This is a genomic window from Deefgea salmonis (genome assembly GCF_020531905.1).
GTDB classification, from domain to species: domain Bacteria; phylum Pseudomonadota; class Gammaproteobacteria; order Burkholderiales; family Chitinibacteraceae; genus Deefgea; species Deefgea salmonis.
The window spans coordinates 115,344-230,686 of the sequence record NZ_JAJAWG010000004.1 but is presented as its reverse complement, the minus strand read 5'-3'; the positions used below and the strand labels follow the sequence as shown (position 1 = coordinate 230,686).

Annotated in this window: 89 protein-coding genes, 10 tRNA genes and 1 pseudogene (2 of these 100 cut by a window edge); 50 read left to right on the top strand and 50 right to left on the bottom strand. The window is 47.9% G+C overall.

The window, feature by feature from the left end; genetic code table 11:
- From LG219_RS09100 to rpsU, 7 genes are all read right to left on the bottom strand, one after another.
- On the bottom strand, positions 1-1,959 hold the 5' portion of the coding sequence (locus LG219_RS09100) for a hypothetical protein (RefSeq protein ID WP_226764178.1). The gene continues 1,449 nt to the left of window position 1, outside the view; the window shows 1,959 of its 3,408 coding nt (coding positions 1-1,959); the start codon lies at positions 1,957-1,959; its stop codon lies beyond the left edge, outside the window.
- A 16-nt stretch (positions 1,960-1,975) separates the two neighbouring features.
- Positions 1,976-3,169 carry an autotransporter strand-loop-strand O-heptosyltransferase gene (locus LG219_RS09095; protein WP_226764177.1) on the bottom strand — a complete coding sequence of 398 codons (1,194 nt, stop codon included), beginning with the start codon at positions 3,167-3,169 and terminating at the stop codon, positions 1,976-1,978.
- Positions 3,170-3,375: 206 nt separating this feature from the next.
- Positions 3,376-3,452: transfer RNA gene (locus LG219_RS09090), tRNA-Ile, on the bottom strand.
- Positions 3,453-3,467: 15 nt separating this feature from the next.
- Positions 3,468-5,408 carry an RNA polymerase sigma factor RpoD gene (gene rpoD / locus LG219_RS09085; RefSeq protein ID WP_226764176.1) on the bottom strand — a complete coding sequence of 647 codons (1,941 nt, stop codon included), beginning with the start codon at positions 5,406-5,408 and terminating at the stop codon, positions 3,468-3,470.
- A 102-nt stretch (positions 5,409-5,510) separates the two neighbouring features.
- Entirely contained in the window at positions 5,511-7,421 is a 1,911-nt protein-coding gene (dnaG, locus tag LG219_RS09080) for a DNA primase (protein WP_226764175.1), read from the bottom strand.
- 48 nt (positions 7,422-7,469) lie between these two features.
- Positions 7,470-7,910 carry a GatB/YqeY domain-containing protein gene (locus tag LG219_RS09075; RefSeq protein WP_226764174.1) on the bottom strand — a complete coding sequence of 147 codons (441 nt, stop codon included), beginning with the start codon at positions 7,908-7,910 and terminating at the stop codon, positions 7,470-7,472.
- Between the two features lie 205 nt (positions 7,911-8,115).
- Positions 8,116-8,328: a 30S ribosomal protein S21 gene (gene rpsU / locus LG219_RS09070; protein WP_157670867.1), complete on the bottom strand. Its 213-nt coding sequence runs from the start codon at positions 8,326-8,328 to the stop codon at positions 8,116-8,118.
- A 176-nt stretch (positions 8,329-8,504) separates the two neighbouring features.
- On the opposite strand from rpsU, the gene tsaD reads away from it, so the two are divergent.
- A complete protein-coding gene (gene tsaD / locus LG219_RS09065; protein ID WP_226764173.1) occupies positions 8,505-9,521 on the top strand; it encodes a tRNA (adenosine(37)-N6)-threonylcarbamoyltransferase complex transferase subunit TsaD in 1,017 nt (338 codons plus the stop codon).
- Between the two features lie 159 nt (positions 9,522-9,680).
- Here tsaD and LG219_RS09060 read toward each other — a convergent pair whose 3' ends face one another.
- Together LG219_RS09060 and LG219_RS09055 are read right to left on the bottom strand one after the other, a co-directional pair.
- On the bottom strand, positions 9,681-10,328 hold the full coding sequence (locus tag LG219_RS09060) for a fumarylacetoacetate hydrolase family protein (RefSeq protein WP_226764172.1): 648 nt from the start codon (positions 10,326-10,328) through the stop codon (positions 9,681-9,683).
- A gap of 3 nt (positions 10,329-10,331) precedes the next feature.
- Complete coding sequence (locus tag LG219_RS09055) at positions 10,332-11,252, bottom strand: CobD/CbiB family protein (RefSeq protein ID WP_226764171.1); 921 nt, start codon at positions 11,250-11,252, stop codon at positions 10,332-10,334.
- A 169-nt stretch (positions 11,253-11,421) separates the two neighbouring features.
- On the opposite strand from LG219_RS09055, the gene LG219_RS09050 reads away from it, so the two are divergent.
- The 13 genes and pseudogenes from LG219_RS09050 (at position 11,422) to LG219_RS08990 (ending at position 23,871) form a co-directional block, all read left to right on the top strand.
- On the top strand, positions 11,422-12,015 hold the full coding sequence (locus LG219_RS09050) for a superoxide dismutase (protein ID WP_226764170.1): 594 nt from the start codon (positions 11,422-11,424) through the stop codon (positions 12,013-12,015).
- A 579-nt stretch (positions 12,016-12,594) separates the two neighbouring features.
- Positions 12,595-14,568, top strand: a complete 1,974-nt coding sequence (locus LG219_RS09045) for a glycosyl hydrolase family 18 protein (protein ID WP_226764169.1) — start codon at positions 12,595-12,597, stop codon at positions 14,566-14,568.
- Between the two features lie 262 nt (positions 14,569-14,830).
- On the top strand, positions 14,831-15,259 hold the full coding sequence (gene gspG, locus LG219_RS09040; RefSeq protein WP_226764168.1) for a type II secretion system major pseudopilin GspG: 429 nt from the start codon (positions 14,831-14,833) through the stop codon (positions 15,257-15,259).
- A gap of 3 nt (positions 15,260-15,262) precedes the next feature.
- The gene (locus LG219_RS09035; RefSeq protein ID WP_226764167.1) at positions 15,263-16,441 is read left to right on the top strand and encodes a type II secretion system F family protein; all 1,179 of its coding nucleotides are present in this window, start codon (positions 15,263-15,265) and stop codon (positions 16,439-16,441) included.
- The gene (locus LG219_RS09030; RefSeq protein ID WP_226764166.1) at positions 16,438-18,090 is read left to right on the top strand and encodes a GspE/PulE family protein; all 1,653 of its coding nucleotides are present in this window, start codon (positions 16,438-16,440) and stop codon (positions 18,088-18,090) included. Before LG219_RS09035 ends, LG219_RS09030 begins: the two co-directional genes overlap by 4 nt.
- Entirely contained in the window at positions 18,071-18,871 is an 801-nt protein-coding gene (locus tag LG219_RS09025) for a hypothetical protein (protein ID WP_226764165.1), read from the top strand. The genes LG219_RS09030 and LG219_RS09025 overlap by 20 nt, the downstream gene beginning before the upstream one ends.
- Complete coding sequence (locus LG219_RS09020) at positions 18,868-19,476, top strand: hypothetical protein (RefSeq protein WP_226764164.1); 609 nt, start codon at positions 18,868-18,870, stop codon at positions 19,474-19,476. The genes LG219_RS09025 and LG219_RS09020 overlap by 4 nt, the downstream gene beginning before the upstream one ends.
- Positions 19,476-20,000 (top strand): hypothetical protein, encoded by a 525-nt coding sequence (locus LG219_RS09015; RefSeq protein ID WP_226764163.1) that lies wholly within the window; start codon positions 19,476-19,478, stop codon positions 19,998-20,000. The genes LG219_RS09020 and LG219_RS09015 overlap by 1 nt, the downstream gene beginning before the upstream one ends.
- Complete coding sequence (locus tag LG219_RS09010; protein ID WP_226764162.1) at positions 20,000-20,533, top strand: hypothetical protein; 534 nt, start codon at positions 20,000-20,002, stop codon at positions 20,531-20,533. Before LG219_RS09015 ends, LG219_RS09010 begins: the two co-directional genes overlap by 1 nt.
- Positions 20,534-20,544: 11 nt before the next feature.
- Positions 20,545-22,260 (top strand): annotated as a pseudogene (locus tag LG219_RS09005) (secretin GspD/PilQ domain-containing protein); the annotation flags it as partial.
- Between the two features lie 277 nt (positions 22,261-22,537).
- Positions 22,538-23,011, top strand: a complete 474-nt coding sequence (locus LG219_RS09000) for a type II secretion system protein (RefSeq protein WP_226764160.1) — start codon at positions 22,538-22,540, stop codon at positions 23,009-23,011.
- The gene (locus LG219_RS08995) at positions 23,001-23,375 is read left to right on the top strand and encodes a type II secretion system protein (protein ID WP_226764159.1); all 375 of its coding nucleotides are present in this window, start codon (positions 23,001-23,003) and stop codon (positions 23,373-23,375) included. Before LG219_RS09000 ends, LG219_RS08995 begins: the two co-directional genes overlap by 11 nt.
- Positions 23,350-23,871 (top strand): type II secretion system protein, encoded by a 522-nt coding sequence (locus tag LG219_RS08990; RefSeq protein ID WP_226764158.1) that lies wholly within the window; start codon positions 23,350-23,352, stop codon positions 23,869-23,871. The genes LG219_RS08995 and LG219_RS08990 overlap by 26 nt, the downstream gene beginning before the upstream one ends.
- 223 nt (positions 23,872-24,094) lie before the next feature.
- On the opposite strand, the gene nadA is transcribed toward LG219_RS08990, so the two are convergent.
- On the bottom strand, positions 24,095-25,009 hold the full coding sequence (nadA, locus tag LG219_RS08985) for a quinolinate synthase NadA (RefSeq protein WP_226764157.1): 915 nt from the start codon (positions 25,007-25,009) through the stop codon (positions 24,095-24,097).
- A 229-nt stretch (positions 25,010-25,238) separates the two neighbouring features.
- On the opposite strand from nadA, the gene LG219_RS08980 reads away from it, so the two are divergent.
- From LG219_RS08980 to LG219_RS08940, 8 genes are all read left to right on the top strand, one after another.
- Positions 25,239-25,314 (top strand) — tRNA-Gly (locus LG219_RS08980).
- A 47-nt stretch (positions 25,315-25,361) separates the two neighbouring features.
- Positions 25,362-25,437, top strand: a tRNA-Gly gene (locus tag LG219_RS08975).
- Positions 25,438-25,474: 37 nt separating this feature from the next.
- Positions 25,475-25,550 (top strand) — tRNA-Gly (locus LG219_RS08970).
- Positions 25,551-25,586: 36 nt separating this feature from the next.
- Positions 25,587-25,662, top strand: a tRNA-Gly gene (locus LG219_RS08965).
- Positions 25,663-25,709: 47 nt separating this feature from the next.
- Positions 25,710-25,783, top strand: a tRNA-Cys gene (locus LG219_RS08960).
- A gap of 55 nt (positions 25,784-25,838) precedes the next feature.
- Positions 25,839-25,923: transfer RNA gene (locus LG219_RS08955), tRNA-Leu, on the top strand.
- 301 nt (positions 25,924-26,224) lie between these two features.
- The gene (locus LG219_RS15425; RefSeq protein ID WP_284691635.1) at positions 26,225-27,544 is read left to right on the top strand and encodes a methyl-accepting chemotaxis protein; all 1,320 of its coding nucleotides are present in this window, start codon (positions 26,225-26,227) and stop codon (positions 27,542-27,544) included.
- Between the two features lie 439 nt (positions 27,545-27,983).
- A complete protein-coding gene (locus LG219_RS08940; RefSeq protein ID WP_226764156.1) occupies positions 27,984-29,891 on the top strand; it encodes a B12-binding domain-containing radical SAM protein in 1,908 nt (635 codons plus the stop codon).
- A gap of 70 nt (positions 29,892-29,961) precedes the next feature.
- On the opposite strand, the gene LG219_RS08935 is transcribed toward LG219_RS08940, so the two are convergent.
- Together LG219_RS08935 and LG219_RS08930 are read right to left on the bottom strand one after the other, a co-directional pair.
- Complete coding sequence (locus tag LG219_RS08935; protein ID WP_226764155.1) at positions 29,962-30,255, bottom strand: YkgJ family cysteine cluster protein; 294 nt, start codon at positions 30,253-30,255, stop codon at positions 29,962-29,964.
- Positions 30,256-30,575: 320 nt separating this feature from the next.
- A complete protein-coding gene (locus LG219_RS08930) occupies positions 30,576-31,763 on the bottom strand; it encodes a LysR substrate-binding domain-containing protein (protein ID WP_308444078.1) in 1,188 nt (395 codons plus the stop codon).
- Between the two features lie 392 nt (positions 31,764-32,155).
- On the opposite strand from LG219_RS08930, the gene LG219_RS08925 reads away from it, so the two are divergent.
- Entirely contained in the window at positions 32,156-32,905 is a 750-nt protein-coding gene (locus tag LG219_RS08925) for a DUF2092 domain-containing protein (RefSeq protein WP_226764154.1), read from the top strand.
- 12 nt (positions 32,906-32,917) lie between these two features.
- Positions 32,918-33,418 carry a hypothetical protein gene (locus LG219_RS08920; protein WP_226764153.1) on the top strand — a complete coding sequence of 167 codons (501 nt, stop codon included), beginning with the start codon at positions 32,918-32,920 and terminating at the stop codon, positions 33,416-33,418.
- A gap of 155 nt (positions 33,419-33,573) precedes the next feature.
- Here the strand turns inward: LG219_RS08920 and LG219_RS08915 are convergent, their stop codons facing one another.
- The 4 genes from LG219_RS08915 to LG219_RS08900 all read right to left on the bottom strand — a co-directional run bounded on the left by LG219_RS08915 (position 33,574) and on the right by LG219_RS08900 (position 39,269).
- On the bottom strand, positions 33,574-33,834 hold the full coding sequence (locus LG219_RS08915) for a hypothetical protein (protein ID WP_226764152.1): 261 nt from the start codon (positions 33,832-33,834) through the stop codon (positions 33,574-33,576).
- Between the two features lie 136 nt (positions 33,835-33,970).
- Complete coding sequence (locus LG219_RS08910) at positions 33,971-34,228, bottom strand: hypothetical protein (RefSeq protein WP_226764151.1); 258 nt, start codon at positions 34,226-34,228, stop codon at positions 33,971-33,973.
- 77 nt (positions 34,229-34,305) lie between these two features.
- Positions 34,306-38,277, bottom strand: coding sequence for a phosphoribosylformylglycinamidine synthase (gene purL / locus LG219_RS08905; RefSeq protein ID WP_226764150.1), 3,972 nt, complete (start codon positions 38,275-38,277; stop codon positions 34,306-34,308).
- Between the two features lie 107 nt (positions 38,278-38,384).
- A complete protein-coding gene (locus LG219_RS08900; RefSeq protein WP_226764149.1) occupies positions 38,385-39,269 on the bottom strand; it encodes an AraC family transcriptional regulator in 885 nt (294 codons plus the stop codon).
- A gap of 209 nt (positions 39,270-39,478) precedes the next feature.
- Here LG219_RS08900 and LG219_RS08895 point away from each other — a divergent pair, with 209 nt between their 5' ends.
- Positions 39,479-42,025: a family 20 glycosylhydrolase gene (locus LG219_RS08895; protein WP_226764148.1), complete on the top strand. Its 2,547-nt coding sequence runs from the start codon at positions 39,479-39,481 to the stop codon at positions 42,023-42,025.
- A 345-nt stretch (positions 42,026-42,370) separates the two neighbouring features.
- The gene (locus LG219_RS08890) at positions 42,371-43,978 is read left to right on the top strand and encodes a methyl-accepting chemotaxis protein (protein ID WP_226764147.1); all 1,608 of its coding nucleotides are present in this window, start codon (positions 42,371-42,373) and stop codon (positions 43,976-43,978) included.
- A 99-nt stretch (positions 43,979-44,077) separates the two neighbouring features.
- On the opposite strand, the gene LG219_RS08885 is transcribed toward LG219_RS08890, so the two are convergent.
- Entirely contained in the window at positions 44,078-44,575 is a 498-nt protein-coding gene (locus LG219_RS08885) for a hypothetical protein (RefSeq protein ID WP_226764146.1), read from the bottom strand.
- A 310-nt stretch (positions 44,576-44,885) separates the two neighbouring features.
- On the opposite strand from LG219_RS08885, the gene LG219_RS08880 reads away from it, so the two are divergent.
- The 9 genes from LG219_RS08880 (at position 44,886) to LG219_RS08840 (ending at position 59,472) form a co-directional block, all read left to right on the top strand.
- Positions 44,886-44,972: transfer RNA gene (locus LG219_RS08880), tRNA-Leu, on the top strand.
- A 168-nt stretch (positions 44,973-45,140) separates the two neighbouring features.
- Positions 45,141-47,519, top strand: coding sequence for a type I restriction-modification system subunit M (locus tag LG219_RS08875; RefSeq protein WP_226764145.1), 2,379 nt, complete (start codon positions 45,141-45,143; stop codon positions 47,517-47,519).
- A complete protein-coding gene (locus LG219_RS08870; protein ID WP_226764144.1) occupies positions 47,516-48,523 on the top strand; it encodes a PDDEXK nuclease domain-containing protein in 1,008 nt (335 codons plus the stop codon). Before LG219_RS08875 ends, LG219_RS08870 begins: the two co-directional genes overlap by 4 nt.
- Positions 48,520-49,857 carry a restriction endonuclease subunit S gene (locus LG219_RS08865; protein WP_226764143.1) on the top strand — a complete coding sequence of 446 codons (1,338 nt, stop codon included), beginning with the start codon at positions 48,520-48,522 and terminating at the stop codon, positions 49,855-49,857. Before LG219_RS08870 ends, LG219_RS08865 begins: the two co-directional genes overlap by 4 nt.
- Before the next feature lie 149 nt (positions 49,858-50,006).
- Positions 50,007-53,279, top strand: a complete 3,273-nt coding sequence (locus tag LG219_RS08860) for a type I restriction endonuclease subunit R (protein WP_226764142.1) — start codon at positions 50,007-50,009, stop codon at positions 53,277-53,279.
- Between the two features lie 58 nt (positions 53,280-53,337).
- Positions 53,338-56,811 carry a tetratricopeptide repeat protein gene (locus tag LG219_RS08855; RefSeq protein ID WP_226764141.1) on the top strand — a complete coding sequence of 1,158 codons (3,474 nt, stop codon included), beginning with the start codon at positions 53,338-53,340 and terminating at the stop codon, positions 56,809-56,811.
- Positions 56,792-57,244, top strand: a complete 453-nt coding sequence (locus tag LG219_RS08850; protein WP_226764140.1) for a response regulator — start codon at positions 56,792-56,794, stop codon at positions 57,242-57,244. Before LG219_RS08855 ends, LG219_RS08850 begins: the two co-directional genes overlap by 20 nt.
- Positions 57,241-58,437 carry a phosphorylase family protein gene (locus LG219_RS08845; RefSeq protein WP_226764139.1) on the top strand — a complete coding sequence of 399 codons (1,197 nt, stop codon included), beginning with the start codon at positions 57,241-57,243 and terminating at the stop codon, positions 58,435-58,437. Before LG219_RS08850 ends, LG219_RS08845 begins: the two co-directional genes overlap by 4 nt.
- 624 nt (positions 58,438-59,061) lie before the next feature.
- Entirely contained in the window at positions 59,062-59,472 is a 411-nt protein-coding gene (locus LG219_RS08840) for an Arm DNA-binding domain-containing protein (RefSeq protein WP_226764138.1), read from the top strand.
- A 101-nt stretch (positions 59,473-59,573) separates the two neighbouring features.
- On the opposite strand, the gene LG219_RS08835 is transcribed toward LG219_RS08840, so the two are convergent.
- The 3 genes from LG219_RS08835 to LG219_RS08825 form a co-directional block, all read right to left on the bottom strand.
- Positions 59,574-60,152, bottom strand: coding sequence for an Lcl C-terminal domain-containing protein (locus LG219_RS08835; protein WP_226764137.1), 579 nt, complete (start codon positions 60,150-60,152; stop codon positions 59,574-59,576).
- On the bottom strand, positions 60,149-61,741 hold the full coding sequence (locus LG219_RS08830) for an ethylbenzene dehydrogenase-related protein (protein WP_226764136.1): 1,593 nt from the start codon (positions 61,739-61,741) through the stop codon (positions 60,149-60,151). The genes LG219_RS08835 and LG219_RS08830 overlap by 4 nt, the downstream gene beginning before the upstream one ends.
- 79 nt (positions 61,742-61,820) lie before the next feature.
- Complete coding sequence (locus LG219_RS08825) at positions 61,821-63,734, bottom strand: DNRLRE domain-containing protein (protein WP_226764135.1); 1,914 nt, start codon at positions 63,732-63,734, stop codon at positions 61,821-61,823.
- 577 nt (positions 63,735-64,311) lie between these two features.
- On the opposite strand from LG219_RS08825, the gene LG219_RS08820 reads away from it, so the two are divergent.
- On the top strand, positions 64,312-66,606 hold the full coding sequence (locus LG219_RS08820; protein ID WP_226764134.1) for an NHL repeat-containing protein: 2,295 nt from the start codon (positions 64,312-64,314) through the stop codon (positions 66,604-66,606).
- Between the two features lie 152 nt (positions 66,607-66,758).
- Here the strand turns inward: LG219_RS08820 and LG219_RS08815 are convergent, their stop codons facing one another.
- A complete protein-coding gene (locus LG219_RS08815) occupies positions 66,759-67,076 on the bottom strand; it encodes a hypothetical protein (RefSeq protein WP_226764133.1) in 318 nt (105 codons plus the stop codon).
- Between the two features lie 129 nt (positions 67,077-67,205).
- Between LG219_RS08815 and LG219_RS08810 the strand changes: the two genes are divergently transcribed.
- The 4 genes from LG219_RS08810 (at position 67,206) to LG219_RS08795 (ending at position 74,037) form a co-directional block, all read left to right on the top strand.
- Complete coding sequence (locus LG219_RS08810; RefSeq protein ID WP_226764132.1) at positions 67,206-67,790, top strand: biliverdin-producing heme oxygenase; 585 nt, start codon at positions 67,206-67,208, stop codon at positions 67,788-67,790.
- Positions 67,780-71,064 carry an EAL domain-containing protein gene (locus LG219_RS08805; protein ID WP_226764131.1) on the top strand — a complete coding sequence of 1,095 codons (3,285 nt, stop codon included), beginning with the start codon at positions 67,780-67,782 and terminating at the stop codon, positions 71,062-71,064. The genes LG219_RS08810 and LG219_RS08805 overlap by 11 nt, the downstream gene beginning before the upstream one ends.
- A 123-nt stretch (positions 71,065-71,187) precedes the next feature.
- Positions 71,188-72,255, top strand: coding sequence for a histidinol-phosphate transaminase (gene hisC / locus LG219_RS08800; RefSeq protein ID WP_226764130.1), 1,068 nt, complete (start codon positions 71,188-71,190; stop codon positions 72,253-72,255).
- Positions 72,256-72,438: 183 nt separating this feature from the next.
- Complete coding sequence (locus LG219_RS08795; RefSeq protein WP_226764129.1) at positions 72,439-74,037, top strand: EAL domain-containing protein; 1,599 nt, start codon at positions 72,439-72,441, stop codon at positions 74,035-74,037.
- A 106-nt stretch (positions 74,038-74,143) separates the two neighbouring features.
- On the opposite strand, the gene LG219_RS08790 is transcribed toward LG219_RS08795, so the two are convergent.
- From LG219_RS08790 to edd, 16 genes are all read right to left on the bottom strand, one after another.
- On the bottom strand, positions 74,144-74,659 hold the full coding sequence (locus tag LG219_RS08790) for a bifunctional adenosylcobinamide kinase/adenosylcobinamide-phosphate guanylyltransferase (RefSeq protein ID WP_226764128.1): 516 nt from the start codon (positions 74,657-74,659) through the stop codon (positions 74,144-74,146).
- 305 nt (positions 74,660-74,964) lie between these two features.
- On the bottom strand, positions 74,965-75,855 hold the full coding sequence (locus LG219_RS08785; protein ID WP_226764127.1) for a DMT family transporter: 891 nt from the start codon (positions 75,853-75,855) through the stop codon (positions 74,965-74,967).
- Between the two features lie 156 nt (positions 75,856-76,011).
- On the bottom strand, positions 76,012-77,076 hold the full coding sequence (gene mltG, locus LG219_RS08780) for an endolytic transglycosylase MltG (protein WP_226764126.1): 1,065 nt from the start codon (positions 77,074-77,076) through the stop codon (positions 76,012-76,014).
- A gap of 17 nt (positions 77,077-77,093) precedes the next feature.
- Positions 77,094-79,079, bottom strand: a complete 1,986-nt coding sequence (yoaA, locus tag LG219_RS08775) for a DNA repair helicase YoaA (RefSeq protein WP_226764125.1) — start codon at positions 79,077-79,079, stop codon at positions 77,094-77,096.
- 309 nt (positions 79,080-79,388) lie between these two features.
- Positions 79,389-80,141: an SDR family NAD(P)-dependent oxidoreductase gene (locus LG219_RS08770; RefSeq protein ID WP_226764124.1), complete on the bottom strand. Its 753-nt coding sequence runs from the start codon at positions 80,139-80,141 to the stop codon at positions 79,389-79,391.
- A gap of 246 nt (positions 80,142-80,387) precedes the next feature.
- Complete coding sequence (gene hpnE / locus LG219_RS08765; RefSeq protein WP_226764123.1) at positions 80,388-81,707, bottom strand: hydroxysqualene dehydroxylase HpnE; 1,320 nt, start codon at positions 81,705-81,707, stop codon at positions 80,388-80,390.
- Complete coding sequence (locus tag LG219_RS08760; protein ID WP_226764122.1) at positions 81,704-82,054, bottom strand: endonuclease domain-containing protein; 351 nt, start codon at positions 82,052-82,054, stop codon at positions 81,704-81,706. Before LG219_RS08760 ends, hpnE begins: the two co-directional genes overlap by 4 nt.
- Before the next feature lie 195 nt (positions 82,055-82,249).
- Complete coding sequence (gene hpnD, locus LG219_RS08755; protein WP_226764121.1) at positions 82,250-83,086, bottom strand: presqualene diphosphate synthase HpnD; 837 nt, start codon at positions 83,084-83,086, stop codon at positions 82,250-82,252.
- 168 nt (positions 83,087-83,254) lie between these two features.
- Positions 83,255-83,896 (bottom strand): DUF4136 domain-containing protein, encoded by a 642-nt coding sequence (locus LG219_RS08750; protein WP_226764120.1) that lies wholly within the window; start codon positions 83,894-83,896, stop codon positions 83,255-83,257.
- Positions 83,893-84,996, bottom strand: coding sequence for a chorismate synthase (aroC, locus tag LG219_RS08745; protein ID WP_226764119.1), 1,104 nt, complete (start codon positions 84,994-84,996; stop codon positions 83,893-83,895). The genes LG219_RS08750 and aroC overlap by 4 nt, the downstream gene beginning before the upstream one ends.
- A gap of 160 nt (positions 84,997-85,156) precedes the next feature.
- Positions 85,157-86,242, bottom strand: a complete 1,086-nt coding sequence (locus tag LG219_RS08740) for a porin (protein ID WP_226764118.1) — start codon at positions 86,240-86,242, stop codon at positions 85,157-85,159.
- Between the two features lie 564 nt (positions 86,243-86,806).
- Positions 86,807-87,889, bottom strand: coding sequence for a porin (locus LG219_RS08735; protein WP_226764117.1), 1,083 nt, complete (start codon positions 87,887-87,889; stop codon positions 86,807-86,809).
- Positions 87,890-88,119: 230 nt separating this feature from the next.
- Positions 88,120-89,256, bottom strand: coding sequence for a porin (locus tag LG219_RS08730; protein WP_226764116.1), 1,137 nt, complete (start codon positions 89,254-89,256; stop codon positions 88,120-88,122).
- Between the two features lie 500 nt (positions 89,257-89,756).
- Entirely contained in the window at positions 89,757-90,761 is a 1,005-nt protein-coding gene (gene gap / locus LG219_RS08725) for a type I glyceraldehyde-3-phosphate dehydrogenase (protein WP_226764115.1), read from the bottom strand.
- Between the two features lie 208 nt (positions 90,762-90,969).
- Positions 90,970-91,596 (bottom strand): bifunctional 4-hydroxy-2-oxoglutarate aldolase/2-dehydro-3-deoxy-phosphogluconate aldolase, encoded by a 627-nt coding sequence (eda, locus tag LG219_RS08720; RefSeq protein WP_226764114.1) that lies wholly within the window; start codon positions 91,594-91,596, stop codon positions 90,970-90,972.
- Positions 91,597-91,784: 188 nt separating this feature from the next.
- Complete coding sequence (edd, locus tag LG219_RS08715; RefSeq protein ID WP_226764113.1) at positions 91,785-93,608, bottom strand: phosphogluconate dehydratase; 1,824 nt, start codon at positions 93,606-93,608, stop codon at positions 91,785-91,787.
- Positions 93,609-93,917: 309 nt separating this feature from the next.
- On the opposite strand from edd, the gene zwf reads away from it, so the two are divergent.
- From zwf to LG219_RS08675, 8 genes are all read left to right on the top strand, one after another.
- Complete coding sequence (gene zwf / locus LG219_RS08710; protein ID WP_226764112.1) at positions 93,918-95,366, top strand: glucose-6-phosphate dehydrogenase; 1,449 nt, start codon at positions 93,918-93,920, stop codon at positions 95,364-95,366.
- A gap of 103 nt (positions 95,367-95,469) precedes the next feature.
- Positions 95,470-96,168 carry a 6-phosphogluconolactonase gene (pgl, locus tag LG219_RS08705; protein ID WP_226764111.1) on the top strand — a complete coding sequence of 233 codons (699 nt, stop codon included), beginning with the start codon at positions 95,470-95,472 and terminating at the stop codon, positions 96,166-96,168.
- 89 nt (positions 96,169-96,257) lie between these two features.
- Positions 96,258-97,103, top strand: a complete 846-nt coding sequence (gene hexR / locus LG219_RS08700; RefSeq protein ID WP_226764110.1) for a transcriptional regulator HexR — start codon at positions 96,258-96,260, stop codon at positions 97,101-97,103.
- Positions 97,104-97,161: 58 nt separating this feature from the next.
- On the top strand, positions 97,162-98,808 hold the full coding sequence (gene pgi / locus LG219_RS08695; RefSeq protein WP_226764109.1) for a glucose-6-phosphate isomerase: 1,647 nt from the start codon (positions 97,162-97,164) through the stop codon (positions 98,806-98,808).
- Positions 98,809-98,901: 93 nt separating this feature from the next.
- Positions 98,902-101,562, top strand: a complete 2,661-nt coding sequence (gene aceE, locus LG219_RS08690; protein ID WP_226764108.1) for a pyruvate dehydrogenase (acetyl-transferring), homodimeric type — start codon at positions 98,902-98,904, stop codon at positions 101,560-101,562.
- Between the two features lie 102 nt (positions 101,563-101,664).
- Positions 101,665-103,284 (top strand): dihydrolipoyllysine-residue acetyltransferase, encoded by a 1,620-nt coding sequence (gene aceF / locus LG219_RS08685; protein ID WP_226764107.1) that lies wholly within the window; start codon positions 101,665-101,667, stop codon positions 103,282-103,284.
- A 113-nt stretch (positions 103,285-103,397) separates the two neighbouring features.
- Entirely contained in the window at positions 103,398-105,185 is a 1,788-nt protein-coding gene (lpdA, locus tag LG219_RS08680; protein ID WP_226764106.1) for a dihydrolipoyl dehydrogenase, read from the top strand.
- A gap of 287 nt (positions 105,186-105,472) precedes the next feature.
- A complete protein-coding gene (locus LG219_RS08675) occupies positions 105,473-105,658 on the top strand; it encodes a hypothetical protein (protein WP_226764105.1) in 186 nt (61 codons plus the stop codon).
- A 50-nt stretch (positions 105,659-105,708) separates the two neighbouring features.
- Here LG219_RS08675 and LG219_RS08670 read toward each other — a convergent pair.
- The 3 genes from LG219_RS08670 to LG219_RS08660 form a co-directional block, all read right to left on the bottom strand.
- A tRNA-Glu gene (locus tag LG219_RS08670) sits at positions 105,709-105,783 on the bottom strand.
- A gap of 45 nt (positions 105,784-105,828) precedes the next feature.
- Positions 105,829-105,904: transfer RNA gene (locus tag LG219_RS08665), tRNA-Ala, on the bottom strand.
- A 70-nt stretch (positions 105,905-105,974) separates the two neighbouring features.
- Positions 105,975-106,778: an outer membrane protein assembly factor BamD gene (locus tag LG219_RS08660; protein ID WP_226764104.1), complete on the bottom strand. Its 804-nt coding sequence runs from the start codon at positions 106,776-106,778 to the stop codon at positions 105,975-105,977.
- Between LG219_RS08660 and rluD the strand changes: the two genes are divergently transcribed.
- Together rluD and pgeF are read left to right on the top strand one after the other, a co-directional pair.
- Complete coding sequence (gene rluD, locus LG219_RS08655; RefSeq protein WP_373314857.1) at positions 106,777-107,832, top strand: 23S rRNA pseudouridine(1911/1915/1917) synthase RluD; 1,056 nt, start codon at positions 106,777-106,779, stop codon at positions 107,830-107,832. The genes LG219_RS08660 and rluD overlap by 2 nt on opposite strands.
- Positions 107,801-108,544 carry a peptidoglycan editing factor PgeF gene (gene pgeF / locus LG219_RS08650; protein ID WP_226764103.1) on the top strand — a complete coding sequence of 248 codons (744 nt, stop codon included), beginning with the start codon at positions 107,801-107,803 and terminating at the stop codon, positions 108,542-108,544. The genes rluD and pgeF overlap by 32 nt, the downstream gene beginning before the upstream one ends.
- A gap of 146 nt (positions 108,545-108,690) precedes the next feature.
- Here pgeF and LG219_RS08645 read toward each other — a convergent pair whose 3' ends face one another.
- The 10 genes from LG219_RS08645 to LG219_RS08600 form a co-directional block, all read right to left on the bottom strand.
- The gene (locus tag LG219_RS08645) at positions 108,691-108,891 is read right to left on the bottom strand and encodes a hypothetical protein (RefSeq protein ID WP_173532239.1); all 201 of its coding nucleotides are present in this window, start codon (positions 108,889-108,891) and stop codon (positions 108,691-108,693) included.
- A 58-nt stretch (positions 108,892-108,949) separates the two neighbouring features.
- Entirely contained in the window at positions 108,950-109,738 is a 789-nt protein-coding gene (folE2, locus tag LG219_RS08640) for a GTP cyclohydrolase FolE2 (protein WP_226764102.1), read from the bottom strand.
- A gap of 100 nt (positions 109,739-109,838) precedes the next feature.
- Positions 109,839-110,627 (bottom strand): flagellar biosynthetic protein FliR, encoded by a 789-nt coding sequence (gene fliR, locus LG219_RS08635; protein ID WP_226764101.1) that lies wholly within the window; start codon positions 110,625-110,627, stop codon positions 109,839-109,841.
- Positions 110,624-110,893, bottom strand: coding sequence for a flagellar biosynthesis protein FliQ (gene fliQ, locus LG219_RS08630; RefSeq protein ID WP_226764100.1), 270 nt, complete (start codon positions 110,891-110,893; stop codon positions 110,624-110,626). Before fliQ ends, fliR begins: the two co-directional genes overlap by 4 nt.
- Before the next feature lie 2 nt (positions 110,894-110,895).
- Positions 110,896-111,639 carry a flagellar type III secretion system pore protein FliP gene (fliP, locus tag LG219_RS08625; protein WP_226764099.1) on the bottom strand — a complete coding sequence of 248 codons (744 nt, stop codon included), beginning with the start codon at positions 111,637-111,639 and terminating at the stop codon, positions 110,896-110,898.
- Positions 111,636-112,055, bottom strand: a complete 420-nt coding sequence (fliO, locus tag LG219_RS08620) for a flagellar biosynthetic protein FliO (RefSeq protein WP_226764098.1) — start codon at positions 112,053-112,055, stop codon at positions 111,636-111,638. The genes fliP and fliO overlap by 4 nt, the downstream gene beginning before the upstream one ends.
- A 9-nt stretch (positions 112,056-112,064) precedes the next feature.
- Complete coding sequence (gene fliN / locus LG219_RS08615; RefSeq protein ID WP_226764097.1) at positions 112,065-112,499, bottom strand: flagellar motor switch protein FliN; 435 nt, start codon at positions 112,497-112,499, stop codon at positions 112,065-112,067.
- Positions 112,492-113,511 carry a flagellar motor switch protein FliM gene (gene fliM / locus LG219_RS08610; RefSeq protein WP_226764096.1) on the bottom strand — a complete coding sequence of 340 codons (1,020 nt, stop codon included), beginning with the start codon at positions 113,509-113,511 and terminating at the stop codon, positions 112,492-112,494. The genes fliN and fliM overlap by 8 nt, the downstream gene beginning before the upstream one ends.
- A gap of 38 nt (positions 113,512-113,549) precedes the next feature.
- The gene (locus LG219_RS08605) at positions 113,550-114,095 is read right to left on the bottom strand and encodes a flagellar basal body-associated FliL family protein (RefSeq protein WP_226764095.1); all 546 of its coding nucleotides are present in this window, start codon (positions 114,093-114,095) and stop codon (positions 113,550-113,552) included.
- 159 nt (positions 114,096-114,254) lie between these two features.
- On the bottom strand, positions 114,255-115,343 hold the 3' portion of the coding sequence (locus LG219_RS08600) for a flagellar hook-length control protein FliK (protein ID WP_226764094.1). 75 nt of this gene lie beyond the right edge of the window; only the last 1,089 of its 1,164 coding nucleotides appear in the window; its start codon lies beyond the right edge, outside the window — the gene reads right to left on this strand; it ends in the stop codon at positions 114,255-114,257.

The following is a 115,343-nucleotide window of genomic DNA, read 5'->3' as shown; positions in this document are numbered from 1 at the left end:
CCCTGCAGTGAGTTGCGCACTCACTGGCACATTCAAAGAACCTAAATTAGTTAACGTTGCATTACTCGCTAAACTCAAATTACCAGCCATGACCAAGGTTGCACCGCGCTGAACGCTAATTGCACCCCAATTTTGCAAATCAAGCACATTAGGTAATGAACGACCATCTATGGTCGTTGCGGCAGAAATAACTGCGCCATTTAAAAGTGACAAGTGATTTAAACCGGTGCTGTCACGCAAGTTGTTAATGCCGGAAAGGTCCGTTCGGAGTAAATCTATCTGATTGTCGCTACCCGCAATAGTTAGCGTCCCGTCGACCTTACCGCCTTGCAAAATCAATTGATTATTGGAGCCCGAGACTATTGTTGTGCCAGCCAAAGTGCCCGCCGCTAACCAAGCTTGTCCACCGCTACCCGAAATATTTAGCTCACTAACTGTGCCACCATTATTGAGCATCCGCCCACCATTCAAATGGACCCCTGTTGCGATACCGCCTAGCGATACAGTCTGCCTTCCGCCCGAATTGATGCTCGTATTTTCAGCAGCCCCGCCAGACAAAATAAATTGGCTTGCAGAGAGTAGCTGTGTATCAATCACTCGCCCTCCCGATGCGATCTGCTGCGTGCCTGCATTGAATGTATTGCCACTGGCAATGCCGCCAGCCTCAATAAACTGACGCCCACCATCAATCACCGTGTTATTAGCACGCCCGAGCACGACTTGATCGGCTGCGCCCAAAATAGTCGAACTAGCAACACCACCCAATTCTATTCTTTGATTGCCTGCAGCCACTGTGGTTGCTGAAGCCAGCCCCCCCGACAAAACCTGCTGGGAACCGCCATTCAGCAAAGAATCGTTTGCAATACCACCCGCACTCACAAATTGCCGACCACCTTCAGCAATCATATTGCGCGTAGCAATACCTTCAATCGTTTGATCACTACCACTGCCAACCGTAGTATCAAATGCTTGCCCTCCTGCGCCAACATCTTGATTGCTATCATTTAGGATCGTGTGCCGTACCACACCACCAGACAAAATACTTTGATTGCTATTACCATTTAATGTACTGGATACCGCAGAGCCGCCGGCGACCAATTGATCTGCCTCAGCATTTAAAGTCGTAAAACTGGCCACACCAGCGACAATATCTTGAGAGCCACCTGAAATGACCGTATTACTCACCGAGCCTTGCACATTCTGCGCGCCATTTTTTTCAATTAATGTATTCGTCGCCGAACCACCAACATAAACACTCTGCGTGCCAGAAACCACCTGCGTTCCAGAGGCAAGGCCGCCGCTATAGACGTATTGACCACTCCCAGATAAAACGGTGGCATTGGTGGCCACTCCACCGGCGAAGATAATCTGGCTACCAGAAATCACCGTCGTTGCTGTCGCCAAACCACCAGATACAACACCTTGTTGCCCATTATTCACCATTGTCCGTACTGCTTGCCCACCACTTTGCACTACCTGAATACCGCCACCGACAATACTCGTATCTGTTGCCAGTCCTGCGTTATATTGATAGCCCGTATTAATTAAAGCAGAGGTCGCCAGCCCCCCCGCAGAGATATACTGCCACCCACTAATTTGACTCTGATCTGCCCTTCCACCAGAATTTACATACTGGTTTCCCACTACATTATTTGCTTGTAACAGGCCGCCAGAATAAACAATTTGTTTGCCATCGATATGTGACGACCTCACTACCCCACCCGACATCACCTCTTGTGTCGCAGGCGTCATTACCAAGCTATTACTCACCACACCACCATCAACAACTACCTGAGTGCCAGAATTGACAGTTTCCCCAGAAATAACACTGTTCACCGGCGTGGTATAGGCCAGCACTAGTGATGAAGGCATCAATAGCAGCAGTATTAATCGAGAGATAAAAATCGATTTAGAAAAACAACGAAGGCCATACCGCAAATTTTGAGTGCGAAATTTCATAGATCACCTCTTTCACTTAGACGACTAAAGCTCGCTGTGGAATACGATTTAATACATCAACCACTTGCAGCGGCGTAATTAACCGCGTGCATTCAAATTGCCGGGGGGTATCTTTATGCCGAGGGCACCAAAAAAAATCAGCATGATCAAAACTATACCGAGGATCATTCCAGCAACTATTACAGGTGTGATGATTGAAAATACGGTATGGGGTATAAAATTCATTAATAGGATGAGTAAAACCGCTAATCAAAGCGACTGGCGTTCCTACCGACCAAGCTAACCAAGCAAGCCCACTCGACAAGCCAACAAAGAACTCAGCATTGCGAATTAATTCCGCCCGCTCCAGCAAAGGCAAATCCCCAGTAAAATCTTCTGCGCCATGAGGCAAGGTGGTCCAAGTTAAACCACTGCCATGGCATGATTTTTGGTCAATGCACAACACGCGTAAACCTTGCCCCTTCAGGTATTTCACAACCTCAATCCAACCCGTCGGATGATTCCAATATTTGCATTGCGTAGAGCTTTGCACGGCAATACAAACGTAAGGCTCAAGCACTTGCCGAGGACGCTCCAACGATGTAATTTTTGCTGGCTCTTCGCTAGGATCAACCCCCAATAGATGTCCAGCAGTACGGTGTAAACCAACCAGACGAAAGTCACCAGGCTGATAATGGTGTTCCTCATCACCAAAAAACAACCCTAAGTAATAAGTCGCATAAAATTCAGACGTATTAATCTCTTCTGGAGTAACAAAACGAATTATTGGATTTGCTTGAGCAAAAAGAGGAATTAAATTTGCAGCCATTGAACAGGTAAGGTGACATCGATGCTCGGCAGCAAAACGTGCCGCATAGGGAAACCAAGCCAACACGTCACCTAAAGTGCCAACAGGAAATTGAATCAAAACAGGCTGGTCTTGCAAACTGAGTCGATGATCCAATATTTTTTGATCTTTGTTCCACACCTCTATATGAAACGGAACAAAGTACTTTTTGCTACTCATGACCATGCCTGCGCCAATTTGCGTTTCAAACAAAATATTATGCGTTTGCAAATCAGATAACCGCACTCGCCACTCACCATCGGGCAACTGAACACGCGCACCATCGTTAAAATCAAACAAAATTTGATGTTCAGACAACTGTGTCGGTGGGTTGACTGCAGGAATAAAACAAGCCAAAAGTGGTGAAGGTAAAGGAAGGTTCATCTGGATAGCTAAAATTTAAAAATAGTTTTTAAGCATAGACCAGTAAAGAATAGTTACTGCGAAAAATTAAACATGACGGTCGAGCGGCCGAACCCTTAGCGACAAGCTGGCTATTCAAGTGGAACGTTTTAGGTGGAACGTTTTGACGTGAAGAGTGAGAAAGCAAAAAGCCCAGTCCGAAGACTGGGCCAAGTGCTTGATTCTACTGGTGGGCCTTCACGGACTTGAACCGTGGACCAAAGGATTATGAGTCCTCTGCTCTAACCAACTGAGCTAAAGGCCCGAAAGGATTGCTATTCTACTGTTCGCTGGCGTTATTTTCAATAAAACTCTTCAATCTTTCTGAACGAGTTGGATGGCGCAGCTTACGTAGAGCCTTGGCTTCAATTTGACGAATCCGCTCACGCGTTACATCAAACTGTTTACCAACTTCTTCAAGCGTATGGTCAGTACTCATGTCGATACCGAAACGCATGCGTAACACCTTGGCTTCACGTGGCGTTAAAGTATCAAGCACTTCTTTGGTTGCTTCACGTAGACCGGCATAAACAGCAGCATCAGCAGGCGCCATATTATTAGCGTCTTCAATAAAATCACCGAGGTGCGAATCATCATCATCACCAATCGGCGTTTCCATTGAAATCGGCTCTTTGGCGATTTTAAGGATTTTGCGAATTTTGTCTTCCGGCATTTCCATGCGTTCAGCCAATTCTTCAGGCGTTGCTTCGTTACCTGTTTCTTGCAAAATCTGGCGCTGAATACGGTTCATTTTATTGATCGTTTCGATCATGTGTACCGGAATACGAATCGTACGTGCTTGGTCAGCAATCGAGCGAGTAATCGCCTGACGAATCCACCAGGTAGCATACGTCGAGAACTTGTAACCACGGCGATATTCGAATTTATCCACTGCTTTCATCAAGCCGATATTGCCTTCCTGAATCAAATCGAGGAATTGCAAACCACGGTTGGTGTATTTTTTGGCGATAGAAATCACCAAACGCAAGTTGGCTTCGATCATTTCGCGTTTAGCGCGTTTGGCCTTGGCTTCACCAGTCGACATGTGACGACTGATTTCTTTCAACTCACGAATACTCAAACGTGCAGATTCTTGCAGCTCGTTGAGTTTTTGCTGTTGCTCCATGATCGCGTGTTTATAACGGAACATGATGCCGGAGTAATTTTTTTCTGCAGCGATTTCTTCAGGCACCCATGTCAAGTCAGTTTCGCGACCAGGGAAATTCTTAATGAAGTAATCACGGGGCATGCCCACGCGGCGCGTACACAAATCCATGATTTGGCGTTCGTGCGTGCGAATATCATCGACCATTCCACGCAATACATCGCACAGCGATTCAACCTGACGCGCAGAAAAACGAATCTTCTGAAACTCAATCGCAATGGATTGCTGCAGCAAGATATAGGTTGGCGATGCGGTGCCGTGATCAATCAATGCCTCAAGCATTCGACCGTAAAGGTCGTTAATCACTTCAAAATGTTCACGTGCCTGAGTTTTGAGTAGCTCTAGATTGGCGCTAGCTGCTGCGGCACCACCATCATCTTCAGCTTCTTCCTCATCATCAGCTTCACTCTCTTCGAGCACCGCATCAGGATCAGGTAAATCGAGCGTCGCCTCTTCTTCTTCAACCGCGTTTGGATCGATAAAGCCATCGATGACATCATCAATGCGAATTTCATCATTCAAACCACGTTCGACCAAATCAATAATTTGAGCGATCGTCGTTGGACATGCCGAAATGGCGGTGATCATGTGCTTTAAGCCGTCTTCGATGCGTTTGGCGATTTCAATTTCGCCTTCACGCGTCAAAAGCTCAACGGTTCCCATTTCGCGCATATACATACGGACAGGATCAGTTGTGCGGCCAAAATCAGCGTCTACCGATGATAACGCAGCCTCAGCTTCTTCGGCGGCGTCTTCGTCTGCCACACGGGCAGGCGCATCGGACATCAACAGATCTTCAGCATCAGGAGCTTCGTCGTAGACTTGGATCCCCATATTGGAGATCATGCTGATAATGCCTTCGATTTGCTCGGCATCCAACATGTCTTCTGGGAGGTGATCGTTAATCTCGGCGTACGTGAGGTAACCACGCTCTTTACCGAGGACGATTAGCGTCTTAAATTTGGCTTTGCGTTCTTCAGGGTCGAGTTTTTCCTCGGCCTGTTTGCCGCCGTTTAATTCAAGATTATCTTTATTTAGTTTTTGATCTGCTGCCATGACTCTGCTTGGGTGTCTAGCAAAACCGAGAATTATACCAGACATCGAAGGGTTTTGTCCCCGACATCGGAAGTGAAGAGCCCATTTGACCCCTTCACTTAGCTAGCGACGCAACAAAAGCGTCAAGTATTCTTGCGATTCTTCATCAGTCAAACCGCGACTGGCCGAGAGTGCATCGAGCTCTTCTTTCCGACTCAGTGTAGACCCTAGCGAAAACTTTTGCGTCGCGGCCAGCAATGAGTTAGAAATTTCGATGAGCAATTCGTCTTGGTCAAACTTATCAAACAAATGATGTGATTCATTCACTATCGGAATTAATCGCTCATACCCCGGTAGATCCAGACAACGTTCGACCAATTCAGTACCTAGAAGTTCGATATCTAATCTAGCGCGCATCAATACGCAACGCACTAAACCACTAAACCCCTCATTAGGCCAAGCCAATTCACACTCATCCTGCCCTTGTAGAATCGACGGACGGAATAAAACCAACTGCAAAACGCGCAACAATGGATCATGCTTGCCTGCTGGCTTTAAACGTGGTCGATCTTCTTCTGCTCGCCAAAATTTGCCGCGTGCTCCCCGCTTAAAACTTCCGCCAGAACGAGGCTGCCAAGGCCGCTTTACTTGACCTTGACCCTGCCACGCATCATAGACTGGCGCAGAATCAAACGCTGCATCTGCGGAAATCTCCGGAAAAATCGGCACATCTGTCGGCGGAACAACCGTCAACGATGCAAATTCGGCACTGGATAATTGGCACATTTCTGCCAACCGTTTACCAAGCATTAACTTTAATATGGGGGCTTGTATCAATTGATCAAGATGGGGACGTGCAATATGTACTAAACGCGCCCTACCTTCTTCCATTGTTAGATCAACCTGTGCCGACAATTCTTTTAATAAGTACTGCGACAAAGGCAACGCCGCTTCATCAATCAACGACTCAAATGCGGCACGACCAAATTCCTGCACGTAAGAATCCGGATCATGCTCGGCAGGCAAAAACAAAAATTTCAGCTCTTTGCCGTCTTTCACTTCAGGCAGGCTGTTTTCTAGCGCTCGCCATGCGGCTTTGATACCGGCTTTATCGCCATCAAAGCCAAACACCACTTCATCGGCCAATTTAAGCAATTTACGAATATGCTCAGGCGTACAGGCCGTACCTAGCGATGCAACAGCGTACTCAATGCCATGCTGATGCAGCATCACCACATCCATATAGCCCTCAGCAACCAAGGCTCGGTTGCGATCACGAATGGCGGTACGTGCCTGCGGCAAACCATACAGCTCTCGGCCCTTACTAAATACCGGCGTCTCAGGTGAGTTCAAATATTTAGGCTCGCCCTGCCCCATCACCCGGCCACCAAAACCGATGATCTGACTACGTTGATTCATAATTGGAAACATTACGCGCTCACGAAAACGATCGTAGCGACGCTTTGATTCTTCTTTATCAATCACCAAGCCCGCCTCAGCCAAAGTGACATTCCAGTCATAGTCGGGGTATACCGCTTTAAGCGGCTGCCAATCATCGCCGCCAGGCGCATACCCCAAGCCAAACTTCGCCGCTGTTTTACCCTCAACACCACGTCGTTTGAAATACTCAATCGCCGCAGGTGCAGTTTTGAGTTGCGCCCGATAAAAATCAAACGCAACTTTCAGTACATCGTAAATGCCGGGAACTTTTTTTTGTTCTGCCGATTGTGGCCGATCTTCAACCGGCACTTGCATGCCGACCGATTCTGCCAATTGCCGAACGGCCTCAGGAAAACTTAAAGCCTGCAACTCCATGATGAAAGTCAATGCCGATCCATGCACCCCACAACCAAAGCAGTGATAAAACTGCTTGGTTTGGCTAACCGTAAAAGAAGGTGATTTTTCTTTATGAAACGGGCAGCAGGCCATGTAATTTTGGCCGGCTTTTTTTAGCGGCACATAGCGCTCGACCACGTCGACAATATCAACGCGGTTCAATAAATCCTGAATAAAATCATCGGGAATAAGCGCCATTTAAACTCAGCACACCTTCAAAAAAATAGACCCGCAAACTCCTAGCAATTACGCCATCCGCGCTTTAACGAGTTTACTCACTTCAGCCATATCGGCACGACCGGCGAGTTGGGGCTTGATTTCGGCCATGATTTTGCCCATCGCAGCAGCGGTCGCACCATGGGTTGCAATCGCGGCGTCAACAATAGCGCCAATTTCTTCAGCGCTGAGTTGTTGCGGCATATATTCAATCAAGACCGCCACTTCAAATTTTTCTTTATCTGCCAAATCTTGACGTGCGGCGGCTTCAAATTGCGTGATGCTGTCTTTACGCTGCTTGAGCATTTTGTCGATGATGGCGGTAATCGCGGCATCATCCAGCTCAATCCGTTCATCCACTTCACGCTGCTTGATCGCAGCAAGCAATAAACGGATAGCACCAAGACGATCAGCTTGCTTTTCTTTCATTGCTGTTTTCATATCAGCAGTAATTCGGGCTTTTAAAGTCATCACACGTCCTTAATTTGATGCAGTCATAACAAAACGTTGTACGTCTTCACGCCGCGCGACCAACACGCTTTGCGATTCTTTAGCTTCAATTTGGACCGAAATCGTCAAAATCAACTCACACCGCTTAGTAATGACAACGCTAAGTGCAGAAAAAACAAAAGGCCGCCTAGGCGACCTTAAGTACAAACAACAACTAGCTTAACTCTTAGTAGAGTTTTGCTGGCAATTGTTGGCTACGCAGACGCTTGTGTTGACGCTTTACAGCGGCAGCAAGCTTGCGTTTACGTTCAGCAGTTGGCTTCTCGTAGAATTCGCGTGCACGAAGTTCGGTGAGGAGGCCAGTCTTTTCAACAGAACGCTTGAAGCGGCGCATCGCTACTTCGAACGGTTCGTTTTCTTTAACGCGTACGGAAGGCATTAGTCGAATCCTAGTAAACTTTTAAACTCTAGCCTCGTTAAAGACCAAAGATCGGGAAAGGGTGCGATTATCCGGTATAAATTCTGAATTGTCAAAAGGAATAGAGATCAGCCCCTTTCGTGTTGCATCTTTGCCCGTTAATATAAGCAGATTGATCATCTAATAATGAGTGCGCCATGCTGGTATTAGGCATTGAATCTTCTTGCGACGAAACTGGCGTTGCGCTGTATGACACCGAAGCAGGCCTGTTGGCCCACCAACTGCATACCCAAATCGCCATGCATAGCGAGTATGGCGGTGTTGTGCCTGAATTGGCGTCCCGCGACCATATTCGCCGCGTACTACCTTTAACTGAAAGTTGTTTAGCGCAAGCGGGCAAACAGCTTGCTGACATTGATGCCATTGCCTACACCGCAGGACCCGGTCTTGCTGGCGCTTTACTGGTTGGCGCATCCGTTGCCAATGCACTGGCGTTTGCACTAGGCAAGCCAACGATTGCAGTCCATCACTTAGAAGGGCATTTATTATCGCCTTGCTTGGCCGACCCTGCGCCAGAGTTTCCTTTTATTGCTTTATTAGTATCCGGTGGCCACACGCAATTGATGGCTGTCCACGGGGTTGGGCGCTATGAACTACTCGGCGAAACCGTCGATGATGCAGCGGGTGAAGCATTTGATAAATCAGCAAAGCTGATTGGCTTAGGTTATCCCGGCGGCCCAGCGCTATCTAAACTGGCCGATACCGGCGACGCAACGCGCTTTACTTTGCCACGGCCCATGCTGCATACGCCGAACTTAGATATGAGTTTTTCTGGCTTAAAAACCGCAGTGCTTAATTTAGTCACCCAACAATCGCCGCTGGACGACATAACTCGGGCCGATATTTGCGCGGCATTCCAAGAAGCCATTGTTGAAGTGCTGGTTAAAAAGTCACTCAAAGCACTCAAACAAACCGGCATGAAGCGTTTGGTCATCGCCGGCGGCGTGGGTGCCAATCGACAATTGCGTGCTGCATTCGATGATGCCGCCAAAAAACGCGGCTTTACGGTGTTTTATCCGCCACTTGAATTGTGCACCGACAATGGCGCGATGATTGCTTATGCTGGCGCACAGCGACTCAAGGAGCGACAAGTTGCCGGCTCTTTTGCTGTCAAACCACGCTGGGACTTAGCCAGCCTTGCGAGTGCCGACTAGCATCTATTAACGCTTGGTTTGTTCGCTGCGCCGACCAAGCAACTGTCGATAATCGAGGGTATTGTCCTATAAGCAATATGTCAAAAAGCTTAGATTGACATACCCATAAAAAAACCCGCTATTGCGGGTTTTTTATTTTTGCATGCTCGATTAAGGCAATTACGCGACGGCAAAAGATTGTTCAAGCTGATTGGGCCACGCCAGATTAAGCGTTTGCCCAGAACGAATCGGCCCCACCCCTTCTGGGGTGCCGGTATAAATCAGATCGCCGGGCTGCAAAGTAAACTTACTGGAAATCCACGCAATCAAGGTGGCAACGTCAAATGCCATTAAGCGCGTGTCGGCCGACTGGCGTAGCTCACCGTCAATCGTCAGCGTAAATTGCTGCTGCGTCGGATCAATCCCGTCCGCAGCGACAAAGTCAGTCAACACCGCAGCACCATCAAAGCCTTTGGCCAAAGTCCATGGCTGGCCATTTTTTTTCGCCAGCGCCTGCACATCGCGCGCGGTCAAATCCAAGCCCAAACCGTAGCCCGCAATATGCGTGAGCGCATCGGCCTTCGCAATCTGCGCGCCGCCTTGGCCAATTAACACCACCAACTCTAATTCGTGATGCACCTCATTGGACCATGACGGCAACACCAACGCCGCCCCCGGTTGCACCACCGCTGAATTGGGTTTAATAAATACCATCGGCTCTTCAGTGATCGCCGAGCCCATTTCTTTAGCATGAGCAACAAAATTGCGCGCCACACAATATATATTGTTCACTCGCCAGGCCGTTGCACCCAATTGAATCTCAGCCATTGCTTAGCCCACCCATTGAGAAATACTAAATAACAAAATCACCGCCAACCATAAAATCGCCGCGCGCCACACCAGCGCCACCGCACTGGCTAAATAATCGGGATTAGCCGATTCGCCAACGCCTAATTCGGGGCGATATTTCACCGTATGATCTTGGTGCAACGCTTCGCCCAAACGAACCCCCAAAGCGCCAGCGGCGGACGCCAACAAAATCCCATAATCTTGATCCATCCATTGCTGCGCCTGTGAGCGCCAGCAATAAACTGCATCTTCAAAATTACCCACTACAGCAAATGAAATCGCCGCCAAACGAATCGGAATAAAATCCAAAATATCCATCACGCCATCGGCAAAGCGGCCAAACACATCTCCGTGCCCACCCCATTTTTGCTGCAATAAACACGCCGCACGGTAAGCCACAGCACCAGCAGGGCCGGCAATCCACGCCAAAGCAACAAACCAAAAAATCGTCCCAAACACATAGCGATAAGAATCAATCACCCCTTGCTCAATCGTCAAACGGGCTACTTCATCTTCATTGAGCTCTGAGGTCGATTGCCCTGTCCAATCTCCCAGCATGCTGCGCGCAGTATTCAGATCATCGGCCTGCAATGCTTTGGAAATTTTGGTGAAGGCATGGCTAAACTGGCGAAAGCCCATCGTAAAATATAAAATCAACACATTCCAAGCAATCGCCAAGAACACGTTATACCGCAACAAAAACCAATACCCACCCGCAGTAATCGCCACCAGCGGCACCACAGCAAGCAGCCAGGCATATACCCCATTGCGATATTCACCCGCATTGAGATTACGCCCCATGCCATTGGCGGTGCGAATAAAACCCAAATACAGTGGATTACGGCTACTAATCGGCCGAAGTTGCTCTAACAGCAACGCTAAAATCAAAGACAAAATACTCATAAACTTAATCCTAAATTGCGCCCAAGCTAAAAAAATTAGCCCATAGCCGTACATACTTTATGTTTCAAAGATAACATAGAGCCCTTGCGAGCAGAAACAATATAGACAGCTCTTGAAAAAGCACGCCACAGTGCCATATCGTCAATACCACCCTCAACCGGAGAAACACATGGAACATCAACTTCCTGCACTGCCTTACGCACAAGACGCTTTAGCGCCATTTATGTCAGCTGAAACTTTGTCTTATCACTACGGCAAACATCACCAAACTTATATTACCAACCTGAACAACCTCATCAAAGGCACCGACAACGAAAACAAGTCGCTAGAAGAGATTGTAAAAACGGCCCCTGCAGGTGGCTTATATAATAACGCCGCACAAACTTGGAACCATACTTTCTTTTGGTTTGGCTTTGCACCGAACCCAGCTGGTGAAGATCGCGCACCTGCTGGCGCATTGGCTGATGCCATTGCCGCTAAATGGGGCTCACTGGATGAATTCAAAAAAGCCTTCAATGCATCAGCAGCCGGCAACTTTGGTTCAGGCTGGACTTGGCTAGTTAAAAAAGCCGACGGTTCACTCGATATCTTGAATACTGGCGCAGCAGGCACCCCACTCACTACTGGCGAAACAGCACTGTTGACCTGTGACGTTTGGGAACACGCTTACTACATCGATTACCGCAACAGCCGTCCTAACTACCTCGAAGGTTTCTGGAAACTGGTTGACTGGAATGTGGTTGCAGCACGTTTAGCTGCATAAAAATAAACAACAGCTGAGCGATATGTCAGCTTTTGTATACAGATTTTAAAAAAGACGATCACTCGATCGTCTTTTTTTTTCGCTCGCGGTTTACCGAGAAAACCCAGAGCAAAAACAGTGCACGAAAAGTCAAATTGGTATTTATCCTTATATTTCAAAGGCATTAGCCAAACCCACCCCGCACCACATTGCAACGCAATAATTAGCATTTCATGATATGTACTCTTATTTATTTCAAACACCCTTGTTTTTCTTACTCAGCATTTAAGGCTATGAATTTAAACTGTTTTTAAACCCATTCACTGAGTTGACAAGACAAATGTAGTTTGAGAAATTAGCGCTACGAAACGTAACAACAGTGAAAGCAACCACAATTCACTGCAAAGATTACGTGCAACGACTGGTATTAGCCAAAACAAAATCCAGCGTCGCAATGCGCCGAGTGTACGAGCCAAAAAACCAAGAACAAACAGGGGCTACTCGCAGTGCACTCGGGTCAAACCCTGTTTTGAAGACCATGCACCTCACAGTGCAATTGAAATTCTTACCAAACAAATGATGGATGAGAGGAAATATCAAATGAACTTCCGTTTAGCCGCAATCCCAGCAGCCATTGCCTTTGTCTCAATCAGCGCCTTTGCTGCTGACGCCTGGAATAGCGCAACCGCCTACTCTGGTGGTGCCGTTGTCACTTACGCCGGCAACACGTACAAAGCAAAATGGTGGACTCAAGGTAATGTACCCGGCGCAGAACAATGGGGCCCTTGGGAAGCAACCGGTACTGCACCCACCACAGCACCGAGCACTGCTCCAACCACCGCGCCAACGACCGCACCAAGCACTGCACCAGGCGCATGCACTAGCGCAGAGTGGAATTCAAGCGCCGTTTACACTGGTGGTAACTTAGTCAGCTACAACAACCGTAGCTACAAAGCCAAATGGTGGACACAAGGCAACGCGCCAGGCAGCAATGATGTTTGGCAAGACATGGGCGCATGTGGCACGAGCACAGCAACACCAACGCCAACTGCGACACCAACCGCAACACCAACCGCAACACCAACTGCAACACCAACTGCAACACCAACTGCAACACCAACTGCAACACCAACTGCAACACCAACTGCAACACCAACTGCGACACCAACTGCAACACCAACCGCAACACCAACTGCGACACCAACCACGTCTGCAACACCTGTGCCACCAACGGGTGCGAAACAAGTCGGTACTTATTTTGCTGAATGGTCAATTTACGGTCGTCAGTTCTACCTGAAAAACATGCAAGACAGCGGTCAAGCTGCCAAGTTGACGTTCTTGAACTACTCATTCGGTAATGTCTACAACCGTGGCGGCAAATATGTTTGCGATGCAACGATTAATAAAGCCGAAGCCGGCGGCCAAGATGGTGGTGATGCATGGGCGGTTTACCAAAAAGGCTTTGGTGCTGGTGAATCAGTGGACGGCGTTGCCGATAAATACGGTTGGGATAAATGGGATGATCCTCGCCAAGGCAAAGCCGGTCCGCTCAAAGGCAATTTAAATCAGCTGAAAAAACTCAAAGCTAAAAACCCGAACCTGAAAACCTTGATTTCATTGGGCGGCTGGACATGGTCGAAATGGTTCTCTGCAGCTGCAGCAACGCCAGAACTACGCCAAGCTTTAGTTAGCTCGTGTATCGACGTGTGGATCAAAGGGAATATTCCATTCGATTCAGGCTCTAATGCCGGTGGTTCTTACGTTGATCCAGCCACAGGCAAAACCGTCAATTCTGCTGAAGGCGTGTTTGACGGGATTGATATCGACTGGGAATACCCAGCGGTACAAGGTATCGGCACGAACACAGTTTCTCCAGCCGACAAGCAAAACAACACCTTGTTGATGCAAGAATTCCGCAAACAATTGGATGAGTTGAGCAAAACCACCGGCAAGAAATACTTGTTAACCGTTGCCATTGGTGCCGGCGATGAGAAAATCGCTGCGACTGAACCTGCCGAGTACAGCAAATACCTCGACTGGATCAACATCATGTCGTACGACTTTAACGGCGGTTGGGATGCACAAGGTCCAACCGACTTCCAATCAAACCTGTACCAAGATCCAGCCAGCCCACGCACGGTTGATCCTAAAACTGGCAAAGTCAGCAAGTACTACACTGACGCAGCAGTAAAAGATCTGATTGCCCGTGGCACACCAGCGGCGAAACTCCACATTGGCGTTCCGTTCTATGGCCGTGGCTGGACTGGCGTGAAAAACGTCAACAACGGTCTGTATCAAACGGCAACCGGTGCTGCCAAAGGGACGTATGAAGCCGGTATTGAAGACTACAAAGTACTGAAAAATGCACCAGGTACTGAGTACATTCACCCAGTAACGCAACAAACCTATCGCTTTGATGGCTCAACGTTCTGGTCTTACGACACGCCTCGTGATATCAAACTTAAAGCTGACTATGCGAAAAAAATGGGCCTAGGCGGGATCTTTAGCTGGGAAGCTGATGGCGATACCGCTACTGGTGAACTGGTTGAAGCGATGACGCACATCAATAAATAAAATACCGCTGTAATGATTGAGCCCCACTGTTTAAGTGGGGCTTTTTTATCACCAAATCCATAATAATTACACCAAACAAACAAAAGTTACACGAATAATGAAATGCTACAAAAAAGCCAGCAAACCAAGCAAACTCAAGCCTTCACCGCCCGCACAACCCAGTAAAATTCCTTGCTCCAGTGGCTTTTAAGCTTTAGCATATTGTCCTACAGGGAATCAATCCAGCGTATCTCGTACGATAAAACTTAAACCGAGATTGAAGATGAAAACGCACTATTTCTTACGCAAAAATAACGGCTTCACATTATTAGAATTACTCGTGGTTCTTCTTATTATTGCGCTGCTAGCGGGCTACGTCGGCCCCAAACTGTTTGGTGAAGTCGGCAAAGCCAAAACCAAAACTGCAGCCAGCCAAATGAAATCCATCTCTGGGGCATTGGATCAATATCGCCTCGACACTGGCCGCTACCCAAGCACTGAATTGGGCCTCAATAGCTTAACCAAAAAGCCGGCTGACGAAAGCAAATGGAGCGGGCCTTACCTGATGAAGGATGTCCCGAACGATCCTTGGGACAAGCCATACATTTACACCATTCCGGGTGAAAATGGTCATGACTACGAATTAAAAAGTTATGGCTTAGATGGCAAACCAGGTGGTAGCGGCGAAGACGCTGATATCAGCTACTGGTAAACCATGCGTTATCAAGTTAAAGCCTTAAGCGCAGGCCAACTGCGCGAGATGACGCTGGATGCGGCCAACGTGGACGACCTGCGCGCTCGGCTATTAGAGCAAGGTGTGCAATTGGTAAGTTTTAAGGCTGAACGCACCTTCAGCCTGTCTTTGGGCAAGAGTGAATTTCAAGTTTCGCTCTTCACCCAAGAGCTGATTGCATTGCTCGAAGCGGGTTTAACGCTGGTTGAAGCGATGGAAACGCTGAAAGAAAAAAGCAGCCACGACCAAAACCGCACTGTACTCACCAGCATGATCGAAGGCTTATACCAAGGGCTGCCTTTATCCAAAGTATTGGCGCAAATGCCGAATTTATTCCCGCCGCTGTATATTGCCAGCGTGGCATCGGCAGAAAAAACCGGCCATTTAGCTGATGCCTTAAAACGCTATCATCACTACGAAACCCGCTTAAGCGCCGTCAAAAAAAAGGTCATCGCCTCCTTGATTTACCCGATGGTAGTGATTGGCATTGGCGGCAGCATTATGCTGTTTTTGCTATTTTATGTGATTCCCAAATTTAGCCAAATTTACGCCTCAATGAAAAACCTGCCTTTCGCCGCGCAAATGATGCTGTGGTGGGGCGACTTGGTGCATCAACACGGCCAAGCGATGTTTTTACTCATCATCACCAGTTTGATCGCCATGGTGATGGCATTTCGCACGCAGGCCATTCAAACGATTTTGCTGACCCTATTTTGGAAACTACCGCGACTGGAAGAATATCGGCGCTTATTTGCGTTAACCCGCTTTTATCGCACCGTGGGGCTGTTGCTTTCGGGGGGATTGAATTTGGTGGCGGCACTGGAATTGGCGGCACAATTATTGCCAAACAGCATGCGCTTTGCGCTGTCACAAGCGATTATCGACATTAAATCAGGCCAGCAACTGTCCAATACGCTCGCCAAATACCAGCTCACGACGCCGGTATCGGAACGTCTATTACGCGTTGGTGAACAAAGCGGTGAGCTGGCCACGATGATCGAGCGCGCAGCGCAATTTTGTGATGAAGAACTCGATCGAGCGATTGAAATGTTTACGCGTTTGTTCGAGCCGATTTTGATGTTACTGATTGGGATACTGATTGGGGGCATTGTCTTTTTGCTTTATATGCCGATTTTTGAGTTGGCCGGGAATATGCAATGATTACGCTCGATTTGATTCAGCATTTGCGAGCCAGCCGTGGCGATCAGCCCTTACCGCTGCTATTGCAACAATCACTTGGCCTAAATAATGAGGCGTATCTGCTTGCAGTCAGCGGCTACCTTGGGCTGCCGGCCATTACCTCACTAGAACTTCAAGCACTCAAGCCACGCTATGATCTACTCGCCTTTGGCGATGCCGTTGCCCATCAGTGCCTGTTGGCGGAAATCCCGCAGCATGGCTACGTGCTCATTTTATCGGACCCATTTAGCCCGGTCGTTCGCAACTGGGCACAGCAAAAAATCAGCGTCGCTTTTCGCGTGGCGTTTGCACTGTTTGATGATTTGCAGCAGTACTTTAATACCTATGAAACCTCGCACCGCGCGATGGATCAAATGGCGGTCGGTGAAAACCAAGAAAATAATAAAGAAGACATTACCGAGATCACCTTAACGACGCTTTCGCAAGATGCCAAACCCGTCGTCAAACTGGTCAACTCCACACTGTACGACGCACTTAAAGCCAAAGCGTCCGATATCCATATGGAAACCACGCCGCAAGGCATGACGATTAAATACCGCATTGACGGTGTTTTGCTGCATGCCGGCGGCGTGACCGGTGCTGAAATGGCCGAGCAGATCATTTCGCGGATTAAAGTCTTGGCCGAATTGGATATTTCTGAGCATCGCGTGCCGCAAGATGGGCGCTTTAAAGCCAAAGTGAATCATCGCGATGTCGATTTTCGCGTGTCGATCATGCCGTCAATTCATGGCGAAGATGCCGTGTTGCGGATTTTAGATAAACAAGGCGGCGGCGATACATTCAAGGCATTGCGTCTTGAAACCCTTGGCCATGAAGCGCAAACCATGGCGGCCATTCGTTCGCTATCGCACGAGCCTTATGGCTTACTACTGGTGACTGGGCCAACCGGATCGGGTAAATCAACCACGCTGTATGCCACGCTGTCTGAAATTAATAATGGTGAAGAAAAAATCATCACCATTGAAGATCCGGTGGAGTATCAACTGCCCGGCGTGTTGCAGATTCCAGTAAATGATAAAAAAGGCCTGACTTTTGCCCGAGGCTTACGCTCGATCTTGCGCCATGACCCCGACAAGATTTTAGTCGGCGAGATTCGTGACGGCGAAACCGCCAATATCGCCGTTCAAGCAGCGCTCACTGGCCATTTGGTACTGACGTCGGTGCATGCCAACAATGCGTTTTCAGTGATTGATCGCTTTATTCATATGGGCGTTGAACCCAATAGCTTTGTCGATGCGCTGATTGGCGTGGTCGCGCAGCGTTTGATTCGCAAAGTCTGCCCACACTGCGTCGGCGACGATCAACCCGAGTTGGAATTACTCGCCGCATCGGGCTTAACTCGCCAACAAGTCAGTACTTGGACTTTTCGCAAAGGTAGCGGCTGTCCCGCTTGCCGCAATACCGGTTATTTAGGCCGTAAAGCCATTGCCGAAGTATTGCGACTGGATGATGAACTCAAGCAAGCCATTGCCAAACACGCGCCAGCGGTCGAGCTCAAAAAAATTGCCCTGAGCAATGGCTTTATTTCGATGCGCCAAATTGCCCTTAACGCCGTGGCCCGCGGCGAAACCACATTACAGGAAATCAACCGTGTCACCTTTGTGGATTAAGCATTGTGCATGGTTTAGCAAACAGCGCATTCGGATTGCCAGTCGGCATTGGAGCGGCAGCGTACTGGCACGCCAGCGTGCCAGCCTCGATCCTTCGCCCGACCTACTGGTCAATCGCTTTCAAGAGTTACTCAATCAAGTGCCACGTGGCCGATTGGGATACGATCAAGTCGACCTAATTTTAGGCTCGCCTTGGGTGCGCTATGTGTGTTTACCTTGGCAAGCCGGTTTAAATTACGAGCGCGATTGGGAAAGCTATGCCCGCTTATTGCTAACCCAACATTATGGCGTGAGTAGTGAATCGTGGCGGATTCGCATCGCCACTGGCGGCTATGGTCAACCACGGATTGCCGCCGCTTTTGACGAAGGCCTGTACCAAACGCTACTAGAGCTTTGTCGCACCAGCAAAATGAAGCTCGGCAAAATCGAGCCTTTATTCACGACGGCAGTCAATCAACATCAGCGGCAATTAAAAGCGGCTGAATATGCCTTGCTGATTTTAGAGCAAGGCCATGCCTTAATTGGCTTTTATCGCCATCAAACTTGGCAAGGGATTATCTCTTTGCCGATACAGCTTGACCATGACAGCCCCGAAAATCACACCTTATCGCTGGCCGCCTTGGTGCGAGAAGCCGCAGTGTTAAGCGAGCAGTTTTTACCCGAGCATATTTATCTCACCTCGTCGGAATTCACATTGCCTAGTGTTAAATCGGCTGATTTTGACTTTGAATGGCTCGGTGCCGTGCAGCCGCTGTTTATTACCGGGGATGCCAGCCAATGAAAAAACTGCAACTGGATTTTCATGTACGCCCCGCCCAAACGCCTTGGCTGGGTCTATTACTGTGCGTGCTTGGCGTGATCGCCGTGCTGTGGGTAATGACGCAAATTGACGTTGCCAAAGAACAAAAAAATCAACTCGAATTGCAAGAAGATAGCATCGCACTGCGGATCAAGCAGCGCGATAGCAAAGTCAAAGCCGAACTCAATGCCTCACCGGTTTCGGCCAAAGTCGAAAAAATCCGCCGAGATCAATTACTCAGCCATGCCCCAGCATTTGATCTATTAGAGCGCGTTTGGGAACAAGAAATCGCTTTTAGTCGGCTGGAAATCGCCACCGTTGAGCGCGATATCAAAATGGATTTAGAGGCCAAATCACTCAATGACGTCTTACTGTTGGTCGATCGCTTTGAAGCCGCGCCAGCCACCAAGCACGTCACCCTCGCTCGCAATAGCTTAAAAATTGGCGACCCTAATCGGCCAGCCGTCGCGGCGATTGAAGTGTTATGGCTGGCCGATCCCGCAGTGCCCAGCAGCACGACCAGCACTGCGGCCAGCACTGCGGCCAGCCGTGTGCATTCAGCCAGTGCCGCATCGGGAGTGCATTGATGACTAAAGCACAATTATTTTGGTATTTACGCCTTATCCCTCGTTACTCGGGCATATTGGGTATTGCCGGCTTAGCCTTATTGGGCTTTGCCTTACTGCTCTATACCCAAGAATTAAAACCGTATCAGCGCGATTTAATCGATAGAGAAAATGCACTAGCGCATCGCTTTCAACAATTGCGCGTATCCGCAGTGGCCAGCAGCGTTAGCGATGCGCTGCCCAAGCTCAATCGCAGCGATACCTTTACGTTTTTTTTACGCGCGCTGAATGCGCTCGCCGCCAAAAATCAAATTGTGATCACACAAGTCGATTACAAAAATCAATTTGAGGCCGATGGCAAATTGCAGCGCTATAGCCTGCAATTTCCTGCCAATGCGCGCTATATGCAAATTCGCCGCTTTATGCTGGAACTACAAACCATACCCGGCGTGCGTATTGAAACCGTCAACCTGCAACGCCAGCAAATTTCAGACGACCAAGTCGCGCTGCAAATTCAGCTGTCGTATTTGACGGAGGCCCATTAATGCTCTCTCGTCCAATGCAATACCTGCTCGGTGCCACCTTAGCCATCACTGCCTATACCTTTTGGCAAGACCGTACCGAGCCTGAATTAGATAGCGCGGCAAAACCTGCAGCGCGGCGCGCGCTCGCGGCAGAAATACGCGGCGCCTCAATGCCAAATACGGCCGCCAGCCAAGCCAGTGCCACAGCATCCGGCGTCAGCATTGCCGATTTATTTCCTAAGCAATCGTGGGTTCCACCACCGCCGCCGCCCACCAAGCCGCCTGCACCGACCCCGACACCGATTCCCGTTGCTCCGCCGATGCCGTTTGTGGTGACTGCGACATGGTTAGAAAAAAACAGCTTATACATTGTCGTTGAAGCGCAAGGGCAATCCATCGTGCTCTGTAGTCAATGCGATACTTTAGGCCGAATACAACCGGGCGAAAGCCTACTTGGCAGTTACCGCCTCGATAAAATGAGTCCCACTATGCTGACGTTTACCTATTTGCCACTCAATCAGCAACAAACTCTGTCAATGGGAGGCGCACTGTGAAACGAGCACTGATGTCCTCAATTATTTCGGTGGCTTTTTTAGCCGGTTGCGCCGCCGATATGGCGCGCTATAAAGCGGAAAACCTGATCCAAGACGAAGGTAATCCAGAAGCCGCACTGAAAGTATTGCAAGCACAAATGGCCAGCAGCCCCGCTGATTTAAAGCTGAGAATGGCGTATCAAACCAATTTGCAGCAGTATTTGGCCCGCTTACAAGTAGAAGGCGATCAAGCGCGTTCACGCGGCGATACCGCCTTGGCGATGGGGCGTTACCAGCAAGTTTTAAGCTGGGATAGCAATAACGATCGCGCTCGCGAAGGGATTCGTTTGATTGAGATCGGCATTCGCCATAGCTCAATGCTCAAATACGCACAGGAAATCAAAGACAGCCGCCCAGATGAATCACTGAATCTAGTGCTGCAAATCTTGGCGGAAAATCCACGCAATGTGCAAGCGCAAGTGCTGCGCAACGAAGTAGAAAGCCGTAAAGCGCGGGAAGTCAATCTACGCCCGGCTTTAGCGCAAGCACTCAAAAGCCCGATTTCGCTGCAGTTTCGCGATCAAAGCATGATGAGCGTGTTTGATATTATTTCGCGCATTGGTAAGGTTAATTTTATCTTTGATAAAGACGTCGCCCCCAATTTAAAAACCACGATTTACGCCCGCGACACCACCGTCGAAGACGTGATTAATCTGATTTTGGCGACCAATCAACTGGATAAAAAAATCCTCAATGACAACACCATTCTGATTTATCCCAAACGGCCCGATAAAGATCGCGATTACAAAGACATGGTGATGCGCACCTTCTATTTGTCCAACGCTGACCCCAAGCAAGTGCTGTCGATGATCAAGCAAATGATCAAAACCCGCGACGTGTATATCGACGAGCGTTTGTCGATGTTGGTAATGCGCGATACCCCCGAAGCCATTGCGGTGGCCGAGCGCTTAATCGCCGCGCAAGATATTCCGCAATCTGAAGTCTTGATGGATGTTGAAGTGCTTGAAGTGAGCAATAGTGACGTGCTTGATCTGGGCATTCAATACCCGAACTCGATCAGTGCCACGGTGTATGGCAACGCAATCGGCGCTGTGCCTGTCGTCACGACCAATACCGTCGGCAATATCACGACGTCGACCACAACCAACAACAGCAAAATTGCCGGTTCAGTCACGCTCGATCAAATTGGTAATCTAAATAAAGGTGATGTACTGGTTAATCTGGGCTCGCCAACGGTGACGGCTAATTTCTTGCAAAGCAAGGGCAAAACCAATATTTTGGCCAACCCGAAAATTCGCGTCAAAAATCGTGAAAAAGCCAAAATCCTCATTGGCGATCGCGTTCCGGTGGTCACCACCACCGTCTCCAACGGCACCAGCACCGAAAACGTCAATTACCAAGACGTGGGTTTAACGCTCAATGTTGAGCCGGTACTGACGATTGACAATGAAATCAGCGTGAAAGTCACGCTGGAAGTGTCCAATATTGTCAAAACCATCCCAACCAAATCAGGCTTGTTGGTTTACCAAATTGGTACGCGCCGCGCCGAAACCAATATGAGTGCACGTGATGGCGAAACCCAAGTCTTAGCCGGACTGTTGTCGCGCCAAGAAGCCGAAACCGGCTCGGGCTTACCGTTCCTGAGTTCTTTACCGGTATTGGATCGAATTTTTGGTACCAATAAAACCGAGAAAAGCAAAACTGAAATCATTTTGTTGATTACACCAAGAGTCGTGCGATCGTTGCCGATTCCATCATCGTATATCACCAATTTTGAAAGTGGTACCGAAGGCAGCATCAGCACCGACCCATTGCGCCTGCGCAATGCATCAACGGTGTTAATCAATAGCCAAGGTGGCTCGCCAGCACCGTATATTCCACCAGCGCCAGAACCACAGGTTCAACCGCAGCCGCAACAACCACCCGCACCGGCAACGCCAACGGAAGCCACGCCACCAGCGGCAACGCCGATCCCACGGGGTGGCGGTATGGGCCGTCGATAAGATGCGGTTTGCTGCTGGATTTACGCTGATTGAATTGATGGTGACGTTGACCATTCTGGCGGTACTTGCGACCGTGGCTTTGCCATTGTCGCAAGTGGCGGCAACGCGCAATCGTGAAGACGATTTACGCCGAGCACTCTGGCAAATTCGCAATGGCATCGACCAATACAAAGCGGCGGTCGATGCCGGCCGCGTCAATAAATCGCTCGATGAATCAGGCTTTCCACCCACGCTCGACACCTTGGTGGATGGTGCCAAAGATTTAAAAGACCCGGCGGGGAAAAAGATCTATTTTTTACGCCGCTTACCGCGTGACCCATTTTGCGATTGCCCCAGTAAAAGCAATGCCCAAACTTGGGGGCTACGCAGCTATGCCAGCCCACCCGAAGCGCCAGCTGAAGGCCGCGACGTGTATGATATCTACTCAAATTCGACGCAAACAGGTCTAAGTGGAGTGCCATATCGTGAGTGGTAAACAAAGCCGAGGTTTTACGCTGATTGAACTTTTGGTGGTGCTAGCGATTATGGCTAGCTTATTGACGCTGGTGGTGCCGCGCTATTTTCAGCAAACCGACCGCGCGCAAGAAACCGTGCTCAAGCACAATTTGGTCGCGGTGCGCGATGGGATTGATAAGTTTTATGCTGATACCGGCCGCTATCCAAATAATCTGGACGAATTGGTCAGCCGTAAATATTTGCGCGAAGCGCCGCTCGATCCGATCACGAGTCGCCGTGATTCATGGCTGATTGTGCCGCCCGAAACCGGTACTGGCGTCTACGATTTAAAAAGTGGCGCCCAAGGCGCAGCTAAAGATGGCACCCAGTACAGCTCTTGGTAAGCGCGTGACGAAATGCCGCCTGCCGCATCGTCCACAGCAAGGATTTGCCTATGTCTGGGCCTTGATGCTGGTTTTAATTATGGGCATTTACCTCGCGCAAGTCGGTGAGGCATGGCAAAACCGCATTCAGCGCAGTAAAGAAGAAGAACTGATGCGCGTTGGCAATGAAATTCGCCTCGCCATCAAGCAGTACAGCGAGCAAAACAGCGCCGCTGGCCTGCAATACCCCAAAACGCTGCAAGATTTAGTGCAAGACCCGCGAGTACCCTTCCCTCGGCGCTATCTGCGTAAAGCATATAAAGACCCCATTACCGGCGGCGATTGGCTGATGATTGGCGGCCCCGGTGGTGGCTTTATGGGCGTGCAGAGCCAATCATTGCAAAAACCACTCAAAAACGATCAATTTATCAATGAAAATGCCAGCTTTAAAGATGCCAAATCCTACCAAGACTGGCGCTTTGCCCACTGGCCGAATCAAGGTGGTGGCCGAAAATAACCCCGCCGCGCCTCAGAACAACACCGACGCAAACGCATCAGCTTGACCCTGCATCAACCGCGGCAAATGACTATATCCCCAGCTCGGTTCGACTTTGATTTGGCGATGATATTTTAAATTTCACGCGTTTAAACAGATCGACTGCAGCCCCTTCCCCCTTGATGGTGGGATGGGGTATTGACCGCCAGCCTTTAAGCTAAAAAGCCTAGCGGCCAATACCCTACTAGGCGTAATAGCGTTGCGAGAATTCCAGCATCCGCTCAATTGGTAAGCGTGCGGCTTCCATATCGCTGGCAGTCAGGTAATCAATCTCGGTGCCCTGCCCCGCTTGAGCGCGTTTCACCGCTTCAATCGTGTTCATTTTCATATACGGGCAAGAATTACACTGGCAACCGGCGTAAATAGGCGCTTGCTCAATCTTCAAGTCGGGGCGCGCTAAGCGCATATTGTACAAAATGCCATCTTCGGTCGCGACGAAGATCACCGCATCGGGCTCTTGGTCGAACGATTTGATCCAGTTGAGCATGCCTGAGGTCGAGCCGACGTAATCGGCTTGCTGCAGCACCGGCAATGGGCTTTCAGGATGGGCAATCAAGTATTTGGCGGTGGTGCACGCAGCAAACGCTTCATCGAGCGCCGCTTGGTTAAACTTATCATGCACTTCACACACCGCCGACCATAACGGCATATCGTAGCCATGCTGGAAGTTCAAATACGCGCCCATATTCCGATCTGGCGAGAAAATAACTTTTTTACCTTCGGCATACAAATGCGCGATGATGTCGTCCACATTACGGCTGGTGACGATCCAATCTGACAATGCTTTATGTTCAGCCGAGCTATTGATATACGACACATGCACATGATCAGGATACGATTCACGCCAAGCTTTTAGCGCGCTCACATCGGTTTGCGTCACCAAAGAACAGGTTGAACCGGCATCGGGCAAAATCACCGTGGCATTTGGATTCAAAATTTTGGCGGTTTCTGCCATAAAACGCACACCGGCAAACACGATAATATCGGCGTCGGCATCGCGAGCAAACAACGACAATTCCAAACTATCGCCAACCTTATCCGCCATTTGCTGGATTTCAGGCTGGGTATAATAATGAGCAAGCGTCACAACGCGTGGCATGGGACTATCCTTAAGCAAGCTACAAAAAGTAAAGGCGATGCAGTCAATACATCGTCATCAATCCGCCAATCTTACCATGCTTACCGCTGGCTTTTTTGCCAGAAATGCCGGAGGCCGCACGATTATTTCGCAGTTGAGTAGAAAAATATTGCAGTTCCTCTTGACAGCCTCGCCGCCCTTGTCCATAATTCGCCTCCTCTGCAAATCACATCGATCTGCAGACACGGATGCGGGATTAGCTCAGTTGGTAGAGCGATACCTTGCCAAGGTATAGGTCGAGAGTTCGAGTCTCTTATCCCGCTCCAAAAAAAAAAAAGAAAAATGGCGTAGTACAGTAACAGCAGTTTAGGCTGCGGGATTAGCTCAGTTGGTAGAGCGATACCTTGCCAAGGTATAGGTCGAGAGTTCGAGTCTCTTATCCCGCTCCAAAAAAATGGCGTAGTACGTAGCATCAGCAGTATTGATGCGGGATTAGCTCAGTTGGTAGAGCGATACCTTGCCAAGGTATAGGTCGAGAGTTCGAGTCTCTTATCCCGCTCCAATAAATGGCGTAGTACACAGCATCAGCAGTATCGATGCGGGATTAGCTCAGTTGGTAGAGCGATACCTTGCCAAGGTATAGGTCGAGAGTTCGAGTCTCTTATCCCGCTCCAGATTTTAATATTAATGAAGTTGTTATTCATTAATCAGCATCACCCCTGGCGGGGTAGCAAAATGGTTATGCCGCGGCCTGCAAAGCCGTTTACGCCGGTTCGATTCCGGCCTCCGCCTCCAACACTAAAGTACGAGATATCGGACTTTAAAAAATGCTGAAGCAGTAATGCACAGCGCTCGGATGGTGAAATTGGTAGACACAAGGGACTTAAAATCCCTCGCCGCAAGGTGTGCGGGTTCAAGTCCCGCTCCGAGCACCACTAATAGAATCAAGGGTTTAGCTGAAAAGCTAGACTCTTTTTTCTTGCCTGTCAGTTAGAGCAAGTCCCTCATGGGACATTCTTGGGGTATTGGTTGAGAATCCACCAGAATAACGCCACCATCTATTCACTCACGCTTAAAACTGACAATAATTGCGTGCATTTAGATCAAACAATACAATACAGTAATCAATTAATTACTAATAATGTAAAAATATTAGTTTTATTCTTAAAGCTACCGCCGCAATGCACTAGATTGATATCAATCCCGTCTGGGTCGGGGTATTGATTGAGGTGCACTATGTTTTTTAAGCAAAGTCGACTGATTAACCAATTAGACAGCGCGGCCGAAGCGGCTTTACGTGGAGATATGCCACGCTGGACCATGGAAGGCAACGAGAAATGGCGTGCCATTGGCGATAAATTACATCGTATCTGGCATAAAAACAGCGAAGCGCTTTCTGCTGCTCTACATGAAAAACGCACTTTACAGGATGAAGTAAGCGCTTTGCAGGAAGAACTCGCCAAGGAAAAAACGCAGTACAGCGCTTTAGAAAAACGTTTTGATCTGGTGAACCGGGCCTCCAGCGAAGGGCTTTGGGATATGAGCGTGGTAGCGGGTGATCCGGTTAATCCTGCCAATGTATTTTGGTGGTCACCCACCTTCAGGCAATTGCTGGGCTTTACCGATGAACGAGATTTTCCTAGTGTGCTGGGAAGCTGGGCTAACCTTTTGCACCCTGAAGATAAAGACAGCACACTCACCGCCTTTGCCGATCACTTAAATGACAAAAGCGGACGCACCCCTTACGACATTGAATACCGCCTGCAATGCAAAGATAAGCAATATCGCTGGTTCCGGGCCAGAGGAGCGACGCAGCGTAATAGCGAAGGCGTACCGCTCAGAGTGGCCGGCTCTTTGGAGGGGATTTCCCTGCGCAAAAAGCACGAGGCCGAGCTGGATAAAACGCTGACCCGGTTCGAGCTCAGCAGCGCAATGCTATCTGAGGGCTTATGGGATATGGAAGTCGATGTGGATAACCCGGTGAATCCGCAAAATGCCTTCTGGTGGTCTGAGCAATTCAGGACTTTACTGGGGTTTCATTCGGTGACCGAGTTTCCGGATGTACTGGAAAGCTGGGCCAGCCGCTTACACCCGGATGAAAAGCAAGGCGTGCTGGATGCATTTGCCGCGCATTTAAACGATAAAACCGGCAACACCCCCTACAACATCGAATACCGCCTGAAGTGTAAAAACAATGAATACCACTGGTTTCGCGCTAGAGGCAAAACCCGCCGTGACAGCAATGGCGCGCCATTACGCGTGGTGGGAGCATTGGCTGCCATTGATGCTGAAAAGAAATCCGAAGCGCTAAGCGGTGAAAGCACGCAAAGGCAGAGTCTAGAAAAAAGCCTTGCCGAAATTGCCACCATTGTCGGCACCATTAAATCGATTGCCGATCAGACCAATCTGCTGGCCCTGAACGCGGCCATCGAAGCCGCCCGCGCCGGAGAAGCAGGCCGTGGCTTTGCCGTGGTGGCCGATGAAGTCCGAAAACTAGCCGAAAGAACCAGCGCCGCAACGCTGGATGTAGAAAGCCTTGTCAGGCAGAGCAAGTAAACCCAGTCGCGTTGAAGTGGCATCGATGGCTGGCCAGCATCGATGCCATTGAAATACAGTCAGAGAATCTGAGCTTTACCCTATTATCATCAAGATGAATGTCATGCCCCATCAGCGCATCAAAAGCACATCTGCTAAGCGTCATCGAATGCGCAAAACGGTTTGATGCTCCCGCTATGTCAAACAGAAAATCCGACCCAAATCAATACACTCACAGGATAACAAGGTAGAATTCGCGCTTGAGCTGGGCTGGCTAAATATCGAACCATTAAACCGCACCAGCGCAACAAGAAAGCAAACGCTCACAGACCCTAGACCGCGATAGCGACTGGGGTTTTTTGTTTTGTGATGAATTTAGTCAGTGATACCTTTGGGTATAGGCTGCTAGATCATGATATACCTTATTTAGCAACAGATACCCACAGTAGCCTAGGCCCATATGAGCAAGATCGATACCGCCCGCGTTTTATCCATCATCCCACCGATGACGCAATTGAATACGCCCTATCCATCCACGGCGTATTTAACGGGTTTTTTGCGCTCGCAAGGCGTTGCGGCGCAGCAGAGTGATCTAGCACTGGCCTTGATGCTCAAGCTGTTTTCCAAAGACGGTTTACTCGACGTTCGCCAGAAAATCGATAAGATCCCGCCCAAAAAACGCACACAGCAGGTAGCGCTATTTGACGCGACGTTTGATCGTTACCTCAGCACCATCACGCCCACAATCGCGTTTTTGCAAGGCCGCGATTCCACCATCGGCCACCGCATTTGCAGCCGGAATTTTTTGCCCGAAGGCCAGCGCTTTGCCCAGCTCGATGCCTATGTCGACGATGAGGGCGGTGATCCACTGGCGTGGGCGTTTGGCGCGCTCGGCATGCAAGACCGCGCACGGCACTTGGGTACGCTGTATTTAAACGATATCGCCGATGTATTACGTGAAGCGGTGGATTCACGCTTTGAATTTGTTCGCTACGCTGAATCTCTGGCGATGTCGCAAGCGACGTTTGATCCGCTGGCGCGGGCGCTGGCGGCTCCGACCACGATGGTCGACGACTATCTGGCGGAACTAACACTCGAATCCGTCGCGCAGCACCAACCGAATATCGTCTTGTTGTCTGTGCCCTTCCCCGGCGCAGTATATGCCGCTTTCCGAATCGCCCAAACGATTAGACGGCAATACCCTGATATGGTCATCGCACTCGGTGGCGGTTTTGCCAATACCGAATTGCGCGAACTGAAAGAGCCGCGCGTTTTTGATTACTTTGATTTCGTCATGCTCGACGCCGGCGAGCGCCCGTTGCTGGCGCTGCTGGAGCACTTAAAAGGCAAACGCTCGCAACAACGCTTAGTTCGCACCTTTGCCCGTGTTGACGGCGCGGTGAAATACATCAATTTCGTCGAGCCCGAAGTGCCGTTTGGCGAAGTCGGCACGCCAACGTGGGATGGTTTGCCGCTGGATCGCTACCTATCACTACTCGACATGCTCAACCCGATGCACCGGCTATGGTCGGATGGCCGCTGGAATAAACTCACCGTGGCGCACGGCTGCTATTGGAAAAAATGCAGCTTTTGCGATATTACCCTCGATTATATTTCGCGCTATGAAACCACCACCGCCGAAGTATTGGTCGATCGCATTGAAGCCATCATCGCCGAAACCGGACAAACCGGATTTCACTTTGTCGATGAAGCTGCACCACCGAAGGCGCTTAAAGCATTGGCTGAAGAGCTCATTCGCCGCAATATTTCGATTTCTTGGTGGGGCAATATCCGCTTTGAAAAAACCTTTAGCCCTGATCTGTGCCGATTGCTCGCCGAAAGTGGCTGTATTGCGATTTCTGGCGGGCTTGAGGTCGCATCGGATCGTTTACTGACCTTGATGAAAAAAGGCGTTTCGGTTGAGCAAGTGGCCAAAGTGACGCAAAGCTTTACCGAGGCCGGGGTACTGGTGCATGCGTATTTGATGTACGGCTTTCCAACGCAAACGGTGCAAGACACGGTGGATGCGCTCGAATACGTGCGGCAACTATTTGATAATGGCTGTATTCAATCGGGGTTTTTCCATCGTTTTGCCTGCACGGTGCATTCGCCGGTTGGCAAAAACCCAGAAGAATTTGGCGTCACGCTGGAAAAGCTCCCCGAAATCAGCTTTGCCACCAATGATATTGGCTTTATGGATCCAACTGGGGTTGATCACGATGCGCTCGGTCGAGCGCTGAATAAAGCGCTGTATAACTATATGCACGGCATTGGTTTAGATGACGATGTGCGCGTTTGGTTTGATAGCAAAGTGCCGCGTACCACCATTGCCAAACATCGCCTCGCCAAAGCATTGCAACAATATTAAGTCGACGTGGCCATCGTTGGCTATCCAGTCATCAAACGATGGTCGGTCTGAAACTCGCAGTAGCAAGCGACTAAATAATGCGTTGAATCGACAGCAAAGGAATGCGCTTTCTTTGCTCGATACAATCGCTATCACCCGCTTCATATTCACGGCAAATCCAAGGGCGCTGCGCATAAATCGTACACAGCATATTGCTACGATTCAGCGCCGCGCACCAACCATCGGCCAGACGATGCATAATCTCGCCACCCCATGCGTCCACTTCAATGAACTCGGCGGGCACATCATCATCACCCGCAATCAGCATCACTTCTAATTGGCAACAACAGGCTTTACAACTACTACACGATACAGCATCAGACATAGACCTCCATGGGTATATTACTACAACCTATATTAAATAAAGCTTACTGCCATATACCCAGCAATTGGGCTTTGTTCCGATTACGTTGATGGCTTGAAGTACCTACGGCACGGTCATGCCGCTCGCTGAAAAACACTTTTTGACGCAGAGACGCAGAGGCGCAGAGAAAAACCAATTCATATCTCAAACAACGCGTAAGCACGACGATCTCAGCGGCGATTTGCTGATGTTTTACGCTAGTTTACAGTCCACTGTCGACAAGCACGGCACGGCACACGGCATCAAAGCGGCACATCACCAACGATTAAACAATCCGCTGTTTAGCGAATATACGGTAAAACAATCTCATCGCTACGACTAGCCCCTGCGGTTACGCTGCGGCAAAGCTCTAAAAAAGCCGTAATCCCTGCGGTGCGGTATTTTTGTTTGTGTAACACAAAATGAAACTGCCGCGCTAAATCCAAACCCGCTACTGGCAGCTCCACCAAGCTGCCACGGCGAAATGCTTCTTTTAGCGCCAGCCGTGAAATACAACCAATTCCCAAACCCGACTCAACCGCGCGTTTAATCGCCTCGGTATGCTCCAGCTCTAAGCGGATATCGAGCTTGGATTGCACATGCCGCATGGCGTAATCAAAGGTTTGCCGAGTGCCCGAACCCGATTCCCGAACAATCCATGACGCGGCCAGCAAATCAGCAAAATCAATCACCCCGCCTTGCTGCAATTTATGCGCTAAGGGATGTTCTGGTGCGGCAAATACCGCTAACTCATCGGCAATCCAGGGAATGACATCCAAATCGGCATGCTGACAATCGCCTTCAATCAAGCCCAAATCCAACTCATAATGCGCCACTTGCCGCACAATATGCGCGGTATTATGCACCCCCAATGAAACACGGCAGCCCGGATGCTGCCGCATAAAATCACCAATGAGTAAGGTAGCGAGATAATTACCAATGGTTAGCGTGGCACCAACACGCATCGGGCCAAAGCCAGAACGCCCGGCCAATAAGGCGTCAATTTCTGCCGCATGATCAAGGAGCTGGATCGCTTGCGGCAATAAAGCGGCGCCCAATTCATTGAGCTGCAAGCGTTTGCCAATCCGATCAAATAAGCGCCGATCATACACCCGCTCTAATTCAGATAGCGCCGTACTGGTCGCCGATTGCGATAAACCCACGCATTCTGCGGCCCGAGACACACTCTCGCCACGACCCACGGCCACAAACACCTCTAATTGGCGCAGGGTGAATTTCATTTCGATGCCTTCAATAGATTTTGAAAATTCAATCGGCACTATAAATATCTGATCGACTGACAGCAAGCGTTTAAACATTTTAAACGCTCGATCGTGCATCAATTGACTAGGGTCTGTTGACGTTTGGTGTACCGGCCGCGTTTGTGCGGATTTTGGCCTGAGGCAAGGCACGAAGCGCGCAGCGTAGTCATTCCATGCCAGCGCTTGGTAATGCAGCATCAGGCTGACTTTATTTAAAAAAGCCGCCACAGCAATGCGCTCCAACCTGCGTGGTCTATCGTATTTAAGTCATAACGAGCACGCACTTTATGCCTTCATCACGCTTGATTCAACACACGGTGCGCAGACGCTGTCGCCGATAAAATCAAAGCGTCGCCATTAGATTCGCCCTCATTGATTAGCCCGAAGAACCAGCACAAAGCCAAAACATGGCCGCCGTTTCACAACAACAGCGCCATCTAGCCCAACTTAAATTGCGCGACACATTCAGCCAACTTGCCAGCAATCCAAATTGGCGCCAAATATTCGACCCATGTAATGAACAAAGAGTAACAAGCTGACCAAAACTGTATGAATTTTAGTGCGCCCTGATAAGCTATGATTTATATAAATTAAATAACTCATCATTTTGGAGCAAGTTTATGCAACTAAAAACCTGTTGGTTCGGCTTGGCACTACTGCCGCTCAGCGTTTCGCTATGGGCGAGCGACAGCCAGCCGACCGAAGTCGCGGTCAATCCATTGGTGGTTGCTAAAGCGGTTGAAATTGGGCGCTATCTACGCAGCCTACCCAAGGCCGAGGTAAAAGCCACTGTCACGCAAGATATTTTGTCGCCATCAGGCCAAATGATTCAAACCATGGGCAATAGCGCGATGACGATGGATGGCAACAATAAACTGTATGTCAAAATCAATAGTGACAATTTAAATCGCGAATACTTTTATAACGGCAAGCAATTAACACAATACTCGCCCACCTTGCATTACTACACCACGGTTGATGTTGCCGACAATACCAGCGACATGCTCAATCAAGTCGAAAACTACTATGCGCTGAATATTCCACTCAAATCGTTATTTGATATTGGCAAAGACCAAAGCGCACTCAATCAATTAACCTTGGCCGAATACGTCGGCGTCAGCAAAATTAATGGCCAGCTGTGTGATCATTTGGTATTTGCGCAGGAAAAATCAGTGTGGCAATTATGGACGAGCCGCAATAAACCATCGCTACCTTGCAAAGTGCTGATTACCGATAGTAGCCAGCCCAATCGCCCGGCACGATCTGAAACCTATACTTGGAATCTAAAGCCAAAACTCAATAACAGCGAATTTACCTTTAAAGCCAAACCAGGTGATATTGCGATTCCATTTAAAAAAGCGGCAGAATAAAGGACATTTATTATGTTTAAATTCGCATCAAAAGCCAGCATCCTTACTCTGAGCATAGTGGCTTTAATCAGCATGGGCATGCCCATCGAAGCGCAGGCCAGAGGCAATGGCGAGCATCAAAAAGGCGCTCGACCTGCTGCGAGCAAAAATAACAAAGCGCCTAATCGCAATAACAACAATAAAAACGATCATCGCAAAAACAAAAATAATATTAAAAATACCAATATCAGCAACAATAACGTCAACGTGAATGTCGATCATAATGGCGGTTACCGTCACGGTGATCGTTACGATAATAACTACCACCCTGTCGCAACAGCAGTGGCCGTTACCGCCGCGGTTGCGGTCACCTCTGCGGTGATTGGCAGCATTGTGAATGCCAACCAAATGCCAAGTAATTGCATCCAAGTGATGCGTGGCAATGGAGCGTATATGCAATGCGGATCAACCTGGTATCAACCACAATATCAAGGTAGTAATGTGACTTATATTGTAGTCAATCAGCCGTATTAATTCGCAGTATGCCGTGCTGATTCACGATGAGAAATGGATGATTAATCCATTTTTAGATAAAAAATAGGCCATTTATTTGGCCTATTTTTAATTGCAATCCCGCGGATTTTAGCCGGTGATTCAAACAAAAAATACCCCCAAGCCAGCGACTGATATTACCAAGCCGATGCGTTGGATTTTTTAGCTCGGCACTCGGCTTTCATTTTTTGTTTGGCAGCTGCGCGCTCAGCAGGCGTCATCACACCATTTTTATCGGTATCAACAAAATCAAAAAAAGCTTCCATTTTTTTGAGGTAATCGGTTTTACTTACTTCGACTTTTGGCATTACGCGTGGACCATCATCACAATCGGCGTAAGCCATGCTAGATCCCAAAACAGCGGTGGCCAGCAATGTGGCTTGAATTAAATGACGCATTGAAATCTCCTATTTAAACCGCTAAATACGGTCTTTTTTGAGTATAACAAAGCAAATCTAATACTCAAGCCATTATTTGCTTTATTTATTAGTAAAAATAACCATTGTTATTTGTAATAATAAAGCGATTAGTGGCTTATTGCTTCACCATGGAATGCGTCAATAGTTTTTGATTAACAAATTGCGCGGTAATTTGCACTTTGCCGTCTTTCCACATCGCCGTCTCACCTTGAATGCCTAAAAAACCCCCTGATTCACTCTGCGTTGGCTCACCTAAAATAGCCACCACTTCCGCCCGGTTCATCCCCGTTATGACCTTGTTGTAATTCTCGGCGGTAATTTTGCTACACGCCATCAGCAGCACCAGCAAAGATAAAATGAAATAACGTTTCATACTGTTTGTCCTTGGTTTCAAATCAAAAAAACAAGCAGCCCGTAGGCTGCTTGTTATCGTAGCAATGACTAAGCGGCTTAGCCGAGGAAAACGCGCGCATTGCGGAACATCCGCAGCCATGCGCCATCTTCAGACCAATCTTCCGGATGCCACGAGTTTTGCACCGTGCGGAATACGCGCTCTGGATGCGGCATCATAATGCTGAAGCGACCATCAGGCGTCGTTACGCCAGCAATACCATCAGGCGAGCCATTTGGATTCATCGGGTAGGTCTGCGTGGCTTTACCTTGGCTATCAACGTAACGCATCGCCACCAATGCCTTGGCTTTATCACCTTGCTGGCTGAAATTAGCAAACCCTTCGCCGTGGCTCACCACCACCGGCATTTGGCTGCCTTGCATACCAGCAAAGAACAGCGATGGTGATTTCATCACCTCGGCCATCACCAAGCGCGCTTCAAATTGCTCACTTTGATTGCGGGTAAATTTCGGCCAGTGCTCAGCGCCAGGAATAATGCCCGACAAATTGGCCATCATTTGGCAACCGTTACACACGCCCAAACCAAAGGTATCAGCACGGTTAAAGAACGCTTCAAACTGCTCACGCGCTGCGCCGTTAAACAGAATCGATTTCGCCCAGCCTTCACCAGCACCGAGTACGTCGCCGTACGAGAAACCACCGCAGGCGGCCAAACCATTGAAATCGGCCAGCTGTACGCGGCCCGCAATCACGTCGCTCATGTGTACGTCAACGGCTGCGAAACCAGCGCGAGTAAACGCCGCGCCCATTTCGACATGACCGTTCACGCCTTGCTCACGCAATACCGCAACGCGTGGTTTTGCGCCGCCGTTAATATATGGAGCGGCGATATACGGCGCTGCAACGTCTTCCGCCGGATTGAAACTTAATTTAGCAAACAAGCCTTTGTCGGCCTTATCACCAATGCGCGCGTATTCAGCGTCGGCGCATGCTGGATTGTCGCGCAGACGTTGGATTTGCCAGCTAGTGTGGCTCCAAGCGCGTTGCAGATTGACACGAGTTTCGTCCAGCAACAAACGATTACGTTTTTTGATTTTGAGCTTGTCGTCATGGTTGGTCGAACCAATCACGTGCAATTCACCCGCCAAACCGGCGTTCATAAACGCAGCAATCACCGCGGCGGTGTCGGAGCGACGCACTTGCATTACGGCGCCGAGTTCTTCATTGAACAACACGCCCATCACACGGCCGTTTTCGGCGCGCTCGATGTCATCGGATGAAATTTCGTCCAATTGACGTTGACGCAAACGGCGCTCGATACACAGCTCGTCGATTTCCAACGTAACGCCGCAGTGGCTAGCAAACATCATTTCTGACACGGCAGAGATCAAACCACCGTCAGAACGATCGTGATAAGCCAGCAACTTATCATCGGCGTTCAGTTGCTGAACCGTCGCAAAGAAGGATTTCAGGTGATCCACACTCACCACATCAGGGGCAAAATTACCCACTTGGCTATACACCTGCGCCAAGGCCGAGCCGCCTAAACGGCACTTGCCAGTACCCAAATCAATCAGCAATAAATCAGACTCAACGTCTTTAAGCACCGGCGTCAACGTTTTGGTGACGTCGGTGACCGGTGCAAAACCCGAAATAACCAAAGACAGCGGCGCAGTGACGGCTTTCGCCTCACCATCATTCCATACTGTTTTCATTGATAGCGAATCTTTACCGACGGGAATCGACACGCCGAGTTGACGGCACAATTCCAAACCAACGGCAGCGACGGTATCGTATAAATTGGCGTCTTCACCCGGATGCCCAGCAGGCGCCATCCAGTTGGCTGATAATTTAACGTCAGCTAATTTAGCAATCGGCGCAGCGGCAATATTGGTTAACGCTTCACCGACGGCCATGCGGCCAGATGCGGGGCCAGAAATCAAAGCAAGGGGGGTACGTTCACCCATCGCCATGGCTTCGCCGCGTAGCGTGTTATACCCCATGGTGGTAACCGCAACGTCCGCCACCGGCACTTGCCACGGGCCGACCATTTGATCGCGCGCGGTGTAACCACCGACAGTACGGTCACCGATGTTAATCAAGAACGATTTATCGGCCACAGATGGCAAAGCCAAAACGCGGTAGAGCGATTCTTTTAAATCCAGCGCCGCCGAATCAAAGGTTTGCAGCTCTGGCGTAATCCGTGTGACATCCCGCGTCATTTTTGGCGGTTTGCCAAGCAACACATCCATCGGCATATCGACGGGTTTATTGTCGAAATACGGATCTTCTACCGTGAGTTGGCGCTCGTCGGTAGTGCGACCAATCACCGCAAACGGGCAACGCTCGCGCTCGCAAATCGCTTCAAAGGTCAGTAAATCATTCGGATGAATGCCGAGCACATAGCGCTCTTGCGATTCGTTCGACCAAATTTCTTTCGGCGCCATGCCTTTTTCTTCGATATTCACTTTACGTAAATTGAAGACCGCGCCCATACCCGCGTCGTTCACCAATTCTGGGAAGGCATTCGAAATCCCACCGGCACCGACGTCATGAATCGACTGGATTGGATTTTTACTGCCCATTTGCCAGCAGCGATCAATCACTTCTTGGCAACGACGTTCCATTTCTGGATTACCACGCTGCACCGAATCAAAATCCAAATCCGCCGCGTTTGAGCCGGTTTCCATCGATGAAGCCGCGCTGCCGCCCATACCGATCAACATGCCCGGGCCACCGAGTTGAATCAGCAAGGAGCCATCAGGCAAATCATTTTTCTTCACGTGCAAGGCGCTGATATTGCCCAAACCACCGGCAATCATAATAGGCTTGTGATAACCACGGCGCTCGCCGTTGAAATCAAGCTCAAAGGTACGGAAATAACCGGCTAGATTTGGGCGACCAAATTCATTATTAAACGCTGCCGCACCAATTGGGCCTTCGATCATAATATCGAGCGCGCTGGCGATGCGATCAGGTTTGCCGTACGGCGTTTCCCACGGCTGAACATGGCCGGGTAACAACAAATTTGAAACAGTAAAGCCACACAGACCGGCTTTCGGTTTCGAGCCACGACCTGTTGCGCCCTCATCCCGAATTTCACCACCCGAACCGGTTGCTGCGCCCGGGAATGGAGAGATCGCGGTTGGATGATTGTGGGTTTCCACTTTCATCAAAATATGGGTTTCTTCCTGCGTGAAGGCATATTCAGCGCTGCCATTTTCTGAGATGGCCGCTGGGAAGAAACGTTCAGTTAACGCGCCTTCAATCACCGATGAATTATCCGAATACGCCACCACAGTGCCTTCCGGCGCGGCTTTATGCGTTTCGCGAATCATGCCAAACAAGCTGTAGTCTTGCGCTTGGCCGTCGATGATGAAATTAGCGTTAAAGATTTTATGTCGGCAATGCTCCGAGTTCGCTTGCGCAAACATCGTTAATTCCACATCGCTTGGATTACGACCTAGCTTGGTGAAGTTTTCCACCAAGTAATCAATCTCGTCGTCCGACAAAGCCAAGCCATACTCGCCATTGGCTTTTTCCAGTGCCGCTTTACCGCCGTTTAATACATCGACGGTTTCGAGTGGTTTTGGCTCAAAGTGACGGAATAATTCATTGCCCGCCGCCAAGCCATCAAACACTTGCTCGGTCATTCGGTCGTGAATCAACGGCAATAGGATGTTTTTTTCTGCGCTCGACAAAGCTGAACCATCGGCTTTGCTGGCATAAACCGCAATACCCCGTTCAATTCTTGCCACCTTGCCGGCCAAAGCGCAATGCAAGGCAATATCTGTCGCTTTAGAAGACCATGGTGAAATCGTGCCCAAACGTGGCAAGACCAAAATGGGTGTACCTTGCGCCAAATCGACTTGAGCAGGTTCTCCATAGCTCAAAATTTGCGCCAAGATTGCGGTATCAGCCTCACTCAAATCCTGAGTTTGCTCAATAAAGTGCCAGAATTCGGCGTACAAATTAACCGCAAGGCCTTGCGCAGCAAGTGCCGATGATAATTTTTCAATCCGAAATGGTGAAAGCGCGGTACCGCCGCGAAGTTGGAGCACATTGGCCATGTTTGAAATTAACCCAGAAATGTGGCAAAAAGTACGTAATCATACCGAAATTTCACCCACTTTAGGAGAAAGAAAGCAAGGACTCCCCCGTCAATCGGCCAAGCACATCACGAGGGTCTATTAGCGTTTGGTTTACCAGTCGCGTTTGTGCGGATTTTGGCCTGACGGCGAAACGCGCTCGGCGTTTGCCCAATACGCGCACTAAATTGCTGATAAAAATGACTCAAGCACGCATAACCACTTTGCATGGCCACCCAATCAATCCCCCGATCCGTTGTCAGTAATAAATGACAAGCATGGGCAATTCGTAAGCGCAAAACTTCTTGGCTAAAACTCGATTTCATTTGCTGCGCAAAGAGTCGTTTTAACGTCGTCACACTACAAGCGGCCACTTCGGCCAGCTCAGCCAAGCTCACTGCCCGTAGATAGTTCACCTGCAAGTGCGCCATCGCCTTCATCAAACGTCGATCAGGATCGAGCTGCACCACTTGGGCATCAATAAAACGTGCGGCACGGTCTTTTTCTAATTCAGACAAAATATCCAGTACCGCAATTAAGCGCTTGACGCCCGTTAATTCATGTAAGCGCGCCAAACGCGGTGCCAGCAACTGCGTAAATGCTGGGCTAAACACCACCCCTTGCCGAATTTGCGCCAGCCATTGGCACAAGTGGCGTAACTCTGGCATGCCATGCTCAGTCAGCGCCACCAGCCAATCAAGGCGAAACAACACCACTTGTAATTCCAACGCTGCGCCATCGCTGCGTGCGGGCGCTTGCCAGCTATGCGGTTGATTGGGCGCGACCAAGGCCAAATCACACTCAGTGATACTTTCAATGTCATGACCAATATGGCGCTGCCCGCCAGCGCCTAGCGTTAAAGTCAGCTCATACTCGGGATGAAAGTGAAAATTAAACGCAATATGCTCCGCCACATGATGATTTAAACGCCATGCATGGCCTTGCGAATTGCCAATCCATTCTCTAATAAGCATCGCCACCTCTCGTTTGAGCCAATCATATACTTTATTGAGCCAATAGCAGATAAAATCAGCCACACTAGCGGTATAACTGCGCTATCGGTGCGTTGTCGCATCATCCGAACGACAGCGCACCGGCAATGCTCGCATTGTACTGGTCGCGCTTTTACACTGTCAGACGGGCAAAAGACCCAGTTCAACCACCCCAAGGGAGAGTTAAAATAATGAGCAATCCAGCTGGCGCACACCTCAAACTGACATGGGCGAATAAAACCAACGCCCATAACGGCGATAACTTTCTTGCCGAGTTAACACTCGACAATCTTTCCGACCAAGTCTTACCGTCATCAGGCTGGGCTTTGTATTTTAATACTTGCCGCAAAATCAAACCCGAAACCGTCAGCGGTGACGTTGAAGTTACGCATGTAAACGGCGACTTTTGGCGTCTCGCGCCGAAGGCCGGTTTTGCTGCGGTGACCTCAGGCCAGTCGCGTACCTTTGCCTACGAAGGCCTGTATTGGGTCATTGCCGAAACCGATGCACCACTGGGTTTTTATATTGTGTATAACGACGGCCAAGAGAACGCCTATCACGAAACGATAGGAGACCCTGAAATCGCTCCGTTTGTAACCGAGCAGCAACGCCATCGTAAAGCCGATGATTTAGTGCCGCTGAGCACCCCAGCACTGACGTTTGAACACAACCAAGATTTGCACCCACTGCCGATCGAGCAAGTCGGCAAAATCACCCCAAGCCCATTGTCGAGCGAATGGCTCAATGGTGAATTTAGTATTAACAAAGACACCTTGATTGTTCACAGCAGCCAATTGGCCACCGAAGCGCGCTTTTTGCGCGCGGCGATTCATGATGTGAGCCGCGTGTATTTACAACAAGCCGCTATTCGCCCAACAGGCAGCCAAGCGATTGTGTTGCAAATCGGCGCCGTTGCGGTCAGTGACACCTTAGCGCCCAACGAAGCCTATTCGCTGCAAATTAATGCCAACGAAATCATCATTACCGGCGCGAGCGCACACGGCGTATTTAATGCCTTGCAGAGCCTGCGTCAGCTGTTGCCGGTAGCCGCCTTCCTCAATCCGCAAGCAGAACTGAGCGTACCTTGCTGCCGAATTATTGACGCACCACGCTTTGCGTATCGCGGCATGCATTTAGACGTTGGTCGTAATTTCAGCAGCAAAGACAGTGTCTTGCGCCTACTGGACTGCATGGCGCTGTATAAGCTGAATCAATTTCATTTTCATATCACTGACGATGAAGGCTGGCGCCTGGAAATCCCTAGCCTGCCAGAACTCACCGAAATCGGCAGCCAACGCGGCTTTACCCAAACGGAAACCGACCATTTAGTGCCGTGCTTTGGCTCTGGCGGTGATGTGAGCAATCCAGCCGGTAGTGGTTTTTATAGCCGCGCCGACTTTATCGAAATCTTGCAATTTGCCACCGCGCGCCACATCGAAGTCGTGCCAGAAATCGACGTACCCGGGCATGCCCGTGCGGCAATTAAAGCCATGAACTTGCGCTACCACCGCTTGATGGCGCAAGGACAAACCGACGCCGCCAAACACTATTTGCTGTGTGACTTTGACGATGCATCCGACTATGAATCCGTGCAATTGTGGCACGACAATGTCATCTGCATCGCCCAAGAGTCTTGCTACAACTTTATCGAAACGGTATTGCACGATTTACAAGCGATGTACCTTGAAGCTGGCGCGCCGCTAACCACCATGCACACTGGTGGCGACGAAGTACCGCACGGCGCATGGGAAAAATCCCCCGTTTGCCAAGCCTTTATGCAAGCGCAAGGCATGACACAAATCGTTCAACTGCAAAATTACTTCCTCGCCCGTTACCGTGATTTATTAAAAAAATACGGCTTGGTGTTTGGTGGTTGGGAAGAAATCGCCTTAGTCAAAACCGAAGTCAATGGCGAACACACCCACGGGCCAAATCCAGAGTTTGTAAACGCCAACTTCCGCCCTTACGTGTGGAACAACGTTTGGGGCTGGGGGCAAGAAGACTTTGCTTATCAGTTGGCCAATGCCGGTTATAAAACCGTGCTATCCAATGTAACCAATTTGTATTTTGACTTGGCCTATAGCAAAGATCCTGCTGAGCCCGGCTACTACTGGGGTGGCTTTATCGAAACCCGTGGCGCATTTGAATTTTGCCCCTTGGATATTTTCACCACCGCCACCGTCGATTTAATGGGCCATCCGCTCGATCAAGAAAAAATCGCCAGCAAAGTGCGCTTAACGCCAACTGGGGTGAACAATATCATCGGGATTCAAGGCCAACTGTGGGCCGAAAACATCCGTGATGCGGCCCGCTTGGAATACCTCGCCATGCCACGCATGATCGCTTTAGCCGAGCGCGCTTGGGCGCGGGATCCAAAATGGACTTTGATCGCCGATGCAGAGCAGCGCCAAGCCCAAATGGATGCCGATTGGAATGAGTTTGCCAATCGTCTTGGTCAACGTGAACTAGCGCGTTTGGATGGATTTTTAGGCGGCTACGGCTACCGCATTCCATTGCCAGGCGCCAAAGTGGAAAACGGCCAACTGCTCGCCAATGTTTCAGCACCGGGTTTAACCATTCGCTACACCGTTGATGGCAGCGAACCCACCGCCCAATCAGCGCCCTACACCAGCGCGCTCGATTACGCGGCACTCAGCCAAGCGGCTGGCTTTACGGGCGTGAAGCTCGCCACCTTCAGCAGCAGCAATCGAAAAAGCGCCACAGTTGTAGTCCACTAAACCCGCCGCAATCTCTAAGCCCCGCATGATGCGGGGCTTTTTTTTGCTAATCACACAGCGCATTGCGTGCCAGCCGCCAATCCAAAGAAAAAATATCGATGTATATTCACGCAAGTCAATATACCTATTGATTCTATGCATATACCCATCATAACAATTTATTTTAACCCCATAAAAATATGCCCTATCAAATCAAACACCTAAATCACCGTCAATTTTGATTTGGTAAAATCCACCGCGCATTGCAGCCTCTCGCCACGCCAAACTAGGGAAAACACCTATTCTTTGCATTTGTCATATCTTCGTAATCTTCGGCCTCGCTCGACACCCTTAGAAGAAAAACCAATGCGCATTGGCACTCGATTATTACTACTCAATCTTGCCGGACTGTTTTTTATTGCCGTGCTGGCCGGCTCCGCATGGTGGCAATACCAACAACTCGACCACCTGTTTCAACAAGCCATCAGCGTTGACAGTAAAAAACTCAATACACTCAATAACATTGAACGCGCAATGGCCAGCTTACGCCGCAATGTGTATGAGCACATCGCCGTTGAAGATCCCACGCAATACCCCGCAATCGAATCCAAAATTCAGGACGATTTAACAACGGCAAACAACACGCTAGAAAACTTAAGTCGCCAAGGCGAACATCCTGAACTCATCGGCCAGATCCGAATCCAACTCCAGCAATACCAAAATGGCCTTGAATCGATCCTAGCGCCCTCCCGGAGCAACGACGACGCCGCCGCAATGCACGTCGTCAAAGAAAAAATGCAGCCCATTGGCATCGAGCTCACCCTTGCCCTCAAAGCATTAACCGAAAAAGGCGAGGCCGACCTCGCGCAGTCGCAACAACAATTTAGCCAACGCATTAGCAGTGCCAATCAAACCGGCCTGAGCATCGCCATCACCGCCGCCCTGCTATTAATGGGCCTAGGTGTGTTGATCGCCCAGCAAATTCGCCGCCCACTCGAATCGCTAGCCACCACCGCCAAGCAACTGGCACAAGACTTTGACTTTCGCCGCCGCATCCCGCAGCCGAGCAGCAACGATGAAATCGCCCAAACCATCAATGCATTTAACACTTTGCTCGATGCACTCCAACCGAGCTTGCGTCAAGTACATCAACACGGCAATCAACTCGCTAGCATGGCTGAAAACATGGCCGCCAGTGCCAATCAACTGCAAGGCGCAACCCAAGACGTTAGCTCAGCCACGGCCAGCATGGCCGCCGCAATCGAAGAGGTCAGCACCAGCGTGGCGCACGTTGCCCACCGCGCCCAATCGGCCAATACACAAGCCAGTGAATCGGGCGCACTCGCTATGCGCGGCGAACACATCATCGGCGAATCGATGACCAGCATTGATTTAATCTCGAATGAAGTGCGCCAAGCCTCGCAAAGAATCGAGCAACTCTCGGTCCGCAGCAACGAAATCAGCACCGTGATTAAAGTCATTCGAGAAATTGCCGAGCAAACCAATTTGCTCGCATTAAATGCCGCCATCGAAGCGGCCAGAGCCGGTGAAACAGGACGCGGCTTTGCCGTTGTCGCCGACGAAGTCCGCAAACTCGCCGAACGCACCGGGCTGTCCACTGCCGAAATCGCCACCACCATCAATGCCATGCAACACGAAGCGGCAGCCACCGTCAGCTCAATGAATGGCGCATTACTGCAAGTCGAAAATGGCGTACAACAAGCCGATCAAGCACGCCAAGCCATTCACCACATTCGAATCGGCGCAGATTCATTAAAAACAGAAATTGCTGAAATTAGCAATTCCATGCAAGAACAGCGCAGTGCCAGCTTACAAATTGCAACTCGCATTGAGCAAATCGCACAGCAAACCGAAGAAACCAGCCAAGTCGCCGATCAATCGGCGCACAACGCCACCGCCCTCAAACAACTCTCCAGCGCCCTACGCAATAGCATCGCGAATTACCATGTTTAAACCACAACAAACCGCCCCATCAACGCAGTAAAAAACCAACGGCCAACAAAAAGCCCCATCATCGATGGGGCTTGGTCATTCAGCACGAGTAAATTGAAATTATTCAGAAATAAACAATTCAATTTCAACGTTTTCTGCCGAGTATTGAATCTGCGCCAACAAGACCGCATCGACAAAATTAGCAAACCGGCGCAATACAATCGAATTGGCTAACGCTGGGCCCATTTCAGAGCGAAACTCAGTCACATATTGCAAAGCGCCAACGTGATTGGTTTCTAACTCATCTTCATTATCACTAATAATGCTCTTAATTTGTTTGCGAATTTCTTTTACTTCTTTAAACAAGTCGCTCGAAATTTCGCACAATTGAGCAAATTGAATCGCAATATCAATCTTGCTACCCGGCACTAAAAAACGGCTTAAAGTACGCGATGCATTTTGTAATAATTCTAATTCCAAATCATCGACATACAAATCCATAGGGAAATGACCATCTACCGCTTTGAGCGCCTGACGAATGCCTTCATTCGATTTTAATGCCTCAGGCAAACGATTACTGGCACGGGCACCGACTTTATAACGACCTTTATTGCTCATTTAATGCTCCTAGCTTTCGATTTACAAAAGAGTGTATCTCAGCAGTGTGACGCCCCTTTTAATTAGCATCAAGTCTGAAGTCAATCCCACGACAAAAACCCATCAAGTCCCATCAAGCCGCCAACACCACTGCGCGCCCTAAGCCCCCCTTCAGCACCAAGCACCGCCAACCAAGCGATTAAATTTTAACGTCAATTCAATCATTTATCCGAAATACCAGCAAAAAACAGCACACAGGGGTTTACAAAACAGCCTAGCCTAGCTAGAATTCGCCACCTCACTGAATTGAGCAATCTTTTCAGTATGTAGTGCGCGATTGGTGGAATTGGTAGACACGCAGCGTTGAGGTCGCTGTGCCCTTACAGGCGTGCGAGTTCGAGTCTCGTGTTGCGCACCACAAAAAACATTAACCCCGACAAGCTTTGCTTTGCGGGGTTTTTTGTTGTCTGCAGCACCGCAAAACAACGCCTTGGGATGACCAACACCCCACCTCCCTCTGCAACACTCCCCCGCCGAAACCCGATACAATACCGCTGATCGAGTATTCTGAATCAGGTCGAAAGCTATGTCACAAGCCACCAACAATCTCGCGGCGTATATTTGGTCACTAGCCGACCTATTGCGGGGGGATTTTAAGCAGAGCCAGTATGGCCGCATCATCTTGCCGTTTACGCTTTTGCGCCGCTTGGAATGTGTACTGGCAGAGACTAAAGAAGCCGTGCTCAAGCAAGTTGAAATTGTTGAGCTGATGAATTTGCCCGAAGAAGGCCAAGAAAAACTATTGCTGCGCGCCACGGTCACGGCGAAAAACTCAAACGGTTTGTCGTTCTACAATACGTCCAAAATGGATTTGAGCACGCTCGGTGAAGCGGGCATCAAGGCCAATCTTGAAAAATACATTCAATCTTTCAGCCGTGACGCGCGCGAGATTTTTGATCACTTCAAATTCAGCGAATTTATCGCGCTGCTGAACGACGCCAATCTGCTGTACAAAATCATTCAAAAAGTTCGCACCACCGATCTGAGCCCTACGGCGGTTTCTAATTATGAAATGGGTTTGGTGTTTGAAGAGTTAATCCGCAAATTTGCAGAAAGCTCAAATGAAACGGCGGGTGAACACTTTACCCCGCGTGACATCGTTCGCCTCACAACGTCGCTGGTGTTTATGGAAGACGACGATGCGCTGACCAAAGAAGGCATCATCCGCACTATTTACGACCCAACAGCAGGTACCGGTGGTTTCCTCTCGGCGGGGATGGAATACGTGCACGAGCACAATCCGCAAGCGGTAATGAGCGCCTTTGGCCAAGAGCTGAACCCCGAAAGCTACGCGATTTGTAAAGCCGACATGCTGATCAAAGGCCAGAATGTCAGCAATATCAAGCTCGGCAATACGCTATCGAACGACCATCTTTACGCCAATAAATTCGACTATATGTTGTCTAATCCGCCGTTTGGCGTGGATTGGAAAAAGATCGAAGGCGACATCAAAGACGAGCACACACTCAAAGGTTTTGATGGCCGCTTTGGCGCTGGCCTGCCGCGCGTATCCGATGGCTCGCTGCTGTTTTTGTTGCACCTGATTAGCAAATTGCGCGATGGCGCTGAAGGCGGTGCGCGGATCGGTATTATTCTAAATGGCTCGCCGCTGTTCACGGGTGGCGCTGGCTCGGGCGAATCTGAAATTCGCCGCTATATCTTAGAAGCCGATTTGCTGGAGGCCATCGTCGCGCTGCCCACCGATATGTTCTACAACACTGGCATTTCAACGTATATCTGGGTGCTCTCGAACAAAAAATCGACTGAGCGTAAAGGCAAAGTTCAGCTTATTAATGGCGTGAATCTCTGCGGCAAGATGCGCAAATCCTTGGGCAGCAAACGCAATGAAATGGGTGAAGACGACATCCGCGAAATTACCCGCTGCTTTGGTGACTTTGCCGTTGTCGATGCGCGTGAACTCGATAAACCTACTGAGCAGAAAAGCAATCGTGGTCGTCAATCTGCCAACCCCAAAGCTGAAGTCGCCAAAACCTTCGCCGCCAAGATCTTTGCCAGCCACGAATTTGGCTACCGCCGCATTACCATTGAGCGCCCGCTGCGCCTGTCTTACCAATTCAGTGACGACCATATTGCAGCACTGCGCTATGAATCAGGCGCGCTCAATGCCGCAATGAAATGGGTTTACGCCGAATATGGTCAGCGTTGGTCGAATGAATTCGACGCTACAGCGAAGATCAATGTAGGGTCGGATTCATCCGACCAAACCAGCTACGGTCAACTCGCTGCGGTTGAAACTGAAATTCGTGCTTATCTAAAAAGCCATTTTGCCGACCTGAAAGAAAAACACATCAAAGACCTGCTAGCACCGCAAACTTGGCTCAACCAGCGCGACTTGCTGCTCAAAGCTAAACACTTGCAAGCCATCATCGGCGAGGCGCAATGCGACGACTTCAATGGCTATGACGATGCCCTCAAAGCGGCGTTGAAAACAGCCAAACTATCGCTCGACACCAAAGAGAAAAAACAACTCACCGATGCAGTCTGCTGGAAAAACCCAGCCGCTGCCAAAGTCATCAAAAAAGTTCACAAAGGCACAGCAAAGCCACTGTACGGCCTATTTACCGTGGGTAATGAAGTCATCGAATACGTGCCCGATGGTGATCTGCGCGACAACGAAAATGTCGCGCTGGATCCAACGCGCAGCGTCAACGACATCAACGAGGCGTACTTTATTAAAGAAGTGCAGCCGCACGTAGCCGATGCATGGATCGACGCCAGCAAGACCGACGCCAAAGATGGCGAGATTGGCATTGTGGGCTATGAAATCCCCTTCAATCGCCACTTCTACCAATACCAGCCGCCACGCGATTTGATCGATATCGACGCCGATCTGGACGCCATCAGCGCTGAAATCATGGCCTTGCTGCAAGAGGTGCATTCATGAGCGAGCTGATCCCCGCCAACGATTTTGCCGAAATTACCCAGCTGATCGATGCCGCACGTCAGCGCGCCTATCAAGCCGTCAATACCAGCCTGATTGAGCTGTACTGGCAAGTTGGCGCTTATCTGAGCAACAAGATTGCCGCCGCCGAATGGGGCGAAGGGGTGATTAAGCAGCTGGCACAACACTTGGCTGTGACACAGCCGAGCTTGAAAGGTTTTACCCAACGCAATCTGTTTCGGATGCGTCAGTTTTATGAGACTTATCACCAAGAAGCAATTGTGTCACCACTGGTGACACAATTGCCGTGGACGCATAACCTCATCATTCTGAGCCAGAGCAAACGACCAGAAGAGCGCGAGTTTTACCTGAAAATGGCGATTCAGGAAAAATGGAGCAAGCGCGAATTAGAGCGCCAATTTAATACCGCGCTGTTTGAGCGCGTTGTACTCAATCCGGTAAAAGCCTCTCCGCTGGTGACACAAGCTCATCCCGAAGCCCTGAATATATTTAAAGACAGCTATGTGGTTGAATTCCTCGGCCTGCCGCAAGCGCATAGCGAAGCCGATTTACAGCAAGGATTGCTGGAAAAACTGAAAACTTTCCTGCTAGAGCTGGGGCGTGATTTTTGCTTTATTGGTAGCGAATATCCGCTGCAAGTCGGCAAACAAGATTTCTCCCTCGACCTGCTGTTTTTCCATCGTGGGCTGAACGCCTTGGTTGCGATTGAATTGAAAGTGAACCGCTTTCAGCCCGGCGACTTGGGTCAGCTCAATTTCTACCTCGAAGCGCTCGACCGCGACCACAAAAAGCCGCACGAAAACCCCAGCATCGGCGTATTACTCTGCGCCAGCAAAGACGACGAAGTGGTCGAATACGCCCTCAGCCGCTCGCTGTCACCGACCCTGATCGCGCAATACCAAACGCAATTGCCGGATAAAAAACTGCTGCAAGCTAAACTGCACGAATTTTACCTGCTGAATATGGCCGAAGGAGACGCAGAATGAGTCGGTATCAGGCGTATGCGGAATATAAAGATTCTGGAGAAGAATGGTTAGGCAAAGTGCCTGCTCATTGGGACGTCATTCAAATAAAGCATTTAAGTCCAATTAAACGCGGTGCGTCACCACGCCCAATTGATGATGCGAAATATTTTGACGATGATGGTGAATACGCATGGACAAGAATTGCTGACGTCACCGCCTCGAATGTTTATTTAACTGAAGCGCCACAGCGATTGTCTGATTTAGGTAGCTCGTTAAGTGTAAAGCTTGAACCCGAATCGCTTTTTCTAAGTATTGCAGGAACCGTAGGAAAGCCTTGTATCACAGGTATTAAAGCCTGTATTCATGACGGCTTTGTCTATTTTCCTGAGCTTAAAATTCCTAATAAATTTTTGTTTTATGTCTTCGCTGGCGAGCAAGCCTATAAAGGCCTTGGCAAGTTTGGAACGCAGCTTAATCTAAACACTGACACAGTTGGCGGCATTAAAATTGGCTGCACAACGAATGCAGAGTTAGAAAATATCGTTGAATTCCTCGACCACGAGACGGCGAAGATTGATTTGTTGATTGAAAAGCAGCAAGGCCTGATTGCGCTGCTCAAAGAAAAACGTCAAGCCGTCATCAGCCACGCCGTCACCAAAGGCCTCAACCCCAACGCCCCACTCAAAGATTCGGGAGTGGCATGGCTAGGCGAAGTGCCAGAGCATTGGGTTGTTAGCCGAATAGGCTTCCACGCTAATAAAATAGGCAGTGGAAAAACACCAAAGGGTGGTAGCGAAATATATCAAGATGACGGTATTTTATTTTTAAGAAGTCAGAATATTTATGACGACGGACTAAGAATTGAACACTCAGAATGCGTTTATGTGAGTAATGAAATTCATGAAGAGATGTATGGAACGCATGTTAAATCTGGCGATGTTCTTTTGAATATTACGGGAGGGTCAATTGGTCGATCCTGTCTTGTTCCTGCTAATTTTACCGAAGCCAATGTAAATCAACATGTTTGCATTTTACGATTTTCAGATGAATTTAATGAGTTTTTCTCTTATGTAATTAAAGCCGACTTAGTGCAGTCTCAAATTGACTCATGCCAAACAGGCGGAAATCGAGAAGGTTTGAATTTCGATCAAATATCAAAATTGATCGTTTGTATACCTCCAATAGAAGAACGCAAAATTATTGTTAACCGAGTTAAGTTGTCAATCGAAAAATTTGACCAAATAGAAAGTGCAGCAAGACAAGCAATTGAAAAAATGCAAGAACGCCGTACAGCTCTAATCTCCGCCGCCGTCACCGGCAAGATCGACGTGCGCGACTGGCAAGCAAAGCATTAATGGGTATTGCCTTGTAGCTATTATCAATCAATGGCCACAATGAAATACATCAACAAAAAAACGTGAGTGACTTGGTTTACCCCCCAAGTCACCCCTCAAGTCACCCCACATGTCGCGGGGCGTTTTAAACTTAAGCACAGACCAACACCATGACCGATCTCGCTGCAGAACTCGCCTTTCAAAACGACATTATCGACCAACTGATTGCGCATGGTTGGCAGCTGGGCCAAGCCGATCAGTACAATCGCGAATTGGCGCTCTACCCCGAGGATTTGTTGGGCTTTGTGCGCGAGACGCAGGATGCCGAATGGCAGAAGTTTTGCGGTAATCACCCAAAAGACACTGATCAGCAATTTTTAGAATTGGTCGCCAAGCAATTGCAAAAGGCCGACCCAAACGCCACCAGCGGCGTATCGCGTACCTATGGCACGCTGGGCGTGTTGCGGCATGAGATTAAAGATCGTAATGCGCGCTTTAGCCTGTGCCAATTCAAACCCGAGCATGACTTAAACCCCGATACTTTGGCGCGTTATAAACAGAACCGCCTGCGCGTTGTGCCTGAGCTGGTTTACAGCCCCTACGCCACGGCGGCGCATTTGGCGGAAACGGGCGCAAAAGCCAAAGCGTGGCGGATTGATTTGGTGCTATTTGTGAATGGCCTGCCCGTGGCGACGCTGGAATTGAAATCCGAATTTAAGCAAGCGGTGCACAACGCGATCAAGCAATACAAAACAACACGCCTGCCCGTTGACCCGATTGCCAAAAAGCCCGAACCGCTGCTGAGCTTTAAGCGCGGCGCGATTGTGCATTTCGCCGTGAGCCAATACGAGGTGTATATGGCGACGCATTTGGCGGGGGAAGACACCTACTTCTTGCCGTTTAACAAAGGCACTGCCGATGGTGGCGCTGGCAATGATGTACCCAAAGATGTGAACCGCTACGCGACGGATTACCTGTGGAATGAAGTGCTGCTGCCCGATAATCTGCTGAACATCTTGGCGCGCTATGTGCATTTGCAGATTGAAGAAAAAGAAGATTTTGAAGGCCGCAAGTACAAAAAAGAATCGATGATTTTCCCGCGTTACCATCAGTGGGATGTGGTGAATAAACTGATTCAAGCGGCACGCACGGAAGGCCCAGGGCAAAAATACCTGATCCAGCATAGCGCTGGCTCGGGCAAGTCGAACTCGATAGCATGGGTGGCGCATCAGCTGTCTAGCCTTTACAACGAGCTAGGTAAAAAGCAGTTTGATTCGGTGATTGTGGTAACGGATCGCAATGTGCTCGATGCGCAGCTGCAAGATACGATCCATCAATTCGAGCACACCGATGGCGTGGTTGGGCGGATTAATAATCAGGAAGGCGATGGCTCAAAATCAGAAAAGCTCGCCAAAGCTTTAGAGAGCGCGCAGCCGATTATTATCGTTACGATTCAGACTTTCCCATTCGTGCTCAAAGCGATTGAGAATAGCGTCAGCCTAAAAGAGCGTTGCTACGCCATCATTGCCGACGAAGCGCATTCATCACAAACCGGCTCGACGGCACGGCAGCTCAAAGAAGTGCTAATGAAAGACGCCTCTGAAGACGTTGAAGAACTCAGTACCGACGACATTATCGCCGCAACCGTCGCCTCGCGCCGCGCATCCAAAAACCTGAGCTACCTCGCCTTTACCGCGACGCCAAAACCGAAAACGCTAGAGCTATTTGGCCGCCTGCCGCGCCCTGATGAAGTGGCGTCAAGCACCAATAAACCAGCGGCGTATCACGTGTACAGCATGCGCCAAGCGATTGAGGAAGGCTTTATTCTGGATGTACTGAAGAACTACACCAATTACAAAGTCGCCTACAACCTCGCACTAAAAATCCAGAATGCAGCGACAGATGATGTCGAAGTCGAAAGCAAAAAAGCCAAGGTAAAACTCAATCAATGGGTGCGCCTGCACGATCACAATATCGCGCAAAAAGTGATGGTGATTGTTGAGCATTTCAAAAACAACGTGATTGGGCTATTGGGTGGGCAAGCCAAAGCGATGGTCGTTACCAGCTCGCGCAAAGAGGCAGTGCGCTACAAGCTGGGCTTTGATAAATACATCAAAGACAAAGGCTATCAAAAAATCCACGCGATGGTGGCGTTCTCTGGTGAAGTTGAATTTACCGACAAAGACCCGAACAGCGCTGCGCTGCTGGGCGAGAAATTTAACGAAACCAATATGAACCAGAATCTAAAGAAGCGCGATCTGCGCAAAGCTTTTGATTCGGATGATTACCAAGTCATGATCGTGGCGAACAAATTCCAAACGGGATTTGATCAGCCCAAGCTGTGCGCGATGTATGTCGATAAAAAGCTAGCCGGTGTCGAATGCGTGCAAACGCTGTCGCGCCTGAACCGCACTTACCCGACCAAAGCGGCAACGGGTACGTTTGTGCTGGATTTCTTTAATGAACCAGAAGACATCCTCGATGCATTCCAGCCCTACTACCAAACGGCAGAGCTGGCCGATGTATCTGACCCGAATTTGATTTTTGAGCTGTTTGAGAAATTGCGTGCGGGTGGGATTTTTAACTGGCAGGAAGTCGAGCAATTTTGCACTGCGTTTTATGTAAAAAATAAAAGCAACGCGGCGATCTCGAATATTTGCAAGCCTGCGGTACAACGCTGGCAACAGCGCTATAAATCGGCGGTTGAGGCGTTTAAGCAAGCCAAGGATATGTTCGAGCGCGCCAAAAAATATAACGATGCAGTGATGATCGCCAATACGGAAAACAGCCTGAAAGACTGCCAAAAAGAAAAAGACGCGCTGGAAATCTTTAAAAAGGATTTGGGCACGTTTGTACGCTTTTACGAGTTTATGTCGCAGATCGTTGATTACGACAATCCAGAACTCGAAAAGCTCAGCCTATTCGCACGCAACCTACGCCCAATGCTGCGCGAAACCATTCTCGACGAAGACGAAATCGACCTCGACAACGTCATCCTCAGCCACTACCGCGTAGCCAAAATCCGCCAGCAAGACTTAGTGCTGCAAGAAGCCCAAGGCGAATACCAGCTAGAAAATGTTGATGGCTTGGGAACCGCGAAACCGAAAGACAAAAAAGAAGAACTCCTCTCGCAGATTATCAGCCGACTCAATGAGCTGTTTATCACCGACCAACTCACGGATGGGGATATGGTCAATTACGCCTACACCATCCGCGACAAAGTCGGCGAGAACGACATCGTGATGAAGCAAATCGCCAACAACTCCGCCGAGCAAGCGATGCTAGGCGATTTCTCAAAAGCCATCGACAACGCCATCATGGACAGCAGCGCAGCACATCAAAACCAGATGATGCAATTGCTATCTGACCCGAAGAAAGCGGCTGGGTTTGCACGGGTGGTGTTTGATTTATTGGCGATGGGAAGTAAATGTTATACAAATTAATTGTAAAAAATATTTATTATTTTTCGCCGAAATTAGCCATATATTTAGGTTTTAAAAAATGAAGAAGAGAAACAAAAAAAGTCCAAGCGAATTAACTAGAATTCTTGCATCATCAAACGAAAGAAAAAAAGTTCTAAATGCATTTTTCGCAAAATCAAGCACTTCGGCAATTAGGAAGGGTCCAGCAATTTTGAAAATGCATCATCACTTTAAACCGGCAATAACACTATCACTAGACAGCAAACACCGGTTTTATGAGTCATTAACTCCAACACTGAATAATGATCTAGAAAAAAATATAGCTTGGTGCCTAGGTCTAGTAGATGTCCATTCAAAAGAGATAGCATACTTTATTAATGCTGAAGCCAAACTTGAGATACTGATTCTTGAACAAGAAACAAATAGTGCATTGCTTATTCTTGATGAAATCGATGTTATGTGTGGAATTTCAACTTGGTCAATTAGTCTCCGAGCATCACTATTAGCATTTTCTGGCAGGGTGGATGAACACCAAGACCTAGTCAGTAAATATATAAAAGATGATCATCAAATAAATTTCTTTAAATCAGTTGTATTGAAACTATCTGAGCGTTACAGTGACTCCGATATGCTCTCACCAGAAGCAAAGTTTTTCGAGCAGAGTGTCCGCCGAAGCTTTACTGGAGATATTTTACACTTTGCAACATATAAATTTATAAAAAACACATTCAATTACGATCTTGATTTCGCATCAATTTTTGGATTTGAAAAAAACACATCAATTATTGACATATTTAAATGCTTACTAGATTTTACTTTACACTCATTCATATCCGACATGACTGATGTTGAGAAAAGTGAAGCACAAAAGGTCGTCAAACATCTATGCCATAAATTCAACTCAGCTCATATTAACGGACTAGCTAACATTTATGGAATAAAAACCAACTGGGAGTTTGAAAAATCTAAGTTTGATATTTTAGACTACTACACAAGTGGTGATTATTCAGGTGCTATAAACTCAATCAAAGATGAGGAAAGTAATAAATATAATTTCACACTATTCGAATTATCCGCAAAATGCTCAACTAGAAATTCAATCGCTCCTTACTGTGACTACCAAGGCAAGATATTTTCTTCAATGGTGTCATTGTTAGTTAAAAATGAAAATTTTGATAAGTCCGTTATATGGCTTGAGGCACAAACTTTTTCATTTGGCATGTTGCCTTGGTTTAGAGAACTACAACTTTTTCTATGCTGTGAAGCAAAGCTAATCAACGGGATACGAAGTAAAAAACTTGATCAACTACGAGCAGCACTTTCATCTGTAAATTCGCCAGGTAAAGCCTTTGCGATACATGAGACATTAGAAAGTGAGTATATTGAAAAGCTAAAAATTTCGAATGAATCTTCGCTAGTATATAGATTATTTGAAATATCACGAAATTATGACAAGATTGAAAGCGCATTCAAACAATTGAGCGATGTGGCCCCTGGCCGAATGAAAAAATTCATTGCCATTCAATCCTTCGAAAGACACGACTATAGCTCAGCTGTTAATTTGTTCAGCGAACTAATTAACGACAACGACGTTCTTATTGCACAAAGTGCGGCTCGCAACTTAGCCGATGTATACCTAGCAATGCACGAATATGAAAAGGCGGCAGAAGTATTCGTCAATACAATAATTAAAAATGAAAATTTAATTTCAATATTTGACAGCCGCGCAATATGCTTTGAATGTCAAGATCTAATCAACATATCTAAATCGGCAACACTTCCATTTTTATTTTCTATTCACTCACGATTTGTAAGTGATGAATTTGATCCAGCTCTGAGCTATAGCTTTGAAATTTACCTAAATAATAACAATGCAAAATTGCCACTTGATTTGACAACATCAAAGGACAGTAATACACATTATTTTTTACGCTATGTGTGTACACCTAGTGCAATGAAAAACTACTTAGAATTTTCTAGCGCAAGTGAAATTGAGCGCTACCGAGTTTCAATTTGTCAATATTTAATTGAACAAGGAGATTCTATTGAAGATCTTAGCTATGAGGTTAAAGAAAGAACACGGAAGTTGGTATTACGTGATGCAGCCAAGCAAATTGAAAGTAGTCGAATTTATGCTGATACAAGCTTCATGTTTTCTAGCTCTGTTAGCGACATTAAAACTATGTACAATCGATTTTCTGAACTAAGAGAAAATGACTATTCATTGGCTCAAGACGAATTAACTCTTGACAATATGTACAGAAAATTCTCAGGCAATAAAGACATTGTAAACAACATGCACCTTTTACATATACAAGATTTAATTCTCAATGAAAAGAATGGGGTCTTCCTGAAACTTATAAAACGAATTCGAGATGAGTTTACTTTTGGGGACAAAGGCTTAAATGGCTATTTAAGCACACGTATTCGTCATGGACATTTCCCAAATGCAATAAGAAAATGCTTTTCAGACAACAATCTTACCATCCCAAAAAGTTCATCCTTGTCAAATTCAAGAAAACAATCGTACTGGTCCACACATTTTGAATCTTTATCTGGTCCCGATGTTATTGCTATTGAAAAGCTCTGCTCTGATTTTGCACTAAAAATTAATCAAATGATTGATGAGGTTAATGATAAGTGGTTTCAAATCCATACAATTGACCAAGAAATATCTGGTCTATCACAAATAACCATTAACGATAAAGCGATGTTTAATTTTTCTGTAACATCACTTGAAACATATTCAATACAGTTATCGATAGGAAAGGGACGTGAATATACAGAATTTGCAAAAGTTGCAACTCAGTGGCTATGGTCAAGAACAGAAAATAGCCTTAAAGTAATAAGGGAGCGGCTTGCTGATGAATTTCGAGACTCTATTTGTTTGCTTATTGATAAATTCCATACTGACATTTTACAAGTAGCTGCCAAAGACACTGCAATCTCTGAGTTTAACGATGCAATTAGTCGTGCTAGAACATCATTGAGTGCCACAGTAGAAACCATAGCAAGTTGGTTTACACGTTCTCATGGGGTTACTCTAAAATCTTTTGATTTTGATATTCCTATTGAAATTGCACGTTTATCAACATCTGCAAACGTCAAAATTGATATCAGTTGCCATCTTCAATTTCAGGGTGTATTTCTTAGTTACTTTGTAGATTTTCTATACGTTATTTTTGAAAATTGTGTAAGTAAATCTGGCATAAACAAAGAAAATTTGGAGATTAATACATCAGTAAAATTAGATAATGATAACTTTATTGTTACTATCGAGAACGATTGTAAATTTGTTGGTGATATTATTTTAGCAAATGCTGGATTAGACATATACCGTGAACAATATGGCAAAGCAGATTATGCTATTAAGGCTGCTCAAGGTGAAGGACAGTCTGGTTTTTTCAAAGTTTGGAAAAGTTTATACAAAGATATGGACTTGATGCACTCAATCGAGTTTGGTTATGCTAACAATCAAACATTCCGTGTGCAAATAAGCGTGCCAATGACTGAGTTGAAGAAGGTGATTTTTTATGAAGATACTTCTAGTTGAAGATGATTATGATAAGCGCGAGCGGATCATTAATCATATAAACTTTGTAACAAACAATGAAGCCGCAATTATCTCAAAAGAGTCCTTGCGCTCCGGGCTTCGCGCCGTTATTGAGGAGAAAGAAATTGACCTTCTACTCTTAGATATGAGTATGCCTAGTTTTGATATTAGTGCGGCTGATCCTTTGGGTGGAGAACCAGAGAGTTTTGCTGGGTATGAAATAATGGCTCAAATGAAATTACGAAGAATTAATACTCCTGTTGTAGTAGTTACACAGTACAAATCATTTGAGAATGGAGCAGTAAGTTTGGATGAGTTGATTTTAGGCTTTTCGAAAGAATACTCCTTTTTCAAAGGTTGCATTTATTACAATTCTGCAACAGAAGACTGGAAAGCTGAAATTTTGAGTTATTTAATAATGGATGAGAAATGAAAGTACTTATTGTGGATGATCAGTACAATGATACAACAAAACTAATTAGCTCTACCTTGATCAAACTTGGAGTATCAGAGCCTATGGTTGTTCAGAACTCTAATGCAGCTCTTCGAGCAATGGAAAAAAATCAATTTGATTTACTTGTTCTGGATCTTCAAATACCAGATATTCTTGGCGGCGATATAAATACAAACGGGGGAGTTGAATTAATAAATTCAATTTGTATACGTGCCAACGTATTAAGGCCAAGAAACATTGTTGCAGTGACCTCCCACAATGATTCATATGAGGAAAATGTTGATTTCTTCAGAAGCCGTGGCTGGGTGTTAATTAATGCCAACAATGACACACATTCTGTTTCTCAAATAATCCACAATAAGTTCAATTACTTGTATGACAAGCATGCACACTTTGATGTCGTTTTTATAACTGCACTAGAGCATACAGAATTAGAAGAGTTATTAAAATTCGATCTAAAATGGGATAATTTTTCACTAAGAGACAACCCGAGTAATTTTTACTCAGGAGAGATAACAACAACAGATGGTAAAATAAAAAAAATACTCGCAGTCAGTTTGCCACGGATGGGAATGAGCTCTGCTGCCGCATTAACTGCAACAATCTGTGAAAAGTTCACTCCTAAATTAGTCATAATGACAGGAATTGCTGCAGGCATTAAAGGAAAGGTGGAATTGGGAGATATATTAGTTGCTGAATCTACTTGGGATTGGGGAAGTGGAAAACTAACAATTAGAGATAATAAAGTAATCTTCTTATCTGCCCCGCATCAATTACCACTTGATGCTGCTATATACTCTAAATTTAAAACCTTAGCCGTTAGTCGAAAATATTTAGATGAAATTTACTCTAACTGGAAAGGCGGGAAACGTCCACCTCATAGCTTAAGTATGCATGTTGGACCTATTGCTACCGGAGCTGTGGTCTTAGAAGATCCCAACACTACGGCACTGATTCAAGAGCATAACAAGAATACAATCGGAATTGAAATGGAGGCCTATGGTGTAATGTCGGCAGTACATCAATATTCAATCATTGGCACCAAAGCAATAATAATAAAATCAGTATGTGATTTTGCTGATCCACACAAAAATGACGATTGGCAAAAATATGCTGCATATACTAGCGCATCAATGGCGTTGAAATTTTTAGAGCATGAATATACATACTAAATTAATCAAAATGTAGACCTATTCGACTGTTGCCAAACCTATATCGATTATGCAGTATCAACTCATCGCCAGTGAACAACGATGTAGCATTTATCTGCTGGTGATGTTTTGATCATAAAGACACAATAAATGTTGTGTGATACACCCAGACAAGGAGTAGCACAAAACTTTGATAGTGACTTATCACGACAAGATGCTGCAATTTTAGATATCCTGTGCTTTTGCACAGGATATCGGTCAACATTTATATTCGTAATGTAAAATTTGGCATGCCGCAAAGCACCTGTGATGTCTTTACCCTGCTCTCCACTGTGAAATGGATCGATACACAAAGTAAAGGATCACGCCCCCCTAAACTGCATCTGCAATGGTGATTGGCTCTGTAGCAAGGTACACACCTGCCCCCATTCCTGCCCCCATTAGCAAAAAATAAAAAGTTAGCTTCAATAAAAATAAGGTATACAGATCAAAAACCGAGTCCCGTGTTGGCACCATTAAATGGTTTTAAGCAGTCCTAAGTAGTACTTCAAACCCGCATAAAGCCTAGCTTTGCGGGTTTTTTGTTGCCTGTAACATCCGACAAGATCCCAAGACAGCCAGTACAAAACCTGCCCCCGTACTACAATGGGGGCAGGTCATCGCAACAGGGGCATTTCCATGCCAAGAGCCAAGATAGAAAAGACTGCAAAAACATGCAATCTTTTAACGCCGCTAGAAATTAAAAATGCCAAATTGCCGGAAGGCAAAGCTGAAACCGCACTCAATGATGGTGGCGGCCTCTACCTGATCATTACCGAAAACAGAAAACGCTGGCGCTATCGTTACGGCCTGAACGGAAAAATGTTCAAGCAATGGCTCGGCGAATACCCCAAGGTCACATTGGCTCAAGCTAGAAAGCTACGCAATGACTCACTCAGCAAAGTCGAAGAAGGCAAAGATCCGCGCATTGAAAAGCAAGTTGCGAAAATTGCCGCCCAATATTCAATAGCCAATACTTTTGCAGCCTATACGGAAAAATACGTTCTCAAAAGTTAGCGCCCAAATTTTCCAGTTCACCTCCTTCCCTTTGTAACAATAAATATTTGCGCAATAGCATGGACTAACCGAGATCCAGCAAAGACTATCCATGCTATTTCTTATGGTGTTGCTACCAAACGTAGTCTGGCTGCGTGTTGTGTACCCAGCCACTGGGTAGATCCACTGCCAAAATGCAATATCAATGCTTCTGTTTTGCCATTGTTGCTTTGCCGCACATCCGCAGTCCAATAAGGGAATCGGCCGGTGTGTGGGAAAAATCCGCTGGCAATAAGTGGGTTACCCGCAAAACCGGTATCTAGTAACAAACTCGCCAGCTCTTTTGCGCTGGGCACACGCCAATGACTAGCACCGCACCAAGCTTGCTGATTCGCTAAAACGATTAAATCGCGTGTATCGCAGGGGCTGACTTTCATCGTCGCATCGCTGCAACTTCCGGCTTTTTCTACGCCAAGGCGATGCGTCGCATCAAACCAAGAATACGTTGCCGCATTAAAATGTAAGCCTTCATTATCGGTTTTATTTTCCCAAAGCAAGCCCGTCTTCAGGTCACGTATACACGACCAAGGGCCTGCGCTAACTGGCAGCGCACGACCTTGCGAATCCGTTTTCTGCCAACGATCAATGGCATTGGCCTGCATAGCACTCAACAGCGCCAAACAGCATATAAGATGCTTCATGATTGGTCCTCAAAATGGAGCTGCAGGGGGCGCAAATGATAACTGTGTTGGGTTTGCTGATGATCAAAGACCGCTACCCACATAAATAAGCCTTCATTCAAGGCTAAATCAAAGGGGGATTCGGTTTTGATGCCGCGTACTGCCTCGAGTGTCCACACGCCCTTATGCCAACTCGCCATCGCCCGCACATCACCGCGATCACCTTCAAACATCGTGGTCCACAGTACCGATGGCATTCGAGTACCGACTGGGTATTGATCCGCTGCTGACGAGTACGGCAAAGTTTCGTACCATGACATGCCCCAAACGAGCTGGGGATCGTTGGGTTTGGCAGCTTGAAAACGCGCTAATTGTGCAGGATCACGCGGCAGTCGCTTGGGCGTCACAATGCCATTGCTTGGCCAAGCCCAGTTTTCGCTATAGCCACCCGATTGCAAGGGGTCTGATTTGTAGCCTGCGGTATAGCGAATCTCGCCGGGTACCTCAGGGTAAGCCGCGGCAAAATGGCTATCATCTAGCTGGTTAGTGCCATGATTGCGTACCGATTTCCAGTGCCACACATCCAGCAGGGCTCCTTGCGCCGCATGGTAACCACGCCCTGTCCGATTGGCTGCGTGTCCTGTCAAAGGCTGCGAGCCCAATAGCATACTGCCCGCGCCTGCTGCGTCAGGCGCACGAGCAAACATCACCGCAAACTTGTCTTCATAAAACTGAGTTTCGTCATTACGCAGCAAGCCAGTTTGTTCGATGCGCCAGCCTTGTGCGGTTTTGACTAAGGGCAGGTGCTGCAAACTTGGCGTTGTATCAGGCCAGCTAAAGCGAAAATAAACGACTTCGCCCTGACGCAAGCCCTGTACGGTGACCGGAGTTTCTGCCGCGTTTGCGCCAATATTCAGCGTTTTGACGATGTGTAATGGTGCGCTTTGCCACGCACTTTCGTTTGCCAGCCCATCAATGACAATCTCTTGATCCAGCGCCAGATTAGCAATTCGTAATTGCGGCGTTAAATACGGCATGATCCACGCCGACCCTAGCCACAACACGGCAGCGAGCGAGACAGCAAGCCAGAATGTCCACCCGACCAGCCGCACAACCTTCAGTTTGGGCAAAAGAATCGCCCGAACCTGTAGCCAAGGTGAATAAATCACTTGAGAAAGTGCATGAACAATGAGGTATACGAATGCAGAGTAGGCAAAATAACGATGCAGGAGCAATACCCACCCATCTAATGCAGCACTACCGCCAAAATACAAAACCCCACCAAGGATGAGCAGCGATAAAAATAAATAGCGGGCGAAATGAATCAAACATCGATTCCAAGTTTCCGCCAGCGTACTACTCGCTGCGCGCGCGGGCGCGTGCCAATGATGGTAAACAAAAATCAATGCCAATACACACCAAGCAAAGCCCAAACTCACATGCAATCCATGCATACCGCCCTGCGGCAAATACGCATTGAACGCAGAGAAAAAATCACCTCGCCCTGCGCTCAACGCCAAGCGCAGCCCACTCAATACACTGCCGAGCAACAGCAAAATCGCACAGCAATGCAAAACGACGACCCGCGAATAATATTTTGCGACCGACATAAAATCACTTTCATCCAAACGATTGAAAAAAATCACCGCCCGTAAAGGGCGGTGATCGATTGCACTGGCTTAAGTGGGTTTAAGGCGCAAAGTTCAAAATCAATTTCGCTGGATTACCACCTTCACGAGACGTCATATCAACACCATCGCTGGTACCGCCGCTGAGCATCACGACGCCATTATTGGGCGTGCTGCCGTTTAACCAGCCTTGGATTAAAGCCAGACCCGCAGCATTCAAAGTGATACTCGCAGTACCTGTGGCGCTGGGGGTAAAGCTACCCAGTAAATTACCACCACTGGCTTGGCTATACGCCGTACTGGCCTCACTCCAGGTATTGCTCATTGCGTACAAGTTATATATGCCCTTAGATAAATTACTGACATTAAATTGCACCGTCGCCGATTTTAACTGCCCAGTAATGCCCGCTACATTCCAGCCAAACAAAGCGCGTAATTGAGCACCTGCATCATCACCGTCGGCATAGACTGTTGCGCCATTACTCAGCGCGCCAGTGCTGCTAATGGTGACATCACGCACCGCCAATAAAGTTTTGCTGCTGGTTGGTGTGGTGCTGGGTGTTGCTGTAGCCGTTGGTGTCGCAGTGGGGGTCGCAGAAGGTTGAACCGTTGGCGTTGCGCTGGGTGTTGGGGTCGGCGCGATGACTTCATTTAATTCAGTAAAATTATCACTCGCCAATTTCAAGCTATACACATCACCCACTGTTGCGGCATTCCACAAACTCCAACCCGTAGGCAACGTTAATGGGTCAGCATCACGGTTGGCTTTACTCACCGTGCTCGTGCTCGCCTCGCTATTTAAGTAAACCGTGCGAATATTCATCGCAGCGGCACTCACTTGAATCACATTGAAGTGTGCAAAACTACCTTGATCCACAATCCATGGCGAAACACGGTCGGCAGTCCGTACCGGAGCACCCCAAGCACCTTCACCGATATAAACGGTTCCCGTCGCCGATTCTTGGTAATTACTTCCCATCGGGCGGACAGGTTTAGTCAGTTTGGCAATATGCGTGTCAGATTCATTTACCAAATTCATGCGGTAATCTTGGAATGTCGTAGCCCAATCCAGAGCGATTTGCGTGATCGCCGGTTTGCTCGTACTGCGTGGGAACATCGGTCGATGATACTGCCCAAAGCGCCAACGCGTGCTGCTGTAAAAAGCGGGCATATCACTTTTCAGCCAAGCTAATTGTGCCGTCCGCTCATTGGCATAGCTCGACGACTCTAGCTCCGTATTCAAGGTATACACCCGCATTAAGGTACCGATATTGACGCCAAAATAAGTATCTCGCAAAGAGCATTGCCCATTGCGATCAGCATCTACGCCAAATACCGAGCACATAAAATTCATATCTGAAGCTTCATGATTGCCCACCGTTGGAATGATCGGGTGAACTTGCTTCACGGCGATACCGTTGACTGTGGTCGGAGAAAAAGTCAGATTCCAATCATCAAGCCAGCTTTCAACCTCGCTGGCGCTGTGGTTATCAGTAAAATCACCACTAAACATAATGAAATGAGGGCGAATTTTTTGAACCAAGCGATTACCCTGCTGGCGAACCGCACGGTCTGTACGCGAATCACCACCCGCAATCACGGTAACGCTGCGATCATCCGCTGCAGCCGTTCGGAAAAAATACATTTCACTACAACCGGCGCTATCACATGCACGGAAAAAGTAATCTGTATTTGGATTTAAGTTTTGTAAGCGAACGAAATAATTATCCAGCGTTGATTTAAAAGTACGCGGCACAGCACTACTACTACTCAACCAAGTGCTTTCAGTGGTGCTCGTACCATACTTGATATATTGCCCAGTCGATGTGGCTGTACCGCTTTTAGAAAACGCGACGACAGCTTCATTCGCTGGATTGGCATCCCACACCACCCGAACATTTTTAACGCTGGCAAAACTAGTGCCCGCCATTAGAACGGCACTAAGGCACGCCAACTTCATTACAGACAAAGTCATGATATTACGTCCTTTTTTAATTGAGTCTCCACCAAAAATCAGGATCGTAACGAGCAACTATTACGCTGACGTTGCATTGAGCAAGCCAAGTAATTAACCTTCTTATAAACAACAACTTTACCCATTCGCATTGCAAATAGGCTTTCTTGCTAGGGCCTGTTGACGTTGGGTTTCCCGCCGCTACTTCTTCGATTGTCGCGGCAAATCAAGGCGTAGTTAGCGACGCAAGTCATGCTATGTGAGCCTGCTGCAACGCTCAGTCGCCGAAAAAAGCGCCCAGCCCGCAGGGTTTGCGGCGACTTGTCTAAAACATGTCAGCCTGATGCCGCGTTACAAAGCGCTGACTTAATAATTTGGATATTCAAACCCTAAGTTGCGCGCTGCGTGCCTTGCCTCAGGCCCAAAGCCGCACCAACGCGGTTGGCCAAACAAACGTCAACAGACCTTAGCATGGCATTGAGCACCGTCCCTGCCGCAGCGTGTGATTAAAAGATACAGCGACTGTAATCGCCATGGTATTAGCAAATGCTAATACTGTAAGATGGCGTTTTATATCTATTGATTGATTGTGCGCACAATGATGATACGTAAATTAACCAGTTTATTTGTGTTAACGCTGATGCTAGCCGCTTGTGGTGGCGGTGGAGTTGGCGGTGATACCGGCGGCGGAACTGGTGGTGGAACTGGTGGTGGAACTGGCGGTGGAACTGGCGGTGGAACTGGCGGTGGAACTGGTGGTGGAACTGGTGGTGATACCGGTGGTGATACCGGTGGTGGAACTGGTGGTGATACTGGCGGAGGTGATACCGGTGGTCATCCTGCAGTCGTAGAGCGTAGTGTTAAATTACTCGATCAAGCTCAGCAATTAAATGCCAGTAGTTTTGGGCTGGACGATGCCGCATTCTCGCCCAGTGCGGTGGTGCTCAAAGATAATATTCTGTATGTAGCCAATGACCTTGCTGCGGCTTCTGTTTTGCGTTTTGATCTTGGGAGCAAAAAAGCATTAACGCCGATTAGTAATTTTTCCAGCAATGGCAGCACCGATGATTTTAAGCGTTTAAACGATATAAATCAGTTTCAAGATCGGCTTTACACCGCGTCGCTATCATCCAATCGCGTCGATATTTTTGATATCAGCCAGGGCGCACCGCGCTTTATTACCGCGCTAGGCACAGGGAGCTGGAGCGGCCCTTCAAATCAAGTCTTAGTTCATCCGATTGCGGTGGCGGCCAATGCCAACTACATCTTTGCCGCCGATACACACCAAAGAATTTCGGTTTGGAAACAAAGCGACGCCACCCCTGCAAATAATAAAAAAGCCATCAAGCATGCTTACCTTAGCTTACCTGGCTGCGAGAGCATTTATTGTGATGTCAAATTAGCGACCGTGGGCGAGCGACTTTTTGCTAGCTTTGGTGATGGTAAAACCTTGATTTACGATGTGGGCCAGCTGGCTGAATCGACCACCATGGTGCAACCCATCATGCAGCAAAATAGCGTCAGCAATACACAAATCCAAGGCGATGATGGCCAGCTGTATGTGAGCCGCACTGGTGGCGGGATTGATCGCTTTGCATCCAGCGACTTACCAGCCAGCGGCGCGCAAATTTTACCCGCGACACCACTTGATCAATTTCGCCAAATCAATCTGGCCGATCAAGCCGCACCACAAAATTTGCTCAAAGCAAAAGACATTGGTTTTAATCAGCAAACCATCGCCGCAATCCAAAATAAAGACATCTTGATCCTGCCACAACGACAAGTGGACGAACTACATCACATCGATAAGGCAACAACGCAGCAGTATCAGTATGCCGCCATTGCTGCAGCGCAAAAAGGATTGCTATTACAAGACAGCGATAGCTGGGAGACATTAACTAATCCACAACTGCGCAGCTTTGCAATCAACAAAATCCTCAGCGGCAAGCTCGATCAACGGCAATTGGCATTAAGCAGCTACAGCGCAACCACCGTTCGCAATCTAGAAATTCAAGCCAGTCTTAGAGGTAGTGGCCAGTGGTTTGTGCTTGGGTCTTTAGATCAACTACCGGCATTTAGTACTGTTCGTCTCGATGTTGCTATCGTGGATGGGCGCACTTTTCAGCGGGTTGACGACAAAGGCAGTCTGCAATTTAAAGGCTTAAACGCACTCAGCGTACTGCCGAGCGATTTGTTCGATATACGAATTCATTCAAAAACCGATGCGCACGTGCAAAAAATTAGTAATTTCAAAATGAAATGGCAACTTTCATTTGGCAAATACGGCGGTGATGCACAATGGGGAAAAATTAATCCGATTTACGCCCGCGAATGGGTCATCATGATGACTAATTTCGCGTATGCATTAAACAGTCCCGAATTTGAACATATTTGGTTTAACCATAAAAAAGTCATGGGCCATGATTTCTTTGGTAACGCCGGTCAAGTTAATGCTCCGGGTGGATTTTTTACTAGCGACGATTACCTTCGTTTCTATCAAGAGATCATGAATCGTGGCAGCATTCGCTTGGGGGTCACCACCATGGGTGGCGGCCTTGGCGGGGGAGATGTGTTAGGTCTCGATACTTGGAATTACTACCAACATTACTTTAGAAATCCCAGCATTATCGGCCACGAATTTGGTCACCACTGGGGTACTCATAGCAGCGCTTGGTCCAGCAATGAAGGTCTTGGCCTGCAAAGCAGCAGCGGCCAACTGCTGGACTACTTCCTTAGAAAACAACAGCTCCCGTATATGGATCCAAACACCAATGGCTTTCATTTAGCGCCAAGAGAGATGCTTTACAATGGTATTGACCAAAACATGCGCGTGCCCCGCCCAAGCAGCGAGGTGAATAATCTAGAGCGCTACTTCAGTGCCAACCCACTGTAAACTGAGCCTACTGCGTTAAAAAAGCGCTCAATCGCCAATACTGGCCACGCAAGTGGCCAGTATTTTTTTGCCTCAACTGGGGACTACTCATTTTGGCCACATCATCCTAGGGTCTGTTGCTGCGCTTGGATTCGTTGAATAGCAGATCAGCGTCATGCTGATGCAGCGCTGATGCCGCTGTAATAGCCAACTGCCATCAACTCACTTTTAGCTTTTCTTGAGTACACTGCCATCGTTGCCACAGCGCCCTTGCTGAGCGGCTGTGGCGACTTCCAATACGCCAATACCCATTGCCGATGGGCTTCAAACACCAGGCACAACTGCGCTGTGGTGTCATTCTGCTTGCGCCAAGCAATGATCGTAAATCGTTCGATGAGTCCGACATCAACAGATGAAGTCAGGATTATGCTTACTTTATTTCGCGCCGTTTCGGTGCTCAATTTGGCGTGATTGATAGTCAAAGAAGGCACTGCACAGCGGTGCCAAACGCGGCCTCAAGGCAAGAATGACGTGCGGTCATACTTTTGATATTTACATAAAGCTTAAACACAAAATCCATACTAACATCAGCAAATAGAAAGCAAACCTTGGTTGAAATCATGATGATTTTAGAACAGCTAAAATTAAAAACTCGCCAACAACACGCACGCCTTCATCAACATCCGCTACTCAAAGGGATTACCCAGTCTGAATATTCTCTGGCGCGCTATATTCAATTATTAAAAGCTTACTATGAAATCTATTCCGCCATTGAAACCGTGCTTTTGCAGCGACAAAGCCAATTTAAGTTAGATTTTGATTACCAAGCTCGCTATAAGCTGCCGTGGTTATACGCCGATTTAACCGACCTTAAATCATCGCCCAGCATGATCCACCCCACTCTCGCCAAAGAAAGCGCCGGCTTTATCACCACGCCAGAACAATGGCTCGGTGCGGCTTATGTGCTAGAAGGCTCAACCTTAGGCGCCAGCGTGATTAGCACTTGTTTACAAAAATCACTGCGTATTAGCCCACAGTATGCTGGACATTTTTTTAATGCCTATGGCTTAAATACCTCGAAATACTGGCATGAATATCAAATTTTTTTAGCTAATCAGCCGATTGTGACAACAACAAAAATCACCGATGCAGCATCACAGACCTTTGACTTATTTAATCAAGGCCTTGATCTTTATGCCCAATAAAACAGTGAATACGCCAGAATTTGAGCAAGCCTTGCGCAACTGCGCCACTGAGCCGATTCATTTAATCGGCTCGATACAAAATCATGGGGTGTTATTGGTTTTAGATCTAAACGATGAGATCGCCCACATCAGCAGCAATACCGAACATTTTCTGGCATTAGCCCCGAATGAATTACTTGGAAAAAAAATCAGCGATATTCCTTTGTTACGCCCAGTATTGAATTTGCTTCAAGAAAAAAAATCAACCGCATATTACCAAAACATCCCAATCAGTAATAAATATCAATTTGATATCAACGTATCCAGTCATGACGAAAATTTATATATCGAATTAATACCCAATACAATTGAAAAAGACAATCCGTTTGAAATTGAAAATAAAATCAAACAGCTATTATCAATCGACAGAACCATCCATCATTCTGAATACTTCAATTTATTAGCACAATATATTCAAGAGATTAGCGGGTTTGATCATACGATGATCTATCGCTTTGATAGCAATTGGGATGGCGAAGTCATTGCTGAAAATTGCCACAATACCTCGACCTCCTATTTGGGCTCTCGCTTTCCAGCGAGCGATATACCGGCGCAAGCCAGACAGCTCTATACTAAAAATACCATTCGTTATGTCGCTAACGTCGATGCAGATCAAATTCCGATTTTATCCGCCCCCCTATATACCGATAAAACGCCGGATTTAAGCTACATTCAATTACGTTCATTATCGCCAATACATCTGCAATATTTAAAAAACATGGGCGTTGCAGCGTCTCTTTCTATTTCTTTGTTACAAGATCAACGTTTATGGGGTCTCATTACTTGCCACCATAGAACACCCAAATTATTAAGCGCGCAAGCTTTGCTCAGGTGCGAATTAATCGGAAATCTAGTTTCTGAACATTTAAGTACCGATCAAGTACTGGAGCAATTTTCGCTAGATGAACAAATCATTGTTTTATTTGGTAAGTTATCGCAATTTTTATGGTTGCCGCAACAGGGTATACCCGACCAGATTTTAGAAGAAATTCAACATTTAATGACTGCCGACGGGGTGGTGTTATCCTTAAACAATAAACGCCATCACTTTGGCAAAGTACCTGAGCCGGCGGAACTCGAAGCATTAATTCAGTGGCTGCATACGCAAGAGGGTGACAAGGCCTTCGCCTGTGATGATCTAAGCTTTCACTTTTCACCTGCCAAAGCCTATCAGCATCTGGTTTCCGGGGTTTTGGCAGGGCCTTTCCCATTACGCAATGGCAGCTATGTGCTGTGGTTTCGCGCCGAATATCCTCGTCACATCCAATGGGCTGGCGAGCCGAATAAAACTCACTTTTACGCTGCCGATGGCTCGCACAGACTCATCCCCAGAACCTCTTTTTCTGAATGGATTCAGATGTGGCCAGGGCATGCACAAGCTTGGCTGCCGGCCCAGATCATGATTGCGCAGCGTTTTGGCTCCGCTTTACTCAATCAAATTGAATACATATTTAAGCTAGAAAAAAACGAGCATGAATTAAATGAAGTAACCGAAAAATTAGAGCAAACACAAGAAATAATGTCGAGCATTATTAAACACATCCCTGCAATAATTACTTTAAAAAATGCTGACAATTTAAGCTTTAAGCTACTTAATCCTGCGGGTTGTGAATTTTTTGGTATTCCAGAAGCCGACATCATCGGCAAAAATGATTTTTATTTATTTCCAAAAGAACAAGCAGAACGTTTTATTCAAAGTGATCGTCAAGTTTTAGCCAAAAATTGCATTGTTGAAATTAACACCGAAGACATCTGCACTCGCAACGGCGAAATTAAAACTTTATTTACGCGTAAAATTGCCCTCACCAATAAAAAGGGCGATGCCACTCATTTACTGGGCGTATCGATCGATGTCACCGAAAAACGTGCGGCAGAGCATGAAATTGAAAAACTGGCTTTTTATGACCCCCTGACTGGGCTAGCCAATCGTCGCCTCATGCTCGATCGGCTAGGCCAAACCCGATTAGGCAGCGCCAGATCGGGCAAACATGCAGCGCTCATCTTAATTGATCTGGATAACTTCAAATCACTGAATGATATCCATGGGCATGATGCCGGAGATTGGCTACTCAAAGAAGTCGGCAATCGGCTTATACATACCGTGAGAAAAGGCGATACGGTAGCCCGACTGGGTGGCGATGAATTTGTACTTATTTTGGATGAACTGAACGCCAATGAATCGCATGCGGCGCAAGATATAGAGTGGATTGCCAAGCAAATTTTAGAGCAATTTATTCATGAGTTTCATATTCAAATACCCAATGAAATTGAAGTTGAAATTAAATCGGTAATTCAACATCGCTGTAGTCCAAGCATTGGCATTTCTTTATTTCAAGGTTGTACCTTAAGCGCAGAAGAAATACTCAAGCGCGCAGATACCGCCATGTATCAAGCGAAAAGTGGCGGAAAAAACACCTACCGCTTTTTTGACCCTGAAATGCAAAAAGCCGTTTTAACTCGAATTACACTAGAAACTGAATTACGTCATGCCGTCGTTCGAGAGCAATTTATTCTTTACTTTCAGCCACAAGTAAATAATTTAAATCAATACATTGGCGCCGAAATCTTAATTCGCTGGCAACACCCCACACAAGGCCTGATTTCGCCTGCCGCCTTTATTCCGTTAGCTGAAGAAACCGGATTAATCCTACCGATGGGATTTTGGGTGCTAGAACAAGCCTGCCAACAGCTGGCACGTTGGGCAGTCGATCCTTTATTCGCGCATCTCACCCTCTCGGTGAATGTCAGTGCTAAGCAATTTGGATTCCCGAGTTTTGAGCATGAAATTGAGCAATTACTCGCCGAATATAAAATCAATCCAAATCGACTCAAAATTGAAATCACCGAAAGCTTATTATTAGACAACACCGAAGTCGTGATAAAAAAAATGAATGCCATCCGCCAACAACAAGTCACTTTTTCAATCGATGATTTTGGTACTGGTTTTTCTTCGCTCTCTTATTTAAAACGCTTGCCACTCGAACAATTAAAAATTGATCAGTCGTTTATTCAAGATATATTAAGTAACCCCAAAGATGCCGCGATCGCCTCGACCATTATTGCCTTGGGCAAAAATCTTTGCTTAACCGTCATTGCCGAAGGGGTAGAAACCCAAGCGCAACAAAAATTATTAGAAAGCATGGGATGCCTGACTTATCAAGGCTATTTATTTGGTCAAGCGATGAAAATGACTGATTTTGAACACCTGATCAACACGCAGGCCATCGCTAAATAACGCCAAATTGAATACCAGTTGGGCGATTTGAATTAAAAACTTTTTTATTCACAACAAACTGGCATTCCGATTTAGCCTGTTCTTGGTAAAATCAACTTTTGCCCACGTCAAAAGATCATCGCCATGAGCCGTTTTTGGAGCCCTATTGTTCACACCCTTACGCCGTATACGCCGGGTGAGCAGCCTAAAATCACCAATCTGATCAAACTCAATACCAATGAAAACCCGTATGGCCCGTCACCCAAAGCCATCGATGCGATGCAGGCCGCGGTGAGCGATTTATTACGGCTGTATCCAGACCCCAATGGCGATGCGCTTAAAGACGCAGTGGCGCATTTTCATCGCGCCGATGGCATTACCCGAGCCAATGTGTTTGTGGGCAATAGCTCGGATGAAGTGCTGGCGCATACCTTTCAAGCACTGCTAAAACACGCTGCACCGCTGCTGTTTCCCGATATTAGCTACAGCTTTTATCCGGTGTATTGTGGCTTGTATGGCATTGACTATCGCTGTGTGCCGCTGAACGATGCATTTGCAATCGACACCAACGATTACAGCGGCGGTGGCGCGATGATTTTCCCTAATCCCAATGCGCCGACCGGTATTTTGCTGCCGCTGGCGCAAATCGAAGCGCTATTAAAAGCGCATCCCAATCAAGTGGTGGTGGTGGACGAAGCGTATATCGACTTTGGCGGCACCAGCGCAATTGCGCTGGTGAATCAATATGACAATTTGCTGGTGGTGCAAACGCTGTCTAAATCTCGCTCTTTAGCGGGATTACGCGTCGGCTTTGCCGTTGGCCACGCCGATTTAATTGCGGGCTTGGAGCGGGTTAAAAATAGTTTTAACTCTTATCCGCTCGATCGCGTTGCACTCGCAGGTGCCGTGGCGGCAATCGAAGATACGGGGTATTTCAATCAAACCTGCACTGCAATTAACACCACACGAGATACCCTAACTAAAAGCCTCATTGAATTGGGGTTTGAAGTTTTGCCATCGCACGCTAATTTTGTTTTCGTGCGTCACCCACACCACGATGCGGCCAAACTAGCACAATCATTACGCGAGCGCGCCATCTTGGTTCGCCATTTTAAACAACCGCGTATTGCGCAATTTTTACGGATTTCGATTGGTAGTGATGCTGAATGCGCAGCATTGATTACTGCCTTGCAAGCTATTCTAAATACATAATTTGCATGACATAAGGCCAGTGCAAGTTTGAGATCAATCTTGTACTGGCTCTAGTCCGTTTGGTATTAAAATTATTACTTTTCTTGCCGTACCTACCTTACACCAATACTGTATATTAGAAATCCCTAATTATTAGACCAGACAGAACAACCTCATCCCTCATCGGTCAAACGAACCAACACCATGAATTCATTTTTTGTTAAGCCTATGTTTGGGAGCGCCAAAGCATTTCGCGTTTTACTGATCGCAGTATGTAATTTAAGTTTTATTGCTTTACTTGCACTCTTAGTCTGGCAAGTCGCAAGCTATCAATCGCGACAATCAATTCAATTGCTGACCGAACGTGGCGCAGCAATGATTGAGCAATCTTTACGCAACGCCTATACGGTGCTCGACCAAATTTCATTAGCCCCAACCGAATCTTGCCAAGATATCTATGCTGATTTACAAAAAATCAGTGCCGCTACCCCCTACTTTCGCGCAATTTATATTGCAGATAGCCAAACACAACGTATTTTTTGCTCTTCTGCCCATGCACTCGGCAAAATAGATTCACCCATACACACACTGATTAGCGATGGCGCCACGCAGGCCAGCGGCATAGCTTGGCATGAAAATAGTTTAATTTCAGATCGAGAAGCTTTAGTTATTTATCGTAAGCTTGACAATGGCCGGGTACTCATCGGCGTACTCGACTCACAATATTACAAAGACATATTGCAGCTGGTCATGGGATTACGCGTCAAAACCATTACGCTCAGAGTGGGCCATTTACAGCTCGTTAATCAGGGCGATGATTTTATATTAATGCCACTTACCGCAGCAAAAAATAATAGTACATCCATTTTAATAGATAAGCTGCCGGTTAAAGTAACAGCCCAACATAATAGTTTTCAATTAAGAAAATACATTGAAACTAATTTACCCTTGGCTTTTTTACTCGCCATCTTGTTTTTAGCGTGGAGTAGCCGCTGGATTTGGTTGCGATTTGGAGAAAACAACCATTTTCGTCAGCAAGTCATCGAATCTATTCAGCAGCAGCAATTTATAGCGTTTTACCAACCTGTCATTGGTCAGCAAAATTCAATTGCAGGCGTGGAGATTCTTGCGCGTTGGCAACATCCTCAGCACGGTTTATTAAATCCAGATTTATTTATACAACAAGCCGAAGCTCAAGGTTTGCTCACTCAAATTATGCTGAGTTTAATTCAATGCGTAGAAGCTGATTTAAGCAAAAAACCAATCCCAGCACAATCGCGTGTCGGAATTAATATTACCGCACAGCAATTAAACGATCAGGCGATGCTTAATGCCATTTTTGCACTCAATGCAAAATTAAAATATCTTGATTATCAATTGGTGGTTGAATTAACCGAAGAAGGATTAGTCAGCGACCCCGATTTGGCGAATAAAATCATTCAAGAAATGGGGCAAGCCGGCATTATGGTGGCAATTGATGATTTTGGTATTGGCCACAGCTCACTGGCGTCTTTAAGTCGTTTTCCATTTCATTATTTAAAAATCGATAAAAGCTTTATCGATCACATTGTAAGCCGAGAAAAAGATCAGATTATTGTCGCCAATATGGTCGATATGGCACGGCAATTGAATTTAAATGTCGTTGCTGAAGGCGTAGAAAACAAAGATCAAGCTGATTATCTAGCGATACTGGGGATTGATTATTTACAGGGATTTTATTTCTCAAAACCTTTACCAATGGATGCGCTGAGCGTATTTCAATTTAACACTGAAAATTCGGCGAAATTTCCTTATTTTCATTAACGGAACAAAGCATAAAATCGCCATCAACTGACGTTGAGGGCGATTTTTTTTGCTATGAATCTCCCTTTCTAGCTCTTTTTTTGAACCACAGATTAAATTGCTTTGATTAAGGCGTTTTCACTGGCAAAGGCAACCCCGCCACCATCAACACCACTTCGCTCGCCTGAGCCGCCACTTGCTGCATAAAGCTGCCGTGTAAATCCACAAAATGCCGGCCCATCTGCGTTTCGGCGTGCAAGCTCCAACCGATTTCATTACCAACGGCAATCACGATTTGCGGCGTGCAAGCGGTAAAAGCGGCCCAGCGGGTTTGGGCTTCAAGCAGCGTCGCGTCGCGATCGTAGCCACAATCGGTATACAGATTGGTCAGCCACAAAGTAATGCAATCGAGCACCATCACCGCGCCGCTAAAACCATGCGCTGCCAGATCAACCTCTTGCTCTAAATTCACCCAACGCGAATCACGCTGCGCTTGATGCCGAGCAATGCGCTGGGCAAAGTCATCATCCCAAACGCGCGAGGTGGCCAAATAGGCGGGCTGCGTAGAGAGCGCCAAAGCACGCTGCTCTGCATAGCGGCTTTTGCCGCTTTTTTGCCCACCACTAATTAAAATCAATTGCATATAAACCGACCTATAGATGTATTGGCGGCAAAAAAATGGCGTCGCAAGGGTAGATTAAGCCCGCATTCAACAGCGCTATTTTCTAGGCCATGTGTATATTTGATGTTAATTGTGCTTAGCGCATCGCGGCATTCCCTCTCCCTTGATGGGAGAGGGCTAGGGTGAGGGTGATACAACGAAGTACATTTTAAGCTCAACACCCCCATCCCAGCCTTCCCCCATCAAGGGGGAAGGGGCTGCAGTCGATCGGTTTAAACGCGTGCAATTTAATATCAACACCAAATCCAAACACTGCCATTTGCTAGCTAGTATTTAGCTGCAGGCCATTTAAATCCATGCTCAGCGTAATATACCCCAAGTAAAATCATGGCTGCACCGGCGGCGCCAACGGCGGTGATGCGCTCGCCCAAAATCACAATCGCCGTGAGCATAGTGACCATCGGGATTAAATAAATGTAATTACTGGCTTTCACCGCGCCGATAATGCCGAGTGCTTTATTCCACGCCACAAAGCACAGCGCCGAGGCAATGACGCCTAAAAACAGCATATTGCCGCCTTGTAATGGATTGAGCCACAAAGCCAAATCAACACGGTAACCCATGATCCACGCGGCGGGTAATAAGGTGACGATGCCGTAAAAAAACACTTGCCGCGTTAAAAATAAATAACCATAACGCTGCCCTGCCCGCTTGAGTAATAAGCAATAAATCGCCCACGCTGCGCCCGCAGATAAAGCCAAAATATCGCCCAGCGGATTGAGTTTTAAAATCACGCTGCCATTAAACATCACCAAGGCCACGCCAGCTAATGCAATCAAAGAGCCAACAATTAAGCGCAGACTGAGTTTTTCGTCGTGGGTAGTGAAATGCGCAAAAAATGCGGTGAGTAATGGCGCGGATGAGACTAATAAACCCACGCTAGATGCTTGGGTATATTGCAGCGCGATATTTTCGGTTAAAAAATACAGCGTCACGCCAAATAAACCCAATCCACAGAAATACAATTCTTCGCGCCATTGCGGTTTTTTAAGCACTGGATGCATTAAAAACAATAAGGCGTAGGCCAATACAAAGCGATCAAGAGCAATTTCGACTGGGCTGCGAAAGTCTAATAAGATTTTGGTTGAAACAAAAGTGACACCCCAGACCAAAACACAAAACAACACCATTAAATGGCCTTTTAATACCGGTTTCATAAACTTCCTTATGACTGGGGAGTTGGGAGTTGGGAGTTGGGAGTTGGGAGTTGGGAAAGTCTACTACTGGGTATATCAATACCAGCCTTATAAATTAAGGCCTATATAAAAATACAACAAATGCTCCCTACTCCCTACTCCCTACTCCCTACCCCCTCATCGATTCGACAAATACTTCCGTACTGCCGCATTGTGCTGCTCCAAGGACTCAGAAAACGCCGAATAGCCATCGCCTTTAGCGACAAAATAAAATGCTTTGGTCTGACTCGGTTGCGTTGCGGCGATCAGTGCCGCTTCTCCAACCATGGCAATCGGGGTCGGTGGCAAACCGGCGCGGGTATAGGTGTTGTAAGCGGTGTCCATGCGCAAATGCGCCTTGGTGATATCGCCTTTAAAGGCTTCGCCAACGCCATAAATCACCGTTGGATCGGTCTGTAAACGCATGCCCTTGCGTAAGCGATTGACAAATACGCCCGACACCATCGGTCGATCGGTAGCTTTTCCGGTTTCTTTCTCAACGATGGACGCCAAAATCAGCGCGTCATACGCTGACTTCAAAGGCAAATCAGCCTGACGATTAGCCCATGCAGCATCGAGTTTTTCTTGCATTAGGCGATGTGCGCGCGCCAGTAATTTGAGGTCTGAACTGCCTTGATCGATATGATAACTATCAGGGAAAAATAAGCCCTCTGGCGAGGTGGCGCTAATGCCGAGTGCGGCCAAAATTTCGCTATCGCTCATGGCGGCGGTATCGTGTTTTAACGATGGATGGGCATTGAGTGCGCGCCGTAGATCACGCCAATTCCAGCCCTCAATCATGCTAAACATCTGTAAATCCACCTCACCTTTGGCTAATTTTTTAAGGATTTGCCAAGGCGACATCGGTGCTTTAAGCGCGTAGCTACCGGCTTTAATACTGGCGTCTTGCCCTGAAATACGCGCCAGCAAAATAAACAACGGCGCTGAATCGATAGCCCCTTGCTGCACCAATTGCGCCGCAACCGCATTCACGCCACCGCGCTCAATCAAGACCGAATGCGACGGTGGATTGGGCTGCTCAGATTGAGTCCAACTATAAAACCACGCGCCACCGGCAGTCAGCACGGTAAAAAAAACAAAGATCAATAAACCCAACAAACGTCCCCAAAACGAGACGGGTTGCTGCACAGCTTTCTTGTGGTAGAGATTGGGTTTCTTTTTATAGGGTGTTGGTGCAGCCACTGCGTTTTACCTTAAGGTCAGTTATTTTGATCTTCGGCGGCGCTCACTTCGCCATCGACGTTGTTAGTGCGCGCTTTTTCTCGTTGCACGGCATAAAATTTTTGCACATTGGCTAAATCGCGTGAGCGATACATCGGCGGCAGGCTTTTCCAAATCATTTTGCCGTATTGTTTTTCAACTAGGCGCGAATCGGCAATCATTAAGATGCCGATGTCGCTTTCATCACGAATTAAGCGCCCAGCGCCTTGCTTGAGCGTAATGGTGGCATTGGGCAGCTGATAGTCCATAAATGGGCTGCGCCCGGCTTTGGTCAGCTGCTCCATTCTGGCTGAAAGCACCGGATCATCGGGCGGCGAAAACGGTAATTTATCAATCACCACCAAAGACAATTGCTCGCCACGCACGTCAATGCCTTCCCAGAAGGTTTGACTGGCCACCAAAATCGCGTTCGGCTCTTTACGAAACTGGTCGAGTAATTCCGTTCTCGAGCCGGTGCCTTGCAAAAACACCGGCCAATCTAATCCGGCGTCTTTAAGTTTTTCAAGCAAGATTTCATGGGCTTCACGCATGGCGCGCAACGAGGTAAACAGCAAAAAAGCATGGCCCTGAGTGGTTTGCAATAAAGGCCAAGCTTTCTCAACCACTGCACGGGTATATTCCGCAGTATTAGGCTGGGGCATGTCTTGCGGCACATACAGCACGGCCTGCTGCTTGTAATCAAATGGGCTATCCCATGTCGCAGTTTCGGCCGACCATAAACCCAGCTCATGCTGAAAATGAGTAAAGTGATGATTGACCGCCAACGTCGCCGAGGCAAAAATCCAAGCGCGCGGATTAAGATTGACTTGTTTTTGGAATAAATCAGCGATATTGAGCGGGGTAATATGCAGCAAAAAACCGTGCTGCGTCACATCGAGCCAATGCACGGTTTCGGCTGAATCTGATTTTTGCCATTTTTCGACTAAGGCCAACATTTCAGCCGCGCGTTTATAGCATTTTTCTAGCCCTTCACCGCGCTCGGCTTGCTTGGCGAGTAATTCGGTTAAATGCTGAATATGCCCGGTCATTTCAACGAGCTGGCTAAAAAAGCTCGGGAATTTTTCTTTAAGCTCATGCTGCGGTAAGCGCACGGTGTCTTTAAAAATTAAACGCACATCTTTGACTGATTTTTCCAGCGCTTCAGCGGCATTGGGCAACATGACAAAATCTTTGGCCACCACTAAAGCTTCGGCGCGCGCGTCGCGTGCCAGTTCGATGATTTGCCCATTGGTCAGCGTGTCGCCAAAAAACAGACTGGCGACTTCAGGTAGCTGATGCGCTTCGTCAAAAATCACCGTATTACACGCCGGCAGTAATTCGCCCGCGCCTTCGTCTTTTAGCCACACATCGGCAAAAAACAAATGATGGTTCACCACCACAATATCGGCTTCTTGGGCGTCTTTGCGCGCTTTGAGCACAAAGCATTCTTTGTGATTGGGGCAATCTTGGCCCAGGCAATTGTCGCGCGTGCTGGTCACTTGCGCCCAAATCGGCGCGTCTTCGGCCACCCCAGGGCAAGCGGCTTTATCACCAGAGCCGGTGGTATTGGCGTAGCGTTTTACTTTTTGTAAATCGGCGATGTCTTCACGGCGCATAAAGCGCCCTTCATGCTCGGCACGCGCCAAATGGTAATGACACACATAATTGGAGCGCCCTTTGAGTAAGGCAATAATCGCCGGTACTTTGAGCACATCGCGAACGCTCGGTACGTCGCGATTAAACAACTGATCTTGCAGCGTTTTAGTGCCGGTTGAAACAATCACTTTGCCACCCGACAACAGTGCGGGCACTAAATAGGCAAAGGTTTTACCGGTGCCGGTGCCGGCCTCGGCAATCAATTGGCCACGCGCTTCAATGGTGCGTTCAACCGCTTGCGCCATTTCTAGCTGCGGTTGACGCAATTTATAGCCGGGAAAAGCAGCACCAAACGGGCCGTTATCGGCAAAAACTTCTTCAAGAGTCATGGAAAGCTCAAAACATCGGATGATCGATTGTACCGTAGCTAGCGTCTAGGGTCTGTTGCCGTTGCCTTTGCCAACCGCGTTTGCGCGGATTTTGGCCTAAGCCAAGGCCAAACGCGTGACTTAAATTAGCGCCGCCCAAAAAAAAGCCCCGCACGCGGCGGGGCCAATCAATACAGGGAGAGATGAAAAACACAATACACATCGTATTAGCGAGGATTGAACCGAGACCAACACCATCTATCGCATTACTCACTACCCTTGTTCAGAGTGCCGCTATTAGCAAAAGTTCAGCGCAAGTTCTAATTTATTTTACGCTTGAAAAAAAACTACTTTACCTGACTGCCCGGTGCTATTGCCGCCCAATAAATACGCAATCGCTGGGAATACATCGCTGGCTAGGGGTAGATTCTCAGCCGATTCTGCCGGATGCGTTGCCAAACGAAATGGCGATTGAATCGGGCCGGGCACCAGCAAATTAATCCGCACATTCGGCAGGTTTTCCCATTCGGCAGCGGCAATCTCAACCCAGTTTTTTTGCCCAGCTTTAGTCACACTAAAACCGCCCCAATACGCATTGGGCTCAAAGGCATGGGTTTCACCCAAAACCAATACAGCGGCATCGGGCGATTGCTGCAATAGCGGAAATAACGCCCGCGTCAGCGCAAACGGCGCGGCCACATTGACGCGAAACATATCCACCCATTCGTCCAGCTTTTGATTGGCCAGCGGCGACAAATGATTAAAGCCATTGGCGCAATGCAAAATACCGTCTAAACGACCAAATTCTTTTTGGATGAGTACGCCCAATTGATTGAGCTCCGCTTCGCCCATTTTGGCCAAATCCAGCGGTACAGCTGCGGGCTGCGGCCCACCAGCGGCTTCGATGGCGTCATAAGTGCGGCTGAGCTTTTTTTCGTTACGCCCCAATAAAATAATCGTCGCGCCAAGTTTGGCCAGCTCAATAGCGGCCATTGCGCCCAAGCCCTGACCCGCGCCAGTGACCAGAATTACTCGATCTTTAAATGCATCTGCTGCAATGCTTGCTGATTTCCAATCTGCCATTTTTCTATTCCTAATCATCAGCCAAACGGCTGGTCATGTGATTACTCAAAGTGATCTCTGATTTGCGATCTCAGCGGCGAGCCAGTAGCACGCCAACAATTGGACTGAGAAAAACCAATCGTACAAATCAGTGGTGTCTTCGTGAGCCCGCTCACGCCGACATCAGTAAACAATGTGCGCCCTATCAGAACGTAAGTCCTTATTTTTAACTCACGTCACGACGCAAACGCATTAAAGGCCAACCGTTTAGTGGCGCAAATACTGTAGGCATTGCTGCGCCGCTTGAACGCCACTGCGTACTGCGCCTTCTAGCGTCGCAGGGTATTCACCGCGTCCCTGCCCGGCTAAATCAGCAGTAAAGTCTCCGGCCAAAAATAAACCCGCCACATCAGTGGTATTGTCAGGCCGAAGCAAGTCGGGCGTACAGGCAAACGTCGCGCGTTTTTCACTAATGACCTGTTGGCGCAACACTAAATCAGGTAAGCCCAAGCGTTGATGCAATTCAGCCTGCACGGCCGTGGCTAATTCATCATGACTTAAGCCGCTATGCAGCCCTTCGCTGGAAATCACCACCGCAATCAAGCCCTGCTGGCCGTGGCTCACTCCGCGATCAAACACCCATTGCGAATACGCATCGGCCAAACCGAGCATCGGCGTGGCCAACTGAATCTCGGCGGCATATTGCAAATACACTGTCACAATCGGTTGATATTGCCAAGCGGCTAACTGCGCGCTTAAGGCATTGAGCGCAGGTAACGCCGGCAAAATATTTGCCGCTTGATGCGGCGGTGTGGCACAAATCACCGCGTCAAATCGCTCAGCATCATCCAGTAAAAAACCTTGGGTATCTACCGACAGCCTTTTTACCCTATGGGCTAGCTTTAAATACCCAGCATGCTGCTCAATATACTGCGCCGCAGGCTCAGGAAATAACTGACTAAAATCACAACGCGGCAACAGTAAATCAGACGCAGCGCGGGCGCCGCCCAAACTATCGCGCAACACATTGAGCAGCACTTGCGCGCTCGCCAATTCCAGCGGCGTATTCAGTGCCGCCAAGGTCAATGGCGACCAGAATTTAGCGATCAAACTCGCCGGTTGCCGCTCATGACTTAACCACTGCGCCACACTGATGTCTTGCGCTAAACGCCAGCCCCGCCATTTACTCAACTGAATGGTACGAATTAACGCCCAACGCTCAGCCCACGATAAACCTTTAGCCAACAATAAACCCACCGCCAAATGCAAAGGCGCAGGCAACCGTGGGCAAGCGAGTACAAAATCGGGATCAACTTGCAAACGCATCGGCAAACGCAAAAAAACCCGGGATAAATCCACGCCGCACTGCGTCATCAAACGCAATAATTCGCTATAGCCGCCAATCAATAAATGCTGGCCATTATCCACGGCGCTAGCCCCAACCTGATGACTGCGCGCAACACGGCGCGCCCGGCCACCGAGCACTTTGCCAGCCTCAAACACCGTGACCGAGATCCCCGCCGCCGCCAACTCCACCGCCGCCGCCATACCCGCATAACCACCGCCAATAATAGCAACGGTTTTCATGGGTAAAGGTGCTGCCAAATATCGGCCCGAACAGCATTCATTTCAGTGAAAATTTGATGATTCCAGTACCGCAAAACTTTAAATCCTTGTTCATTCAAATCATGATCTCGAATCGCATCTTTTGCATGCGATGCCATGTGCTGCCCGCCATCAAGCTCAATAATCAAGTGAGCCTCTAAGCAAACAAAATCCACAATATAAACACCAATCGCTTGCTGGCGGCGAAACTTAAAACCCATCTGCTCAGCACGCAAATACTGCCACAATAATTTTTCAGCATCAGTCGCCTCATGCCGAAGTGCTCTTGCAAATTGAACTTGCCAGCGAGCCAAATGGTGTTTACTCAACGATTTCACCCCCACCCTAACCCTCCCCCATCAAGGGGGAGGGAATCAATGCAGCGTCAATAGATCGGCAACCGTTTTCTTTCGACGTTGCATTGCTTTGCCATAAACCCTTGGAATTACGACATAACTATGGCCAATGCGACTGCACAAGCGCCTTCCCCCTTGATGGGGGAAGGTTGGGATGGGGGTGAAATCTCAAGCAAACCACCATGTTTTCCAAGCCAGCCAGAGCTTGCGGATGGGGGTGAGTTTGATGCGTTGATTGAGGACTTTTTGCGCGCCATCGGCGCGAATTTCGGCCAAGGTGGCGCGGTAAATCGCCGCCATCACCAAGCCAGTACGCTGACTTTTTTTATCGCATTCAGGCAATAACGCGATGGCTTGATCGTAATATTGTTCGGCACGATCAATTTGGAAATTCATTAAGGCTTTAAATTCAGCCGTTTCACGATAATTCATAATGTCGGCAGCGGGCACGTTAAAGCGCTGCAATTCATCCACTGGCAAATAAATCCGGCCACGGCGGGCGTCTTCACCGACGTCGCGAATAATATTGGTCAACTGAAAAGCAATGCCTAAATCATGCGCGTACTTTAATGTTTTACGATCAGTAAAACCAAAAATCATCGCCGCCAATTGCCCCACCACGCTGGCAACGCGGTAGCAATATAAATGCAAATCTTTAAAGCTGTTATAGCGCGCCTGATTTAAATCCATTTCCATGCCGTCGATAATTTCAAGCAGCAATTCACGTGGTAAATCATAGGCTTGGGCCGCTGGCCACAATGATTGAGTTACCGGATGTTGCGGCGAACCGGCGTACATTTGGTCAACTTCATTGCGCCACCATGCCAACGTCGTCCGCGCAACACCTTCGTCACTGATTTCGTCGACCACGTCGTCCACTTCACGACAAAATGCGTACAAAGCGGTAATGGCAATGCGCTTTTCAGGGCTTAAAAAGCGAAAGCTGTAATAAAAACTCGAGCCGCTTTTCGCCGCTTTATCTTCACAATATTGATCTGGTGTCACAAGAAAATCCAATTCAAAAATAACTCAGTCACTGACCAAAAGCTTTCGCGCAAGGCGAAAAGCAGCAGACAGTTCACACGTACGACAAGGCGAAGCAACGCTGTACGGAAACTTTTGCCTGCCTACTTCATCTGTTGCTGCCAACGATTGATGCGCTGGCCGCACAGTTTATTTAGTTTCAGGCAAAACTTGCCGCACTTCTCGCGTCACGCCCGAAGGGCCCGGAAAAGGTAAAAATAAGCTGCGGATCAACCAAGGCACGGCCGGGTCGAGCACGTCATTGAGGCTACGGTTTCTGGCTCGTCCTTCATACAGCTTGGCAAACTCGCCGGCTGCCAAAGCTTTACGGTCCAAAATATCGACAAACACTTCGCGAGTGAATAGCGTTTCATTGATGGTTTGCGAGCCAATAATCCCCGTTTCCGGGTAATAGCGCGGAATAAAGGCAATACCGCCGCCGGTATTGATGCGCTGATAACTCACCGAATAACCAATCGTGCCCCAAATCGGCTGCTGGTAAGACGCATTTTTACCGTCGTCGATTTGATAATCGAGCTGCACCAACCAATCGGCCAGCTTGGGATCGGCTTGCTGCACCAAGCCTTGGCGGCGTAATTCAGTCGCCAATAGGTTTTCAAAGTCATAGCGCGCCAAGCTTTGGTCATCGTCTCTGGGTCGATCAATGGCAAACACTTTACCGGCCATCGATGCGGGTAAATCATGGCGAACAGAGACTTGTGAAACAAAAGTATTGGCACAACCGGCCAGTAACATCAGGCCAACCACAGCACTCCATCCGCGTAATTTCATGCTTTGATACTCCCAGCAATTTGTGGTGTATTCACCACCACATCACCACACTGCGCCCGGTGGCGTAAGGCATGATCAATCAGCACCAAGGCCATCATCGCCTCGGCAATCGGGGTCGCACGAATGCCCACACAAGGGTCATGCCGACCGGTGGTCGCCATCATCACCGGATTGCCGTCTTTATCAATCGAGCGACGCTCTTGTGCAATACTCGAGGTGGGTTTAACCGCCAAGTTCACTGTAATCGCTTGCCCTGTCGATATACCCCCCAAGATACCGCCAGCATGATTGCTAGCAAAGCCATCTGGCGTTAGCTCATCGCAATGCTCAGAACCGCGCTGGGCAATGCTGGCAAAACCGGCACCAATTTCAACGCCTTTGACGGCATTGATATTCATCATCGCAAAAGCGATGTCGGCATCAAGGCGATCATAAACCGGCTCACCCCAACCGACAGGAACGTTTTCGGCGACGACAGAAATTTGTGCGCCAACCGAATCGCGCTCTTTACGAATCGCGTCCATATAGTCTTCAAGTTCAGCAACAATGGCATTATTGGGCGCAAAAAAAGCATTTTCAGCTACCTGATCCCAGCTCACAAACGGGATATCGATTTCACCGAGCTTGCTCATATAGCCACGAATTTCAACACCGTAGCGCTCTTTGAGCCATTTTTTGGCAATCGCACCCGCAGCAACGCGCACCGCAGTTTCGCGCGCTGACGAGCGACCACCCCCGCGTGGATCACGAATGCCGTATTTATGCCAATAGGTGTAATCAGCGTGGCCCGGGCGGAAAGTCTCAACAATTTTGCCGTAATCTTGGCTGCGCTGATCTTGGTTGCGAATCAATAAAGCAATCGGCGTACCGGTGGTTTTCCCCTCATACACTCCCGACAAAATCTCGACCGTATCAGGCTCTTTGCGCTGGGTGACGTGGCGGCTGGTGCCGGGCTTACGGCGATCAAGTTCTAACTGAATATCCGCCTCAGACAGCGCCATTCCCGGTGGGCAACCATCGACAATGCAGCCAATCCCTGCGCCGTGGCTTTCACCAAACGACGTTACGGTAAACAATAAACCAATAGAATTGCCTGACATGACCCGCCCCTAACTCAAAATGAATTCATTACCACAATTTTACCACGCGCTTGCCCGATTACTGCTGACTCTGCGGGTGGAAGTTTTATTCAGACCCAAAAAAAACCGCCCAAACACTGTTTGAGCGGCTCAAGTTCAAGCGGTAAAACTTTAAATTCAATTAAAAGTCAGTGCGCACACCCACTGAGAACAAATCAGCGCTTTGACCATTATTGAGTACATAACCTGATTCAGTGGTGAAATTAGCGTTTTTATCGTTATTCACTTTTGAATACGTTGCATACACTTTGCTGCGTTTTGATAAATTATATGATGCGGCAACCGAAATTTGATCCGCGCCTGAATCATTTAATGTTTGCACATCAGCAGCTTGTACGTAGGAAACTAAGAAATTTAATTTATCATATTTATACGAACCGGCAATCGCATAACTATCTTGGGTACGTGATTGTTTGCCATCATCACGATCAACTTGTTCCCAAGTTAAACCTAGACCGAAGTCCATGTATTTAACATTACCGCCAACCATAAAGCCGCTAATGCTTGAACCATTTGCAGTGCCAACTGGACTAATTTTTGATGAAGTGTAACTAGATGTTTGATCTTGGCCCATCGAATATGAGGCACCAACATTAAACATATCGTTTTTCCAATAACCACCAACTTGATAAGTTGAAGCATCATAAGTCGCTGTTTTTTCGCCAATGGTATATGAAGCATTCGCATTAAAACCGCTAAAATTAGGTGTTTCGTAATAAATAACCGAGCCTGAACGAGCGCCTAAACGACGCAATAATTGGCCATCACCCAAATAACCCGATGTATCATTCATTTCGCCTTCAATCGTTGGCGCAATGTTTTTATATAGGTTTTTGTAGGCATTGTCCATTTTACCAAAACGGGCAAAACCATAATCACCTTTGTAACCGATATAAGTATCGCGCGAGCCCCATACTGAAGCCGCTTCTTTATTATATGGATCGCCAACGCGGAAACGACTTTCTAAAACCCAAACTAAATCGCCACCGATATCTAATTTATCCACACCTGAAACACGGATACGTGAACTTTGATCTGCCAATTGGGTTTTATTATCGCCGTCATTTTTAGAACCGACTTTAACGCCAACTTGATCAGGGCTAAGGTATTCCATCGCAGTACGCACACTACCGCTAATGGTGACTTCAGCAGAAGCGAATGGTGCTAGTAAAGCTGCTGCAATAGAAAGGGCAATAATTTTGCTCATATCGATTTAACTCTCTTAAAAAGGATATTAAAATAAGTAAAAAATTGTTTTAACGCTTTAATTACAACCTAGCGATGAGTTTAATTTTTTATATCTAAATACTAGCAGCTTCAAGTTACCAATATATGACAAAACGATAAAAGTACCCTTAAATCAATCCCTCGTGTTGCACGCTTTCCACTTGGAGAAAACCCTAGGTTTAAACCCATTCATTTTTATTTAATGCCACTGCATTCATTGCAGATTTTAGTTGCTGCATTCGACTGATTCACTAATCAGTGCTTAAGAGAAACACTTTTAACTCTTCGTAGAATTTGTTCAACCAGCGAAGCATTCCATTCGCTGGTAAGCCAGCGCCTACAAATTCCATACCGTATTACTAACAAAAATGTGTGATTAATTGCAGCGATTATTGGCATTGCTTTCGCAAGCAAATCCATTGTTACAATGTTTTTAACCTCATAAACTCATATCATCAATAAGGCACAATGATTTAATTCGATTAAATAAAGAAAGGCAGCCTAAGCTGCCTTTCTTTTATCTATCGATGATTAAATCAATCGATTAGAAGCCGGTCCAAGTACCAACCAAGAGGCGGGCATTGTTTTTAGAGTTGTTAGCTGCAGAAACAGTGCTTTCTTTCCAGTCAATATTTGCGCCACCGTCAAATTTACGAGCTTGTGCGCCGCTGTCGTACATGCTGTAACGAGCTTGCACAAAGAATTCGCTGTTTTTGCTGATGCCATAGTGCCATGCAGCATTGATTTGCTGAACGCCATCATTCACATCTGCACCACGGCTCAACTTAGTATCCAACATTTGCTGGTAACCAAGACGGAAGCTTGATTTACCCATTTGGTACATACCAAGGATAGCCCATTGGTCCATAGTCACATCGCCAACATTGGTTTCCCAGTAGTTGCGTTTAACCAATACATGACCAGCAAAATCACCAATGCTACCGCGAGCGCCAACGAAAGCTACAGAAGAGCTATCACCAGACGTATCTTTAGTAATTACAGTTTGGAAGTTACCATTTTTAAATGGTGCTTCTGCAACCAAAGCGTCAGCACGATATTGGTAACCTGCGTTAACAGCGAAAGCGCCGCCATCGTAGTTCAAGCCCAAATCGTAGCCTTCGCCTGCATTGCTAGAACCGGTGTTACCGATTTTGTACTGAGCAGTGAAGTTAAAGCCACCGAAGTTTGGTGAGAAGTAGCTGATTGCATCGCCCCAACGAGACTCGTAAGCACCAAAGTCAGAGGTCAACACGCCTTGGCCGGCACGGCCGTATGGCCAGTCTAGTGTCAAGTAAGCGTTAGTAAATTGGTTACCGAAACGCAACTCACCCCAAGTACCAGCGTAACCGATCCAAGCTTCGCGTTTGCCGAAGCTGTCATAACGGTAATCAGTTGCTACTTTTTGAGCCAGGCGCCATTTCAAAGTGTCGCCGTTGTCTAATTTATCTTTACCGTCGATATTTACAACGATTGCGATTTCTTCGCTCAGGTTAGTGTCTTTATCAACACCTTGGTTTGTACGAACGAACAAATCCATTTCAGCAGAACCAGAAATAGCAACTTCAGCAAAAGCTGGGGCAGAAACGGCAGCAGCAACAGCTACAGCCATAAGAACGCGCTTGAACATTTATTATTCTCCAAAAGATACGAGAGTTAAGTTAAAACCACCGTAACAGCAGGCCACAACCTGAACAATTGTTGCCACTGCTTTACAGACTCGAGAATACTCACTGTTCATAGGCAAAGCAAAAACATGCCGATGCACTAACACAAACTGTATCGCTGATACAACAAAAAAACGGCGCATTGCTGCGCCGTTTTTTATTTAAAACACTTATAAATCAGTGGTTTGGCTGATTAGAAACCAGTCCAAGTACCTACTAAGATACGTGTTGAAGTATCTTTGCCGCTACCAGCAGAACCATCAAGCTGCCAAGAACCGTGCATTACACTGTGCTTATTAGCATTGTCAAACATGTGGTGACGAACTTGTACAAAGGCAGTCGAGTTTTTCGACAAGCTGTAGTTGTACTGAGCATTAACTACGTTGATACCATCATCAGCGTTAGCGCCATCAGTTTTACTGTCTTCAACACGTTGGAAGCCCAAATTCATATTGTGCTTGCCAGTAGTGTAACCAGCGCGAACCAAGTATTGATCAACCGTTGTTTTGCCATTGCCAGTATGGATCTTGTCGTTTACATCGCCAGACCATTCATTGCGTTTAATGCCAGCAGCTAAATCAAAACCGCTTTCAAACTTGTAGATTGCGCCTAAGTTGTAAGCACGTGCTTTGTTGTCACCAACTAGATCTGCAGGCTTAGCGTCTGGATTGTTACTAAAGCTACCTGAACTACCCCATTTGCTGCCACCGAATACAAACGCTTCAGAAGACATGGTCGCGCTGTTTTTCGATTCAGAGAAACCTGCGTCCATACGGAAGCCGCCGTTGGCGTAGTTTGCAGTGATTTCGTAAGCGTTAGCATCAGAAGTGCCAGTACCTAAGTCATACTGAGCTTGGAAAGCAAAGCCGCCAAAGCTTGGTGAGAAGTAGCTGATCGCACGAGCGTATTGCACGTTTTGCGCGCCGAAGTCAGCCCACAAGTTACCCACGCCTTGCGCGCCATATGGCCAGTCTAATTGCAAGTATTGGTTAGAGAATTGGTTACCGAAGCGCGCTTCACCCCAAGTACCTTGGTAGCCGATCCAAGCTTCACGTTGACCGAAAGAGTCATAACGAGAATCAGTAGCTACTTTTTGCGCGAGACGCCATTTCAATACGTCACCGCTGTCGAGTTTGTCTTTACCATCGATATTTACGATGATGGCGATTTCTTGACCAAAAGCACCATCAGTCGTCGCGCCAGAGCCGTTGGCTTGGTTAGTACGGTAGAAGAAGTCCATTTCAGCTGAACCCGAAATAGAAACTTCTGCCATTGCTGGCATTGCGAAGGCAGTCGATACCAAGGCACCAATCAATACACGCTTGAACATATTTTAAACTCCTGTTGAACAGATAATAACCACCCCAAAATGCAAGGTATGCTCGGCATTATCCAGACGCACTACGGCTCAATCTGTGCAATAAGTCAACTTTGAACAGTGCAAAACTCCACAACACACGCAACAAAAACCATGCTGTCATAAAATACACACAAACTAAAACCCAAAGTGTGATTTGTTTACTACACCGCGCACGACAAAACAGTAAGTGCTTGACTTGGCTAGTAAAACAGCAACACCAATTAGATTAAGCGCACTTTTTTACCGGTCCAACAACAACCCAAAAGAGAACAAATACACAGCAAATAAAAAAAACCGCAAAAAACAGCTGCGGTTTGAGCATAAAAAATCAATTGCAAGTAATAAATCGCAGCAAAATACGGCACCAGCGCCAGCATCCACATCGCAATTGACTCGGCTTCACGTCAGCGTATACCCATAAAAAAAGCCAGTCAGCACTGCTGACTGGCTTTTCACTAGCCTAAAACGACTTATTTAGTCGCCATAACGCGAACCATTTCCAGCACTTTGCTTGAATAGCCCCATTCGTTGTCATACCAAGCAACCAATTTAACGAATGTTTTATCCAAAGCGATACCGGCATCGGCATCAAACGTCGAGGTGCATGCTTCGCCACGGAAGTCAGTTGATACCACTTTATCGGTGGTGTAACCCAACACGCCCTTCATTGCGCCTTCAGAAGCGGCTTTCATTACCGCGCAGATTTCTGCGTATGAGGCTTCTTTATTCAACTCAACGGTCAAGTCAACCACCGACACATCTGAAGTTGGCACGCGGAATGCCATACCGGTTAATTTGCCTTTGATTTCAGGAATCACCACGCCAACGGCTTTTGCTGCGCCAGTTGATGAAGGAATGATGTTTTCCAAAATACCACGGCCACCGCGCCAATCTTTGTTTGATGGACCATCAACGGTTTTTTGCGTTGCTGTCGCGGCATGCACCGTAGTCATCAAACCACGTTTGATACCAAAGTTGTCATTAAGGACTTTAGCAATCGGTGCCAAGCAATTGGTGGTGCATGAAGCATTAGAGATAATGGCTTCACCGGCATACGTTGCGTTGTTTACGCCGTAAACAAACATCGGTGTATCGTCTTTGCTCGGTGCCGACATGATGACTTTTTTCGCGCCAGCCGCTAAATGCTTCTCGCAAGTTTCTTTAGTCAAAAATAGGCCGGTCGCTTCAACTACAACATCCGCGCCAATTTCGCCCCATTTCAACTCTGCTGGGTCTTTTACTGCGGTTAGGCGAATTGTTTTGCCATTCACCACCAATTGACCATCAACAACCGCAACATCGCCCTTGAATTTGCCATGCACTGAATCGTGCTTGAGCATATAAGCTAGGTAGTCTGGCTCAAGCAAATCGTTGATACCAACGATTTCAATATCATTGGCAAAGTCATAAATAGCTGCGCGAAACACCATACGGCCGATGCGGCCAAAACCATTGATACCAACTTTAATAGTCATGAATCATCTCCAGAAAAGAAATCAAATAAATCGGGACGACTAAGCATGCACCAATCAGAATAGGAGTGCCATTGCGCCACGACAAAGACCCTGCAAAAAAATACCGATTCATTACGATACACGCGCTGCGTGCACCGCAATCAAAATAGAGCCCGCACTACTATAGATAAAGCCAGCTGGATTAGCAGCTAGGCAAAACGCCTAGTCATTACTCAGGACGCAAAGCAGCCGCTTCACGCGCCAGCGCAGTAATCCCCGCCCAATCGCCTTTGGCAACCATGTCTTTAGGCGCCAACCAAGAGCCACCGACACAGCCCACATTTGGCAAGGCCAATAATTTAGGTGCCGATTCCAAGCTCACGCCGCCCGTTGGGCAGAATAAGATTTGTGGCAATGGACCGCCCATGGCTTTGAGCATCCCCAAGCTACCTGCTTGTTCAGCAGGAAATAGCTTCATGGCATCAAAGCCTTCTTCAAGTGCGGCAATCGCTTCGGATGGCGTCATCACACCGGGTAATAATTGAATACCGCAAGCACGAGCCGCCGCCGCCAATTTAGGCGTTAGACCTGGCGTTACCGCAAATACGGCACCGGCGTCTTTTGCCGCTTGGAATTGCTCTGGGCGAACCACGGTACCCACGCCAACAATCGCACCAGGTACGTTATCAACAATCGCTTTCACCGCAGCCAATGCAGCTTCGGTACGTAAAGTCACTTCTAAGACACGGATTCCGCCGTCAACCAAGGCTTGTGCCAAAGGTACTGCGTGTTCCACGTTTTCGATTACGAGCACCGGCATAACCGAGCACGAGCGCATGATGTCACGAATCTGCATTTTTAACTCTTCCGTTTTACGTTATAAAAATAAGCCATTAAAAAATAATACAGCTCAAATAAAGCATAGAGTATATCGACCCAAGCCAATCAAATAATGACCTAGATCGATATACCATCAGATATAACCATAACTACACATACCAAATAGCCAGTGCACAGCCATCACTACACACCAATGCCACTCGCTTAATGCGCCAAGCCCATGCTAATCGCGCCTTCCTCAGCACCGGTCGCATTTTGACGGAAAGTCGCAAATAGCTCGCGACCCATGCCGTGTTCATTTTTACTCAGATCCGCGGTCACCACTTCGCGAGCGGCCCACTCTGCCGCATCAACTTGCGCTTCCAGCACGCCGGTTTCAGCATTGAGCAAAATCATGTCGCCAGTGCGCACTTTACCTAAAGCACCGCCTGAAACGACTTCTGGCGTAATGTGAATGGCGGCCGGCACTTTGCCCGACGCGCCCGACATCCGACCGTCCGTTACCAGCGCCACTTTGAAACCACGGTCTTGCAATACGCCCAATGGCGGCGTGAGTTTATGCAACTCAGGCATCCCATTGGCACGTGGACCTTGGAAGCGCACGACCGCAATAAAATCACGCTCAAGCTCACCGCGTTTAAATGCCGCAATCACGTCTTCTTGATCGTCAAACACAATGGCTGGTGCATTCACCACGCGGAACTCAGGCGCAACCGCCGAAGTTTTAATCACCGCACGGCCTAAATTACCTTGCAACAATTTAGTGCCGCCATCGGCTTGGAATGGATTGGCAACGGTGCTCAAGACCGCCGCATCACCGGCAACCGTTGGCGCATCACGCCACACCACAACCCCATTATCCAAGAATGGCTCTTGCGCGTAATGACGCAGACCAAAGCCTGCCGCAGTCCAGACATCGTTGTGCAACAAACCTGCATCAAGCAATTCGCGAATCACATAACCCATACCGCCCGCAGCATGGAAATGATTCACGTCTGCCGCGCCGTTTGGATAGACCTTGGCCAACAAAGGAATGATGCCCGATAAATCACTAAAATCAGACCAATCAATCATGACACCGGCAGCACGAGCAATCGCGATCAAGTGAATCGTATGGTTGGTAGAGCCACCGGTAGCCAGCAAACCAATAATGCCGTTGATGATGGTTTTTTCGTCAACCACTTTACCGACTGGGATAAATTCATTACCCAGTGAGGTGATTTGCGCGGCACGCTTGGTTGCGGCCACGGTTAATGCATCACGCAATGGCGTACCTGGATTGGTAAACGCTGCGCCAGGCAAATGCAGACCCATGATTTCCATCAGCATTTGATTGGAGTTGGCGGTACCAAAGAAAGTACACGTACCCGCTCCGTGGTAAGAGCCTTCTTCTGATGCCAACAACGCATCGCGCCCTACTTTGCCTTCAGCAAAAAGCTGACGAGTAACGTTTTTTTCTTTATTTGAAATACCGCTGGTCATTGGACCGGCGGGTACAAAAATCGTTGGTAAGTGACCAAACTGTAATGCGCCGATCAACAGACCCGGCACGATTTTGTCGCACACACCAAGACATAAAGTCGCATCAAACATATTGTGCGACAAAGCCACGGCCGTTGACATTGCGATCACGTCACGGCTAAACAAGGACAATTCCATCCCAGCCTGACCTTGCGTCACGCCATCACACATTGCTGGCACACCGCCAGCGAACTGCGCCGTTGCGCCCACTTCGTGCGCAGCACGCTTAATCAGCGCTGGAAAAGCTTCAAATGGCTGATGCGCCGACAACATTTCGTTGTATGAAGACACAATCGCCAAATTAGGCTGACGCATTTCACGCAACATGATTTTGTCGGTCTCTGGCATTGCAGCCCAAGCATGCGCCTGATTGGTACAGGCTAAACCTTTACGCACCGGCTCTTTACTTGCAGCGAGCTCCATACGTGCTAAATAACGACCACGAGACGCTTTACTGCGTTCAATAACACGTTGTGTTACTTCGACCAGACGAGGATGCAATGTCATACGGAACTCCGGATAGGCTGAGGGATCAGCACTCAGCTAAAATGCTTATGAAATTTGGCGTAGTTTTACTACAATCAGCGCGTCAGAGCAACCCAAAAAGTTCGTCAAGCGCTCGCGCTGCAATGCAACATTGACGTTTACTACCATGGACTTGACCCACAAAATGGTAAAAATACCTATAAGGCAAAACTTAAAATTTAAATTCGTTTGCACCGTCATTTAGGCATGTAGTAAGATTACAAAGCTTACTTGTTAACCTGTATCATTTAGGTGCATATTAACCCCCTCAACTAGGAAGGATTTGCTGCAATGAACCCGATCGACGCTTTCGACATGGTATTTTTTGGCGGCACTGGTGACTTAGCCTTGCGCAAGTTACTGCCGGCACTTTACCACCAACACCAAGATGGCAACCTTCCAAAAGATGGCCGGATTATCTGCTTAGGCCGCAGTCCTTCAGACACGGAGAGCTATACCGCTAAAGCGCAAAGCAAAGCCAAAGAATTTTTGGGTAGCCACTATAACGAAGCCGATTGGGCTCTGTTTGCAGAACGCATCGAATACTTTAAAGTCGATGCGCACACCCTCAGTGACTTCGAGATTTTAGCTCAAGCACTGAATGTTTATCCAAATCGTAGTCGTGTATTCTACCTCTCAACTGCGCCAGATTTCTTTGCTCCGATTGCAAAAAATTTAGCAGCAGTCGGTCTTAACCAAGGTCATTCACGCGTCGTACTCGAGAAACCACTCGGCCACGATTTAGAATCTTCAAATAAAATCAATGACGAAGTCGGCGAATATTTCCAAGAACAGCAAATTTACCGCATCGACCATTACTTAGGTAAAGAACCCGTTCTCAATTTAATTGCATTGCGTTTTGCCAACACTTTGCTCGAGCCACTATGGCGCCGCGAATGGATTCGTGACGTACAAATCACCGTTACCGAGCAAGTTGGCGTCGAAACCCGTGCTGATTTTTATGACAAAACTGGTGCACTGCGCGACATGGTACAAAACCATCTGTTGCAACTGCTGACGATTGTGGCAATGGAGCCGCCAGCATCGATTGATGCCGATGCAGTGCGTGACGAAAAACTCAAAGTATTGCGCGCACTCAAACCGCTCACGCCTGAAAACGTGCACAACAAAGTGGTTCGCGGTCAATATCGTGCCGGCGCAGTTGGTGGCAAAGCCGTTCCTGGCTATCAAGACGAGCCTGGCGTCCCTGCTGGTTCGAAAGCCGAAACGTTTGTGGCGTTAAAAGCCGAGATCGAAACTTGGCGCTGGGCTGGCGTGCCGTTCTTCTTGCGTACTGGTAAACGCCTGCAAGAGCGCCAAGCTGAAATCGTGATTAATTTCCGCGCCGCACCGACGTCGATTTTTGGCAAAAACATGCAAGCGAACCGCATGGTGATTCAGTTACAACCGGATGAGTCAGTTCGTCTCTACCTATTGGCCAAAGAACCAGGTCGTGAGCGTTTGCGTGAAGTGTATTTGGACTTGGATTTCAAAGAAACCTTCGCGACTCGTAGCCCAGAAGCGTATGAGCGTTTGTTAATGGATGTCATCAAAGGCGATCTATCGCTGTTTGTGCGTCGTGACGAACAACGTGCCGCATGGCGCTGGGTTGAGCCGATTATCGAGAGCTGGGAAAACAGCACAGAAGGTCCGAAAACGTATACTGCCGGCACTTGGGGCCCAGCAGCGTCTTCTGCCCTTCTCTCTCGTGACGGCCTGTGCTGGCACGAAGAGTCTTGATCTACAACAAACCTTAAAGAGTTTTCCTAATTTCTGACTGAATATGTCAAAATTGGGGAAACTCCGTATTGCATTGCACAATTATAAATCTGGAGATCACCGCATGACGTTGCAATGGCATGAGTTCACAAATAAAGACGAACTCGACCTTAAACTCGCTCAATCCATTGCCCAGCAACTGCAAGCGGCGATTAACGAACGTGGCTCGGCTAGCTTGGCCGTATCCGGTGGCCGTACCCCGGCGGGCATGTTCAAAGCACTGCGCACCAGCGCGATTGATTGGTCAAAAGTCATCATTACCTTAGTCGATGAGCGCTGGGTACCGATTGATCACGCCGATAGCAATGAACGCCTAACCCGCGAGAATCTATTACAAGACAATGCCGCCGCAGCGCAGTTTATTTCGATGGTGAACGATGCGGCTACGCCGCACGCAGGTTTGGCAAGTATTGAAGCGCAGCTCAAACAAATCAAAGCCCCCATTGATATACTTATCTTGGGTATGGGTGACGACGGTCATACCGCGTCTTTGTTTCCTCAAGCCGCTGAACTCGAAGCCGCCTGCGCCTCGACCGACTGGGTGGCAGCAGTTACCCCGCCGGTTGCACCGCATTTACGCATCACCCTCACTTTGCCAACGATTGCTAAAGCACGCAATCTCTACGTCCATATCACCGGTGAAGGCAAAAAAGAACTACTGCAACACGCCATGCAAGAACAAAAATCACTGACTGAGCAATATCCAATTCGCCGTGTACTCGATCAAAGTGATCACCCCACGCAGGTTTATTGGACTGCTTAAGTGAATCGTTTTTCTTTTAACTTTTTTCTATCAACGCCAGCGCAGCTATGCTGCTTGGCGTTATTGCGTTTGATTGAGGGCGCTAAATAATGCTCGAACGAATCAAAGCAGTACTCGAAACCTTATCTAAATCTGAGCGTAAAGTGGCTGATTTAGTGCTAGCGCAACCCAATTTAGTCGCCAATGCACCGATTGCACAAATCGCCGATCTCGCCGCAGTTTCTCAGCCCACCGTGATTCGCTTTTGCCGTTCACTCAATTGCTCTGGATTGCAAGACTTCAAATTACGCCTGACGCGCAGCTTGGTTTCTGGCGTGCCGTATGTGCATTCAATGGTCTCGGCCGATGATTCGGCACACGATTTGGCCAAAAAATTATTCGACAATAATATTTCTCATCTACTGCGTTGCCGAAATGAACTCGATACCGATGTGCTTGAAAAAGCCATCAAAATTTTATCGAATACGCCAAAAATTGAAGTTTGGGGCCAAGGTCAATCCGGCGCGGTCGCGATTGATGCGCAAAATAAATTTTTCCGTCTTGGTGTGCCGACTGTGGCTTATACCGATCCGCACATGCACGGCATGAGCGCATCGATGCTCAAACCGGGCGATGCGGTGATTGCGGTGTCTAATTCGGGCCGCACTTTAGATATGTTGCGCTCGGTCGAGATTGCGCGTGATTCGGGTGCTGATGTGATCGGCATTACCCATTCCAAATCACCGATGGCCAAGCGCTGCAATATTTGCCTTTATGCCGACACCATGGAAGACCCGGATTTATATACGCCAATGATTACCCGCATCGTGCATTTGGTGATCATCGATGTTTTGGCCGTCGGCGTAGCCCTCAAACGCGGCCCAGAGCTAATTGATCAGCTCGAGAAAATGAAACGCAATATGAAAGAAAAACGAGTTCGTGGACATGAGCACTAAGAAAATACGCCCTCATATGACGACAATACCTGCAAGCGATCAACAAGGAACGATTCCGATGTCTAACCTAACCTCTTCTCCTGCTTGGCTGGCACTCGCTGAGCATTTTAAAGAAGTGTCACCGATGCATATGCGCGATTTATTTAATAATGATCCGCATCGATTTGAAAGGTTTTCACTTGAATCGGGCGGCTTATTTTTTGATTATTCAAAAAATCGTATCACCGAAAAAACCATGAGTCTCTTGATGGACCTAGCGCGTCAATCGGGCTTGGTCGATCGCATTGAAAGCATGTTTTCTGGTGAAAAAATCAATACCACCGAAAATCGTGCCGTACTGCACACCGCATTACGTAATTTAGACCGCACGCCGATCATGGTCGACGGCGAAGACGTGATGCCCAAAGTGAATGCCGTGAAAGAACAAATCGGCGTGTTTTCTGACAAAGTTCGCTCCGGTGAATGGCAAGGTTACACCGGTAAACCGATTACCGACATTGTGAACATCGGGATTGGTGGCTCTGATTTGGGCCCGCTGATGGTCTGCCAAGCACTCAAAGAATACGGCCACGCTCGCCTGACCATGCACTTTGTTTCCACCGTTGATGGCGACCAAATTGTTTCAACGCTCAAGCAGCTTGATCCAGAGACCACGTTATTTATTGTTGCGTCCAAAACCTTTACCACCCAAGAAACCATTACCAATGCGCGCACCGCCCGCAAATGGTTCTTGTCGAGCGCGCTCGAAGAAAAACACATTGCCAAACACTTTGTTGCCGTCTCAACCAATAGCAAAGCGGTGGCTGAATTTGGTATCGACATCAACAATATGTTTGAGTTTTGGGATTGGGTTGGCGGGCGTTACAGCCTGTGGTCAGCGATTGGCCTGCCCATTGCCATTTACTTGGGCAAACATAACTACCAAGATTTGCTGCATGGTGCGTACACCATGGATCAGCACTTCCGTAGCAAACCACTCGAGCAAAATTTGCCGGTCATTATGGGAATGCTCGGCATTTGGTATGCCAATTTCTTTGACGCCACCACGTATTTGATTTCGCCTTACAACCAATGCCTGTCGCGCTTTCCAGCCTACTTGCAACAATTGGATATGGAATCAAACGGCAAGTCGATCGACCTCGACGGCAACCGTGTTGATTACGCCACCGGCCCTGTGGTTTGGGGTGATGCGGGTATTAACGGCCAGCACGCGTATTATCAGATGCTGCATCAAGGTACCCAGCTACTGCCGATTGATTTTATTGCGACCATTGAGCATCCGGACATTCCAGAACCACACAGCACCATTTTGATGGCCAATGTGTTTGCTCAAACCGAAGCCTTTATGCGCGGTAAGAACGAAGCGGAAGTTCGCGCCGAGCTCGACAAAGCTGGCATTACTGGTGAAGCCCAAGAAAAACTCGTCCCGCACAAGATTTTCAAAGGCAATCGTCCGACCAATACCATTTTGATGCAACGCCTGACGCCACGTCGTTTAGGTGCGCTGATTGCCCTGTATGAACATAAAGTATTTGTGCAAGGCACCGTTTGGAATGTCAATTCCTACGATCAATGGGGCGTTGAACTTGGCAAACAATTGGCTAAAGCCATCGAAGCCGATTTAACCACCCCAGGTTTGACGCACTCGCACGACGCATCAACCAATGGCCTAATTAATTATTACAAGCGGAACACCCCGCGCTAAACCAAAAGGGCGACTACTCGTCGCCTATTTACAAACAATATCCGAACCGATCATCGGATGTGTACCACAACACCACTCACAAGGTAGATACAAATGGCAGAGCAACTCAATGACCATGATCCACAAGAAACTAAAGAATGGCGCGATGCTTTAGCAAGCGTGATTGAAGCTGAGGGCGCTGAGCGTGCTCATTTCTTAGTAGAACAACTGGTCGATCACGCCCGTCAAGACGGTGTCAATATTCCGTACACCGCGACCACTGCTTACATCAATACCATTCCAGCGCACTTACAAGCCAAACATCCAGGCAATGCGCATCTTGAAGAACGCATTTTGTCGTACACCCGCTGGAATGCGGCGGCAATGGTGGTTAAAGCCAATCGTTTTGATGGTGATTTAGGTGGCCACGTTTCTTCGTTTGCCTCTGCTGCTACTTTGTACGATGTGGGCTGGAATCACTTCTGGCATGCTGCCGACGAAAATCATGGCGGCGACTTAATTTATATCCAAGGTCATTCAGCGCCTGGCGTTTACGCGCGTGCTTTCCTTGAAGGCCGTATCTCTGAAGCGCAACTGAATAAATTCCGTCAAGAAGTCGATGGCGGTGGTTTGTCGTCTTACCCACATCCTTGGTTGATGCCTGATTTCTGGCAATTCCCAACCGTATCAATGGGTCTAGGTCCATTGATGGCGATCTACCAAGCACGCTTTATGAAATACCTCGATGATCGCGGCTTCACGCAAAAAGGCGATCGTCACGTATGGTGCTTCTGCGGTGATGGTGAAATGGATGAGCCAGAATCACTTGGCGCGATTTCACTCGCAGGTCGTGAACACCTCGACAATCTGATTTTTGTAATTAACTGCAACTTGCAACGTCTAGACGGTCCAGTTCGCGGTAATGGCAAAATCATCCAAGAACTCGAAGGCGACTTCCGTGGTTCGGGCTGGAATGTGATTAAAGTCGTTTGGGGCACAGGCTGGGATGCGTTGTTAGCACAAGACAAAAAAGGCTTGTTGCAAAAACGCATGATGGAAGTCGTTGACGGCGAATATCAAACTTATAAATCAAAAGATGGCGCTTATGTTCGCGCGCATTTCTTTGGTGCTTACCCAGAGTTGCTCGATTTGGTTTCTAGCATGTCCGATGACGACATCTGGCGTCTGACTCGCGGTGGTAATGATCTGTACAAAGTGTACGCAGGCTATAAAGCAGCGGTACAACACAAAGGTCAACCCACCCTATTGCTGGTTAAAACCGTCAAAGGTTTTGGTCTAGGTACCGCTGGCGAATCACAAAACGTGGCCCACAACACGAAGAAATTAGCCAATGACGATTTATTGAACCTGCGTGATCGCTTCAATATTCCATTGACTGACGAACAAGCCGCGTCATGCACGTTCTACATGCCACCGGCCGATTCTCCAGAATTGAAATACATGCACGAGCGTCGCAGTGCTTTAGGCGGCTTCTTGCCAAGCCGTAAGCCAGTGGACGAACCACTCGAAGTGCCAGGTTTAGATCTATTCAAAGGTCTACTTGAGTCTTCTGGTGATCGTGAAATGTCGACCACCATGGCTTTCGTGCGTATTTTGACTGCCTTGGCCAAAGACAAGAAAATCGGTAATCGCGTTGTGCCTATCGTTCCGGATGAATCACGTACTTTTGGTATGGAAGGTTTGTTCCGTCAACTCGGTATTTGGTCGCACGTGGGCCAATTGTACGAGCCACAAGATGCTGACCAATTGATGTTCTACAAAGAGTCAAAAACGGGTCAAATCTTGCAAGAAGGGATTAACGAAGCTGGCGCGATGTCTGACTGGATCGCCGCATCAACTTCTTACGCCAACCACGGCGTAACCATGATTCCGTTCTACATCTACTACTCAATGTTTGGTTTCCAACGTATCGGTGACTTGGCTTGGGCAGCAGGCGACTTGCGCGCACGCGGCTTCTTGATTGGCGGTACTGCCGGTCGCACGACATTGAATGGTGAAGGTTTGCAGCATCAAGACGGCCACGGTCACTTGTTTGCAGAATTCATCCCAAGCTGCGTATCGTACGATCCAACGTTTGCCTATGAATTGGCGGTGATTGTGCAAGACGGTATGCGCCGTATGTACCAAGACCAAGAGAACATCTATTACTACCTCTCAGTCATGAACGAAAACTACACCCAACCGGCCATGCCAGCGGGTGCAGAAGCGGGCATTCTGAAAGGGATGTATATGTTCCAAGAAGCCCCGAAAGACGCCAAGCTCAAAGTGCAATTGATGGGTTCAGGTACGATTTTCCGTGAAGTAATCCAAGCTGCTGCATTGCTGAAAGCTGATTTCGGTATCGAATCGGATATCTGGGCCTGCCCAAGCTTTAACGAATTGCGCCGCAATGGTATGGCAGCTGAGCGTCACAATATGCTCAACCCAATGGGTGAACAAGCGGTGCCATACGTGACCCAATGCTTGACTGGCCGCCAAGGTCCTGTCATCGCAGCAACCGATTACAAACGCGCCTTTGCCGATCAAGTTCGCGAATATGTACCAGGTCGTTACGTGGTACTCGGCTGCGATGGTTTTGGCCGTTCTGACTCACGCAAACAATTGCGTAAGTTCTTTGAAGTCGACAGCTTCTACGTTGCGGTTGCCGCAATTAAAGCTTTGGCTGACGAAGGCAAGATCGGTAAAGAGAAGGTACTTGAAGCCATGGAAAAATATGGCATCAACCCAGCGAAACCAGCCCCTTGGACAGTGTAATCGAGTGAGTCGTTCTTACGGGGTATAGCCCAGAAAGATAAGAGCGATAAGAGGGCGAGGCCTATACCTCGCCCCTAACTCTCACCCACACAGGATTTGATGATGAGCAATTTAATTGAAGTAAAAATTCCAGACATCGGCGGGCATGCTGGTGTTGATGTGATCGAAGTCTTCGTCAAAGTTGGCGACACGATCGAAAAAGAACAATCTTTAATCGCACTTGAAACCGACAAAGCGACGATGGAAGTGCCATCAACGCACGCAGGCGTAATTAAAGAAATGAAAATCAAAGTCGGCGATAAAGCTTCTGAAGGCGACGTGGTATTGTTGCTCGAAGTCAGCGAAGCGGCGCCTGCGCCTGCAGCCGCTGCTGCGCCAGTTGCAGCCGTTGCTGCTGCGCCAGCCGCGGCTGCACCCGCAGCTAGTGGTGGCGTGGTTGAAGTCAAAGTACCCGATATCGGCGGTCATGCTGGCGTTGACGTGATTGAAGTCTTTGTTAAAGTTGGCGATGTCATCGAAAAAGAGCAATCGCTAATCGCGCTAGAGACAGACAAAGCCACCATGGAAGTGCCATCAACGCACGCCGGCGTGGTTAAAGAAATCAAAATCCAAGTCGGCAGCAAAGCGTCTGAAGGCGATGTGATTTTATTGCTTGAAGTCGCCGCAACCGCGAGCGCACCAGCCGCCATCGTTACCGTTGCTGCGCCTGTTGCAGCAGCCCCAGCACCGATTGCTGCAGCCCCCGCTGCCGTAGTCACTGCTGCGCCAGCAGCCAGCACCGCAGTGAATGAAGTGACTTTTGGCAAAGCGCATGCTTCGCCATCTGTGCGTAAATTCGCCCGTGAACTCGGCGTTGATTTAGGCAAAATCACCGGTAAAGGCCCGAAAGGCCGTATTTTGCACGATGACGTGCAAAGCTTTGTTAAATCCGTCATGACCAGCGCAGTGGCTTCGTCACTGGCGGCTCCGGCAACCGGTTCAGGCTTAGGTCTCGATTTATTGCCTTGGCCAAAAGTCGATTTCGCTAAGTTCGGCCCGATCGAAAGCAAGCCATTGTCAAAAATCAAAAAGATTTCTGGCGCCAACCTGCATCGCAACTGGGTGGTGATCCCGCACGTCACGTTTAACGACGAGTGCGATATCACCGAATTGGAAGACTTCCGCAAAACCATCGGTAAAGAATGGGAAAAAAGTGGCCTGAAATTGTCGCCACTGGCTTTCATTATCAAAGCCGCTGCAGAGGCACTCAAAGCCTTCCCAGAAATGAATTCTTCGCTCGATGGCGATGTGTTAATTCTGAAGCAGTATTACAACATCGGTTTTGCTGCGGATACGCCAAATGGCTTAGTCGTTCCCGTTATCAAGAACGTGGATCAAAAAGGCCTCAAGCAAATCACCAAAGAATTGACTGAATTGTCAGCTTTAGCGCGTGATGGCAAGCTCAAACCAACTGATATGCAAGGCGCGACATTCACTATTTCTAGTCTCGGCGGCATCGGTGGCACCAGCTTTACGCCGATCGTGAATGCACCTGAAGTGGCGATCTTGGGCGTGTGCAAATCGCAAATCAAACCCGTCTGGAATGGCAAAGAATTTGCGCCACGCCTGATGTGCCCATTGTCATTGTCATTTGATCACCGCGTCGTTGACGGCGCGCAAGCCGGTCGCTTCACGGTGTTCTTGGGTAAATTATTGTCTGACGTACGTCGGTTGGTGCTGTAAGCAGCCTGTAGGGTGGGTTAGGCGGTCCGTTGCCGTAACCCACCAGACCCTCGCGCAATATGGTGGGTTACGCCGATGGCTAACCCACCCTACAGAACTCACAGGATTCTCAAATGAGCAATACGATTGAATTAAAAGTACCCGATATCGGCGGCCATGCTGGTGTTGATGTGATTGAAGTGTTTGTTAAAGTCGGCGATACCGTTGCCGTTGAAGACAGCTTGATCGCACTCGAAACCGACAAAGCAACGATGGAAGTACCGTCAACGCACGCTGGCGTCATCAAAGAAATGCGTTTGAGCGCAGGCAGCAAAGCGTCAGAAGGCGACGTGATCGCCATCTTGGAAGTCACTGCAAGTGCGGCGGCACCCGCGCCAGCTGCTGCGCCGGCTCAAACTTCGGCACCGGCAGTATCGGCCCCTACGCCAGCTGAAGCACCGATTGCAGGCCAATACACCGGTAATGTCGATATCGAATGCGATATGCTGGTCGTTGGCGCTGGCCCTGGTGGCTATTCTGCGGCGTTCCGTGCTGCTGACTTGGGCATGAAAACTGTCATCGTTGAGCGTTATGCTACGCTCGGCGGTGTGTGCTTGAATGTTGGTTGCATTCCATCGAAAGCCTTGCTGCACAACGCAGCGGTGATCGATGAAGTGTCGCATATGGCGAAAAACGGGATTAAATTTGGCGCGCCCGAAGTCGATATCGATGCCCTACGCGGCTACAAAGAGCAAGTGATTAACAAGCTCACTGGCGGCCTCGCTGGCATGGCAAAAATGCGTAAAGTTGAACAAGTACGCGGTATTGGTACTTTCCTTGACGCCAATCACATGGAAGTTCAAGCCACCACTGGTACCGGTAAAGATTTAAGCGGCGAGAAAAAAGTCGTTAAATTTAAGCAAGCTGTGATTGCTGCAGGTTCACAAGCGGTGAAACTGCCATTTATTCCGAACGATCCACGCATTGTGGATTCAACTGGCGCGTTAGAACTCAAATCAGTACCAAAACGCATGTTGATTATCGGCGGCGGGATTATTGGTTTGGAAATGGGCACCGTGTATTCAACCCTGGGCGCGCGTTTAGACGTGGTTGAATTGTCCGACGGCTTGATGCAAGGCGCAGACCGCGACCTCGTAAAAGTATGGCAAGACTGGAACGCGCATCGCTTTGACAACATCATGCTCAGCTCAAAAACCACGTCGATTGTGCCAAAAGAAGACGGCGTTTGGGTGACATTTGAAGGCCCGAAAGCCCCTACTGAGGCGCAATGCTACGATTTGGTACTGTACTCAACGGGTCGCTCACCAAACGGCAAGAAAGTTGGCGCTGAAAACGCCGGCGTAATGGTCGACGAGCGCGGCTTTATCAACGTTGATAAACAAATGCGCACCAATGTGGCTAATATCTTCGCGATTGGCGATTTAGTCGGTCAACCGATGCTGGCGCATAAAGCGGTGCATGAGGCGCACGTTGCCGCTGAAAACGCTGCGGGTCAAAAAGCCTACTTTGACGCTCGTGTGATTCCTGGCGTCGCCTATACCGACCCTGAAGTGGCCTGGGTGGGTCTGACTGAAGATCAAGCCAAAAAAGACGGCATTAAAATCACCAAGGGCGTATTCCCATGGGCGGCTTCTGGTCGTGCGATTGCCAATGGCCGTACCGAAGGCTTTACCAAGTTGATTTTTGATGCTGAAAATGGCCTCATCCTTGGTGGCGCGATTGTTGGCCCACACGCTGGCGATATGATTGGTGAAATCTGTCTCGGCATCGAAATGGGGGCCGACGCAGTCGACATCGGCAAAACCATTCATCCTCACCCAACCATGGGCGAGTCGATTGGGATGGCCGCCGAAGTGGCAAAAGGCGTTTGTACTGATTTGCCGCCACAGCGCAAAAAATAAATCGCTGTTATGCAACAAAAAAGCCACGATATTCGTGGCTTTTTTTATACACTTGCATTTAAAACGATGAATGGCTAAATGATTAATTATCAATAAAAACAGATATTTGCCGCCCAAAGCAGAGCAAAGACATCAATTGCCGCCACCTCTTGGCAAATATTGCCGATATGGCATCTAACACCACGCCTAAAAGCGATATTAGCCAATCAAATATACGTATATTCCGCATTGCAACATGGCACGCGTCTTGCAATACTTGATTCACCGTGTTGCAAGGAACAACTCAAATGGCCAGCTATCAACTCAAGTCTCATATGTCGACTGGTGTTCAACAAAAACCTGCGGAGCAACTGAGCGATGAAGTGACTGCACAACTACAGCATTATTTAGAGCTCTGTGCCAATTTACGCATTGATTTCTATGATTGCCTTGCACATGCGCGCATTGAATATGATAAAAATCGTCGGCATTAAATTTTAGGCAATAAAAAAGCACTCAAATGAATGAGTGCTTTTTTATTTATTGGCGTTCCCACGGGGAATCGAACCCCGGCCGCCGCCGTGAAAGGGCAGTGTTCTAACCGCTAAACTATGGGAACTTAAATCTTATTTAATTGATGCGTAAACCATCAATTAAACCAAACTGGTGGAGGTAAGCGGAATCGAACCGCTGACCTCTTGCATGCCATGCAAGCGCTCTACCAACTGAGCTATACCCCCAGAGAGAGCAGAATAATAGACGGCAATTTAAAGTACGTCAAGCCCTCTTTGATTTATTCTGCACTTTTTTTTAAATCGGCGCCCACCAATAAGGATCGGTCGCAAAGTTCACTTCAGCAGCCTTCGAATTAGGATAATTTTGCAGCAATACTCGGCGCGTATCTGCGCTTAATTCCTTCATACCCAGCTTATCGTAAGATTGAATCATCAAACCCAATGCATCTTCAACTTGCTTGGTATTGGCATAATTATCCAGCAAAGCACGGCCACGGTTGGCTGCAGCTAAATAAGCGCCACGTTGAAAATAGTAACGTCCAACGTGCAATTCATATTTGGCCATTGCGCCAATTAAATACCCCATCCGAATTTCGGCATCACGCGCATATTTACTGTCTGGAAAACGCTGCACTAAATCACGAAACGAATTAAAAGACTCTTTCGCTGCCTTGGGGTCACGCTCGGACATGTCTTGCTTGGACATCGACGACATAAAACCTTGCGACTCATTAAAAGTCACGAGACCTTTTAGGTACAAAGCGTAATCCAAACTAGGATGACTTGGATTTTGTTTAATAAAGCGATCAATGGCTGCTAAAGCCAATGCCGGTTCTTGATCCTTGTAATAGTTGTACCCCATTTCCAATTGCGCTTGTTGTGCATAGCGCCCATAAGGGAAACGTGCTTCTAATTTTTCCAATAGCTTATTGGACGCGTCATAGCTGCGGCTCACTTGCTCAGATTTAGCCGCAGAGAATAATTTCTCGGCACTCCAGCCCTGAGTTTCATCAGGTTTTTCATTATTAAGCGAAGAACATCCTGCCATTAGGCTAACTAACAAGGCAGAAATCAGGATTCGCGGTAGAATCTTAGTCATGATGCAATCCGATATTGAACTCGACGATTATAACGACTTCGCAGACATCCGTGTTTTGTCTGTGCCCGCCGACTTGGCAGGTACACGCTTGGACGCTGCTTTAGCGAAGATTTTGCCTGATTTTTCCCGTAGCCGCTTGACTACGTGGATTAAAGACGGGCGGGTTTGGGTAGATGACGCAACTGCGCTACCAAAAACCAAACTCTGGGGAGGAGAAACGCTTAAAGTCGACGTGCAGCCCGACCCCAACGAAGTGGCGTTTGAAGCCGAAGACATCGAGCTCGATGTCTTATACGAAGACGCCACCATTATTATTATTAATAAACCTGCTGGCTTGGTCGTTCATCCGGGTAGCGGCAATTGGTCGGGGACTTTATTAAATGCCCTGCTATTTCATTACCCTGAATTACGCCAAATCCCGCGCGCAGGGATTGTCCATCGTCTAGATAAAGAAACCAGCGGTTTAATGGTGGTGGCACGCACACTGCAAGCGCAAGTGCACTTGGTCAATCAATTACAAGAACGCAGCGTGAAACGCCATTATATTGCCGTTGCCAACGGTCTAATCCATGCCGATGGCACGGTGGATGCGCCGATTGGTCGTCATCCCAAAGATCGCGTCAAAATGGCCGTCGTTCGAAGTGGTAAACCTTCGATTACGCATTACCATGTTTTAGAACGTTTTAACGCTTACACGATGATTGAATGCCGCTTAGAAACCGGTCGTACCCATCAAATTCGCGTACATATGGCCCATATTAAACATCCACTCGCCGCTGATCCGGTATATGGCGTAGCGCCTAAAATGGATACCAGCAGCGAAGTGCGTATGGCACTGGACGAGCTAAATCGCCAAGCATTGCACGCCAGAAAGCTCTCTTTAGTTCATCCTGAGAGTGGTAAAACCATGACGTGGAAAGCGGCAATTCCATTTGATTTGGAGCAACTGATTGGGACTTTACGCGCCGATGTGGGATTAAGCCAAGACGATTTCAACGACGAAGATGAAGGCGAAGACGAGCATGACTGTGAACTCATTTATGTTCGTGAATAATACCAATTTATTAAATCCGATTTGGCCAGCCCCAGCGAATGTCCAAGCTAGGCAAACCACGCGGCATGGCGGCGTCAGCGTGGCGCCTTATGCCAGCTTCAATGTGGGCGACCATGTTGGCGATGAGATCAATGCCGTCATCGCCAATCGGCAACAACTGCCCCACCCTGCTGCTTGGCTTAAGCAAACCCATAGCACCATCGTGGTCGATGCCGCAGCAATTCATGCGCCCATCGAGGCCGATGCCAGCATAAGCCGTACCAAAGGAGCAGTCTGTGTCGTGATGACTGCCGATTGTTTACCGGTTTTGCTGTGTGATCAGCACGGGACTGTGGTTGCGGCGGCGCATGCCGGTTGGCGCGGCCTTTGTGATGGCGTGATTGAAAACACCGTACATGCGATGGCGGTCCCCAGCAATACCTTAATGGCGTGGTTAGGCCCAGCAATTGGGCCGAGCGCTTTTGAAGTGGGCGACGAAGTCAGAGCGGCTTTTATCGAGCATGATGCCGCTGCTGCTGCCGCATTTACTGCCAACGCCGATGGAAAATGGCTGGCTGATATGTATTTATTGGCACGCCAACGCCTTAATGCACTCGGAATTACAGCCATTTATGGCGGGGGCGAATGCACTTTTACCGATAGCGACAATTATTTTTCCTATCGTCGCGACGGCATCACCGGCCGCATGGCCAGCTTGATTTGGCTGGAATAACTCAGCTCGTCAGTGGATTTTAATACCGAAAAATAAAAGAGTTTATCGACCTACATAATGGGTATTTGCTTGCAAGGCATATTCACAATGGCTTGCAAGCAAATACCCATATTCGTATCGCTACAAGCAAACAATGGTTTAGCCGCTTATTCTTGCTCTAAATTTTGCTGCTCGAGTTTGGTTTCGGCTTTTTTCTTTTGCACACTGCGTTTCAGCCAAAAAATCAGCCAAGTGGGTAGCACGGCTAAGGTAATAAAGAAAAATAGCCCAAGCACCCAATTGCTTGCGCCAACCACAGCGGCAAACATCACAATCACAAACAAGTAACCAATCAATAAGATATACATTCGCAACCTCAAAAAAAGGCGCCACTGGCGCCTTTTTTAATATTTTAAACTATGCAAATTAAGCGCGTTTATCGTGCTCAATCAAGGCATAGGCAGAGTGATTATGAATCGACTCAAAGTTTTCCGATTCAACCACATAGGCCACAATCCGTGGTTCATCATTCAAACTGGCCGCCACATCGCGCACCATGTCTTCAACAAACTTTGGATTGTCATACGCACGTTCGGTCACGTATTTTTCATCTGGGCGTTTTAATAAACCATACAACTCGCAAGAGGCTTGTTTTTCAACCATCTCAACGATTTCTTCGATCCACACATGCTGACCCAAAGTGGCGCTAATGGTGACGTGAGAGCGTTGATTATGCGCGCCATAGGCGGAGATTTTTTTCGAACAAGGGCAAAGACTCGTCACGGGCACAAGGACTTTGAGTGTCTGTGTAAACACGCCGTCTTTTAACTCACCAATCAGCGAAACATCATAGTCAAGCAAGCTTTTTACGCCTGAAACCGGCGCCGTTTTATTGATAAAAAACGGGAAGCGCATTTCTAAATAACCCGCTTCAGCTTCTAAACGCTCACACATTTGACGCAAAATAGTTTCAAATGATTCCACTGAAATTTCTTTGTTGTGACTATTTAAAATCTCAACAAAGCGCGACATATGCGTGCCTTTGAAGTGTTGCGGCAAAAAGACATACATATCAAAAGTAGCAACGGTATGTTGCACCCCATCAGCGCGATCTGCGACTTGCACTGGATGGCGGATCGATTTGATACCGACTTTGTTAATCGCAATATTGCGGGTATCCACTGTGTTTTGCACGTCGGCAATAACCACGCTCATCGGAATCTCACTTCAAAAGAATTAATTGGATGGATTGATTATACCCCGAGCGCAATACCCGAGCAAACCAGTCGGGAATTGCATTTATCAATCGCAACGATTACTTCTGGCTAAACGCCGTCAATATTTGCCCGATGTACCGCGTGTAATTGGCCAGCGCTTGATCAATATGCGGCACCAGCATCGGTAAAGAAAAATACATTGCCGCAAAACCCACCGCCAAAGTCAGCGGAAAACCCACTGCAAACACATTTAACTGCGGCGCAGCCCGCGTCATCACCCCAATGGCTAAATTGGTAATCAATAACGCCGCCAATACCGGCAATGACAACAGCACTGCAGTGCGAAACACAATCGCACCTAAATTCGCAATTTGTTTAAAGCCCCCCGCTGAAAGCGATATGCCCCCGACAGGTAGCTGCACCATACTGTCAATTAATACCTGCAACACCATTAAATGACCGCTAATGGACAAAAACGCCAGCAGCATAAACAAACTCATCAACTGAGAAATCACCAAGCTATTGGTGGCGCTTTGCGGCGAATAAAACGTCGCAAAGCCTAAGCCCATTTGCAAACCCGACAAATGTCCAGCCAGCTCCACCCCGCTAAAAATCAGCCGCATCACAAAGCCCATTGCGAGGCCAATCAAGAGTTCCCGCAGCGCAATCAGCATGCCTTCGGGAGAGACCACCGCCACACTGGGCATCGTCGGCAGCAAGGGCGCCACCAGCACCGTGAGTAATAATGCCAAGCTGACACGCACTTTAATCGGAATCGCGCGACTCGAAAAAAAGGGATCCGCGAGCAGCAGACCCAAAATACGTAAGAATGGCCACCAGAATAATGCCAGCCAAATTTCAATTTGGACTTGAGTGACCGTAATCATCCAATCAACAGAGGAATGCTTTGATACAGACGAATGGTGTAATCACTCATGGTTTCAATCATCCACGGCAAAGCCAGTACCAGCACCAAAAAACAAGCGAGGATTTTGGGGATAAAAGAAAGCGTCGCCTCATTAATCTGCGTTGCCGCTTGAAAAATACTCACAATCAAACCCGCAATGAGCGCAGTGAGCAACACCGGCGCGCCCAGCAAAATCATCACTTCCATCGCTCGTTGTAATAAAGTCACTACCGTTTCTGGTGTCATGATTAACTCGGAATATAAAAACTTTGCACCAAGGACCCCATCAACAGCGTCCAGCCATCCACCAACACAAACAACATAATTTTAAATGGCAAAGAAATAATCACTGGAGACACCATCATCATCCCCATCGCCATCAAAATACTAGCAATAACTAAATCAATAATTAAAAACGGAATAATGACTAAAAAACCAATCTGAAAAGCGGTTTTCAGCTCGCTCGTCACAAACGCCGGTACCAACACACGCAAGCTCACGTCTTCTGGGCCATTCGGCGCTTTGGCACCGGACACCTCGATAAAAAACGCCAAGTCTTTTTGCCGAGTTTGCTTGAGCATAAAGTCTTTGAGCGGAATTGCGCCTTGATCTAAGGCTTGATTAAACGTAATTTTTTGTTCCGAAAAAGGCTGATAAGCCGTGGCATACATCTTGTCAAACGTCGGTGCCATAATAAACAACGTTAGAAACAGCGATAAACCCACAATCACTTGATTGGGCGGACTTTGCATCGTGCCCAACGCCTGCCGCAGCAACGACAGCACAATGATAATTCGTGTAAACGACGTCATCATCAACAACATCGCCGGAATAAAGCCCAGCGCGGTCATAAACAGCAAGGTTTGAATCGGCAAAGAATACGCCGTTCCAGCTGCCGTTTGCGACGAACTCATAAAGGGTATACCCGCAGGTTCGGCAGCCAGCAATACAGGGCAAAGCAATACCCCAGCGAGTAGGACGATTTTCTTCATGATGAGGTGTTCCGTTTAGCCATTGCTGCTTGCAGCCATTGTGCAAATGCAGGCGTTGCTGGCGTTGTCGCCACATCTGCGGGCTTGTCCAGCGTATGCAGCAGATTGACTTGCTGATGAGTGACGCCAAGCACGAGCCAAGTACCATCAACCTCAACCACCACCACCCGCTCTTTGGTGCCCACCATCACGCCAGAAACAACGCGCAAATGGGGATTGCCAGCGCCAGGTACTAAGGCATAACGGCGCATCAGCCAAGCGCCGCCAACAATGCACGCTAGCACCAGCACTAAAGCCAAAATCACTTGAATCAGCTGACCCACACCAGGGCCTTGCGCGGTTTGCGCTGCCGTCGCCGCCACAACGGAGAACGGCAGCCCCACAAGGCTGCCGCAAAGCAATCGAATTAGATTCATATGATTGGGTTATTTATGCAAGCGACGAATGCGCTCAGCAGGGGTAATAATATCAGTGAGTCGAATACCAAATTTATCATTCACCACCACAACCTCACCCTGAGCAATCAAACAACCATTCACCAACACATCCATCGGTTCACCTGCCATCCCATCAAGCTCCACCACTGAGCCTTGTGCTAGCTGTAATAAACTACGAATTGCGATTTTAGTGCGCCCTAACTCTACCGTCAGATTGACCGGAATATCCAAAATCATATCAATATTATTGGGTGTATTAGTCGGTGCGGTGGCCGTATCAAAACGCTGAAAAATATCCGCCGCTTGCACCGTACTGGCACTGTCACTCGGTGTGTCAGTCACCTCTTGCTCGGCTAAAGCTGCCGCCCAATCGTCCATAATATCATCGGGATTTTCTGCTGCGCCCGTGGTTTCTTCAGCCATGACCTTCTCCGCTATTCTCTTCGTCTTGCACGCCGTTTAAAGCCTCGGCCGAGCCCAGTACTTTGTCGACTTTTAATGCATACTGACCGTTAAGAATACCATACTTACACTCAAGCACTGGCACGCTATCCACTGATGCAATAATGGCCTCTGGAATTTCCAAAGAAATCACATCGCCCGCCTTTAAATTTAAAATATCGCCCAAAGTAATTTTAGCGTTACCCAAGGTTGCCACCAGATTAACGTCAGCATGATGTAGTTGTTTGCGTAACAACGATGACCAACGATTGTCCGATTCAATGCGGTCGGTCTGCATCGAGCTATACAACATATCGCGAATCGGTTCGATCATTGAATACGGCAAGCAGATGTGAAAATCACCGCCACCAGCGCCCAATTCAATTTTAAAGGTATACGCCACAACGACTTCGGTCGGGGTTGCAATATTGGCAAATTGCGTATTCATTTCTGAACGCATATAGCTAAATTCGCACTCAAACACCGGCTTCCACGCTTTTTGATACTCTTCAAAAACCACTTCGAGCAAGCGCTGGATAATACGCTGCTCCGTTGGCGTAAAGTCTCGCCCTTCAACCCTGACGTGATAACGACCATCTGAACCAAATAAATTATCCACCACTAAAAAAACAAAATTAGGATCAAAAATAAATAAGCCAGTACCGCGTAACGGCTTCATTTGAATCATATTTAAATTGGTTGGTACAACTAAATTGCGAATAAACTCACTGTATTTTTGAACTCGAATTGGACCGACGCTAATTTCGGCGTTGCGGCGCATAAAATTATATAAAGCAATGCGTAAATTACGCGCAAAGCGTTCATTAATAATTTCCAGCGTTGGCATCCGCCCACGTACAATCCGTTCTTGTCGACCAATATCATAATTGCGGACAGCCGATAGATCGACGTCATCAGCACCATCGTCCTCTTCACCAGTCACACCGCGCAGTAGCGCATCGACCTCTTCTTGAGAAAGAATATCGTCTGCCATTGTCTCTTTTTATCACTCTGTTCTAATTTTTAACAAACTTACTGATAAAAATACTTAGTAAAATTAACGCTTAATACGCCTTCGTCTTTTGCTTCAACTTCTAAAATTGCATTAATTTTTTCTCTAATTTGTCGCGCCAATTCTTCCTGCCCCTGAGGGGTTTTTACTTCTTCTAAGGTTTTGGCTCGCAATAAACGATTCACCGCATCTAATATTTTGGGTTGTACGGCGGTAATTCGATCTTTATCGTGCTCTTCAGCCAATTCAACCATAATTTCAACTTGCAATACCGACTCAGCCTCACCGCTTAAATTAACGGTAAATGGTTGATCTTGTAATTTCGCAAATACTGGTTTAGCGTGCTCTTCTGATTTCTTTTCCTTTTTCTTTTCTTTTTTCTTTTCTTCACCATGTGCCGCCGCTTCTGCGGTTGCTTCTTCGGCATTGCCTTCAGCTGGACTTTTCAATAAGAAAAAGGCCAGCGCACCACCTAAAATTAAAATTAAAACCAATACAGCAGCAACGATAATAAGCAGGATATTTTTTTTAGATTTTGGTGCGGCTTCTGCTTTTGCTTCCGACATATTACATCCTTAAAATGAAAGCCCATGAATAGATTATCTTTCACGAGAAACTTAAACAACTATGCCCCAGCGTAGCTAGGGCGTAAAAAAATGCCAATATAGCGAAAGATACTATAAAACAAGCGCTAAGCAAGCGTTATTGCGGCAGAGCATAAGAAATCAGACAAATAAATTCAAGCCCCCTTTTTGAATTGGCAACCGCACTGTGGATATATCTTGTGATTTTTCATCGACCAAACCGGTGGCCATTCCGTAAGTAAATCCCGGTTCTCGACCATTTTGAGCTTGCTGCTGACCTTGATTCATTCCCTGCGATTGATTGTGCCCTGCTTGCTGCTGCTGATGTTGCTGCAACGTATCTGACGCGACTTGCACATTGCTTAAGGTAAAACCTTGTTCAGCCAATAAGGCCGTCAAGCGTGGCATGGCCGCAGCTAGCGCATCGCGCACCGCCGCATTTTGCGAACTAAACACCACACTGGCTTGATCTTGCGCCACATTTAACTGCACTTCCATTGGCCCTAAGTGCGCAGGATTCAACTGCATTTGAATTTGCTGCTCTTGCCGACCCAGCATCAGCCCAACCCGCTGCGCCAGCGCATCACCCCAACGCATTTGCCCAACCGGTTCAGCCAAATGATGCACTGGCACAGCGACTTCCTTATTTGGCAAAGCGCTGGTCACAGAGTGATTCGCAGCAAGGCTTCGCTGCTCATGTAGCGCAGTCAATTGCGTTTTAAAGTCGGTATTTGGCATTAACTCTAATGGCGTTTCTTTAACCTCAGTGGCGCTTAATTTTGCCGTATCGACGGCAAGGTTTGCCGTTTCAGTGTCCTCGACTTTGGGCTGCAGCAGCGCAGAGCGGCCAACAGGAACTTGTGGCTGATCTTCTGTACTGAGTTCAGCCTGATCAAGAGTCTGGCTGGCTGGTGTTTTTAACGACAAAGCATTCAATGAGTCCAACAATACCGGGCTTTGCGCCTCTGGTTCCGTCTGGCTCAACATCGCATCCTCTTTGACCGACGCACTCGCCATGCTTGGCATGAGCGTATTTTGTAGCATCGCCAACCAAGGGTCTATTGTTGCCGCTTGCGATTGCGCCGATTCACTCGTTGCGGCGTCTTCTTTGTTGACCGGTTTGCTCACTACTGACTTTTGGGGCGCACTAACTGGCGCAGGCGACTCGGCCCGATCACGGTCTAACTCACGTTTAAACTCGTCTTTAAAATCATTGCGCGGACTGGTTTC

Coding starts and splice junctions, on each gene's coding strand:
- LG219_RS08865 (WP_226764143.1), top strand. CDS start 48,520: ATGAGTCGGTATCAGGCGTATGCGGAATATAAAGATTCTGGAGAAGAA.
- pgl (WP_226764111.1), top strand. CDS start 95,470: ATGACGTTGCAATGGCATGAGTTCACAAATAAAGACGAACTCGACCTT.
- fliN (WP_226764097.1), bottom strand. CDS start 112,499: ATGGCTGAAGAAACCACGGGCGCAGCAGAAAATCCCGATGATATTATG.
- rpoD (WP_226764176.1), bottom strand. CDS start 5,408: ATGGCAGCAGATCAAAAACTAAATAAAGATAATCTTGAATTAAACGGC.
- rluD (WP_373314857.1), top strand. CDS start 106,777: ATGATGCAATCCGATATTGAACTCGACGATTATAACGACTTCGCAGAC.
- aceF (WP_226764107.1), top strand. CDS start 101,665: ATGAGCAATTTAATTGAAGTAAAAATTCCAGACATCGGCGGGCATGCT.
- LG219_RS08785 (WP_226764127.1), bottom strand. CDS start 75,855: ATGAAACCGGTATTAAAAGGCCATTTAATGGTGTTGTTTTGTGTTTTG.
- gap (WP_226764115.1), bottom strand. CDS start 90,761: ATGACTATTAAAGTTGGTATCAATGGTTTTGGCCGCATCGGCCGTATG.
- LG219_RS08920 (WP_226764153.1), top strand. CDS start 32,918: ATGTTTAAATTCGCATCAAAAGCCAGCATCCTTACTCTGAGCATAGTG.
- LG219_RS15425 (WP_284691635.1), top strand. CDS start 26,225: ATGTTTTTTAAGCAAAGTCGACTGATTAACCAATTAGACAGCGCGGCC.
- LG219_RS08925 (WP_226764154.1), top strand. CDS start 32,156: ATGCAACTAAAAACCTGTTGGTTCGGCTTGGCACTACTGCCGCTCAGC.
- LG219_RS09010 (WP_226764162.1), top strand. CDS start 20,000: ATGCTCTCTCGTCCAATGCAATACCTGCTCGGTGCCACCTTAGCCATC.
- pgi (WP_226764109.1), top strand. CDS start 97,162: ATGTCTAACCTAACCTCTTCTCCTGCTTGGCTGGCACTCGCTGAGCAT.
- hisC (WP_226764130.1), top strand. CDS start 71,188: ATGAGCCGTTTTTGGAGCCCTATTGTTCACACCCTTACGCCGTATACG.
- LG219_RS08890 (WP_226764147.1), top strand. CDS start 42,371: ATGCGCATTGGCACTCGATTATTACTACTCAATCTTGCCGGACTGTTT.
- LG219_RS09015 (WP_226764163.1), top strand. CDS start 19,476: ATGACTAAAGCACAATTATTTTGGTATTTACGCCTTATCCCTCGTTAC.
- eda (WP_226764114.1), bottom strand. CDS start 91,596: ATGCAGATTCGTGACATCATGCGCTCGTGCTCGGTTATGCCGGTGCTC.
- yoaA (WP_226764125.1), bottom strand. CDS start 79,079: ATGACTCTTGAAGAAGTTTTTGCCGATAACGGCCCGTTTGGTGCTGCT.
- nadA (WP_226764157.1), bottom strand. CDS start 25,009: ATGCCACGCGTTGTGACGCTTGCTCATTATTATACCCAGCCTGAAATC.
- LG219_RS08885 (WP_226764146.1), bottom strand. CDS start 44,575: ATGAGCAATAAAGGTCGTTATAAAGTCGGTGCCCGTGCCAGTAATCGT.
- LG219_RS09030 (WP_226764166.1), top strand. CDS start 16,438: ATGATTACGCTCGATTTGATTCAGCATTTGCGAGCCAGCCGTGGCGAT.
- LG219_RS09045 (WP_226764169.1), top strand. CDS start 12,595: ATGAACTTCCGTTTAGCCGCAATCCCAGCAGCCATTGCCTTTGTCTCA.
- LG219_RS08875 (WP_226764145.1), top strand. CDS start 45,141: ATGTCACAAGCCACCAACAATCTCGCGGCGTATATTTGGTCACTAGCC.
- LG219_RS08805 (WP_226764131.1), top strand. CDS start 67,780: ATGCCCAATAAAACAGTGAATACGCCAGAATTTGAGCAAGCCTTGCGC.
- aceE (WP_226764108.1), top strand. CDS start 98,902: ATGGCAGAGCAACTCAATGACCATGATCCACAAGAAACTAAAGAATGG.
- fliO (WP_226764098.1), bottom strand. CDS start 112,055: ATGAATCTAATTCGATTGCTTTGCGGCAGCCTTGTGGGGCTGCCGTTC.
- LG219_RS08825 (WP_226764135.1), bottom strand. CDS start 63,734: ATGACTTTGTCTGTAATGAAGTTGGCGTGCCTTAGTGCCGTTCTAATG.
- gspG (WP_226764168.1), top strand. CDS start 14,831: ATGAAAACGCACTATTTCTTACGCAAAAATAACGGCTTCACATTATTA.
- aroC (WP_226764119.1), bottom strand. CDS start 84,996: ATGTCAGGCAATTCTATTGGTTTATTGTTTACCGTAACGTCGTTTGGT.
- LG219_RS08750 (WP_226764120.1), bottom strand. CDS start 83,896: ATGAAATTACGCGGATGGAGTGCTGTGGTTGGCCTGATGTTACTGGCC.
- LG219_RS08990 (WP_226764158.1), top strand. CDS start 23,350: ATGGCACCCAGTACAGCTCTTGGTAAGCGCGTGACGAAATGCCGCCTG.
- LG219_RS08915 (WP_226764152.1), bottom strand. CDS start 33,834: ATGCGTCATTTAATTCAAGCCACATTGCTGGCCACCGCTGTTTTGGGA.
- edd (WP_226764113.1), bottom strand. CDS start 93,608: ATGACATTGCATCCTCGTCTGGTCGAAGTAACACAACGTGTTATTGAA.
- LG219_RS08850 (WP_226764140.1), top strand. CDS start 56,792: ATGAAGATACTTCTAGTTGAAGATGATTATGATAAGCGCGAGCGGATC.
- LG219_RS08740 (WP_226764118.1), bottom strand. CDS start 86,242: ATGAGCAAAATTATTGCCCTTTCTATTGCAGCAGCTTTACTAGCACCA.
- purL (WP_226764150.1), bottom strand. CDS start 38,277: ATGGCCAATGTGCTCCAACTTCGCGGCGGTACCGCGCTTTCACCATTT.
- LG219_RS08840 (WP_226764138.1), top strand. CDS start 59,062: ATGGGGGCAGGTCATCGCAACAGGGGCATTTCCATGCCAAGAGCCAAG.
- LG219_RS09060 (WP_226764172.1), bottom strand. CDS start 10,328: ATGGCTGAGATTCAATTGGGTGCAACGGCCTGGCGAGTGAACAATATA.
- LG219_RS08855 (WP_226764141.1), top strand. CDS start 53,338: ATGAAGAAGAGAAACAAAAAAAGTCCAAGCGAATTAACTAGAATTCTT.
- LG219_RS09000 (WP_226764160.1), top strand. CDS start 22,538: ATGCGGTTTGCTGCTGGATTTACGCTGATTGAATTGATGGTGACGTTG.
- hexR (WP_226764110.1), top strand. CDS start 96,258: ATGCTCGAACGAATCAAAGCAGTACTCGAAACCTTATCTAAATCTGAG.
- hpnE (WP_226764123.1), bottom strand. CDS start 81,707: ATGAAAACCGTTGCTATTATTGGCGGTGGTTATGCGGGTATGGCGGCG.
- LG219_RS08830 (WP_226764136.1), bottom strand. CDS start 61,741: ATGTCGGTCGCAAAATATTATTCGCGGGTCGTCGTTTTGCATTGCTGT.
- LG219_RS08810 (WP_226764132.1), top strand. CDS start 67,206: ATGATGATTTTAGAACAGCTAAAATTAAAAACTCGCCAACAACACGCA.
- rpsU (WP_157670867.1), bottom strand. CDS start 8,328: ATGCCTTCCGTACGCGTTAAAGAAAACGAACCGTTCGAAGTAGCGATG.
- LG219_RS08835 (WP_226764137.1), bottom strand. CDS start 60,152: ATGAAGCATCTTATATGCTGTTTGGCGCTGTTGAGTGCTATGCAGGCC.
- LG219_RS08660 (WP_226764104.1), bottom strand. CDS start 106,778: ATGACTAAGATTCTACCGCGAATCCTGATTTCTGCCTTGTTAGTTAGC.
- LG219_RS09050 (WP_226764170.1), top strand. CDS start 11,422: ATGGAACATCAACTTCCTGCACTGCCTTACGCACAAGACGCTTTAGCG.
- zwf (WP_226764112.1), top strand. CDS start 93,918: ATGAACCCGATCGACGCTTTCGACATGGTATTTTTTGGCGGCACTGGT.
- dnaG (WP_226764175.1), bottom strand. CDS start 7,421: ATGGCGCTTATTCCCGATGATTTTATTCAGGATTTATTGAACCGCGTT.
- LG219_RS08645 (WP_173532239.1), bottom strand. CDS start 108,891: ATGTATATCTTATTGATTGGTTACTTGTTTGTGATTGTGATGTTTGCC.
- LG219_RS08935 (WP_226764155.1), bottom strand. CDS start 30,255: ATGTCTGATGCTGTATCGTGTAGTAGTTGTAAAGCCTGTTGTTGCCAA.
- LG219_RS09055 (WP_226764171.1), bottom strand. CDS start 11,252: ATGAGTATTTTGTCTTTGATTTTAGCGTTGCTGTTAGAGCAACTTCGG.
- LG219_RS08770 (WP_226764124.1), bottom strand. CDS start 80,141: ATGGCAGATTGGAAATCAGCAAGCATTGCAGCAGATGCATTTAAAGAT.
- fliP (WP_226764099.1), bottom strand. CDS start 111,639: ATGAAGAAAATCGTCCTACTCGCTGGGGTATTGCTTTGCCCTGTATTG.
- folE2 (WP_226764102.1), bottom strand. CDS start 109,738: ATGAGCGTGGTTATTGCCGACGTGCAAAACACAGTGGATACCCGCAAT.
- LG219_RS08735 (WP_226764117.1), bottom strand. CDS start 87,889: ATGTTCAAGCGCGTTCTTATGGCTGTAGCTGTTGCTGCTGCCGTTTCT.
- LG219_RS09035 (WP_226764167.1), top strand. CDS start 15,263: ATGCGTTATCAAGTTAAAGCCTTAAGCGCAGGCCAACTGCGCGAGATG.
- LG219_RS08895 (WP_226764148.1), top strand. CDS start 39,479: ATGAGCAATCCAGCTGGCGCACACCTCAAACTGACATGGGCGAATAAA.
- fliR (WP_226764101.1), bottom strand. CDS start 110,627: ATGATTACGGTCACTCAAGTCCAAATTGAAATTTGGCTGGCATTATTC.
- LG219_RS08790 (WP_226764128.1), bottom strand. CDS start 74,659: ATGCAATTGATTTTAATTAGTGGTGGGCAAAAAAGCGGCAAAAGCCGC.
- LG219_RS08860 (WP_226764142.1), top strand. CDS start 50,007: ATGACCGATCTCGCTGCAGAACTCGCCTTTCAAAACGACATTATCGAC.
- LG219_RS08730 (WP_226764116.1), bottom strand. CDS start 89,256: ATGTTCAAGCGTGTATTGATTGGTGCCTTGGTATCGACTGCCTTCGCA.
- LG219_RS08910 (WP_226764151.1), bottom strand. CDS start 34,228: ATGAAACGTTATTTCATTTTATCTTTGCTGGTGCTGCTGATGGCGTGT.
- LG219_RS08870 (WP_226764144.1), top strand. CDS start 47,516: ATGAGCGAGCTGATCCCCGCCAACGATTTTGCCGAAATTACCCAGCTG.
- LG219_RS08940 (WP_226764156.1), top strand. CDS start 27,984: ATGAGCAAGATCGATACCGCCCGCGTTTTATCCATCATCCCACCGATG.
- LG219_RS09020 (WP_226764164.1), top strand. CDS start 18,868: ATGAAAAAACTGCAACTGGATTTTCATGTACGCCCCGCCCAAACGCCT.
- fliQ (WP_226764100.1), bottom strand. CDS start 110,893: ATGACACCAGAAACGGTAGTGACTTTATTACAACGAGCGATGGAAGTG.
- LG219_RS08900 (WP_226764149.1), bottom strand. CDS start 39,269: ATGCTTATTAGAGAATGGATTGGCAATTCGCAAGGCCATGCATGGCGT.
- lpdA (WP_226764106.1), top strand. CDS start 103,398: ATGAGCAATACGATTGAATTAAAAGTACCCGATATCGGCGGCCATGCT.
- LG219_RS08675 (WP_226764105.1), top strand. CDS start 105,473: ATGGCCAGCTATCAACTCAAGTCTCATATGTCGACTGGTGTTCAACAA.
- LG219_RS08820 (WP_226764134.1), top strand. CDS start 64,312: ATGATGATACGTAAATTAACCAGTTTATTTGTGTTAACGCTGATGCTA.
- fliM (WP_226764096.1), bottom strand. CDS start 113,511: ATGGCAGACGATATTCTTTCTCAAGAAGAGGTCGATGCGCTACTGCGC.
- LG219_RS08845 (WP_226764139.1), top strand. CDS start 57,241: ATGAAAGTACTTATTGTGGATGATCAGTACAATGATACAACAAAACTA.
- LG219_RS09075 (WP_226764174.1), bottom strand. CDS start 7,910: ATGACTTTAAAAGCCCGAATTACTGCTGATATGAAAACAGCAATGAAA.
- pgeF (WP_226764103.1), top strand. CDS start 107,801: ATGACTGTGAACTCATTTATGTTCGTGAATAATACCAATTTATTAAAT.
- tsaD (WP_226764173.1), top strand. CDS start 8,505: ATGCTGGTATTAGGCATTGAATCTTCTTGCGACGAAACTGGCGTTGCG.
- LG219_RS08605 (WP_226764095.1), bottom strand. CDS start 114,095: ATGTCGGAAGCAAAAGCAGAAGCCGCACCAAAATCTAAAAAAAATATC.
- LG219_RS08795 (WP_226764129.1), top strand. CDS start 72,439: ATGAATTCATTTTTTGTTAAGCCTATGTTTGGGAGCGCCAAAGCATTT.
- LG219_RS09095 (WP_226764177.1), bottom strand. CDS start 3,169: ATGAACCTTCCTTTACCTTCACCACTTTTGGCTTGTTTTATTCCTGCA.